At 70.7% G+C, this 115343-nt stretch carries 98 protein-coding genes and 1 riboswitch (1 of these 99 only partly in view); of the genes, 52 read left to right on the forward strand and 46 right to left on the reverse strand.

Features of this window, described 5'->3' with window-relative positions:
- The first annotated feature begins 407 nt into the window (after positions 1-407).
- Positions 408-1016, forward strand: coding sequence for a GNAT family N-acetyltransferase (locus ABD259_RS04335; protein WP_344104440.1), 609 nt, complete (start codon positions 408-410; stop codon positions 1014-1016).
- Here the strand turns inward: ABD259_RS04335 and metF are convergent.
- Entirely contained in the window at positions 934-1887 is a 954-nt protein-coding gene (gene metF / locus ABD259_RS04340; protein WP_344104442.1) for a methylenetetrahydrofolate reductase [NAD(P)H], read from the reverse strand. The genes ABD259_RS04335 and metF overlap by 83 nt on opposite strands.
- Positions 1888-1982: 95 nt before the next feature.
- On the opposite strand from metF, the gene ABD259_RS04345 reads away from it, so the two are divergent.
- Complete coding sequence (locus ABD259_RS04345) at positions 1983-3053, forward strand: polyprenyl synthetase family protein (RefSeq protein ID WP_344104444.1); 1071 nt, start codon at positions 1983-1985, stop codon at positions 3051-3053.
- A gap of 354 nt (positions 3054-3407) precedes the next feature.
- Positions 3408-4292, forward strand: a complete 885-nt coding sequence (locus tag ABD259_RS04350; RefSeq protein ID WP_344104446.1) for an SDR family oxidoreductase — start codon at positions 3408-3410, stop codon at positions 4290-4292.
- Between the two features lie 89 nt (positions 4293-4381).
- On the opposite strand, the gene thiE is transcribed toward ABD259_RS04350, so the two are convergent.
- Both thiE and ABD259_RS04360 read right to left on the reverse strand, forming a co-directional pair.
- Positions 4382-5032, reverse strand: a complete 651-nt coding sequence (thiE, locus tag ABD259_RS04355; protein WP_344104448.1) for a thiamine phosphate synthase — start codon at positions 5030-5032, stop codon at positions 4382-4384.
- A 207-nt stretch (positions 5033-5239) separates the two neighbouring features.
- Entirely contained in the window at positions 5240-5599 is a 360-nt protein-coding gene (locus ABD259_RS04360) for an Rv2175c family DNA-binding protein (protein ID WP_344104450.1), read from the reverse strand.
- Positions 5600-5720: 121 nt separating this feature from the next.
- A riboswitch (TPP riboswitch) is annotated at positions 5721-5832 on the forward strand.
- Between ABD259_RS04360 and thiO the strand changes: the two genes are divergently transcribed.
- From thiO to ABD259_RS04385, 5 genes are all read left to right on the forward strand, one after another.
- A complete protein-coding gene (gene thiO / locus ABD259_RS04365; RefSeq protein ID WP_344104454.1) occupies positions 5824-6975 on the forward strand; it encodes a glycine oxidase ThiO in 1152 nt (383 codons plus the stop codon). Its footprint overlaps the riboswitch before it by 9 nt.
- A gap of 117 nt (positions 6976-7092) precedes the next feature.
- A complete protein-coding gene (thiS, locus tag ABD259_RS04370; RefSeq protein WP_344104457.1) occupies positions 7093-7293 on the forward strand; it encodes a sulfur carrier protein ThiS in 201 nt (66 codons plus the stop codon).
- Between the two features lie 3 nt (positions 7294-7296).
- Positions 7297-8175, forward strand: a complete 879-nt coding sequence (locus tag ABD259_RS04375) for a thiazole synthase (protein WP_344104459.1) — start codon at positions 7297-7299, stop codon at positions 8173-8175.
- 160 nt (positions 8176-8335) lie between these two features.
- Positions 8336-10267, forward strand: coding sequence for a Stk1 family PASTA domain-containing Ser/Thr kinase (pknB, locus tag ABD259_RS04380; RefSeq protein WP_344160318.1), 1932 nt, complete (start codon positions 8336-8338; stop codon positions 10265-10267).
- Positions 10268-10344: 77 nt separating this feature from the next.
- Positions 10345-11010, forward strand: a complete 666-nt coding sequence (locus ABD259_RS04385; RefSeq protein ID WP_344160321.1) for a response regulator — start codon at positions 10345-10347, stop codon at positions 11008-11010.
- A 48-nt stretch (positions 11011-11058) separates the two neighbouring features.
- Here ABD259_RS04385 and glpK read toward each other — a convergent pair whose 3' ends face one another.
- Positions 11059-12537 carry a glycerol kinase GlpK gene (gene glpK, locus ABD259_RS04390; RefSeq protein WP_344104466.1) on the reverse strand — a complete coding sequence of 493 codons (1479 nt, stop codon included), beginning with the start codon at positions 12535-12537 and terminating at the stop codon, positions 11059-11061.
- Between the two features lie 274 nt (positions 12538-12811).
- Between glpK and ABD259_RS04395 the strand changes: the two genes are divergently transcribed.
- Both ABD259_RS04395 and thiI read left to right on the forward strand, forming a co-directional pair.
- Positions 12812-13837 carry a 6-phosphofructokinase gene (locus ABD259_RS04395; RefSeq protein ID WP_344160324.1) on the forward strand — a complete coding sequence of 342 codons (1026 nt, stop codon included), beginning with the start codon at positions 12812-12814 and terminating at the stop codon, positions 13835-13837.
- A gap of 181 nt (positions 13838-14018) precedes the next feature.
- Complete coding sequence (thiI, locus tag ABD259_RS04400; RefSeq protein WP_344160328.1) at positions 14019-15293, forward strand: tRNA uracil 4-sulfurtransferase ThiI; 1275 nt, start codon at positions 14019-14021, stop codon at positions 15291-15293.
- Between the two features lie 82 nt (positions 15294-15375).
- On the opposite strand, the gene aroF is transcribed toward thiI, so the two are convergent.
- On the reverse strand, positions 15376-16434 hold the full coding sequence (aroF, locus tag ABD259_RS04405; protein ID WP_344160331.1) for a 3-deoxy-7-phosphoheptulonate synthase: 1059 nt from the start codon (positions 16432-16434) through the stop codon (positions 15376-15378).
- 307 nt (positions 16435-16741) lie between these two features.
- On the opposite strand from aroF, the gene ABD259_RS04410 reads away from it, so the two are divergent.
- Together ABD259_RS04410 and ABD259_RS04415 are read left to right on the forward strand one after the other, a co-directional pair.
- Positions 16742-17344, forward strand: coding sequence for a molybdopterin-dependent oxidoreductase (locus tag ABD259_RS04410; protein WP_344104476.1), 603 nt, complete (start codon positions 16742-16744; stop codon positions 17342-17344).
- Between the two features lie 610 nt (positions 17345-17954).
- Positions 17955-18494 carry a hypothetical protein gene (locus tag ABD259_RS04415; protein ID WP_344104478.1) on the forward strand — a complete coding sequence of 180 codons (540 nt, stop codon included), beginning with the start codon at positions 17955-17957 and terminating at the stop codon, positions 18492-18494.
- Positions 18495-18656: 162 nt separating this feature from the next.
- Here the strand turns inward: ABD259_RS04415 and ABD259_RS04420 are convergent, their stop codons facing one another.
- From ABD259_RS04420 to ABD259_RS04455, 8 genes are all read right to left on the reverse strand, one after another.
- Entirely contained in the window at positions 18657-19697 is a 1041-nt protein-coding gene (locus ABD259_RS04420; protein WP_344160333.1) for a helix-turn-helix domain-containing protein, read from the reverse strand.
- 306 nt (positions 19698-20003) lie between these two features.
- Entirely contained in the window at positions 20004-21023 is a 1020-nt protein-coding gene (locus ABD259_RS04425) for an NAD(P)H-dependent oxidoreductase (RefSeq protein WP_344160335.1), read from the reverse strand.
- Entirely contained in the window at positions 21020-26896 is a 5877-nt protein-coding gene (locus tag ABD259_RS04430; RefSeq protein ID WP_344160338.1) for an SDR family NAD(P)-dependent oxidoreductase, read from the reverse strand. Before ABD259_RS04430 ends, ABD259_RS04425 begins: the two co-directional genes overlap by 4 nt.
- A 4-nt stretch (positions 26897-26900) precedes the next feature.
- Entirely contained in the window at positions 26901-27908 is a 1008-nt protein-coding gene (locus ABD259_RS04435; RefSeq protein WP_344104488.1) for an RnfABCDGE type electron transport complex subunit D, read from the reverse strand.
- A gap of 142 nt (positions 27909-28050) precedes the next feature.
- Complete coding sequence (locus ABD259_RS04440) at positions 28051-30048, reverse strand: CRTAC1 family protein (RefSeq protein WP_344104491.1); 1998 nt, start codon at positions 30046-30048, stop codon at positions 28051-28053.
- A complete protein-coding gene (locus tag ABD259_RS04445; protein WP_344104494.1) occupies positions 30045-30809 on the reverse strand; it encodes a class I SAM-dependent methyltransferase in 765 nt (254 codons plus the stop codon). The genes ABD259_RS04440 and ABD259_RS04445 overlap by 4 nt, the downstream gene beginning before the upstream one ends.
- Before the next feature lie 8 nt (positions 30810-30817).
- On the reverse strand, positions 30818-31846 hold the full coding sequence (locus ABD259_RS04450; protein ID WP_344104575.1) for a DUF1702 family protein: 1029 nt from the start codon (positions 31844-31846) through the stop codon (positions 30818-30820).
- Between the two features lie 5 nt (positions 31847-31851).
- A complete protein-coding gene (locus ABD259_RS04455; RefSeq protein ID WP_344104496.1) occupies positions 31852-33093 on the reverse strand; it encodes an FAD-dependent monooxygenase in 1242 nt (413 codons plus the stop codon).
- A gap of 174 nt (positions 33094-33267) precedes the next feature.
- Between ABD259_RS04455 and ABD259_RS04460 the strand changes: the two genes are divergently transcribed.
- Positions 33268-33714 (forward strand): acyl-CoA thioesterase, encoded by a 447-nt coding sequence (locus ABD259_RS04460; RefSeq protein WP_344104498.1) that lies wholly within the window; start codon positions 33268-33270, stop codon positions 33712-33714.
- Between the two features lie 434 nt (positions 33715-34148).
- Here the strand turns inward: ABD259_RS04460 and ABD259_RS04465 are convergent, their stop codons facing one another.
- Positions 34149-35489: an aminotransferase class V-fold PLP-dependent enzyme gene (locus tag ABD259_RS04465; protein WP_344104500.1), complete on the reverse strand. Its 1341-nt coding sequence runs from the start codon at positions 35487-35489 to the stop codon at positions 34149-34151.
- Positions 35490-35806: 317 nt separating this feature from the next.
- Between ABD259_RS04465 and ABD259_RS04470 the strand changes: the two genes are divergently transcribed.
- The 4 genes from ABD259_RS04470 to ABD259_RS04485 all read left to right on the forward strand — a co-directional run bounded on the left by ABD259_RS04470 (position 35807) and on the right by ABD259_RS04485 (position 40357).
- Positions 35807-37114 carry an aminotransferase class III-fold pyridoxal phosphate-dependent enzyme gene (locus ABD259_RS04470; protein ID WP_344104502.1) on the forward strand — a complete coding sequence of 436 codons (1308 nt, stop codon included), beginning with the start codon at positions 35807-35809 and terminating at the stop codon, positions 37112-37114.
- A 165-nt stretch (positions 37115-37279) separates the two neighbouring features.
- Positions 37280-38734 (forward strand): MFS transporter, encoded by a 1455-nt coding sequence (locus tag ABD259_RS04475; protein WP_344104504.1) that lies wholly within the window; start codon positions 37280-37282, stop codon positions 38732-38734.
- A gap of 70 nt (positions 38735-38804) precedes the next feature.
- Positions 38805-39128, forward strand: coding sequence for a YciI family protein (locus ABD259_RS04480; protein WP_344160538.1), 324 nt, complete (start codon positions 38805-38807; stop codon positions 39126-39128).
- Positions 39125-40357, forward strand: coding sequence for an RNA polymerase sigma factor (locus tag ABD259_RS04485; protein ID WP_344104577.1), 1233 nt, complete (start codon positions 39125-39127; stop codon positions 40355-40357). Before ABD259_RS04480 ends, ABD259_RS04485 begins: the two co-directional genes overlap by 4 nt.
- A 28-nt stretch (positions 40358-40385) precedes the next feature.
- Here the strand turns inward: ABD259_RS04485 and ABD259_RS04490 are convergent, their stop codons facing one another.
- The 4 genes from ABD259_RS04490 to ABD259_RS04505 form a co-directional block, all read right to left on the reverse strand.
- Positions 40386-41648, reverse strand: coding sequence for an MFS transporter (locus tag ABD259_RS04490; RefSeq protein ID WP_344104506.1), 1263 nt, complete (start codon positions 41646-41648; stop codon positions 40386-40388).
- Positions 41645-43159 carry an ABC transporter substrate-binding protein gene (locus ABD259_RS04495; RefSeq protein WP_344160342.1) on the reverse strand — a complete coding sequence of 505 codons (1515 nt, stop codon included), beginning with the start codon at positions 43157-43159 and terminating at the stop codon, positions 41645-41647. Before ABD259_RS04495 ends, ABD259_RS04490 begins: the two co-directional genes overlap by 4 nt.
- Before the next feature lie 183 nt (positions 43160-43342).
- Positions 43343-43651, reverse strand: coding sequence for a hypothetical protein (locus ABD259_RS04500; RefSeq protein WP_344104510.1), 309 nt, complete (start codon positions 43649-43651; stop codon positions 43343-43345).
- A gap of 148 nt (positions 43652-43799) precedes the next feature.
- Entirely contained in the window at positions 43800-44147 is a 348-nt protein-coding gene (locus tag ABD259_RS04505) for a YciI family protein (RefSeq protein ID WP_344104512.1), read from the reverse strand.
- 259 nt (positions 44148-44406) lie between these two features.
- Here ABD259_RS04505 and ABD259_RS04510 point away from each other — a divergent pair, with 259 nt between their 5' ends.
- The 12 genes from ABD259_RS04510 (at position 44407) to ABD259_RS04565 (ending at position 65453) form a co-directional block, all read left to right on the forward strand.
- Complete coding sequence (locus ABD259_RS04510) at positions 44407-45114, forward strand: SRPBCC domain-containing protein (protein ID WP_344104515.1); 708 nt, start codon at positions 44407-44409, stop codon at positions 45112-45114.
- Positions 45111-46790 carry a peptide ABC transporter substrate-binding protein gene (locus ABD259_RS04515; protein WP_344160345.1) on the forward strand — a complete coding sequence of 560 codons (1680 nt, stop codon included), beginning with the start codon at positions 45111-45113 and terminating at the stop codon, positions 46788-46790. Before ABD259_RS04510 ends, ABD259_RS04515 begins: the two co-directional genes overlap by 4 nt.
- Positions 46787-48469: an MFS transporter gene (locus ABD259_RS04520; protein ID WP_344104520.1), complete on the forward strand. Its 1683-nt coding sequence runs from the start codon at positions 46787-46789 to the stop codon at positions 48467-48469. The genes ABD259_RS04515 and ABD259_RS04520 overlap by 4 nt, the downstream gene beginning before the upstream one ends.
- A gap of 546 nt (positions 48470-49015) precedes the next feature.
- On the forward strand, positions 49016-51385 hold the full coding sequence (locus tag ABD259_RS04525; RefSeq protein ID WP_344104523.1) for a vWA domain-containing protein: 2370 nt from the start codon (positions 49016-49018) through the stop codon (positions 51383-51385).
- Between the two features lie 48 nt (positions 51386-51433).
- Positions 51434-54616, forward strand: a complete 3183-nt coding sequence (locus tag ABD259_RS04530) for a tubulin-like doman-containing protein (RefSeq protein WP_344160348.1) — start codon at positions 51434-51436, stop codon at positions 54614-54616.
- Positions 54613-57087, forward strand: coding sequence for a serine/threonine-protein kinase (locus ABD259_RS04535; RefSeq protein WP_344160351.1), 2475 nt, complete (start codon positions 54613-54615; stop codon positions 57085-57087). The genes ABD259_RS04530 and ABD259_RS04535 overlap by 4 nt, the downstream gene beginning before the upstream one ends.
- The gene (locus tag ABD259_RS04540) at positions 57084-58316 is read left to right on the forward strand and encodes a protein kinase domain-containing protein (protein WP_344104532.1); all 1233 of its coding nucleotides are present in this window, start codon (positions 57084-57086) and stop codon (positions 58314-58316) included. Before ABD259_RS04535 ends, ABD259_RS04540 begins: the two co-directional genes overlap by 4 nt.
- A gap of 84 nt (positions 58317-58400) precedes the next feature.
- Positions 58401-59450, forward strand: coding sequence for a hypothetical protein (locus ABD259_RS04545; RefSeq protein ID WP_344104534.1), 1050 nt, complete (start codon positions 58401-58403; stop codon positions 59448-59450).
- Between the two features lies 1 nt (position 59451).
- Positions 59452-61038, forward strand: coding sequence for a flagellar biosynthesis protein FlhF (locus tag ABD259_RS04550; protein ID WP_344104536.1), 1587 nt, complete (start codon positions 59452-59454; stop codon positions 61036-61038).
- Entirely contained in the window at positions 61038-61955 is a 918-nt protein-coding gene (locus ABD259_RS04555) for a hypothetical protein (protein ID WP_344104539.1), read from the forward strand. The genes ABD259_RS04550 and ABD259_RS04555 overlap by 1 nt, the downstream gene beginning before the upstream one ends.
- 6 nt (positions 61956-61961) lie before the next feature.
- The gene (locus tag ABD259_RS04560; protein ID WP_344104542.1) at positions 61962-62984 is read left to right on the forward strand and encodes a hypothetical protein; all 1023 of its coding nucleotides are present in this window, start codon (positions 61962-61964) and stop codon (positions 62982-62984) included.
- Positions 62985-63047: 63 nt separating this feature from the next.
- Complete coding sequence (locus ABD259_RS04565; RefSeq protein WP_344160354.1) at positions 63048-65453, forward strand: hypothetical protein; 2406 nt, start codon at positions 63048-63050, stop codon at positions 65451-65453.
- Between the two features lie 198 nt (positions 65454-65651).
- Here the strand turns inward: ABD259_RS04565 and ABD259_RS04570 are convergent, their stop codons facing one another.
- From ABD259_RS04570 to ABD259_RS04580, 3 genes are all read right to left on the reverse strand, one after another.
- Complete coding sequence (locus ABD259_RS04570; RefSeq protein ID WP_344107123.1) at positions 65652-66059, reverse strand: PIN domain-containing protein; 408 nt, start codon at positions 66057-66059, stop codon at positions 65652-65654.
- Positions 66056-66289: a type II toxin-antitoxin system VapB family antitoxin gene (locus ABD259_RS04575; protein ID WP_344107125.1), complete on the reverse strand. Its 234-nt coding sequence runs from the start codon at positions 66287-66289 to the stop codon at positions 66056-66058. The genes ABD259_RS04570 and ABD259_RS04575 overlap by 4 nt, the downstream gene beginning before the upstream one ends.
- Before the next feature lie 176 nt (positions 66290-66465).
- On the reverse strand, positions 66466-66780 hold the full coding sequence (locus ABD259_RS04580; protein ID WP_017617078.1) for a hypothetical protein: 315 nt from the start codon (positions 66778-66780) through the stop codon (positions 66466-66468).
- A gap of 224 nt (positions 66781-67004) precedes the next feature.
- Here ABD259_RS04580 and ABD259_RS04585 point away from each other — a divergent pair, with 224 nt between their 5' ends.
- Together ABD259_RS04585 and ABD259_RS04590 are read left to right on the forward strand one after the other, a co-directional pair.
- Positions 67005-67817: a helix-turn-helix domain-containing protein gene (locus ABD259_RS04585; protein WP_344107128.1), complete on the forward strand. Its 813-nt coding sequence runs from the start codon at positions 67005-67007 to the stop codon at positions 67815-67817.
- Entirely contained in the window at positions 67814-68125 is a 312-nt protein-coding gene (locus tag ABD259_RS04590) for a DUF397 domain-containing protein (RefSeq protein WP_344107130.1), read from the forward strand. The genes ABD259_RS04585 and ABD259_RS04590 overlap by 4 nt, the downstream gene beginning before the upstream one ends.
- 85 nt (positions 68126-68210) lie before the next feature.
- Here ABD259_RS04590 and ABD259_RS04595 read toward each other — a convergent pair whose 3' ends face one another.
- On the reverse strand, positions 68211-69320 hold the full coding sequence (locus ABD259_RS04595; RefSeq protein ID WP_344107133.1) for a serine hydrolase domain-containing protein: 1110 nt from the start codon (positions 69318-69320) through the stop codon (positions 68211-68213).
- 17 nt (positions 69321-69337) lie between these two features.
- Between ABD259_RS04595 and ABD259_RS04600 the strand changes: the two genes are divergently transcribed.
- The 3 genes from ABD259_RS04600 to ABD259_RS04610 all read left to right on the forward strand — a co-directional run bounded on the left by ABD259_RS04600 (position 69338) and on the right by ABD259_RS04610 (position 71007).
- The gene (locus ABD259_RS04600) at positions 69338-69580 is read left to right on the forward strand and encodes a PEP-utilizing enzyme (protein ID WP_344107279.1); all 243 of its coding nucleotides are present in this window, start codon (positions 69338-69340) and stop codon (positions 69578-69580) included.
- A 106-nt stretch (positions 69581-69686) separates the two neighbouring features.
- Positions 69687-70331 (forward strand): TetR/AcrR family transcriptional regulator, encoded by a 645-nt coding sequence (locus ABD259_RS04605; protein ID WP_344107136.1) that lies wholly within the window; start codon positions 69687-69689, stop codon positions 70329-70331.
- Positions 70332-70551: 220 nt separating this feature from the next.
- Positions 70552-71007, forward strand: coding sequence for a hypothetical protein (locus ABD259_RS04610; RefSeq protein ID WP_344107139.1), 456 nt, complete (start codon positions 70552-70554; stop codon positions 71005-71007).
- On the opposite strand, the gene macS is transcribed toward ABD259_RS04610, so the two are convergent.
- Genes macS through ABD259_RS04625 form a run of 3 tightly spaced genes read right to left on the reverse strand, consistent with a single transcriptional unit; the run spans position 70958 to position 73933 of the window.
- Positions 70958-72202, reverse strand: a complete 1245-nt coding sequence (gene macS, locus ABD259_RS04615; RefSeq protein ID WP_344107141.1) for a MacS family sensor histidine kinase — start codon at positions 72200-72202, stop codon at positions 70958-70960. The genes ABD259_RS04610 and macS overlap by 50 nt on opposite strands.
- 4 nt (positions 72203-72206) lie before the next feature.
- A complete protein-coding gene (locus tag ABD259_RS04620) occupies positions 72207-73169 on the reverse strand; it encodes a hypothetical protein (RefSeq protein WP_344107143.1) in 963 nt (320 codons plus the stop codon).
- Positions 73166-73933: an alpha/beta hydrolase gene (locus tag ABD259_RS04625; RefSeq protein ID WP_344107145.1), complete on the reverse strand. Its 768-nt coding sequence runs from the start codon at positions 73931-73933 to the stop codon at positions 73166-73168. The genes ABD259_RS04620 and ABD259_RS04625 overlap by 4 nt, the downstream gene beginning before the upstream one ends.
- A gap of 303 nt (positions 73934-74236) precedes the next feature.
- Between ABD259_RS04625 and ABD259_RS04630 the strand changes: the two genes are divergently transcribed.
- Both ABD259_RS04630 and ABD259_RS04635 read left to right on the forward strand, forming a co-directional pair.
- Positions 74237-75133, forward strand: coding sequence for a lysophospholipid acyltransferase family protein (locus tag ABD259_RS04630; RefSeq protein WP_344107148.1), 897 nt, complete (start codon positions 74237-74239; stop codon positions 75131-75133).
- Positions 75134-75279: 146 nt separating this feature from the next.
- Positions 75280-75978, forward strand: coding sequence for an endonuclease/exonuclease/phosphatase family protein (locus ABD259_RS04635; protein WP_344160357.1), 699 nt, complete (start codon positions 75280-75282; stop codon positions 75976-75978).
- A 592-nt stretch (positions 75979-76570) separates the two neighbouring features.
- Here ABD259_RS04635 and ABD259_RS04640 read toward each other — a convergent pair.
- Complete coding sequence (locus tag ABD259_RS04640; RefSeq protein ID WP_344107154.1) at positions 76571-77524, reverse strand: ROK family glucokinase; 954 nt, start codon at positions 77522-77524, stop codon at positions 76571-76573.
- Between the two features lie 116 nt (positions 77525-77640).
- Positions 77641-78156, reverse strand: a complete 516-nt coding sequence (locus ABD259_RS04645; RefSeq protein ID WP_344160360.1) for a hypothetical protein — start codon at positions 78154-78156, stop codon at positions 77641-77643.
- Between the two features lie 438 nt (positions 78157-78594).
- Here ABD259_RS04645 and ABD259_RS04650 point away from each other — a divergent pair, with 438 nt between their 5' ends.
- Positions 78595-80391: an AMP-dependent synthetase/ligase gene (locus ABD259_RS04650; RefSeq protein WP_344160363.1), complete on the forward strand. Its 1797-nt coding sequence runs from the start codon at positions 78595-78597 to the stop codon at positions 80389-80391.
- 188 nt (positions 80392-80579) lie between these two features.
- Here ABD259_RS04650 and ABD259_RS04655 read toward each other — a convergent pair whose 3' ends face one another.
- From ABD259_RS04655 to ABD259_RS04670, 4 genes are all read right to left on the reverse strand, one after another.
- Positions 80580-81611: a C40 family peptidase gene (locus ABD259_RS04655; RefSeq protein WP_344107161.1), complete on the reverse strand. Its 1032-nt coding sequence runs from the start codon at positions 81609-81611 to the stop codon at positions 80580-80582.
- Positions 81612-82137: 526 nt separating this feature from the next.
- Positions 82138-83142 carry a C40 family peptidase gene (locus ABD259_RS04660; protein ID WP_344107163.1) on the reverse strand — a complete coding sequence of 335 codons (1005 nt, stop codon included), beginning with the start codon at positions 83140-83142 and terminating at the stop codon, positions 82138-82140.
- A gap of 445 nt (positions 83143-83587) precedes the next feature.
- Positions 83588-84943, reverse strand: a complete 1356-nt coding sequence (locus ABD259_RS04665) for an NYN domain-containing protein (RefSeq protein WP_344107165.1) — start codon at positions 84941-84943, stop codon at positions 83588-83590.
- Positions 84940-85212 (reverse strand): hypothetical protein, encoded by a 273-nt coding sequence (locus tag ABD259_RS04670; protein ID WP_344160366.1) that lies wholly within the window; start codon positions 85210-85212, stop codon positions 84940-84942. The genes ABD259_RS04665 and ABD259_RS04670 overlap by 4 nt, the downstream gene beginning before the upstream one ends.
- Before the next feature lie 253 nt (positions 85213-85465).
- Between ABD259_RS04670 and ABD259_RS04675 the strand changes: the two genes are divergently transcribed.
- The 3 genes from ABD259_RS04675 (at position 85466) to ABD259_RS04685 (ending at position 88369) form a co-directional block, all read left to right on the forward strand.
- Complete coding sequence (locus ABD259_RS04675) at positions 85466-87196, forward strand: DEDD exonuclease domain-containing protein (RefSeq protein WP_344107169.1); 1731 nt, start codon at positions 85466-85468, stop codon at positions 87194-87196.
- Between the two features lie 73 nt (positions 87197-87269).
- On the forward strand, positions 87270-88034 hold the full coding sequence (locus ABD259_RS04680; RefSeq protein WP_344107171.1) for a rhomboid family intramembrane serine protease: 765 nt from the start codon (positions 87270-87272) through the stop codon (positions 88032-88034).
- Between the two features lie 59 nt (positions 88035-88093).
- Positions 88094-88369: an Lrp/AsnC family transcriptional regulator gene (locus tag ABD259_RS04685; RefSeq protein ID WP_344107174.1), complete on the forward strand. Its 276-nt coding sequence runs from the start codon at positions 88094-88096 to the stop codon at positions 88367-88369.
- A gap of 99 nt (positions 88370-88468) precedes the next feature.
- On the opposite strand, the gene trpD is transcribed toward ABD259_RS04685, so the two are convergent.
- The gene (trpD, locus tag ABD259_RS04690; RefSeq protein WP_344107176.1) at positions 88469-89521 is read right to left on the reverse strand and encodes an anthranilate phosphoribosyltransferase; all 1053 of its coding nucleotides are present in this window, start codon (positions 89519-89521) and stop codon (positions 88469-88471) included.
- Between the two features lie 356 nt (positions 89522-89877).
- On the reverse strand, positions 89878-90324 hold the full coding sequence (locus ABD259_RS04695) for a response regulator (RefSeq protein ID WP_344107178.1): 447 nt from the start codon (positions 90322-90324) through the stop codon (positions 89878-89880).
- A gap of 439 nt (positions 90325-90763) precedes the next feature.
- Here ABD259_RS04695 and ctaE point away from each other — a divergent pair, with 439 nt between their 5' ends.
- From ctaE to qcrB, 4 genes are read left to right on the forward strand one after another with little or no spacing between them, the layout of a single operon-like run.
- Positions 90764-91345 carry an aa3-type cytochrome oxidase subunit III gene (gene ctaE / locus ABD259_RS04700; protein ID WP_461786984.1) on the forward strand — a complete coding sequence of 194 codons (582 nt, stop codon included), beginning with the start codon at positions 90764-90766 and terminating at the stop codon, positions 91343-91345.
- A 17-nt stretch (positions 91346-91362) separates the two neighbouring features.
- Positions 91363-92274, forward strand: a complete 912-nt coding sequence (qcrC, locus tag ABD259_RS04705) for a cytochrome bc1 complex diheme cytochrome c subunit (protein ID WP_344107180.1) — start codon at positions 91363-91365, stop codon at positions 92272-92274.
- A complete protein-coding gene (gene qcrA, locus ABD259_RS04710; RefSeq protein ID WP_344107182.1) occupies positions 92267-93382 on the forward strand; it encodes a cytochrome bc1 complex Rieske iron-sulfur subunit in 1116 nt (371 codons plus the stop codon). The genes qcrC and qcrA overlap by 8 nt, the downstream gene beginning before the upstream one ends.
- Positions 93383-93385: 3 nt before the next feature.
- A complete protein-coding gene (qcrB, locus tag ABD259_RS04715; RefSeq protein WP_344107184.1) occupies positions 93386-95041 on the forward strand; it encodes a cytochrome bc1 complex cytochrome b subunit in 1656 nt (551 codons plus the stop codon).
- 435 nt (positions 95042-95476) lie between these two features.
- Here qcrB and ABD259_RS04720 read toward each other — a convergent pair whose 3' ends face one another.
- The 4 genes from ABD259_RS04720 to ctaC form a co-directional block, all read right to left on the reverse strand.
- A complete protein-coding gene (locus ABD259_RS04720) occupies positions 95477-96763 on the reverse strand; it encodes a L,D-transpeptidase (protein WP_344107283.1) in 1287 nt (428 codons plus the stop codon).
- Positions 96764-97052: 289 nt separating this feature from the next.
- On the reverse strand, positions 97053-97478 hold the full coding sequence (locus tag ABD259_RS04725) for a cytochrome c oxidase subunit 4 (protein ID WP_344107186.1): 426 nt from the start codon (positions 97476-97478) through the stop codon (positions 97053-97055).
- A 15-nt stretch (positions 97479-97493) separates the two neighbouring features.
- On the reverse strand, positions 97494-99167 hold the full coding sequence (gene ctaD / locus ABD259_RS04730; RefSeq protein ID WP_344107188.1) for an aa3-type cytochrome oxidase subunit I: 1674 nt from the start codon (positions 99165-99167) through the stop codon (positions 97494-97496).
- Positions 99167-100210, reverse strand: a complete 1044-nt coding sequence (ctaC, locus tag ABD259_RS04735) for an aa3-type cytochrome oxidase subunit II (RefSeq protein WP_461786985.1) — start codon at positions 100208-100210, stop codon at positions 99167-99169. The genes ctaD and ctaC overlap by 1 nt, the downstream gene beginning before the upstream one ends.
- Positions 100211-100609: 399 nt before the next feature.
- On the opposite strand from ctaC, the gene ABD259_RS04740 reads away from it, so the two are divergent.
- Positions 100610-100846: a sulfurtransferase TusA family protein gene (locus ABD259_RS04740; RefSeq protein WP_344107192.1), complete on the forward strand. Its 237-nt coding sequence runs from the start codon at positions 100610-100612 to the stop codon at positions 100844-100846.
- Positions 100847-100930: 84 nt separating this feature from the next.
- On the opposite strand, the gene rpsD is transcribed toward ABD259_RS04740, so the two are convergent.
- On the reverse strand, positions 100931-101542 hold the full coding sequence (rpsD, locus tag ABD259_RS04745) for a 30S ribosomal protein S4 (protein ID WP_344107194.1): 612 nt from the start codon (positions 101540-101542) through the stop codon (positions 100931-100933).
- A 75-nt stretch (positions 101543-101617) separates the two neighbouring features.
- On the opposite strand from rpsD, the gene ABD259_RS04750 reads away from it, so the two are divergent.
- Positions 101618-102397, forward strand: coding sequence for a DUF2470 domain-containing protein (locus tag ABD259_RS04750; protein ID WP_344107196.1), 780 nt, complete (start codon positions 101618-101620; stop codon positions 102395-102397).
- Positions 102398-102479: 82 nt separating this feature from the next.
- Here ABD259_RS04750 and ABD259_RS04755 read toward each other — a convergent pair whose 3' ends face one another.
- The 7 genes from ABD259_RS04755 to ABD259_RS04785 all read right to left on the reverse strand — a co-directional run bounded on the left by ABD259_RS04755 (position 102480) and on the right by ABD259_RS04785 (position 108506).
- Positions 102480-103463: a carbohydrate kinase family protein gene (locus tag ABD259_RS04755; RefSeq protein WP_344107199.1), complete on the reverse strand. Its 984-nt coding sequence runs from the start codon at positions 103461-103463 to the stop codon at positions 102480-102482.
- Positions 103464-103655: 192 nt separating this feature from the next.
- Positions 103656-104006 carry a HesB/IscA family protein gene (locus ABD259_RS04760; protein WP_344107201.1) on the reverse strand — a complete coding sequence of 117 codons (351 nt, stop codon included), beginning with the start codon at positions 104004-104006 and terminating at the stop codon, positions 103656-103658.
- Between the two features lie 368 nt (positions 104007-104374).
- Complete coding sequence (locus ABD259_RS04765; protein ID WP_344107203.1) at positions 104375-105490, reverse strand: glycerate kinase family protein; 1116 nt, start codon at positions 105488-105490, stop codon at positions 104375-104377.
- A gap of 109 nt (positions 105491-105599) precedes the next feature.
- Positions 105600-106184: a PspA-associated protein PspAB gene (gene pspAB / locus ABD259_RS04770; RefSeq protein WP_344107205.1), complete on the reverse strand. Its 585-nt coding sequence runs from the start codon at positions 106182-106184 to the stop codon at positions 105600-105602.
- 98 nt (positions 106185-106282) lie between these two features.
- Positions 106283-107203 (reverse strand): zinc metalloprotease HtpX, encoded by a 921-nt coding sequence (htpX, locus tag ABD259_RS04775; RefSeq protein ID WP_344107207.1) that lies wholly within the window; start codon positions 107201-107203, stop codon positions 106283-106285.
- Positions 107204-107445: 242 nt separating this feature from the next.
- The gene (pspAA, locus tag ABD259_RS04780) at positions 107446-107730 is read right to left on the reverse strand and encodes a PspA-associated protein PspAA (protein ID WP_344107209.1); all 285 of its coding nucleotides are present in this window, start codon (positions 107728-107730) and stop codon (positions 107446-107448) included.
- Entirely contained in the window at positions 107727-108506 is a 780-nt protein-coding gene (locus ABD259_RS04785; RefSeq protein WP_344107211.1) for a PspA/IM30 family protein, read from the reverse strand. The genes pspAA and ABD259_RS04785 overlap by 4 nt, the downstream gene beginning before the upstream one ends.
- A 165-nt stretch (positions 108507-108671) precedes the next feature.
- Between ABD259_RS04785 and ABD259_RS04790 the strand changes: the two genes are divergently transcribed.
- Positions 108672-109271: a DUF3043 domain-containing protein gene (locus ABD259_RS04790; protein WP_344107214.1), complete on the forward strand. Its 600-nt coding sequence runs from the start codon at positions 108672-108674 to the stop codon at positions 109269-109271.
- A 76-nt stretch (positions 109272-109347) separates the two neighbouring features.
- The gene (locus ABD259_RS04795) at positions 109348-110358 is read left to right on the forward strand and encodes an aldo/keto reductase family protein (RefSeq protein WP_344107216.1); all 1011 of its coding nucleotides are present in this window, start codon (positions 109348-109350) and stop codon (positions 110356-110358) included.
- Positions 110359-111041: 683 nt separating this feature from the next.
- Here ABD259_RS04795 and ABD259_RS04800 read toward each other — a convergent pair.
- Complete coding sequence (locus ABD259_RS04800) at positions 111042-111248, reverse strand: hypothetical protein (protein WP_344160368.1); 207 nt, start codon at positions 111246-111248, stop codon at positions 111042-111044.
- Between the two features lie 191 nt (positions 111249-111439).
- Between ABD259_RS04800 and ABD259_RS04805 the strand changes: the two genes are divergently transcribed.
- The 4 genes from ABD259_RS04805 to lpdA form a co-directional block, all read left to right on the forward strand.
- Positions 111440-112399 (forward strand): bifunctional adenosylcobinamide kinase/adenosylcobinamide-phosphate guanylyltransferase, encoded by a 960-nt coding sequence (locus tag ABD259_RS04805; protein ID WP_344160529.1) that lies wholly within the window; start codon positions 111440-111442, stop codon positions 112397-112399.
- Entirely contained in the window at positions 112396-113193 is a 798-nt protein-coding gene (locus tag ABD259_RS04810; protein ID WP_344160371.1) for an adenosylcobinamide-GDP ribazoletransferase, read from the forward strand. Before ABD259_RS04805 ends, ABD259_RS04810 begins: the two co-directional genes overlap by 4 nt.
- A 428-nt stretch (positions 113194-113621) precedes the next feature.
- Positions 113622-115124, forward strand: a complete 1503-nt coding sequence (locus ABD259_RS04815; protein WP_344107220.1) for a leucyl aminopeptidase — start codon at positions 113622-113624, stop codon at positions 115122-115124.
- Positions 115125-115291: 167 nt separating this feature from the next.
- Positions 115292-115343 carry the 5' portion of a dihydrolipoyl dehydrogenase gene (lpdA, locus tag ABD259_RS04820; protein ID WP_344160373.1) on the forward strand. Its footprint extends 1325 nt past the window's final position, so 52 of the gene's 1377 nt are visible here — the first part of the coding sequence; the start codon lies at positions 115292-115294; the stop codon falls past the right edge of the window.

The following is a 115343-nucleotide window of genomic DNA, read 5'->3' on the forward strand; positions in this document are numbered from 1 at the left end:
GAATCCGGGGCCGATGGCGCTGGTAGCCATCAGGAACATCGCGCCGAGGAGGGTGCCGCGCGCGGCCGCGGCGCAGAGGTGCGGGGGAGCGAGGGGAAACACGGGCACACGAACACAAGAAGAGCGGCCGGGCACAGGGGCTTCCCCTCCCCCGCCCGGCCGCTCTCCCCGTGCCCGAACACCAAGGGGGGACGGCGGTCGGGCACGAGTCCGAGGAAGACTCGGAGCCCGCGCGTTTCGAACAGAAGTTCGAACGAGCTCCAGTTAACCGCACCCGGCCCCCTCAGTCAAGAAGCGGCAGGTCCCGGGGGACGTGTCGCCGCGGACGCACGCCCGCCGCCCCGCGTCGTCGACCGTGGGGATATCGCCGCCGCGACCGCAATTTGGGCAGGGCGTAGGGTGGCGCTGTGCAGACCGACACCGAGCTGTGGGACCTGGCCGCTCCCGCCTTCGTCCACGCGCTGCCCGCGCTGATGGAGATCTACGCGGCCGCCATGGACCCGCCGCAGGACCAGCTCGCCGGGCGCAGGGTCATCATGGAGCAGCACTCCCGCAACCCCGGCTTCCAGTCGGTCGCCGCCGTCGACGCCGCGGGCAACGCCGTCGGCTTCGCCTACGGGTTCCACGGCCAGCGGGGCCAGTGGTGGCACGATGTCGTCACCCAGGCGCTGCGTGCCCGCGACGCCTCCGCTGAGCGGCGCTGGTTCCGCGACTCCTTCGAGATCGCCGAGGTCCACGTGCGCCCCGAGCACCAGGGGCAGGGCATCGGGCGACGGCTCCTGAGCCGACTGACGGCGGCGCGCACCGAGCGCACCGCCGTCCTGTCGACCCACAGCGGCCCCACGGTCGCCCGGGGCCTCTACACGTCCTGCGGCTTTGTCGATGTGCTGGCGGACTTCCGGTTCCCCGGCAGCCCGCAGCAGCCCTTCACGATCATGGCCGCGCGTCTCCCCCTGCGGGAACGCGGTGCGGCGCGATCTCGCGGTAGATCTCGCGTGTGGCGGTGGACTGGTTGAAGGTGATGAAGTGGATGCCCGGGGCGCCCTCGTTCAGCAGCCGCTCGCACAGCCGCTGCGCCTGCTCGATCCCGAGGCGGCGCACGGCGTCCTTGTCGTCGCCCACCTTCTCGAACTCCGCGGCCAGGTGACGCGGGAACGGCGCGCCCGACAGCTGCTCGGAGCGCTCGATCGTGGAGAGCTTCACCACCGGCATGATCTCGGGGATGATCGGCACGTCACAGCCCTTGGCCGCCACCCGGTCACGCAACCGCAGGTAGTCGTCGGCCTCGAAGAACATCTGGGTGATCGCGTAGTCGGCCCCCGCCTGGCACTTGCGGACGAAGTACTTCACGTCGGACTCGATGTCGGGCGAGCGCGGGTGCTTGTAGGGGAAGGCGGCGACCCCCACGCTGAAGTCGCCGGTTTCCTTGAGGAGCCGCACCAGTTCGTCGGCGTACATCAGGCCCTCGGGGTGCTTGACCCACTCCCCCAGCGGATCGCCGGGCGGGTCCCCGCGCAGAGCCAGCATGTTCCTCACGCCGACGTCGGCGAAGCGGCCGATGAGGTGACGAAGCTCGCGCACCGAGTGGTTCACGGCGGTCATGTGCGCGACCGGGAGCAGCGTGGTGTCGGTCGCCACGCGCTCGGTGATCTCGACCGTACGGTCGCGGGTGCCGCCGCCCGCGCCGTAGGTCACGGATATGAAAGAGGGGGCCAAGGCCTCGATCTCGCGAATGACCCGCCAGAGTTTGCGCTGGCCCTCGGGGGTTTTCGGGGGGAAGAACTCGAACGAGAAGGTCGGTTCGCCGGCGTTGAGCAGGTCGCGGATGTCGCGCGGGCGCGGAGCAGGGCGCGGCGCTGTACCGGAGCGTGTCACTGTGCCAAGCATGTGATCCACCTTAGGCCACACTCCCGGTGGGGTGAGGGGGCAGGCCGTGCCCATGCGGTGCGGGAGCCGGCGTGGACAGCGGATAACCTGCCCTCATGACCTCCACTTCCTCATCCCCCATCTCTTGCGTGCGCGCGGCCGTGGACGCCGAGATCGCGGCCTTCACCGGGCGCCGCCGCGCCCAGCTGCTGGAGATCGGCACAGAGCTGGCGCCGGTGATGGAGGCGCTGGAGGCCATGCTGGCGGGCGGCAAGCGGCTGCGCCCGGCCTTCTGCTACTGGGGCTGGCGCGGCGCCGGCGGCACCGAGGTCCCGGGGATCTACACGGCCGCGGCGTCGCTGGAGTTCCTCCAGGCGTGCGCCCTGATCCACGACGACGTCATCGACAACAGCGACACCCGCCGAGGTCTGCCGGCCACGCACAAACGCCTGGAGGCGCTGCACCGGGGCTCCGGCTGGAGCGGCACCGCCACGGGGTTCGGCCAGGGCGCCGCGATCCTGATCGGCGACCTGTGCCTGGCGTGGAGCGATGAGATGTTCCAGGGCAGCGCGCTGCCGCTGGAGGCGCTGCGGGCGGGGCGCCGGCCGTTCGACGAGATGCGCACCGAGGTGATGGCCGGGCAGTACCTCGACATGCTGGAGCAGGTGCGCGGGTCGGAAAGCGTCGAGGCATCGCTGCGCGTCATGCGCTACAAGGCCGCCAAGTACACGATCGAACGCCCGCTGCACATGGGCGCCGCACTGGCCGGACGTTCCGCGGAGCTCGCCGGGGTCTACAGCGCCTACGGGATCGCGCTGGGCGTCGCCTTCCAGCTGCGCGACGACCTGCTGGGCGTGTTCGGCGACCCGGAGGAGACCGGCAAGCCCGCGGGCGACGACCTCCGCGAGGGCAAGCGCACCCTGCTGGTCGCCGAGACCCTTGAGCGCGCCGCCCCGGCCGACGCCGCCGAGTTCCGCCGCCACGTGGGCGACCCGCACCTGACCCCGGAGACGGTCGAGTGGATGCGCGCCCTCGCCACGGAGTGCGGCGCGTTGGAGGCCTGCGAGCGCCGCATCGACGGCTACGTGGCGCAGGCGACAGAGGCCGTGGAGAGCCCCGAGATCGCCGAAGAGGCCCGCGCTGCGCTGGCCGACCTGATCGTCGCCGCCACGGCCCGCAAACACTGACACCGGCACCCGCCGGACCGCCACCGCGACACCGTTGGGCCCTCGCTCGCCCCGCGGCGCACATGACCCCTCCCCACCTGAGGGATGAGGCCGAATCCTCCCCATGACGGATCGACGGGGGAGGAAAAGCCTGTTTGAGTCGGATCCGAGCCCAATCACGGCAGGGCACCGGCGGCCACATCACCGATCGTCCGGGCACACCACACGTGGACGAAAAACGATCGCGGCGATGGGCGGTGCCCGCGGGTGAGGTGAGGACGGCACCTCATCCGCGGACACCGCCCTTCGCGCGTGATGTTCTGATCGGCGCGCCGCGGGTGCGCCGGAACGGGCATCAGGTGAGAATAGGGAGCCATGGGTGACGATCAGGCAATAACGCACACCATCGGCATCACCGGCGCCACCGGAGGACTGGGCGGCCGCGTGGCCGCACGCCTGGCCCGGCGGGGGATTCCCCAGCGACTCATCGTCCGCGACCTCAACCGCGCACCGGAGCTGCCCGGCGCCAGCGCGGCGATGGCACCCTACGAGGACATGCCCGCCTTCGAGCGCGCGGCCAAAGGGGCCGACACCCTGTTCCTGGTCTCGGCGACCGAGTCCGCCGACCGCGTGGACCAGCACATCAGCGCGGTCGACGCCGCCGTCGCCGCGGGTGTGACCAGGATCGTCTACCTGTCCTTCCTGTCCGCGGCCCCGGCGGCGACCTTCACGTTCGCCCGGGACCACTTCTACACCGAGGCCCACATCCGCTCCACCGGCGTCGCGCACACCTTCCTGCGGCCCAGCTTCTACCTGGATGTGCTCCCGTACTGGGCGGACGACTCGGGCGTCGTCCGCGGCCCCGCCGGACAGGGACGCGTCGCCTGGGTCTCCCGGGACGACATCGCCGACGTCGCCGTCGCCGTCCTCACCGAGGGGTCCGCCCACGACGGCGCGACCTACGACGTCACCGGCCCCGAGGCGGTCACCCTGGGCGAGACCGCGGCGCGCCTGACGGCGCTGACGGGCAAGACCGTGCGCTACGTCCCCGAGACCTGGGAGGAAGCCCTGGCCTCGCGCCGCCCCACGGGCGCCGCCGAGTGGGAGATCGAGGGGTGGGCCAGCTCCTACGCCGCGATCGCCAGCGGGGAGATGGATGTCGTCTCCGCGACCGTCCCCCGGCTGGCCGGTCACCCCGCCCAGTCCATCGAAGGCTTTCTGCGCACCCACCCCAGCGCCCTGAACCACGTCTACGCCTAAGGTGGGCCGGACGGGCGACTGAAGAGGCCGGCCACCCGGCGCGCGTCGGGCGGAGGGGGAAGGGCGGCCGCGTGCGCACGGCCCATGGCTCAGTCGGCCGCGGACAGCCGTCGCTTGAATTCGACAGCGGCGGCGTGCGGGTCGTCGGCCTGGGTGATGGCGCGGACGACGACCACGCGGGTCGCGCCCGCTTCCAGGACCTCATCGAGGTTGGCCAGGTCGATGCCGCCGATGGCGAACCAGGGACGCTGGGACCGCAGGGCGGCGATCTCGTGGACGAGCGACAGGCCCGCAGCGGGGCGGCCGGGTTTGGTGGGCGTGGGCCAGGTCGGGCCGACACAGAAGTAGTCGACGCCCTCTTCGGTGGCCGACGCGGTGGCCATCCGCAGGTTGTTGTTGGAGCGGCCGATCAGCGGGCCGTCTCCGATAATGTCGCGCGCGTAGGGCACCGGGAGGTCGTTCTGGCCGAGGTGGAGGACATCGGCGCGGGCGGCGTGGGCGATGTCGGCGCGGTCGTTGACGGCGAGCAGCGCGCCGTGGCGCTCGCAGGCCTCGCGCATGACCTCCAGCGCGGCCAGCTCGTCGCGGGCTTCCAGGGTCTTGTCGCGCAGCTGGACGATGTCGACGCCGCCGGACAGCGCCGCGTCGAGGAAGGCGGCGAGGTCGCCCTGCTCGGTGCGGGCGTCGGTGCACAGGTAGAGGCGGGCCGTTGACAGGCGTTCGCGCGGGCTCTCAGTCACCCGGCCAGGGTAATGCGCCCCCTGCCGGCGCCGGTCCGGGGGGCGCGCACGCCGCACACCCCGCTCCTTTTCCGCAGCGCGACCGCGACCGGCGCGGCCGGGGTGTCCGGGCGCGCCGGTCAGCGGCTTCGATCGCGTCGGGTGCCGCGTCGGGGCCGGTCCCGGGCCGGCGGCCCGGGGACCCGTCCGGCTACGTCGTTACAGGCCCTAGAACGCCATGGCCTGGGCGCGGCGGCGCACCTCGGTGCCGCGGTTAGCGGCCAGCGCCTCGATGGGTGCCCCGGGAAGCGTGTCGTCCGGGGTGAACATCCAGTTCAGCGCTTCGGTGTCGGTGAAGCCGGCGTCAGCGAGCAGGGTGAGCGTGCCCGGCAGGCCCTTGACGATGTCGCCGCCCGCGATGAAGGCGGCGGGAATCGCGACCTCACCGCCCCTCCGGATCCCGAGGAGCTTGTGGTCGCCGATGAACTGCTTGACGCGGTTCGGGCTGACGTTCAGCGCCTGAGCGGCTTCCTTCAGGGTCATCCATTCGCCGACGAGGGCTTCGATGTCGTGGTCGTTCTGTGTCACGCAGCCAATCTCCCACAGTTTCGCCGGGCGCAAACCAGCTCTCGGCCCGTATCGCTCAAGGCGTAGTCGCCGCCGTCGGCCGCACCGGAGGAAAACGCCCTAAGATGGGCGGTGAAGACGCGAGATACCCCGCGGGAGCCGGGTGGGACCCGGCTGAGAGGGAGGCTGTGAGCCTCCGACCGCATGAACCTGATCCGGGTCATACCGGCGAAGGGAGTGGAGGCATGGCTGTGCGCAGTCACCCCGAATCCGCCTCTGATGTCATCGTCGTGGGTGACGGCCTGATCGGCCTGGTCACCGCGTGGCGTGCCGCCCAGCGCGGTCTGCGGACGACCATCGTGGGGCGTTCTCGCCCCGTTCCCGCCTCGGCCGTCGCGGCGGGCATGCTCACCCCGGCCACCGAGGCCATGTTCGGCGAGGAGCCGCTGATGCGGTTCGGCGCCCTGTCCCGCGACCGCTATCCCGCCTTCGTCGCCGAACTGGAGGACGAGAGCGGGCAGCCCACGGCGTACCGGGCGTCGGGCACCCTGCAGATCGCGTTCGACACCGACGACCTCGCCAAACTGACCGAGCTCGGCGAACTGCAGACCCGTCTCGGGCTGAAGTCCGAGCGGCTCACCGGACGCGAGTGCCGCCGCCTGGAGCCGATGCTCGCCCCGGCGGTACGCGGCGGCGTCCACGTCGCCGACGACCACTCCGTGGACCCGCGCGCTCTGATGGCGGCCCTGCGCGCCGCCGCGGAGGGCCGCGGCGCGCGCGTCGTGGACGGCCGGGTCAGCTCGGTACTGGTGTCCGCCGATCGCGCCCGCGGCGTCGTGCTGGAGACCGGGGAAGAGCTGGGCGCCGACCAGGTCGTGCTGGCCGCCGGTGTGCGGACGGCCGACATCGGCGGGCTTCCGGAGGGCGTGGTCCCCGCCCTGCGTCCGGTCAAGGGCCAGCTGCTGCGGCTGCGGATGCCACCCGGCGAGCCGCCCATCGTCTCCCGCACCGTACGCGGCCTGGTCAAGGGTTCCCCCGTCTACCTCGTGCCGCGCGCTAACGGGGAGATCGTCCTGGGTGCGACGCAGGAGGAGATGGGCGACGACACCCGGCTCACCGCCGGCGGCGTGTGGGAGCTGCTGCGCGACGGCCACGAGCTGGTGCCGGGCATCAGCGAGCTGGAGATCGCCGAGACCTGCGTGGGGCTGCGCCCGGCCGCCCCCGACAACGAACCCCTGCTCGGCCCGACCCGCCTGCCCGGACTGCACCTGGCCGCCGGGCACTTCCGCCACGGCGTCCTGTTCACCCCCGCCACCGGCGACGTCATGGCCGAGGCGCTGACCACCGGAGAGCTGCCGGACTACGCGCGCCGCTTCGCCGCGACGCGCCGGCCCTGAAACGCGCTCCTGACCCTCGCCCGCGAGGCGCCGACCGCGCGGGCCCGCGGGCACTCCGGAGTAGAAGATTCCGCTGGAGACGTCGAACGGCGTCGTACATCACGAGGGAGATCACCCGTGAACGTGATCATCAATGGCGAACCCCGCGATCTGGCCCCACGCAGTACGGTGGCCGACGTCGTGCGCTCCCTGACCGCGGCGCACGATGGAATCGCCGTGGCGGTCAATGACGAGGTCGTACCGAAGGCCACCTGGTCGGCGACGTTCGTCGCCGAGAACGACCGCGTGGACGTGCTCACCGCTGTGCAGGGAGGCTGACCGATGACGTCCGGACACCCGATGGCCCCGGGTACCTCCACCCCGACCGCGAAGGACGACCGTGGTCCCACTGGCACCACCGGAACCGCGTGTCCCAGACGCCCCGGTGACCTCCCCGCCCCGGCCGACGACCCCTTGGTCATCGCCGGGGAGACGTTCGGTTCCCGCCTCATCGCCGGAACCGGCGGCGCGCCGTCGCTGAAGGTTCTCCAGGAGGCGCTGATCGCCTCGGGAACCGAGCTGACGACCGTCGCGATGCGCAAGGTCGCCGCCGGAGCCGAGGGGTCGGTGTGGGACGTGCTGCGCCGCAACGGCATCCGTCCGCTGCCCAACACCGCTGGCTGCTACACCGCGATGGACGCGCTGCGCACCGCCCGTATGGCCCGCGAGGCACTGGGGACGAACTGGATCAAGCTGGAGGTCGTGGCCGACGAGCGCACCCTGCTGCCCGACCCGGTCGAGCTGCTGGACGCGGCGGAGCGACTGGTCGACGACGGGTTCGTGGTGCTGCCCTACACCAACGACGATCCGGTGCTCGCGCGGCGGCTGGAGGGGTTAGGCTGCGCCGCCGTAATGCCGCTGGGTGCGCCGATCGGCTCGGGCCTGGGCATCCGCAACCCGCACAACATCGAGCTCATCGTGGAGCAGGCGGGGGTGCCGGTGGTAATCGACGCCGGTATCGGTACCGCCAGTGAGGCGGCGCTCGCCATGGAGCTGGGGTGTGACGCCGTCATGCTCGCGACGGCCGTCACCCGCGCCCAGGACCCGGTGCGTATGGCCGCGGCGATGCGCGACGCCATCGCGGCCGGACGCGGCGCCCGACTGGCCGGTCGGATCCCGGTGCGCCGCTACGCCCAGGCTTCCTCTCCTGCCGTAGACTGACGCGTCGCGTCGCCTCCCCCTGCCCGCCTGGTTCACACCGGGCGGGCCGTGGTGAATCCCACCCTCGCGCCCGTTTCCACCCTCGTTGGGCTATTACGATGTCACGACGCTCTACGCAAGCTTCGCCTGCCCCGCCCGGATCACCCGTAAACTCACCTTCGTGGACATGACGACTGCGGACCCGCTTGTAGGCGCGACACTCGACCGTCGCTACTTCGTCGAGTCGCGTATCGCGGGCGGTGGCATGGCCACCGTCTACATCGCACATGACCAGCGCCTCGACCGGCGCGTGGCCCTCAAGGTCATGCACCCCTCCCTCGCCCAGGACCCCCAGTTCGTGCGCCGGTTCATCAACGAGGCGCACTCTGTGGCGAAGCTCTCCCACCCCAACGTGGTGCAGGTGTTCGACCAGGGCACCGACCAGGGCCATGTGTTCTTGGCCATGGAGTACGTGCCCGGCCGCACGCTGCGCGACCTCCTGGAGGAGCGCGGCCGGCTCGCCCCCGACGAGGCGCTGCAGGTGATGTCCCAGGTGCTGGGCGCTCTCGGAGCCGCGCACCGGGCCGGGCTGGTCCACCGCGACATCAAGCCGGAGAACGTCCTGCTGACCGCCGACGGCCGCGCCAAGGTCGCCGACTTCGGACTGGCACGCGCCGTGGAATCCGCCCACCAGGGCATGACGAAGACCGGCACGCTCATGGGCACCGCCGCCTACATCGCCCCAGAGCAGATCGAGCGCGGGAGCTCCGACACCCGCACCGACGTCTACGCCGCCGGGATCATGCTCTACGAGCTGCTCACCGGCGCCCAGCCGCACACCGGCGAGACCCCCATCGCCGTCGCCTACCAGCACGTCAACCAGGACGTGCCGCGCCCCTCAGCCGCGATCCCGGGTATCCCGCCGGAGATCGACGCCCTGGTCACCAAGGCCACCGAGCGCGATCCGCGCTACCGTCCGGGCGACGCGGGCCAGTTCCTCTCCGCTGTGCTGCGGGTGCACAACGGCGGCGCGCCCGCGTTCGCCGAGACCGCGGTGATCGACACCGGGCAGCCGTCCGCCGGTGGACCTGCGCGGCGAAACGGCACCGCCCCGGTGCCCGGCGGCAACGACACGGTCCGGGTCGAGCTCGGTTCGGGTGGCTACGGCGGCTATGGCGACGACGATGACGACGGCCGCCGCGGGCCCGGCAAGAAGAAGTACCTCCTGGTCGCCACCGCGGCTGTGCTCGCGTTGGTACTGCTCGGCGCCGGGTGGTGGGTGCTGGACGGACGCTATGAGACCGTCCCGAACATCATCGGCAAGGACCAGAACGCGGCCACGGACGACCTGCGCGCTCTCGGCCTGCAGATCGAGGTCTCCGACGACCCCGTGTACAGCACCAAGGCCGACGAGGGCAAGATCGCCGAAACCTCCCCCGAGGTGGGGAGCAACATCCTGCGCGAAGGAACCGTCACGGTGTCCCTTTCCAAGGGGCCGCAGACCGTCGAGATGCCCTCGGTCGTCGGCGACACCGAGGCGAACGCGAAGAAGGCGCTGGAGGACGCCGGGTTCGGCGACGTCGATGTGGAGCAGAAGGACTCCTACGACCAGCCTCCGGGCACCGTGCTGGCCGTCGACCCGGAGGAGGGGGCGGACGCCGACCGTGAGGAGACCGTCACGCTCACGGTCAGCAAGGGATTCGACGTCCCCAAGGTGGTGGGCTTGGTCGAGGACGCCGCCCGCGCCGAACTCGACGACAAGGGCCTTGAGGTGAAGGTCGAGACCCAGCCCAGCGACGACATCCCCAAGGGTGAGGTCATCAAGCAGTCGCCGGATGCGGGGACGATCGCCGGGGCGGGCGACACCGTCACCATCACCGTCTCCTCCGGCAAGGAGCAGATCGAGATCCCCGACGTCCGCGGGATGAAGGTGAAGCAGGCCAAGAAGAAGCTGGAAAAACTCGGCTTCAAGGTGGAGGTGACCCGCATCCTGGGGGCCAACCGCGTCGACTCCTACACGCCCACCGGAACGGCGGAGAAGGGCACCGAGATCGAGCTGATCACGAGCCCCTTCGCCCCCAGGGAGCCGCGAGGCGACCGCGATGACGACTGAGGCGCGATCCGCCACCCGCCCGGTGTGCACGTTGCCGTCGTCGGGGGCCGTGCGGGGGTTTTGGCGGAAGTCGCCGTATGTCCGGTGACCCGATCCGGGTGATGGTCGTCGACGACCATCCGATGTGGCGCGACGCGGTCGCCCGCGACCTCTCCGAGGCGGGACTGGAGGTCGTGGCCACCGCGGGCGACGGCGCCACGGCCGTGCGGTTGGTTCCGGCCACCCGGCCCACCGTGGCCGTGGTCGACCTGCAGCTCCCCGACATGTCGGGCGTCGAGGTCACCCGGCAGCTGCTGGACTCCGGCGAGCCGCCCCGCGTCCTGATCCTGTCGGCCAGCGGCGAGCACGCCGACGTCCTGGAGGCGGTGAAGGCCGGGGCCACCGGCTACCTGGTGAAGTCGGCGCGCCGGGAGGAGCTCATCGCCGCGGTGCGCCGCGTCCACGCGGGCGAGGCGGTGTTCACACCCGGACTGGCCGGGCTGGTCCTCGGCGAGTACCGGAGGCTGGCCGCGGCGCCGCGGCCGGCGGCCGACTCCGAAGCGCCCCGGCTGACGCCCCGCGAGACCGAGGTGCTGCGCCTCGTCGCCAAGGGTCTCGGCTACAAGCAGATCGCGGCCCGGCTATCCGTGTCCCACCGCACCGTGCAGAACCACGTGCAGAACACCCTCAACAAGTTGCAGCTGCACAACCGCGTCGAGCTGGTCCGCTACGCCATCGACCAGGGGCTGGACGACGACACGTAGCGCCATCGCCGGGCCGTACCGCGTTCGGGCCGACCCGGCGGCACCGCCCTAGGCGAGGTCGGCCCAGCCCTTAGAGCGCTCCACGGCGACGCGCCAGCGGCGGTAGCCCGCCTCGTCGGACGTCCCCGGGTCGAACCTGCGGTCGAGCTTCCATGTGTCTTTGAGCTCATCGGTGGACTTCCACACACCGGTCCCCAGCCCGGCCAGGAAGGCGGCGCCCAGGGCCGTGGTCTCCTGCACCTGCGGCCGGGCCACGGGCGCGCCGAGCTGGTCCGCCTGGATCTGGCAGAGGAGGTTGTTGTCCGAGGCACCGCCGTCCACGCGCAGTTCGGGCAACTGGGTGCCGGAGGCGCGGGCCATGGCCTCCACGACGTCGCGGACCTCGAAGGCGATGGCGTCCAGGGTTGCCCGCGCGATGTGCGCGCGGCCGGTGCCGCGGGTGATGCCGAAGATCGAACCGCGCGCGTGGGGGTCCCAGTCCGGCGCACCCAGGCCGGTCAGCGCCGGGACGAACACCACCCCGCCCGAGTCGCTGACGGTGCGCGCCAGGGCCTCGGTCTGCCGGGCGGTGTCGATCATCCCCAGGCCGTCGCGCAGCCACTGCACGGCCGCACCGGTCACGAAGATCGACCCCTCCAGCGCGTAGTCGAGCTTCCCGTCGGGGTGCTGCCACAGCACCGTGCTGAGCAGGCCGTGCCGCGGGGCGATCGCCTCCTGGCCGGTGTTGACGAGGATGAACGACCCGGTGCCGTAGGTGCACTTGGAGTGGCCGGGGTCATAGCAGTTCTGCCCGAACATCGCGGCCTGCTGGTCACCGGCGATACCGGCGATGGGCAGCCGCAGGCCCAGGAAGTCGTCGGGCACCGACTCACCCACGACGCCGTAGGAGGGCACCACCTCGGGCAGGGCCGACATCGGGACGCCGAACAGGTCGCACATCTCCTCCGACCAGCGGCCGGCCCGGATGTCGTAAAGGAGCGTGCGGGAGGCGTTGGAGGCGTCCGTGCAGTGCCGCGCCCCGCCGGTCAGCCGCGCGATGATGTAGGAGTCGACGGTGCCGATGACGGTCTCACCGGACTCCACCCCGCTCCAGCCGCGCGGATCGTTGCGCTTGATCCAGGTCAGCTTGGTGCCGGTGAAGTAAGGGTCCAGCCGCAGCCCGGTGATCTCGGTTACGCGGTCCTCGTGCCCGGCGTCGCGCAGCTCGGTGCAGATCCCGGCGGTGCGGCGGTCCTGCCACACGATCGCCCGCCGCGGGGAGCTGCCCCGCTTGCGGTGCCACAGGACGGCGGTCTCCCGCTGGTTGGTGATGCCGATGCAGGTCGGCGCCTCCGAGGTGGCGTCGAGCGCGCTCTGACAGGCCGCGAGGGTCGCCTGCCAGATCTCCTCGGGTACGTGCTCGACCCAGCCCGTGTGCGGGAAATGCTGGGCGAACTCCTGGTATCCGCGGGCCAGGACGGTGCCGTCTACACCGACCACGAGGGCGGTGACGCCGGTCGTCCCGGCGTCGATGGTGAGCACGGACATTGGGGTGGCCTCCATCGGTTCTGGCAACTATGGTCTAGACCATATGAATTATGCGGACCGACCTTACCGTCCCCGCCTCGTCATCACTCGTGGGACTTACCCATGGGTGACAGTTTTCCAACCCCCAGTCGACCGCCGCCCGTGACATCGGTCACACCCAGCGCATCAAGCTGACGGGGGTGGCCCCCACGGTCAAGAGTCCAATGGAGAACCGGAGACGCCGGTCTTTATCGTTCGTAACCTACAACCGAATCCGAGAGCGAGGAGTACACCCATGCGAGTCGGGGTTCTGACCGGCGGTGGCGACTGCCCGGGACTGAACGCGGTGATCCGGGCGGTGGTACGCAAGGGCATCAAGCACTACGGATACGAGTTCGTGGGCTTCCGCGACGGCTGGCGCGGGCCCCTCGAAGGCGATGTCATGACGCTGGACCGGGCGGCCGTGCGGGGCATCCTGCCGCGCGGCGGAACGATCCTGGGATCCTCGCGCACCAACCTGATGAAGGTCGAGAACGGCGTGGAGCGGGTCAAGGACAACCTCGCCGGGCTCGGAGTCGACGCGCTGATCGCGATCGGCGGCGAGGACACCCTCGGCGTGGCGCGCCAGCTGCACGACCACGACGTCAACGTCGTCGGTGTGCCCAAGACGATCGACAACGACCTCAACGCCACCGACTACACGTTCGGCTTCGACACCGCTGTGAATATCGCCATGGAGGCGATCGACCGGCTGCACACCACCGCCGAGTCCCACCACCGCGCGCTGGTCGTGGAGGTCATGGGCCGCCACGCCGGGTGGATCGCGCTGCACTCGGGCATGGCCGCCGGGGCCAACGTGATCCTGATCCCCGAGCGCCCCTTCGCCATCGACGACGTCATCGCCTACGTGGAGAGCCGGTTCAAGACCGACTACGCGCCGATCGTCGTCGTCGCCGAGGGCGCCCACCCCCAGGATGGTGACATGGAACTCAGCGCCGGGGAGCTCGACGCCTTCGGCCACGTCCGCCTGGGCGGCATCGGTCAGCGCCTCGCCGCCGAGATCGAGAAGCGCACCGGCAAGGAGTCCCGCTCGGTCGTCCTGGGCCACGTGCAGCGCGGTGGCACGCCCTCCGCTTTCGACCGCGTGCTCGCCACCCGCCTCGGTGTCCACGCGATCGACGCCGTCCACGACAAGGACTACGGAAAGATGGTCGCCCTGCAGGGAACCGACATCGTGCGCGTGGGTCTGGCCGCGGCCACCGAGGAGCTCAAGACCGTGCCCGTGGAGCGATACATGGAGGCCGAGGTCTTCTTCGGCTAGGCCATGCGGACGGCCCCGCCCTGCACCGGGAGGCGGGGCCGTCCGGTGTGCGGAACCGGCCTACCGCGCCGTACCGACCGGTCGCCGGAATGTTCGATACTGGAACGGGTGCCGCCAGGCGCGGGGCCCCGGATTCCACCACTCGACCACCCGCTGTTCCACACACCTTGGAGACCACGTCATGGCCGTTACGTCCGACTCCGCCGCGATCGACGCGCGAGAAGGCGTGGACGCCACGGTCCCGACCCAGTCCGGGTCGGGAGTCGGCGAGCTGTGCGTGCTGATGAAGCTCGGCGAGATCGTGCTCAAGGGCAGCAATCGGAGGCTCTTCGAACGCCGACTGCACAACAACATCCGCTCGGCCGCGCGCGGGCTCGGCGAGCTGAAGGTGACCCAGCGGGGGGCCGGCGTCATCATCATCCGCATGCCCGGCGCCGACGACGCGCGGGTCCGCGAGCTGGCCGAGCGGATGAGCGACGTCATGGGGATCGTCTGGGTGCACCTAGTGCGCCGCGTCGCCAAAAACCTCGACACCGTGGTCGACCTCGCTGTACGCTCCATGGCCGACCGCACCGGCTCGTTCGCGGTCAAGGCGCGCCGCCGCGACAAGCGCTTCCCGATGACCTCCTCCGAGCTCGCGGGGTATCTCGGCGCCAAAATCAAGGCGGCCCACGGGCTCCCGGTCAACCTCAAGCGGCCCGACAACACCGTCCATATCGAGGTCGACCGCGACGAGGTGTTCGTCTACACCGACGGCATCCCCGGCCAGGGCGGCCTGCCGGTGGGCATGAGCGGGCGCGGACTGGTGCTGATGTCCGGGGGCATCGACTCCCCCGTCGCGGCCCACCGGATGATGCGCCGCGGCCTGAAGGTCGACTTCCTGCACTTCTCCGGCATGCCGTTCACCGGCCCGGAGTCCATCTACAAGGCCTACAGCCTGGTGCGCCAGCTCGACCGGTACCAGGTCGGGTCGCGGCTGTTCGTCGTGCCCTTCGGCAAGGCGCAGCAGCAGCTCAAGACCTCGGGCATCGAGCGGCTGCAGATCGTGGCGCAGCGTCGGCTGATGCTGAAGACGGCCGAGGCGCTCGCCGACGACCTGGGCGCCCAGGCCCTCATCACCGGCGACGCGCTCGGGCAGGTCGCCAGCCAGACGATGACTAATATCACCGCGCTCGACGACGCCGTGGACCTGCCGATCCTGCGCCCGCTGATCGGCATGGACAAGACCGAGATCATGGACCAGGCGCGCCGCATCGGCACACTGACCATTTCCGAGCTGCCGGACGAGGACTGCTGCACGCTCCTCACCCCGCGCCAGGTCGAGACCGCCGCGAAGGTCGCCGATCTGCGCCAGATCGAGAAGCGACTGGACGCCGAGGAGCTGGCCGAGCACCTGGTGACGACCGCTCAGCTGCACCGGCCGAGCTTCCTCGGCGAGGAGATGGCCCAGGTCTAGCGGCCCGCGGCCATCGGCCTTTCGCCGCTGGCCGAGGCGACGAGGACCCGCGTCTGGCCGCGGGCCCTCGCGTGCGCTCGGTTCAGACGCCGACCGCCTGTGCCTCCCGCTCCGGCTCCGGGGCGGTGGCCAGGGCGCGGCCGAGCAGCTCCGACATGCTCGACACGGCGTCGGCCAACTCGTGGATGTCGTCGCCGACCAGGGCCTGCGGGCCGTCGCACAGCGCGGTCTCCGGGGACGGGTGGACGTCGACGATGACGCCGTCGGCACCGGCCGCCATCGCCGCGCGGGACAGCGGGAGCACCAGGTCGCGCTTGCCTCCGGAGTGCGACGGGTCGACGATCACGGGCAGGTGGGAGAGGTTCTGCGCCACCGGCACGGCCGCGATGTCCAGGGTGTTGCGGGTGGCCTTCTCGAAGGTGCGGATGCCGCGCTCGCACAGCACGATGTCGAGGTTGCCGCGCTGGGCGATGTACTCGGCGGCCATCAGCCACTCCTCGATGGTCGCGCTCATTCCCCGCTTGAGCAGCACCGGCTTGCCCGCCTCACCGGCGGCCTGCAGCAGGGCGAAGTTCTGCATGTTGCGGGTGCCGATCTGCAGCATGTCGGCGTAGGAGGCCACCAGTTCCACGTCACCGGCGTCGACGACCTCGGTGACGATGGGCAGGCCGGTCTCGTCGCGCACGTCGGCGAGGATCTTCAGCCCGGCCTCGCCGAGCCCCTGGAAGGCGTAGGGGGAGGTCCGCGGCTTGTATGCGCCACCGCGCAGCAGCGCCGCACCGGCCGCCTTGGCCATGAGCGCCGCTTCCAGGGTCTGGTCGGGCGTCTCGACGGCGCACGGTCCCGCGATGAGCGTCATGTGCTCACCCCCGATCGGCACCCCCCGCACGCTCACGACCGAGCGGCTGTCGTGGTTCTCTCGGCTGACCAGCTTGTAGGGCGCGGAAATCCGCAAAACGTCGCTCACTCCCGGCATAGCGCGAAGGTCAAGGGTCTCGAACTGCTGCACGTCGCCGACCAGACCGATGATGGTGCGGCTGACACCGCGGGTCACATAGGCTTCACCGCCCGCCGCGGTGACGACGTCGACGAGGTGTTCGATATGGGCGGGTGTGGCGTCCGGAGCCATCACGATGACCATGGGCCTTTGTTCCTTTGGCGGTTCGAGGGGTCCTGCTTCGGGCGTGTTCGGCGGTACGGATGCGACGGCGGACATACAAAAAAGCCCCGGGCCGTCCGGCCCGGGGCTTTGGAAGTCGTCCGTGTTAGCGCAGCGCTAGGCGGGCGACCGTCCTACCCAAGGGCCGGTAGCCATAAAAGCGCCAAAACTTCCGCTGCATGGCAGTGACTATAGCGCACGCTCGTGACCACGGACGCCGGAGGGGTTCACTCCACGCGTGTCATCCGGGTTTGGGAGGATGGCGGAGACGGTAGGTGAAGGAGATCGATTGTCGGAGAGTCGACTGCCACCCGGCCAGTACGTGCCCGGCCCGCGCGAGGCCCTGCACTATGGCCCGGTGCCGCGCTTTCGCCCGCAGCGCTGGGATCTCCGCGTGTACGGGGCCACCGAGTCGCTGGGCGAGTACCGGTGGTCCTGGCCGGAGTTCGACGAGCTGCCCCGGGTCGACGCCGTCTCCGACTTCCACTGTGTGACCCGATTCACGATCCCCGGCGTCCACTGGCGCGGCGTCCGCGCATCGCACCTGGTCGAGCTGGCCCCGCCGCACCCGACGGTCACCCACGTGATGGTGTGGGCGGAGTACGGCTACAGCGCGAACCTGCGCATGGACGACTTCCTCGCACACGACGTGCTGCTGGCGACCCACCGCGACGGCGTCCGCCTCACCCCCGAGCACGGCTTCCCGGTACGCCTGGTGGTGCCGCACCTGTACGGGTGGAAGAGCGTGAAGTGGGTGCGCGCGATCGAGTACATGACCCGCGACCGCCGCGGCTTCTGGGAGGAGCGGGGCTACCACAACCTCGCCGATCCGTGGACCGAGCAACGCTACTCCTACCAGGAGGAGCCCGGCCAGGGGCCACCACTGCTGTGACCGGCCCCCGGCCCGCGGAGACGGCGTGAATTTTTTCGTCCGCCGCCGCTACGCACGCGGGGTGAACGGCGATCACGACCTTCTGCCCCGAATCGGGCACGGCACCGAGGGTCGGCTTCGACATGCTCGCGAGGTAGATAGAGCGCCGCAAGCCCAAGGCACAGGGCGCCGTCGTCGCTCCATGCGCGGGATCTGGTCCGAACGAACCACCCCGGTAGGCGGCGGCCAGCTGGCCCGCCGCGATATCGCGGGGCCGCGTGAACGTCTTCATCGCGGTGTCGAAGGGTCGCGGACTCGGGAGACATCGATCCCGCCGACACGACACCGCAGCCACCCCCTCGTTCTCCGGCGGCCGCCCTCCTCAGTCCGCCCCGGCCGAGCCCCGGAAGCCCGAGGGAGCAATCGGCCGCAGGCGAGGCTCACCCGGGCGGCACGGATATGTTCGTTCAGCGACCGTGTTTGCGGCGAGCTGGGTTTCCGGGAGCGCGGCTCGGAAAATCCTTCGGTCCAACTCTGCCAGAAACTGCGCAAATAGTTCCAAGAGTTTCCGCACCGTCTGCGCATAATCTGAAATTGCCCAATTTCCCGATAGCGAGAAGGGGCGACCGATATGACGACCACCCGCTCCCAGGTGGACATTCAATTCGACACCGTGCTGCAGCTCGACTACGCCAGATCCGAAGTCGGCCTGCGGCTTCCCGACGGCTCGACCGAGCGCGTCATGATGGAGACTGCCTGCCCGACCGAATTCATCATGCACGACCTGGTGGAATCCGGGGAGGGCATGCGGATGGACCTGGAGATCATCCGTTTCGAGCTGGTGGGCACCAGCAAGGAACTGTGGCCCGGCGAGCGGATCACCGTGCTGGGCGGCGCCCTGAGCGCGCCCGACGCGCGGCCCATCGTCGGCGCCGTGGACATTCCCGCGGGTCGAACGCTGGAGGAGGGGCTGCGCAGTGAGCAGGTGCTCTACCTGACCATCCAGACGCCGCTGGGCACCCTGCACAACGAGACGCCGATCCGCATGGTGGGCGACATCTACCGCGTCCCGCCGATCGGTTCCCGATTCGAGTCGCAGGGCGACGTCCCGCTGGTCGACGCCGAGGGCGTCGAGCGGCTGCAGGTCTGGGCCTGCGCCAACGAGGCCTGACGCCGCGGGCCGTGTCGACCAGGGCCGACACCAGCGCCTAGGAGACGACGCCACCAGTGGCGGAGTTGGGGCGGCGGGGAGCATTGGGGCTCCCCGCCGCCTTTTGTGGCCGTCGCCCCGCTCGACCCACGGGGGCGGGGCCGGGCCGAGCGGGGGACGGGCTCAGCGCGCCGCGATCATCTCCTGTCCCCGGTGGCGCGCGCGATACGCGGAGGGTGACACCGCGAAGCGGCGCTTGAAGGTCCGCTCGAAGTGGCTCAGATCGTTGAACCCCGACGCGTGGCACACGGCCGACACCGAATCGTTGGTCTCGGCCAGCAGCCGCCGGGCACGCGCGAGCCGCAGCCGGGTCACGAAGTCGATGTACCGGCACCCGGTCCGCGCCTTGAACGTCCGGGAGAAGTGGAAACGGCTCATGCAGGCCGCCCGCGCCGCGGCGTCGAGGGATAGTTCGGGATCGGTGAAGTTCTCCCGGATGAAGCCGATGGCCATGACGATGCCCCGGCACGACGCGTCGGCGAGCAGCGTCCCCGGGTGCCCCGGCGGCGCCCCGGCACCGTCCCCCGTCTCCGGTAGCTCGACCCGCAGGGCAGAACGGTACTCCGAAAACCGCAGCATCTCCGCCTGGTCCGGCCGACTCGGCTCCCGGCCCGCCGCAGGGGCGGACGAAGCGGACCCGGGGTGGCCCCGGCGTTCGAGGGGCCAGAGCAGCCCGTGGCAGAACTCCCGGATGTGCTCGCGCAGGCCGGGCCCGGCGACGCGGCCCATCCCGGCCCGCTCCGCGAAGTCCGCGCCGGTGGCCACCACCTGAATGGGGATCGCGCGCCCGTCCAGGGACTGCACCACGGCCTGCAGATGGTCCAGCGCGGGCATTCCCTGGTCGCCGACGGTCGTCGCCATGAGTCCGACCGGCATGCCGCCGAGCTGCCGCGGCCGCAGCATGTCCAACAGGCACTTCAGCCGACCGGAGTAGGAGTTGTGTACCAGGGGCGTCGCGAGCACCATCGCGTCCGCGCCGCTGAGCACGCGGGTCAGAACGCTGTCGGCGGTCGGATCGAATGCCGGGTCAACGGGGTGGGCTCCCTCCATGCGCAACGCGCGGGCCGTCTCCTCGACGAGGATCCGGGTATCGGGTGCATCAGGGTGGTCGCGCCCCAGGATCACAACCCGCGGGCGCCGTGGATGATCGTCGAACACGGGCACGGTGGTCTCCGCCTCCCCTGTGTGCGGGGTGAAACGTCGGATGAAGGGGTGGGCCGAATTCGCCTCCCCATTTCTGTGACGGGGAACGGCGACGCGATTTCGACACGGCGGAACGAAAGTTCTCTTCGCACACAGCCGGTCACAGCACGCCAGACAGTTCTCCCGTTTCGTTCGGAAACTTCACAATCCCGCCTCGGAAACGCCTCCGAGTTTTCTCACGACGGCGGGCGGGCCGCGCTTTCGGTACGCGAAAGGCCACCGACCGCCCCGGCACGTTCCGGCGGTGATCGTTCGAATCCGGCCGCGTCAGCGTGGAACGGGCGCCCGACGCTCGCGGCCCCGTGAACAGGCGGCCCGGTAGCGGGAGGGGGACACCTTGAACCAGCGCTTGAACGTCCTTTCGAAATTGCTCAGGTCCTTGTAGCCAACGGCCAGGCACACGTCCACGACCGGCTGGTCGGTGTCGGCGAGCAGCACCCGGGCGTCGCTGAGTCGCAGCATCGCGACGAAGTCCATGAATCGCCGACCGGTCTGCGCCCGGAAGGTGCGCGAGAAGTGGTAGCGGCTCATGCGGACGTGCTGGGCCACCTCGTCCAGCGTGAGCGTGCCCTCCCGGTAGTGCGCCCTGATGTAGGCGACGGCCCGGTTCACCGCTTCGCTCTGCGCGCCGCTCACCGGTCGGGCCGCCGACTCCGGCCGGTCCGCGGCCCGGCCACCGAGGCCCGCGCGCTCAGAGCGGCCTTCTCCCCCGAGCCGCTCGGCCACCCACAGGAGCTCCCCCACCAGCTCGCCGACCCCGTGACCGAGCTTCGGATCGGTGAGCTCCAACTCCGTCCCCACCCGGGTGAAATCACGCGCCGTCGCGATCACCTGACCGGGGACCACCATGCCGCCCATCTCCCCCACCACGACCCGCAGGTGGTCCACGGCCTGCGCGCTGGGCGCACGGCCCGTGGTCGACATCAGCCCCACCGGCCGACCGCGCAGGTGCCCCTCCTCCAGGTAGTCGAGGGCGTTTTTGACCAGCCCCGAATAGGAGCCGTGGTAGAGCGGCGTGACCACGACAACCGCCGCGGCGTCGTCCACGGAGCGGCACAGGTCGGCCCCGGCCCGGCGGTCCGTCCCCATGGGGGGCAGCGGATGGCGCCCGATATCCCATACCACCGGCTCGGCGCCCTCACGCTCCACCGCCTGGACGGCCGCCGCCAGCAACGCGCGGGTGTGCGAGGGGTCCGCGGTGCTCCCCCCGACCAGGACCACCCGCAGGTCCCCCCGGACGTCCCCCTCCGCGCTCGTTACCAGGCCCCCGGTCGTGTCCTCCGTCATCTCGCCCTCCCCTCGGCCGACGCGGCCAGGACCGCCACGGCCAGCGGAGCGGGGGATCCGCCGAGCCTCATGACGCCGCTCACGATGCCCATCCCTCCGCTGCGCAGCACGGCCCATCCCTCGGACCCGGACCGGTCGAGCACCAGCGGCTCGCCCGAGGGCCGTCCGGCCTTGCGAACGCACTCCAGGGCCGACCACACCCGGGTGGCGGCCCGATCCAGATCCTCCCCGAGCTCGGCGCCGAGCAGCTGGGCCAGGCCGAACCCGGCCCCGCCGAGCATCCCCCGCCACTGGTCGGCGGCGCGCTCCCCTACCTCCTCCAGATCGCAGGCGACCCCGCTGTGGCCGAGGACCGCGAGGGTGTGCCGCTCGCCATGGGCGAAGGACACGTGCCGGTCTGCGTCTCCGGCGCCGGCGAGGAAGGGCCGACCGTCCGGGCGGTGCTCCACCCGCACCTCCCGGCCCAGCGCCCGGCGCAGTGCCGTCCGGGACCGCGCGTCCCGCTCCCCTCCTCCGTCGGCCAGTCCCGCGACGACCTCGCGGTCCAGCAGCTCGCCGACGCGGCGCTCCAGGTAGGGCACGAACAGGTCCCCTCCCCAATCCGGGGGTTCGGGCAGCGGTGCCAGCACCCGCAGCACCAGCCCCTCCCACACCTCGCACACCGTTCCGTCGGCGTCGCGCACCACCAGGTCGTAGGTGAGGCGCTCGGCGTCGGAGGCGCGCTCGACCGCTAGGATCTCCACCCCGCCGTCGGGGGGCGGCCCGCTGCGGATGCGCGCGACCGCCTCGGGCAGCACCCGCCGGTGCGGGACGCAGGCCTGGGCCGCGTGGATGAAGGCGTCGCGGGCACCGAAGTCGCCGAGCAGCAGCCGCTGGGGCAGGTAGTCGCCGAACCACCGGTGGGCGGGCCGGGTCGCCACCGCGGCCGTACACGTCCGGGCGTGCAGGGTCCGGTAGGACGCGACGCGGCGAAATGAGGGGCCGTGGAAGAGCAGACGGTCGTACAGCTCGGCCGGTGCCTCCGTCGCTCCGGTGGGAGCCTCCGCCCGTCCCGGCGCGGCGGCGAGTCCGGCGTCGGCCGCCACCCGCTGCGGATCCGGCAGGTCGAAGCGGGCGACGGCGCGGAAGTGGTCGGCGTCGAAGCCGGTCTCGTCGCTGCGGACCACCACCTCGACGCGGTCGGCGCCGCGCACCAGGGCGGCGATCCTGATCCGGCGCCGGCCGTCATCGGGCACGGTGACGGGGCGGGCCAGGTCGATGTCGGTGAAGCCGTCGGGGGTGCGGCCGACGAGCGCAGCCGCGGCCTGGGCCATGGCCTCCAGGCCGACGACGGCGGGCAGGAGCGGCAGCCCGTCCAGAGCGTGTTCGGCCAGGTAGCCGTCGGTGGGCCCGGACAGGTCGGCCTCCGCGACGAGCTCGATCCCCGGGTAGTGCACCGGCGTGCGCTCCACGAAGCGGAGGACCGGCAGGTCGGGTCGGTCCACCGGGAGCGTCGGGGGGTCCCCCAGCCGTCCCGAGGCGACCACGGAGGTCCCCCCTCTGCCCTCGTCGAGGTGTCGGCGCAGCAGCGCCACCCCGTCGTCGGGCGCGATGGGCGCGACGCCCATGCGGGCCAGCGCGCCGACGATGTCGAGCCGCTCCCCCATGCCCGCGCCCGACCACACCGACCACTCGACGGTGAGGCAGCGGCAACCGGGCAGACGGCGCGCCGCGTCCTCGACGTCGAGGCGGAGCCATTCGTTGGCCAGCGCGTAGTCTGCCTCGCCCCGCATGCCCGTGCGGGCGATCACCGAGCCGAAGGCGACCACCGCGCGCAGCCGTGCGGTGTCGACGGCGTCCAGCAGGTGGGACAGGCCGGTGGTTTTGGGCCCCAGGGTGGCGGCCAGCTCGTCGGGGCCGAGGTCAGCGAGGAGGCGGGGCCGGTTGGCCCCCGCTGAGTGCAGGATCGCGGTGACGGGGCCGAGCGCCTCTTCGGCCTCCTCGACGGCGGTGTTCACGGCCGCCGGGTCGGTGATATCGGCGCGGACGTAGTGCACGGTGATCCCGGCGTCCCGCATCCGCCGCAGGTTCCCGGCCAGCTCTGTGTCGTCCGCGGGTCGCGCGCGGCCCACGACGGCCACCCGGGCGCCGGTCCGCTGGACCAGCCCCAGCACGCTTTCGGCTCCGATGCCCTTGCCGCCGCCAGTGGCGAGCAGGACGTCGTTGGCGCCGAAGCGGACCGGGGCGTCGCGCGTGTCGGGCGGGCGCGCGTCGAAGCGTAGCCGCGGCACCTGGCGCGTCCCGTCGTCGGCGCGGCGGACCTCCTCGAACCCGTCGCCCGTCTCCGCCTCGCGGCGGAGCTCATCGGCGGTCCATGCCGCGGCACCGGTGCTGAGGTCGATGACGCGGATCGGCAGGTCGGGGCGTTCCAGTGCGAGGGTCCGGGTGATGCCCGCGGCACCGCCGCGGTGCAGGACGGCCAACCGCGCGACGGCCGGGTCCAGCGCCCGCCGCAGCGCCTCCAGCAGCTCCTTGGCGCACTGGGGGTCGCGGTCGGCGGCCACATGCACGGCCAGGGCGGCGTCGCCGGTGCCGCCCCCGAACGCCGCGCCGACCTCGGTACGTCCGGACGCGTCGGGCCCGCCGACGGTGACCAGCTCCCAGCGGTGAGGCGTGGCCGCCCCGGCGCGGGGGCGGTCGACCCAGACGATCTCGAAGGGCCGCAGCCACCCGGCCACCCCGGGCGGTGGCCCCTCGGCGCCCGTCCCGTCGTCGGGTTCGGCCTCGGCCAGGACGGCGGCCAGCTCGGCGACGGTGGCGGTGGCGAACTCGGTCGCCGCGACGGGCGGGCGGACCCCGAGTTCGGCGGCGGCGTCGGCCGCCAGCTGGCCCACGGTGATGGAGTTGAGGTTGAGGTCGGTGAGCATGCCGTCCTGGGGTCCCACCGCCTCCACGGGGAGTTCCGAGCGCTGCGCGATGAGCCGTCGCACGACCTGCAGGGGGTCGCCGTCGGAGGTGCGGGGGTCGGCGGCCGGTGCGGACCGCGGGGGCGCCCCGTCGTGGTCCGCCGCCGAGGGCGCGCGGACGGGGGTGGCGGGTGCCGCGTCGCCGGTGTCCTCCGTGGGGGCGCTCTCACACGGGTTGGCCAGGAACGCGGGGCGGCGCAGCGGGTCGCCGCCGGCCGCGCGGTACCGTCCCTCGGCGAGCCGGTCCGCGCGCAGCGGAGCGCCGAGCACGTAGGCCGTGCCCAACGCGGCGAGCACCCCGCTGAGGGACTCCGCGCCCGCGTCGGTGGCGACGGCGGGCGGTCGCCCCTCCCCCGTGGCCAGGCCCGCGAGGATCCGCCCCGGTCCGACCTCGATGAGCAGGTCGAGGTCGGCGCTGGCGGCGGTGATCGCCTCGTCGAAGCGCACCGGGGACCACAGCTGGCCGACCAGGAGCGGACGCAGGTCCCGGGCGGGGTCGTGCGGCCGGCCCGTCACCGTGGAGACGACCCGCGGACCACAGTGCAGCGGGCCGAAGCGGTCCAGTGCCGCGCGCAGCGCCGGGGCCGCGTCCGCCATCAGCGGCGAGTGGAAGGCGTGCGAGACGGGCAGCCGGACGGTCCGGACGCCCCCGCGACGCCCCCGGTCCAGCGCCCTCTCGATGGCGTCAGCCGGACCCGACACCACCACGTGCTCGGGGCCGTTGTACCCGGCGACGGCCAGGTCCAGGCCGTCGATGAGCGCGGTGGTCTCGGCGAGTGGCGCCATGACGGCCGCCATCGCGCCGGGGCGCCCGGGGCACCGGCTCATCGCCCGGCCGCGGGCGCGGGCCAGCTCCACCAGGTCGCGCGCGCCGAGTGTCCCGGCCCAGTGCAGGGCGGTCAGTTCGCCGAGGCTGTGCCCAACGGCGACCCGCGCCGTGACGCCGAGTTCGTGCAGGACGTGGACCGCGGCGGCGGAGCAGGCGGCGACGGCGGGCTGGGCGGCGGCGGTGTCGACGGGCGCGCCGGGGCCGGAGGTGTCCGGCAGGTCCGGCAGGTCCCGCAGGGCCTCGGCCACGGTGGCGAACAGTTGGGATGTCGTGGGGAACCGGCGGGCCAGGGCACCGCCGTCGGGGTAGGCGGGTGCCGCCTGGCCGGGAAAGAGGAAGCCGATCCGCGGCGCGCTGCCGGGTTCGCCGAACAGGAATCCGGCGGCGGGGTCGAGGGGGCGCCGGTCCGGTCCGGGCCGCTCGTCCGCTAGGGCCTCGGCGAGCGCGGCGGCGCGTTCGCCGAACTCGGCTGGGGTGGCGGCGGGCACCGCGGCGCGGACCGCCGGGTCGGCGGGCAGGTCGCGGGCGGTGTCGATCGCCAGGTCGCGCAGCCCGCCGAAGCTCAGGTCCGGGGCGTGGTCGGCCAGCTGCCGCGCCCGGGCGACCAGCCCGGCGCGGTCGGCGGCCCCCAGCAGGATCAGCTCGGTGTCCTGGGGCGTGCGGCCGAGCAGGCGTTCCCGGGAGGTGAGCCGCGCGCGGGAGCGGTCGCGCACCGCGCTCAGGGTGAGGTGGGCGTTGATCCCGCCGAACCCCATAGCGCTGACGGAGGCACGGCGAGGGGCATCGTCGGGCCACGGCTCCGGTTCGCGCAGGACGCGCAGCGGGGTGCCGGGGGCGGTGAGCTCGGCGTGCGGGCGCTCGCAGCCGGTGGTCGGGGGCAGCACGCCCCGGTCCAGGCTGAGGACGGCCTTGAGCAGGCCGGCCGCACCGGCGGCGGCCTTGGTGTGGCCGATGTTCGCCTTGACGGTGCCGAGCGCGGCCGGGCGGCCGCGCTGCCCGGACTCGCGGCTGACGCCGGCGAGCGCGCGCAGCTCGGTGGCGTCGCCGACCGCGGTTCCGGTGCCGTGCCCCTCGAACATCTCGACCTCGTGGGGCCCGTATCCGGCCTGTTCGTAGGCGCGAAGCAGGGCCAGGCGCTGGCCGGTCTCCTCGGGCCGGGTGATGCCGCCGCGCCCGTCGGAGGACCGTCCCCAGCCGCGCAGCAGCGCGTAGATCCGCGCGCCCCAGGCCACGGCGTCCGACTCGCGGGCCAGCACCGCGAATCCGCAGCCCTCGCCGGGCCAGAAGCCGCGGGAGCGCTGGTCGTAGACGCGCATCTGGTCCGTGGCCAGGGCGCCGGTCTTGGCGAAGCCCACCAGCTCGAAGGGGTCGATGCTCAGGTCGACCCCGCCCGCCAGCACGGCGTCCAACTGGCCCGCGCGCAGGGCGTCGGCGGCGCTGGCGACGGCCAGCAGCGAGGAGGCGCAGGCACCGTCCACCGTGTAGCCGCCGCCGTGCAGGTCGAACGTGCCGCAGATACGCCCCGCGATGGTGTTGGACAGGCCCCCGGCCAGGGACTCCTCCCCCATCGGCGGGAAGGGCGCCTTGTAGTCGGCCTCCAGCTGGGCGAGCAGCTCGCGCCTGTCGGCGTCGGACATCCCGGCGCGGGCCAGCGTTTGGCTGACCGTGCGCCGGACGTAGGGCCAGCGCAGCCGCATCACCCCCGACCTGGAAAACTCTCCGGTGAGGGTGTTTCCGACGAGCACGCCGATGCGGTCACGGCTCAGCGGGCGCAGGTGGTCGAGCGCGGCGTCCTCGATGGCCTTGCCGGCGACGTCGAGGGCCAGCCAGTGGGTGAGGTCGGTGGACCGATAGGTGGGTCCGGCCACCCGGTAGCCGACCCGGTCGAACTCGTAGTCCTCCAGCAGCGCGGCGTGCGTGGAGTAGACGGCGTCCGGGACGGCGGGGTCGGCGGCGTAGTAGTCGGCGAGCCGGAGCCGCTCGTCGGGGATCCGGCGGAACATGCGGCGCTGGCTGAGCACCGCGTCCCAGAGCTGGTCGGGATCGTCGGCTCCGGGATAGCGGCAGGCCAGCCCGATGATGGCGATGGGATCGTGCATGAGATCACCTCTCTGGCCGGGTCTCTGGTCCAACCGGCGGCGCGTGGGCGCCGTCCGCTGCGCGGTTGCGCTCCCACCAGGCGGTCGCCCACATCAGGGCGCCCCGCAGCAGGCAGGTCGCGATCAGGCAGTAGAAAATCCCGTAGACGACGTGCGCACCGGTGAGCAGGCCGTAGATACCGGCCGCGGTGAGGGCGAAGACGACCTGGTCGCGAGGGCGCACCGGGGTCGTTCCCGGGTCGGTGATCATGTAGTTCGTGAACAGCAGGAACACCACCCCGGTCATCGGCGCAAGCGCGGCCAGGGGGTCGGTGTCGGTCACCAGTGCGCGGATCACCGCCTGGGCCGCGAATCCGCCCATCCAGGCCAGCACGATCGGCCACTTGCCGGTGAGCTGGATGTTGAGGAGCAGGCCCGAGGCGAGGATCGCCAGCGGAATGATCCAGTTGAATACGCCGCTGACGTCCGAGGTGAACTGGTAGGGGATCGCGATGCCCACCCAGGGGAAGAGGGTGAGGGTGGCGGCGATGCCGAGGTTGGACGGGTTCATGAAGTGCCGGAACCGGCCGCGCAGTGGGGCGCGGAAGAGGTGTTTGGCGCTGCCGGCCACGACCGCGGCGAAGACGAACGGCCACAGCTGGTCGCCCGGGTAGATCAGCATGGCGATGGCCAGTCCGGAGATGTGCGCCGGGAGCAGGAAGACGACGCACTGGCGCACACCACCGAGGAACTCCGGTCGGCGCCCGTTCGACCAGGCGGACAGGGCCTCCAGGAGGAGTTCGACGGTGTACGAGGCGAGCAGCGCGACGACCGGGGCCGCCCAGGCCGTCTCGATGCCGAGCCAGAGGTGGCCGATCACCGTGAACGCGGTGATGGAGATCGCGAAGCGGGTGAGCGCCGCGACCCGGAGGTCCATGGGCGCCCGTTGGGGGGCCTGCGCCGCGGCATCCCCGCCGGAGCCGGGACCCGGCGGATCGGCGGGGGTGGCGGAGGGGGAGGTCACGGAGCTCACTGGGCCCCACCTTCCTTCCTGGGCTGAGCGCGCCCGTTGTGGGGGCGGCGCGCGGGCGCGTCGACGTGCTGGGGGCTCCGCCGCCTGACGCACGGCGGTACCGACCGACGCCGCCGGTCACTCTGGCTGCTCGACCACCGCATCAGGGAGCACCTCCCGCCAGCCGGACGGACCAGCGCCCCGGGGTGAGGGCCAGGTCGGTCTGCTGTTCGGCGCCGTCGCGGTCCCGCCACTCCAGGTGGACCGGGAGCTCGGTGCCGGCCGGGAGGTCGCCGAGTCCGAAGTGGAGCTCGGGGGCGTTAGCTCCCGAGTGCCCGTTGCCCCCGTCGACCTGGGAGGTGAGTTTGCGGCCGTCGGGAAGGCGGACGGTCGCGGTAGCGCCGACGGCGGGCGAGCCCGTCATCTCCTCCCCCTCGGCGCCGGAGGCGAGACGCTGCTCGACGCGGTCTCCCTCGTCTCCTCTGGGCGGCAGCAGGAGGCGCAGGTTCAGTGCGGCTCCGGTCGCGGCGGCGGTGTTGCGGTACAGGTAGGAGGCCTCCCACTGCCGGGCCAGGGCGAAGTCCAGTCGCCCGTCGCCGTCGACGTCGGCGACGGCCACGCCCCGGGTGACGCCCTGGTCGTCCAGGCCGATGAGGGGGCCGATGTCGCCCCAGCGCCCGTCGGCGGCTCGGACGAAGAGCACGTCGTCCTGGTGTCCCGCGAGATCCCATCCGGTGGTGTGCTCGGGCCACCATGCGTCGTCCTTGAGCAGGTCGTCGTTGGCCATCGCCATCTCCGCGATCTGCGGCCACAGGTCGCGTTCGCCCTTGACGAATCCGGTGGCCTGGACGAGTTCGGGGGTGGTGTCGTTGTCGAAGTCGCCGAACTTGACGTCCCAGCCCCAGCCGGTGCGGGCCACGCCGAGGCGGTCGCTGTCGTCGCGGAACGGCGCGGTCCCGCTGTCGAGCCCGCCCCCGGTGTTGACCCAGGCGTAATGGCTCTCCATCAGCCCGAATGAGGTGGAGATGTTACTGACGACCATGTCGGTACGGCCGTCGCCGGTCATGTCGGCGAAGTCGATGCCCATGCCCTTGAAGGAGTCGTTGCCGAGGACCTTGGAGTCGGGGACGGTGAAGCCGCCCTCGCCGCTGAGGGGGGTCAGCCGGACGTCGCCGGGGGTGGAGTCGTTGCGGTACAGGCGGTCCGGGCCGAAGTCGTTGCCGAAGTACAGCTCGGGCAGCAGGTCGCCGTCGAGGTCGTGGGCGCCGACCGCCAGCGTCCAGGCGCGGCTGTCGTCCGCCGGGAAGACGTCCTCGACCTCCTCGTAGACCACCTCGGGGCGGTCGCCGGGGGTGGCGGAGGACATCCGGAACAGCCGGTTCACCCCGCCGTTGCGGGCGCGCGACATGGAGTCGTTCATGGCCATGGCGGCGTCGCCCTCGGCCCGCGGGTCCAGCAGGCGGGCTCCGTCGGGGAAGTAGTTGCCGACGACCAGGTCGAGTCGGCCGTCGCCGTCCACGTCGGCGGTAGTGGCGGCGTTGGTGTACCAGCGCGGCGGGCCGGTGTCGGTGGCGTCGGGGCCGTCGGCCACCAGCTCGGTTGGGACGAAGGCATCGGCCCGCGGCGTCCCGTCCTCGGCGCGCAGGAAGAGGACGGGGCTGCGGCCCCAGTAGTAGACGAGCAGGTCGATCCGGCCGTCGCCGGTGAAGTCGGCGGGCAGGCAGCCCATGGGGGCCATGGTGTCGCGGTCGTAGGGCAGGGGCGCCGGGTCCAGGACGAAGGGGCTGTAGCGCGTGCCGGTACCCGCGGCCGGGGACACGGTGACGGTGTCGGTGCGCGGGTCGCTGAGGCAGACGTCGGCGGAGCGGCCCTCGCCGGACACGTCGGTCAGCGCGACCCCCGCCCCGACCCCCGACAGCCAGGCGGCGATCTTGGTGAGGGCCGGCTGCACCGTGCGCTGCTCGGCGCGGCCGTCCACGGCCACCGAGGCGATCTGGTGGCGTTCGAAGGCGAAGCGCTGCTGGAGCCGCGCCGGGTCGCCCAGGTCGGCCTCGGGCAGACGGGTGACGAGCCCGGCGGCCAGGATAAGAAGTACGGCGACGGCCTTGGCGATGTGACGGCGCGGGCCGCGCGGAATGCGGTGGCTCGCGGGGGTGCTCATGCAGGCCTCCGCGCGAGGACGACCATGCGGGGGCTGTCGCACTCATAGGGGGTCTGGTCGAGCCCGCCCCAGGCCTGCTCGACGAGGAACCCGGCCCCTTCCAGCATCGACCGGAGCTCGGTGAGGGCGTAGAGCCGCAGTGAGAAGGCGGAGCCGCCGCGCCCGGTGTCGCTCAGCCAGTCGATGGTCTCGGTCCAGCGGCCGGTCATGGGGGCGAAGGACCTGCGGCACCACACGGTGGCTCCGGCGACCTCGTACCAGGTGCGGCGGGCCTTGCGGAGGGTGGCCTCGCGGTTCTCGGTGTCGATCAGCAGCCGTCCGCCGGGCACCAGCGCCCGGTACACGGCGGCCAGTGCCGCGGCATCGTCGGCCTCGTCGGGCACATAGCCCAGGGCGGTGCTGAGGTTGACGACGGCGTCGAAGCGCTCGACGGCGTCCAGATCCCGCATCGCGGAGTGGATCAGCTCCAGCCGGACGCCAGCGGCCGCCGCGGCGCCGCGCGCTCGTTCCAGCAGCTCGGGGACCGCGTCGAGCCCGGTGACCTCCATTCCGGCCCGGGCGAGCGGGACGCTGATCCGGCCGTAGCCGCACCCCAGGTCGAGCACGCGGGTGGTGGGCCGCAGCCCGAGGATCCGGCGCACGGCGGCGGTCTCGGCGGCGGTCCGCTCCGGCGGCAGGGTGGCGTGGGCGAAGGTCGGATAGTCGGGGTGGCGGAAGAAGTCCTGCCATCGGCGGTCAGCGGGACCGGCGGTATCGGTCACAGTCCTGCTCATCTCTGTCTGCCAATCCGATGTGGGGGATGGTCGGTCGGCGTCGTCTCGGGGACGGTGGGGGCGGTGTGGAGGAGGACCTGGCGGGTCGCGGCCCGCCACGCCTGGTAGAAGTCGGGGGGCGGCGGGCGGTGAGCGGTGAGGTCGTCCCTGACCTGGTGGACGGCGCGCAGGGACGCGGTGATGCGGTCCCGCAGGGCGTGACCGGCGTCGGCGGTCAGTTCGGTGAAGAGCGCGGGGTCGGCGCGGTACCGCGCCTCCCAGCCGAACGCGGCGCCCTGAAGGAAGTCGGGACGGTAGGGCGCGGGAACGGCGCGTGCCGTCTCTGCCACCAGCCGGACGCGGTCCAGGCGGCTGAACGCGCAGCCCAGTCCGAGACCGCTGTAGCAGTCGCCGCGGTAGGCGGCGGGCAGCCGCGCGATCGTCGCGTGCGCGCCGTCTAGGCGGTCCATGTGGACGAACCACAGGCTGCGGCCGTACCCCTGGTAGCAGACATGGCGGGCGGCGGAGGGGTGGACGGCGAAGACGGCGGTGCGGTGCGGGGCGCCGACGCCCGTGAAGCCGCGCTGGAAGCCGATCCCCTCGTAGACCAGCAGCCGGTAGCGGTGATCGAGGCGGTCGGCGATCCGGGCCAGGGTCGCGGGGCGGCGACCGTGCCACATGCCCAGCCACCATCCGAAGCCGACGTAGTTCTGGTAGACGGTCGCGGGGTTGAGTCCCCGCACCATCAGCGGTTCGAACGCCGCGTGGCCGCGCAGGGCCATGACGGCCCAGGCGCCGAAGCCCATGCAGGCGCCCTCGTAGGCGAACGGGCGGTGGTAGGCGTCGGTGGCCTCCAGCGCGGCGCGGGCGTGCCAGGGGTGGTCGGCTCGGACGACGGTGTTGTAGCCGCGGATGAAGGTCCGCACGATGGCGCGGACGCGCTCGCGGGAGGCGGGCCCGAGGGGGAACGGGGCCACCGCCCGCTCCAGACGTTCGGGGGAACGGACGAAGAGAGGGGTGAGCGGCCGGAGCGGACGGCGGAGCATCGGGGTCACGGTGTCCTCCCGGAGGGTGTGGGTTCGGGGAGGTCGGGGTCGGCGAGGAACGCCCGGAATCCGTCGAGGGCGCGGTCCCCGCCGATGGCGCGCACCACGTCGGGGACGTGGCGGCCCAGGTCGGCGCTGAGCCCCGGCTGGGTGAGCAGCAGCCGCAGCTCCCGGGTCTCGGCGGCGTCGGGCGCGCGGCGCTGGGCGAGGCGAACGGCGGCCTCCAGGGCGGGGCGGATCCGGGCGTCGCGCTGCCGCTGGTAGTCGGCCATGGCGGTCTCCCAGTCCCGCGCGCCGGTGAGGTGGCGGTGCAGGGCGGTGGCGAGCATCCCCGCGGAGGCCGCGGCGTGGTCGATTCCGGCCCCGATACAGGGGTGGACGACGGCCCCCGCGTCGCCGACGAGCGCCCAGCCGGGGCCGTAGGCCTGTTTGAGGTGGCTCTCCAGCCGCCGGGTGCCGCGCACGGGGCCGACGCGCTCGGCCTCGGCCAGGCGGGGGGCGAGGGTCGGCAGGGTGGCGAGCCGGTCGGCCAGCAGCCGTTCGCGGTCGCGGCGCCAGCGCCCGAACTCCGACTCGGGCGGCATGACGCACACGCAGTGGAGCCCGTCGTCGCAGGCGGCCACCAGGACCAGGTCGTCGTCGGCCCAGTAGTACTCGAAGGCCGACGGCCGAGCCGGGCCCATGCCGCGGTAGTAGGCGTAGAAGGCGCAGCGGACGGCGGGACGGGTGAGGTAGGCGGCGGCTCCGGCCTGCAGGGCCACACGTGAGCCGCGCCCGTCGGCGCCCACGACCACGCGCGCCGCCACCGTGCGCTCGCCCCCCGGGGCGCGCAGGACCGCACCGGTCACCCGGTCCCGCGTCGTGCGCAGGCCGACCAGGGAATGGCCGCCGAGCCAGGTGGCTCCGAGCGAGCGCGCGCGGTCGAGGAGCAGGGGGTCCAAGCGCTCTCGGCGCAGCGCCAGGACGTAGGGCGTGATCACCATGTCGGCCTCGGTGACGCACCCGGCGGTGTCGGTGCGGAACCGCCGCATCGGCGGTGCCCCCGACGCGGCGAGCCCGTCGGCCACGCCGAGCGGTTCGAACGCCTCCCAGTCGCCGAAGACGTGGGTGGACAGGGTGGGACCGAGGGAGGCGTGCCGATCGACGAGGAGCACCCGGTGCCCGAGGTCCGCCAGCAGGATGGCGGTGGCGGCGCCCGCGACGCGGGCGCCGACGATCAGGCAGTCGTAACGGCGCTCCAGCGACATGATCCCCCAACTTCCCTATTTGAGGTGATTTTTCACGCCATACTCCCTTCATTTTCACAAGCATCTAATCCGGGCACTCGGCATTTATTGCGCCTCGCCACTCCGCAATATTCCGCACCCCCGCCCAGGTGGCGGACTGCACAATCAAGGTAGGTCCGACCGGGGAAGGTGATCATGAAATACTTCGAATACCTGCACACTGTTTCGTTCGAGGAGACGAACACTCTGGGAAATGTGTATTTCTCACACTTTCTTCGCTGGCAGGGCCGCTGCCGCGAGCAATTCCTCTGGGAACACGTGCCGACACTGGTCGCCGCGCTCGACAACAGCGCCGCCATGGTCACCACGCGATGCTCGTGCGAGTACATGGCGGAGCTCGCGGCGTTCGACCGGATCGCGGTCCGGATGCGCGCCGGAGACGTCACGCAGAGTCGGCTGACGCTGCTGTTCGACTATGTGCGGCTGGAGCCGGGCGGCGCGGAGCGGACGGCGGCGAAGGGAGAGCAGCAGCTGGCGTGGATGCGGTGGGAAGACGGTCACCTGGTCCCGGACCGTGTCCCCGGCGAGCTGCTGAGCGCGATCGATACCGTAGCCGGAGACGCGGGAGCATGGCGCCGCTGAGGGCGCGCGGGGAATGGGGCGGCCCCATCCCCGTTGATCTCGGCGAAGTGCACCGGATTCCAGCGGCCGCGTCAGGCGGTGAGTGCGGCCATGTCATCCCACCGGGTCCGGTGCGCTCAGCTCGGCCAGGCGCTGGAACGGGGTTCTGACGCGGCCAGTGGCCGACCGGGTCATGGTGCGTCCGCGGGTTGTGCACGCCCCGGTAGTGGGGGCGGTTGCGGTCCGGCTCCCTGCCCGCGGAGCCGCGCCAGCGCCCCGTGCCCCGGCGATGCGGACCGGGCCGCCGCCCTGCCCCCACATGTTCTCCAGCACCCGGCGGTGTCCCGGCCTTCAGCGCACCCGGCCCGGCCACATCCCACCCTGGCGATCAGCGACAACACCAACCGCGCCGAGCACGAGCAACCACCCCGGCTATTCGGCGCGCACCGCCGAGATCAACGGAGGGCGGCGATGGCGCGGACCGCGTGGTCCACGTCGTCCTCCAGGGTGGCCAGGCTGGGGCCCAGCCGCAGGTAGGACTCCCGGTAGGGGGCGGCGCCCGCGTACACCCGGTGCTCGTCGATGAGGCGTTCGGCGGCCGCACGCGGCGTCATCCCGTCGACCGAGAGGCAGACGATCCCGGCCGACATATCGGCCGACATGGGCGTGCGCAGGGTCACGTGGTCCAGCTCGGCCACCGCCTCCTTCAGCCGGGTGGCCAGCTGCTGGATCCGGGCGGTGATCCGGTCGGTTCCGATGCCGCGATGGAAGCGGATCGCCTCGGGAAGCGCCCACCGCGCCTCGAAGGTGTGGTAGCCACCCGGGGTGTGCAGGACGCCCGGCGGGCCGACGGGGACGCGGCCCTCGATCCAGGCGACGATGGCTTCCTCGGAGAAGCTCGGGATCACCGCCTGCAGCGCCTCCCACGCCTCGCGCCTACCCCAGACGAAACCGGTGCCCCGCGGTCCGAACAGCCACTTGTGCCCGGAGGTGATGAAGAAGTCGCAGCCCAGCCCCTCGACGGAGTGGGTGGTGGCGGCGAAGTCGTGGGTGGCGTCCACGCAAACCAGAAGCCGGCGGCGGCGGTGGCGCGCGGCGTTGATCTCCGCGGCGAGGCGGCCGATGTCGGCCGTGGGCAGGCGCACCCCCGTACTGGAGTGGACCGAGGTGATCGCCAGCACCCGGGTCCACGGACGGATCGAGCGCCGCAGCCGTCCCAGGATCTCGTCCTTGGTGGCCCGGGCGGGGTCCTCGTACAGCCGCACCTTCCGCACCCGGCAGCCGGTCACCTCGGCGTGCAGCCGCAGCGCCTCGTGCGTGGCGTAGAAGTCGTGCTCGGTGGTGAGCACCTCCTGGCCGCGCCGCAGGCGCAGGCCACGGTAGACCAGGCCGAGCCCCATCGTGGCGCTGTCGGTCAGCGCGATCTCGCCGGGGTCGGCACCGATGTGGTCGGCGACTACCTGGCGCGTCACCTCGCTGTTGGCCATGTCGTTGGCGCCCATGCCGTAGCGGTGCGGGTCCCGGTCCATTTGGCGCTGGTACTCGCCGATCCGCCCGCGGACGGTGTCGGCAGGGGTACCCAGGATGAACGCGGTGAACTGGGCGTAGTCGCGGGTCAGCGCGAACTGGTCGCGGATCGACGACCAGTCCTCGGTGGCGGGGGCGGCCGGCCCGCTCGCCGCGGCGGCGGCGGTCGGAGCCGCGGCGGTCAGGGCGGCTCCGGCCAGTCCCCCGCCGAGCAGGGCGCGGCGCGAAACACCGGTGGACGCGCGCGGTGACTCTCCCACAGTGGACATCGGGCATCTCCCTCGGGCCGGGGTCCGCGAACACGGGCGACGCCGGTGAAGCTAGACCCGTGACGCGAAGCGGGGCAAGGAAACGGACGCGGTCCCGCAACGGTCGCAGCCTGCCCCGGATCCCGACGGCGGCGCGCAAGAAACACCGAGTCCGGGGGCGCGGTGCGGGACTAGTGTGCGGGCGGGCGGGGCGTTCGACCCCACACGCGGACAAGGGAGCCCTCCATGACGACAGAGAGTGACGATAGAGGCACCTACGGGCACACCGCCCCCTCCGCCGTCGCCTCTTCACGGTCCTCGACCCGCTGGGACCCGCTGTGACGCCTCTGCCCGCCTACCCCCTGTGGCACGGCGCCCACCCCATGGCCCCCTACCTGCGGGAACTGGACGGCGATGGCCGGCATCTGGTGCGGGGCACGGGCAGCCGGGTCCTCGACCGGGCCGGGCGCTGGTACCTGGACGCCCGCTCGTCCGCGGGCACCGGCATCCTCGGACACGGCCATCCCGGGGTACGGGAGGCAATCCAGCGCCAGGCCGGGACGCTCGCCCTCGGCGGAACCCTCCTCCACGACCAGCCGCCGCAGGTCGCGGTGGAGTACGCCGAGGCCCTCGCGCCGCGCCTCCCCCGACGGCTGCGCCGAATCCGCCTCGGCGGCGGGGGCGCGCACATGGTGGAGGGGGCCGTGCTGTTGTCGCGGTTCCACCGCGCCACCATCGGCGAGTCCGCCCGGACCGCCGTGGTCCGCCTGTCCGGCGGCGGCCACCGCGTGATCTCCGGCCCCCCGCCGCTGAGCGGGACGATGGGCGGTGTCCGCGGTCCGCGCGCCCCGCTGACCGCCGATCTGCACGCCGCCGAGCCCGGCGATAACCCGTGCGAGGCCGTGGCGGCGGCGATCGAGCGTATCGGGGCGTCGCGGGCGACCGCCGTCCTCGTCGAACCGGTCCAGAGCGTGTCGGGGGCCGTGCTCGACGACGCCGATCTGCGCGCGCTGGCGCTGCTCTGCCGCAATCTGGGCATCCATCTCATCGCTGACGAGACCGCCTCCGGCTTCGGCCGCGCGGGCGCGCTCTCGCGGATGCTGGAGCTGGGGGTCGTCCCCGACATTCTGGTCTTCGGCTCCTCACTCACCGCTGGCCACGTGCCCGCCGGAGCGCTGGTCGTCGCCGAAGAACTCTTCGACGACCTCGCCGATCCACGTCACGGCCTCGGCTTCGCCCACGGCAGCACCACCGATGGCAACCCCCTGGTCTGCGCGGCCGGGCTCGCGGTTCTGAACGCCCTGTACGACGAGGGCGTCCTAGACGCCGGACGCGCCAGGAGCCGGCAGCTCCACGAGACACTCCTGCGCGTCCAGCGCGAGGACGTGCCCGGGGGCGCGGTGACCGGCGTGGGCCTCCACCAGCGGCTCTCCCTGCGCACCCTGGACGGCGACCCCTGGCTGGCGCCGGAGGTGACGATGCTCCTGCGATCCTGCGAATGCCACGGACTGCTGCTCAGCGGCGGCCCTGACTGCGTGGTCGCGACACCGCCCCTCACCATCACCCCGGCCGAGATCACCGAGATCGGCGACCGCCTGCACGCCGCCTTCCAGGCGCACCGGAGGGTCAACGGGGCACCCCGGTAGCGGCCCGCGGAAAAAACACCGAGATCTCCCTCCCCGCCCGTCGATTCGGGGCGGCGTCCTCCGTCATCGCTGTGTCAGGCCGATGCGCAGCCGCCACTCGCGCCGCATCCGGCACATCGCACACATACACCGCCACTGCGCGAACACGGAAGGGAGCTGTCCGACATGGGAACAGCGACCCGGCAACGGGAATGGAAGGGCCTGGCCCTGCTCCTGCTGGCATCGGCCCAGTTCGTGATCATCCTCGACGCCGGCATCGTCAATATCGCGATGCCGTCGCTCGGCACGGAGCTCGGCTTCCAGCCGGAGGGCCTGGCCTGGGTCACCAACGCCTACACGGTGATGTTCGGCGGGCTGCTCCTGCTCGGCGGGCGGATCGCCGACCTGACCAGCCCCAGGCGCGTCTTCATGGTCGGGATGGGGGTGCTGGCCGTGGCCTCGCTGGTCGGCGGATTCGCCCCGTCGGCGGGCTGGCTGATCGCGGCTCGCGCCGGGCAGGGCCTGGGTGCCGCCCTGATCTCGCCGTCCGCCCTCGCCCTGGTGATGACGACGTTCGCCGCCGGGAGCGAGCGTAACCGCGCGCTCGGCGTGTTCATGAGCATGTCGGGGTTGGGCGGCGCGTGCGGCTTCCTCTTCGGCGGCGTGCTCACCCAGTGGTTCGGCTGGCCGGCCGTCTTCTTCGTGAACGTACCGGTCGCCGTCCTGGCCATCGCCCTGGCCCCGCGGCTGCTCGGCGAGACACGCAACGCCGCCGGGAGCCGCGCCTTCGACACCGCCGGTGCCGTATCCGTCACCGCGGGGCTGGCGCTGCTGGTGTACACGATCGTCTCCGCGGGCTCCGCCGGGTGGGCCTCGGCACAGACGCTGGGCCTGGGCGCGGTGGCGATCGGTCTGCTCGTGGCCTTCACGGTCATCGAGTCCCGGCACCCCCAGCCGCTGGTACCGCTCACGATCTTCCGGAACCGCACCCTGAGCGGCGCCAACGTGGTCGCGATCCTGCTGACCATGTCGGTGTATCCGTTCTTCTTCTTCCTTACCCTCTACCTCCAGCAGGTCAGGGGCTTCACCCCGTTCGAGGCCGGGATCGGTCAGCTGCCGGTGGCGCTGGCCATGACGGTCACCGCCGCGGGGCTGGCGTCCACCCTGGTCACGCGGTTCGGCCCGGCGACGGTGCTCGGTGGGGGCCTGTTGCTGGTGGCCGCGGGATTGGGGTTGATGACACGGATTACCGCGGAGGGCAGCTACTGGGTGGAAGTCGCCGGACCGTGCGTGCTGATCGGTGTGGGGGCGGGGTGCACGTTCGTGGCCGTCACGGTGGCCGCGACGGCCAGTGCTCGGGCGTCGGAGTCGGGATTGGCCGCCGGGCTGATCAACACCACCCAGCAGTTCGGCGGGGCGATCGGGCTGGCGGTGCTGGTGGCGATCGCCAGCACCGCCGGCATGCAGGTCGACGCCAGTGGGCCGGAGCTGCTGCCCGGCTATCGGGCGGCACTGTTCGCCGGCGCGGTGTTCGCGATGATTGGAGCGGTGCTCACCGCGGTCGTGCTTCGGGGCGGTCGCGCGAAGGGCGCCGCACCGGGCGAAGGAGCGGCCCAGGACGCCCCCGCGGAGCGCGGGTGAGGTCGGGTGGACACGGCGGGAGCTCGCGCCCGGCCGTGCGGCACCGACACGTCTGTGAGAGGAACCGAGTGTGCGCTATGCCATCCTGGTCTACGAACACGACACAGAGCCGCACGACGAGGACATGTCCGAGGGCGGCCCGCAGGATCCGGAGGCATCCGGCGGAGACCAGGTGAGCGTGGTCCTCCGACCGCCGTACGCGGCGACCACAGTCCGCTGTCTGCCCGGCGGTACCGTGCTCGTCCCCGGCACCGCGCAGGAGGCCGGCGGCGAGCAGCTCACCCGGATGCACCTGGTCGAGGCCGCCGACCTCGACCACGCCGTCGCACTCGCCCGCGGCTTCACCTCGGCCGGGACGGTCGAGGTCCGGCCGATCGCGGAGGAGCGCCCCTGAACGCGACACCGGCGCAGCAGGTCGAGCGGGCCTATCGGGACCACTGGGCCCGCCTCGTCGCTCTGCTCACCACCCACCTGCGCAACCTGGACCTGGCCGAGGAGGCGCTGCAGGAGGCGTTCGCCGCCGCGGTGTCCCACTGGCCGGTCGAGGGTGTCCCGGACAATCCCGCCGCCTGGCTGCTCACCGCGGCCAGGCGGCGCGCGCTGGACCGGCTGCGGCGGGACGCGACCGCGGCGCGCAAGCTCCCGCTGCTGGTCAAGGAGGACGCGGTGCACGACGTGTACGACGTCGAGGACGCTTCCGGGATCCCTGACGAGCGGCTGAAACTGATCTTCACCTGCTGCCACCCGGCGATGTCCATGGAGGCGCGGGTGGCGCTCACCCTCCGGTTCGTCGCCGGGCTCCGCACACCCGAGATCGCCCGCCTGTTCCTGGTCAGCGAGCCCACCATGGCGGCGCGGCTCACCCGCGCCAAGAAGCGGCTGTCGGCTGCCGGTATCCCGTTCGGCGTTCCCGAACGGCACGAGCTCGGTCGGCGCCGCGACGACGTACTCGCGGTGGTCTACCTGATCTTCACCGAGGGCTACGCGGCGACCAGCGGCGACCGGCTGATCCGCCGCGAACTGGCCGACGAGGCGATCCGGCTGGGGCGGCTGCTGGTCGAGCTCTTGCCCGAGGACTCCGAGGTCGTCGCGCTGCTGGCGCTCATGGTGCTGCACCACGCGCGCCGCTCGTCCCGCCTGGACTCCGAGGGCCGGATCGTCCTCCTCGACGACCAGGACCGGGGGCTGTGGCACTGGTCGGAGATCGATGAGGGCATGGAGCTGCTGGCGCGGGCGGGGCGGTTGGCCGGGCCGCCCGGACCCTACCTTCTGCAGGCGGCGATTGCCGGCGCCCACGGCCAGGCCCGCGACGCGGCCGACACCGACTGGCCGACCATCGCCAAGCTCTACGCGCGTCTGGAGGAGCTCACCGGATCGGCCGTGGTCCGGCTCAACCGCGCGGTCGCCGTCGCCCGGGTCTCGGGGCCGGAGTCGGCGCTGGAGCTGTTGGAGGGCCTGGACGCGGCGCTGCCCCGGCACCACATGCTCCCGGCGGTCCGAGCCGACCTGCTGCGGCGGTTGGACCGGCGGGAGGAGGCCCTGGCCGCCTACAGCCGCGCGTTGGAACTCGTCGGGACCGACCCAGAGCGCGATTTCCTGCTCGCCATGCGCGCGCGGTGCTGACCGCGCGCCCCCGGCCCCGCTCCGTGCCTCACCCGCCCGCCTCACCGGACCCGGCCGCGCCGGCCGACGCGGACGCCGGGGCGACACGGCGCCAGAGGAGGCGCAAAGGTACGGCCACGGCCACGACCCCGGCCAGCAGCAGGAAGGCCGTCCCCAATCCCCACTGGTCGGAGCTCCAGCCCAGCAGCGGCTGCAACAGGGCTGTGGCCAGGGTGCGCACCAGGCTCTGCAGGGAGAGCAGGGTCGCCCGCGTGGCGGTGGGCGCCCGTTGGTTGAGCCGGTCCGACAGCACGGGGCGCAGGGCGCCCTGGATGAACCCGATGAGCAGCATGCAGCCGAATCCGAGGATCCACGACCCGCTGAACGCGATCGCCACCAGGGCCGCGCAGAACAGCAGCGGGCCGCCCAGGAGCGACCACCCCAGCGGGCGGCCCCGCGCCATGTAGGGCCCGGTCTGCGACCCGGCCACCCCCGCCAGCCGCAGCACCAGGAACAGGGCGCCGATCCAGGCCACGGCGATGTGGTGGTCCATCGCGAACGGCTGGAAGAGCAGGAAGACCACGTTCCACGCGCACGCCGAGACCAGCGCCGAGTAGAAGATCAGGTAGCGCAGGTCCGGCTGCTCGCGCACCAGTGCGACGGCGCTGCGCAGGGTCTCCAGGTAGGGTCGGCGCTCCGACGCACCGCGCGGCGGCTCCTTGAGCGCGAGAACGGCTCCGAGACCGAGGAGGGTCAGCACGCTGGTCAGCAGCAGGGGGAGGCCGAGGGAGAGGGCGGCCGCCCAGCCGCCCACTACGCTCGCCACGCCCTGCGCCAGCTGGATGAGGGCATAGGAGCGGCCCGCGACCGCCGGGTAGGCGTCCTCCCGGCCGTCGGCCCGCAAGCTGTCGTACTGCAAGGCCATGTCGCTGCCGGACTGCAGCGCCATGCCCACCGACCAGGCCAGGTACCCGGCCATCACCCCCCAGTAGCTCGGGACGAGCGCCATCATCGCGATGCCCGCCGCCACGGTCGCGGTGCCGACGAGGAGGGTGAAGCGGCGTCCCACCGCGTCGGCCAGCACTCCGGTGGGGACCTCGGCCAGCGCCATCAGCACCCAGGAGAGCCCCATCATCACGGTGATCTGGGTGAGGGTCAGGCCCCGCTCGGTCTGCAGGAACACGATCCACACCGGCATGAACAGGGAGAAGTTGGTCAGCGCCTGATAGAGCTGGACCTTGGCGATGTTCCCGCGGTGCGCCGCGCCTCCGGTCCCCCGCGCGGCGCGGTCGTCGCGGGCGCGCTCGCTCACGGTGCCCTCACGTCCCACTGGTGCAGGTGCATGAAGCGGTTGCCGGGGGTCCGGGGCGGTCGGGGCAGGCGCAGCCGGGAGTGGGCGACGTCGACGACCACGGGGTGGAAGAGGAACACCTGGGGGACGTCGCCGACGATCCGCGCCTGCGCCTCGTCCAGCAGCGCCCTGCGGGCGTCGGGGTCGGGCTCGGTCTCCGCGCGGTCCAGCAGCGAGTCGACGACGGGCGACCGGTAGGCCGTCCGGTTCCACCCCTGCGGGGTGAGCATCCGCGAGTGGTAGCAGGCGTGCAGGTAGGCGGGGTCGGGGCCGGGGGCCAGGGCCATCAGGGCCGCCGCGTAGCGGCGCGGGTAGACGTGCTCGCGCAGCAGCACCTCCATCGGGTGGGTCTCCACCGCCACGGCGACGCCCAGGCGGGCGAGGTCGGCGGCGACCCCCGCGGCGGCGCGCTCCTTCACCCGGTCTCCGGCGACCGTCAGCAGGGTGAAGGCGAGTTCCCGACCGTCGGGGGCGGCGCGGAGCCCGCCGGGCCCGCGGGGGAATCCCGCGGCGTCCAGCATCTGCTCGGCCTCGACCGGGTCGTAGCGGGTCCGCGGCACCAGGGGGTTGTGCCAGGGGCTGAGCGGGGTGACCATGCTGTGCGCCACCTCGCCCCGGCCGTTGAGCACGTCGCGCACCAGGCCTTCGCGGTCGATGCCCCGGGCCAGCGCCCGGCGCACCGCGGCGTCGGAGAAGAGGGGGTGGTCGAGGTGGAAGGCGAGGTAGGTGAAGCTCGCGTCGACCGAGGAGCGGGTGCGCAGCTCGGGGCGGCACGCCAGCTCCTCGGCCGCGGCCGGGTCGACGCCCTGCAGGTAGTCCAGCTCACCGGCGCGGATCGCCGCCGCCGCGTCCTCCGGGTCGGGCAGGCAGCGCCACACCACGCGGTCGAGGGGCGGGCGGCCCAGGTGGTAGTCGCGGTTGGCGCGCAGCACCACCCGGCCGCCATCGCCGCGTTCCTCGAACGCGAACGCTCCGGAGCCCACGGGCGCCGCGTTCAGCGGGTGCGCGGCCAGCGGGGCGTCCCGGTAGCGGTGCTGCGGGAGGATGGGGCGCCAGGCCAGGGAATCGAGCAGGGCGGGGTAGGGGCCGGGAAGGTGCACGCGCAGGAGGTGCGGTTCGGGGGCGGTGAACCGGATCGGCTCTCCGGCGACCAGGAACTCCGGTCGGCGCCGACTTCCCACGGCCGGGTCGAGGAGCGCGCCGAAGGTGAACACCGCGTCGTCGGCCGTGACCGGCCACCCGTCGTGCCACCGGGCCTCGGGGCGCATCCGGAAGTCCCAGACAAGGCCGGAGTCGTCGGTCGCCCAGTCGCGCACGAGCCGCCCGGGGACGTACCGCATGTCGTCGTCGGTGATCACGAGGTGGTCGAAGATCCGGTTGAGGACCTCACCGGTGGCCAGATCGCTGTAGAGCAGCGGGTTGAGGACGGTGACGTCGGCCGTTCGCCCGATTCTGACCTCTCGGCTCGGCATGGGGGTACCCCGCTCCGGTCGGTTGCGCGGATCGGCCTCGACGCTATGCCGCGCTGCCCGCCGGGGGCTCCGCCTTTGTTGCGCACCGCCACGGCGCGCGGCGCCGGGGGCGCGTGCGCACACACGATGGCGGCCGGGTCGGGACCGCGCCCGCCCGGCCGCACCCGTCATCCGTCCGGCCGTTCAGCTGGTTGAAGCCGCCGCCCGTGCGTGGCCGGCCCACGTCTGCGCGTGGTCGGCCGGGACCCACACCCAGTCCTTCATCTGCCGTCCCTTGCGCGTCGGGTCGAAGATCTCGGCGCCGTCGAGCTCCATCGCGGCCGCGTGCGCGGCGGTGTCCCGGCCGAGCTTGAAGGCCGCCCCTCCCTCCTGCAGGCACACGATGGCCTTGCCGTCGAACTTCAGGCAGGAGAGCCCGAACATCTTCCCCGTGACGAAGCCGTCCTCGGCGAGGTCGTTGGCGAGCTGGCTGAACGCAGTGTCGGCACTCATCGTCCGACCATCCTTTCCGCATACACACTGTCACTCTTCGCCACCAGCGTCGTGCGCGCGGATCAGCGGCGTCCATTCCTATATTGCTCAGCCCCGGCGATGGGACGCGGACTTTATTGCGCCTCCCCCCATAGGCGTGCGCCCCAGGTCACGCGGCGGGTGGTGCCGCGATCGGGCGGACCTCGACGACCTGCGCCGGAAGGCGCTCGGCGATGCGCACGGCCTCGTCCAGATCGGCGGCGTCGATCAGGTAGAAGCCACCGAGCTGCTCGGTCGTCTCGGCGTAGGGTCCGTCGGTGGTCACGCAGGCGCCGTTCGTGCGGCGGACGGTACGGGCCGTTGACGTAGGGCCGAGCTCCTCGCCCGAGCAGGCGACGCCGCGCTCAGCGAGTTCCTGGATGAACGCCTCGTGTGCGGCGTAGACGGCCTTCCGCTCCTCGGGGCCGGCTTCGGCCCAGGCCTTTTCCTCCTGGTAGATGAGCAGTGCGAACTTCAATGCGTCCACTCGCCTTCCGCGCTCGCGGTACGCCGCCCCGTCGGGCGCACCCCTGCGGTGCAAGCCAATCACCCGCGCCCGCCCGATGCCAGCGTGTGACGCCGTCCGGGCAGGAGCCGGGCGGACCGCGGGCGCAAGGAAATCGGGATATTCAGCCACATAAGCCGAGTTCCGGACGACCGGCTCCGGCGAGCGTGAGAAAAAACCGGTGCCGCCGCGCACCGGAATCGGCCCCGGCCCCGAAAGGATCACGCACAGGATGAGGCGCTCGTTCGAGAACTCCGTCGTCATCGCCGCCACCCGCGAACGCGTGTGGCTGGCCCTCACCGACCCCAACGAGCTGAACCGCTGGGAGACCACCGACGCGCACCTCGATCTGCGCAGCGGCGGGGGCTTCCTCTACGAGTACGCCTACGGGCCCTCGCGCCCCGGGACGTTCCTGGTCGTCGACCCACCGCGCCGGCTGATGCAGGACAACCTCGTCTTCCACCACAACACCGGCTACCACTACATCAACACCACCACCCTGGAGCCGGCCGGCGACGGCACCCGCCTCACCGTCCTCGTCGAGGGCTATGGCGACAGCGACGCCGAGCAGTGGCTCCTGGAGAGCATGGACCTGGGCTGGGAGACCGATATGCGGATCCTCAAGGCCTACGTGGAGTGGGGCCAGGACCTGCGTCCCCGGCTGTGGCGCGGCCTGAGGATGGGGCTGCAGTACATCTCGCACGGCGACGGCGGCGGCATCCGGGTCCTGGAAGCGCTGGACGGCGGGCCCGCACAGACCGCCGGGCTGGAGCCGGGCGACGTCGTCACCACCCTGGACGACACCCCGTTCGACGACTTCCGCGGGTTCCGATCGCTGCTGGAGCGCTATCGTCCCGGCGACACCGCGACGCTCGGGGTCCACCCGGGCGGGACCGGCGAACTCCAACGGCGCAAGCTGACCTTCGGAGACGCGCGGTGAACCGCTCCGCGCCCGACGGGCCGGGGCAGACGGGCGACGGGCCGGGCGGGCCGCTCGCCCGGCCCGCGGCCGGTCCCGGCACGGCGGTGGTCGGCCTGGGCGAGGAACCCGACATGCTGGTCCAGGACTTCAGCCTGCGGCACGCCAGCTGGGCGGTGCTCAACCCCCTGATGCTCAAGCTGGTGCGCTACGACGACGCCTGGCGGCCCTGGCCCGAACTGGCCGAGCGCATCCCCAGCGTGGACAACGGCGACCGGCGCACCCTCGACGACGGGCGTGTCGAAGTGCGTTGGCGGCTGCGGCGCGGCATCCGCTGGCACGACGGCGCACCCGTCACCGCACACGACGCCCTGTTCACCCACGAACTGCTCACGGCCACACCACCGCCCTACCCCCACCACACCGTCATCGCGGCGATCAGCGAGATGTTCGTGCCCCGGGGCGACGACCACACCCTGGTCGTGCGGTACCGCGCCGACGAGCCGTTCGCCCCCTATGAGGAGTGGGGCACCGTGCTGCCCCGGCATCTGCTCGCCGATGCCGGACTGCACGACGCGGGTGTCCGCGAGGGCCACCCGTTCCTGCGGGCACCCGTCTTCCACGGCCCGTTCCGCTTCGCGGAGTGGAAACAGGGCGACCGCATCACGCTCACCGCGGCCGGGCCGCACCCGGCGGGATCGCCCCACCTCCAGCGGATCGAGTTCCGCTTCTACCCCGGACCGGCCGAACTGCGCGCGGCCGCGCTCGCTGGTGACGTCGACGTCACCGACCTGACCGGCTTCGACACCGACGACGCGGCGGCGCTGGACGCCGCGGGTGACGCCCTGTCCGTCCACCGGACGCCCTCCCTCACCTGGGAGCACATCGACATCAACCTCGACGACCCAGTGCTGGGGCGGCGCGAGGTCCGCCACGCCCTGGCCCACGGGATCGACCGCCGGGAGATCGCCGACGGGCCACACGGGGGGCGCCACCCGATCGCGGACTCCTGGCTGCCGCCCCGCCACCCGGCCGCAGCGGATGTCGTCCGCTATCCGTACGACCCCGACTGGGCCGAGGCGCTGCTCGACAAGGCCGGGCTGCGGCGCGGCTCCGACGGTCTGCGCGTCGGCCCCGACGGGCAACCACTGGAACTGGACCTGCTGACCACCCGCCCGGCCTCGCCCGGCGGCCGGTGGACCGCCTCGGCGACCCGCGCGGAGGCGGCCCGGATCGTCGCCGCCCAGCTGCGGCGGGTCGGAGTACGGGTGCGGGTCCGGGCGCTCCCGTCCGACGAGGCGTTCCCGCTGATCCGTCGGCGGCGCTTCCCCCACCTGGCGATGTTCGCGTGGTCGATGGGGTTGGAGACCACCGGCTACCTGATGTGGCACTCCTCGAAGGTGCCCAACGACGACGAGTGGTACGGCATCAACGTCTCCGGGTGGCGCTGTGAGGAGAACGACCGCCTCCTCGACGCGCTGATCGAGGAGCACCGGCTGGAACGCCGCTACGAACTCATGCGCCGGCAGCAGCGGCTGTGGGCCGAGGAACTGCCGTCCCTCCCCCTCTACTTCCCGGTGAGTGTCACCACCGCCAAGCGCCGCCTGCGCGGCATCCGGCCGGTGGGGGTGTTCGGGTGCTACGCCACCTGGAACTCCTGGGAGTGGCACTGGGCCGCTGACGCGGAGGCGATGTGACCGGGGACCGAACCGTCGAGGAGGAACCGGCCGGAGGCGGCCACGGGGGCGTGGCGGCCCGTCCCCGCCTGCTGGGAGCGTTCCCCCGCCCCGCGGCCTTCTGGTGCGGCTTCCTCGTCGCCATAGCGGGGGTCGCGCTGCATCTGCCGATGTTCGTCAGCGCGGCCCCGATGGACTACCGCATGGCCGGCATGCCGATGGACCCGGCCATGTACCTGGGGATGGCGCTGATCATCGCCGGTCAGGCGGCCACCGCCTACGGCCTGGTGCCGCGCGGCCGTGCGCGGGGGCGGACGGCGTCGGGGCCCCGGATCCGCCCCGACGACGGCGCCCCCCTGAACCGCGCCCACATCACGCTGGTCGCCGTCCTGGTCACGGCGGTCACCGTGGACGCGATGAAGCCGATCACGCTGGGCTTCGTGGCGCCGGGCATGACCGCCGAGTACGGCCTGCGGTCACCGCTCAACCCCGACGGCGCGCTGCCGGTGGCGCTGCTTCCGCTCAGCGGACTGACCGGCACCGTCATCGGCTCGTTCCTGTGGGGGTCGCTGGCCGACCGGATCGGACGCCGCTCGGCCATCCTGCTCGCGGGCGTGCTGTTCGTGACGACAGCGGTGTGCGGGGCAATGCCGTCGTTCACGTGGAACCTGGTGATGTGCGCCCTCATGGGCGTGGCGGCCGGGGGCATGCTGCCCATCACGTTTTCCCTGCTGGCCGAGACCATCCCGGCACGCCATCGCGGATGGGTGATGGTGCTCATCGGCGGTACCCCAGCGATCGCCTATGCCCTGACCGGGTGGTTAGCGGCCGAACTCATGCCGGACTACTCATGGCGTGTGATGTGGCTGATCGGTGCCCCGACTGGGGCGCTGCTCATCGTGCTCAACCGCTGGATTCCGGAGTCCCCGCGCTTCCTGCTGCTGCACGGCCGGACCCGCGAGGCCGCCCGGGTCATGGCGACCTACGGTGCGACAGCGACGCCCTCCCCAGAGCCGGGAACCGGGCCGGGGCCAGAGCCGGAGTCGCCAGCGTCCCCCACGACCCCGACCGTCGCCGGCCCGGGTGGGACGGGCGGGTACGGCCCGCTGTTCCGCTTCCCCTTCACCGGCTTCAGCTCCGCCGTCCTCATCTTCGGACTCGGAATTGGACTGGTCACCTACGGATTCCAGCTGTGGATCCCGACCAACCTCCGCGTTCTCGGCCTCGACGCGCAAACCGCCGACCGGGCCCTGCGCGACGCCGCCTTCCTCGGGCTCCCCCTGATCGGCGCCGCCGCGGCCCTGTACGCGCTGTGGAGCGCCCAGAAGACACTGATCGGCCTGGGCGCGCTGGTGACGGCCGCAATGGCGGTGTTCGCCCTGGTCGGCGAGGCACTGGCCGAGGGAGGCGCGCTCTACCTGCTCCTGGCGGTCCCGATCGCCGGAACGGCCGTGCTCACCGCAGTCCTCACCGCCTATACCTCCGAGCTGTACCCCACGCGGCTCCGCTCCCGGGGCTGCGGCCTGTGCGCGGGTGCGGGCAAGATCGGCGGCGTCGCGGTCAGCGCGGTGCTCGTCGCCGGACTGGCCATTCCCTCGGTCCAGTCCACCTCGCTCCTCGGTCTGTTCCCCCTCCTGGCGGCCCTGATCACCTTCTACTACCGGCCTGCCCCAGGGACCCTGGCGCCGACAGCGCGGTAGTCCGCCTTCTTCATCCCTCCACGAGCGCCTGACGATCGGTGACTCTTCAGGTCGGTTTCCTCGTGAGCAACGCGCGCACCAGAAGGTAACAAACCACGCATCCATCCACCAATGTCACCATTCGCATTGAAAACGTAAGAAAAAGAACCCATAGGAGCGGATCCAACGTTCCAACCGACCCCCTAATCGATAGGACAAATAACTGTCAAGAGCAATTCGATCAATGGCCGAGGTCGGCCCGCCCACAGGGGACCGCAATTAGCATCCACCGCACATCACGCTGCATCCGAGACCCAGAGGACACATTCGACCTGCGGAGAGTCCAGAACCGAACATTCCCCGCAACGCCATCGACAGGGACGATTACCCAACGCAACGATGGTTTCGGGGGCGACGATTAAGAACCCGGACTCGCCGAGAAGTGACAACCCGAAAACCGTAGGTATTCTTAGCGCTCGTCTTCCTTCACTGTGATTTAACGATCTCCCCGCACCGACATGTGGACCTGTCGCTCCAAGCGGAGAGAGGCGCATGAAAGGAGATCTTGTGACGCCGTTTCGACGCGCAAGGCGACACGGACACCACGGGTCGGGTACGGGCCGACGGAACATCGTCCTGGTCGCCGCGGCCGCACTGCTCCTCACCGGAAACGTCCCGGCGGCCGCCGCACCGTCCGCGCTCCGTGAGCCGGACGACGAGGGCGGCCGGTCCCAGCCTCTCGACATCGTCATCCTGGTCGACGAGTCCGGGAGCCTGACGGACGACGATGTGGACGAGGAGGTCAAAGCGGCCTCCACCATTGCGCAGAGCGTCCTCAACCCCGGTTCCCGGGTCACGGTGGTCGGTTTCGGCAGCAACAACGGCGTCTCGGGCCAGGACGCCGCCCGCGAGGTCTGCCGCCCCACGCTCGTGGAGGAGGGCAACGGCGGCCAGTACCTGGCCGACTGCGTGTCCGACCTGCATCGGCGCGACAAGGAGGAGGGCAACGACACCGACCACGCCGAGGCGCTCAGCCGGGCCCTGGCCTACCTCGACGACTCCGGCGCCCCCGATGACGCCGCGAAGATGATCTTCCTCCTCACCGACGGCGCCCTCGACGTGCCCAACAGCCCCAACTACGGGCGCTCTGCCGGGGACCGCAACGACAACGCCCTCAAGGTCGTCGACCGCCACCTGGAGACCGCCCGCGACTCCGGCGTGCAGGTGTGGCCCCTCGGCTTCGGCTCCTCCATCGACCGCGACCAGCTCGACGCCTTCGCGGCCGGAGGTTCCCAGCAGACCTGCAACGACATGGACGTGGCCACCCCTTCCGCACGCGTCGTCGACTCCTCCGCCGAAGTGGTCCGCTCGCTCCAGGAGGCCCTGGCCGCGGCGTCCTGCGCAGGCCTCAGCCCGCCCGACAGCGAGTCCCTCCCGGGCGGGCGCACCGCCGAGCTCACCGTCGACATCCCCGTCATCGCCACCGAGGGCGCGCTGACGGTGACCAAGAACAACCCCGCCATCACCGTCGAATACGTCGACCCCCAGGGCGAGGTCGTCCCCTCCCAGGGCGATCACGACGGGGCCGAGTTCAGCCGCAGCGGGGAGAACAGCGCCGTCGAGGTGCTGCGCATCGTCGACCCCCGCCCGGGGACCTGGAAGGTCCGGCTCACCTCTCCCAGCGGAAGCGAGGAGGAGCTCGTCACCGCCACCGCCCAGTGGCAGGGGCGTATCAACACCTTCCTCACCGTCGAGGGCACCAGCCGCCCCGGGGAGAAACTCGCCGTCCGCCTGGAACTGAGCACCCGGCGCGGCGTCATCACCGACCCCGACGCGCTCGACGCCCTCGACTTCTCCGCCACGGTCACCGAACCCGGCGGCGAGCCGCGTGCTGTCGAGCTGCGCGACAACGGAGAAGCCCCGGACCTCAGCGCCGACGACGGCCAGTTCGCCGGGAGGGTCACCGCCCCCGACGACGCAGGCACCCTGACGTTCACCAGCACCGTCCAGGGCCGCGGCGTCGCCGCCGACGTCCGCGAGTTCCCGCACGCCGTCACCGCCGACGGGATCCCGCTGACCGCCCGCATCAGCCTGGACCCCCTCACCGAGGTCTGGGAGGGTCGCACGATCTCCGGAACCCTCACCGTCGACAACCAGGCCTCCGACGACGCCGAGGTCCAGCTCGTGGTCGACTCCCCCGAGGGCGTGCTCACCAAGGTCGACCGGGCCGCACGCTCCTTCTCTCCAGGGCAGAGCGAGGAGCCGTTCACCATCACCGTCGGTGCCGACTCCGCCCACGGCCCCGCGACCTTCAGTGTGCGGGCCTTCGACTCCTCGGGTGCCACGGTCGGCAGCGCCGCTCCGCTCACGGTCACCGTCCGGCCCGCGCCCGGCATCATCGAGCGCTACTGGTGGGCGTGGACGCTCATGCTCATCGGCGTGGTCGCCCTCACCGCCGCCATCGCGGTCCGCAACGCCCGTGTCCGCGCCCGCAGGGACGTCCGCGGCCTGGTCGCCGAGCTCTACCTCGGCGACCAGCGCGTCGGCCCGGAGCTGCGTGCCCCCAGCAGGTGGAGCGACACCTTCAAGTTCACCGTCCGGGAACCCGAGGGCCCGGGACAGGAACCGCGGCTCGACACCCCCGACCGCGGCGCCGCCTGCTACATCGCCTTCCGCACGCCCCCGGACAGCGTGCGGATCCGCACCCCGCACGACCAGACCCGCACCGTGAAGATCGGAGGCTCCGGTACCCAGCTCTCCGACGGCCTGCTGCTGGCCTTTCGCGATGAGCGCCGCGTCAGCGCGTCCCCTCCTCCGCCGTGTCCGGACCCCACAGACACCCGGCACGGCAACACCGGAACCGGCCGCGACGCCGAGACCGACACCGGTGTCGGCAACTTCCGGCCGCATTCGTCCGAGGATCCGTGGATCGCCTGACCGCCCCATCCCCCGTACCCCCGAAGCACGCTTGAAGGGCCCTCACCCATGACGATGAAGCTGTACCAGCCGATGCTCTACGTCGGCCTGGGCGGTACCGGGTGCCTCATCGGCGCCGAGCTGGAGCGCCGCCTGCGCGAGGAGCTGTGCGGTCCCGACGGGACCGAGTTCCAGCAGCGGCGCCCCGGCGGCAACCTGCTCCCCTACCAGCTCCCGTCCTGCGTCCAGTTCGTCTACGCCGACGTCAGCCGCGCCGAGCTCGACCGGCTTCCCGCCCGGGTGGTGCCGGGCCGCCGCCACATCGCGGCCGCTGAGCAGACCGCGCACTACGTCCGCGACCTGGTGCCCTCCGCCTACACCTACCCCGAGGCCGCGCGCAGCCTGCGGCTCAGCGCCGGGGATGTCGTCACCGACTGGCTGCCGCCCGCCTCGGGGGAGCCCCGCGTCTCCCCGCTGGACCGCGGGGCCGGGCAGTTCCCCACGGTCGGCCGGGCCGCGCTGTTCGAGACGTTCCGCGGCGGCACCGCCCCGGCCGTGGGATCGCTGAAGGAGGCCATCAACCGGCTGGCCACCTCGGCCGGGGACCTCAGCGCCCTCGGCGGCGGCCTGCCCAAGTCCTGCGACGTGTTCGTCGCGTTCTCGGTGGCGGGCGGCACCGGCGCCGGGATCTTCTACGACTACCTGCACTTGATCGCCAACACCTTCAAGGAGTCGGACCTGCGGGTCAAGATCTACCCGCTGGTCCTGATGCCCTCCGCCTTCGACGAGGGACTCGGCGGCGGACGCAACGCCAAGCTGAACGCCGGCCGCGCACTGCTCGACATGTTCCGCCTCGTCGACGACCAGAACAGCAGCGGCGCCGCCCTCGACTTGCTCGACGACTCACGCCTGGCCTCCGGCCCCCGCCGACACGACGACGCGGCCGTGCGCTACCCCGTGGAGGGCCGGATCAAGATCGCTCCCTCCACTGTGCAGACCGCGTTCCTGTTCAGCCGCCCCACCGGCGCCGACCGCGACGACCTGCACCGGTCCGTCGTCTCCCTGGTGCTCTCCCTGGCCGGGACCGACATGGAGAAGCTCGGAGAGGCGGCGGGCGCCGCGAGCCAGGAGACCCACCAGTCCTTCGCCGACAGCTTCATCAACACCCAGGCCGAGCGCGAAGTCCCGGCCGAGTCGGGCATCGGCAACCGCGGGGTGTCGACCGCCCTGGTCGCCTCCATGACGGTCCCGGTGGACGAACTCGCCGACATCATCGGCTCCCGGCTGCTGCGGGCCGCGGTCAACGACATGCGCTCACCGCTGAACGGCAACGCCGAGCGGAACCGCGCCCTGATCGGCGAGTTCTTCACCAACGCCAACATCCAGCCGGTCCTGACCCGCACCGGCAGCGACTTCGCCGAACCGGAACCGGCCACCGGCGCCCGCGCCATCGCCGCGGCACTCTACGACCGCGGCGACTCGATGAAGCGCAGCCTGGCCGCGCTGCGCAGCAGGCTCGGCCGCGAAGTCCCCGAGCTCGCGCAGAGCTTCGACCACCGCGCCGGCGCGCGCGGGCTGCTCGCCAAGGTCGACCCTTTCCACGCGCGACGCCTCGTGGTCGGCAACTCCGACGCCTCCGCGGAGATCGAGCAACTTGGGGCTATTGGCCTGCTGCAAAGCCGCCGCAACGCCCCGCCCCCGCCCGAGGGGTTCGGCGCCGCCCCGCCGTCCATCCCCGAGCTGCGCGACCGCCTCAACGGACTGATCAAGACCAAGTACACCGATCCCGCCCCCGCGCGCGCCCGCGCCGACCAGGACGTCTGGTACGAGTGGCAGAGCAGGCTGGCGTGGAGCGAGGCGTGGAGCGGGAACGCCCCGCGCTGGAACCGGGCGGCCACCCTGCTGACCACGGAGCTCACCGCGTTCACCGACGCCCTCGACGAGCACGCCCGCACCGACGGTGAGCGCTTCGAGCAGCTGGCCCAGCAGCTCTACCGCCCGCGCACCGGCGTCTCCTACCTGCTGCCGCCGGTCGGCTCCGACCTCGAACCGTTCTACCGGCGGGCCAAGGACCGCCTCCTGGCGCACTTCCAGGAACTCGACCTGCTGCGCCCGAACTCCACCGAGGCCGACCTCGTCGAGACCATCATCGGCCCCGAGGGCTGGCGGACGGCCTACGACATCTCCGTCGACCGCCAGCCGACCGACGCGGTCGCGTTCCTCCGCGAGACCCTCAAGACCGCGGTCAAGCGGTTCCTCCGCGACCCCGGCCCGGTCCAGAAGCCGCTGCTGCCCCGGCTGGCCGACCTCCTCGCCCACGTCACCGACCAGGGCGACGGCTCCATCGCCGACGAGGACCTCAACGAGTTCCGTGCCAAGCTCGCGGCCCTGCTCCCGGTCGGCTACATCCCGCAGGGCGGTGGCCCGCTCAAGGTCCTCATCACCTACCACGCGGCGGCACCCAACGCCCGCATCGAGCAGTACCTGCGCGAGTCGATCAACCTGCCCCAGGGCGGCGGGTTCACCTACGAACTGCGGCCGGTCAGCGCCGAGACGGTCAGTGTGGTGCTCTTCCGGACCTCGATGAGCGTCACCGAGGTCCGCGAGGTGCGCGACGTCATGCGGCTGTGGGCTGACGCCCTCAGGAACCAGCAGCCGCAGGACTACCTGCGCTGGCGGCAGCGGCTCGGCTTCGACTTCGGCTACCTCGCCACCACCGAGGAGCACCGCGTCTACATCCTGCACCGGCTGCTCAACGCGCTGTGGAACGGCCGTGCCCATGTCATCGGCGACCCGCTGTCGCCCCTGGAGGTGCGGTTCGTCCTGGGCGGGGGCGTCACCATGCCCTTGCAGCTGGTCCCGCTGGAGGAGACCTCGTCGTGGGGAAGCCTGCTGCGCTCCTACGAGCACTGGGCGTTCAGCGGAGAGGACGCGATCACCCGCCAGTTCTGCAGCCAGCTGATGAGCGAGCTGCCGAACGGGGTCGAGGACAGACCGTCCGACCCGCACGACCTCTACTGGGTCATCCGCGACATGGCCGACGACGAGGTGAAGCGTTTGGACAACCTGATGAAGGAGCTGCACAGCTCGCACCAGGGCCGTGCGCTCCAGCTCCGGGACTTCTGGTCGAACACGCTCCCGGCCGCGCTCGCCCTGGAATTCCAGGGCGCGGTGGCGCCCATCCGCGCCAACCTCCGGGCGCTGGAGCAGGTGGTGTCGCGGCGGAGCGAGGGCGGTGACGGGCTCCGATGAGCGTTCACCGCCTCGACCTGCGCGGATTGACCCGCGACGAGTCGCGGAAAACCGTCCGCGCGGTCTTCGGCCCGGGGACCCCGCCGACCGACTCGGCGCGCGCGCTGGTCCTGGACGAGACGGGCCGCCTGGTCGACCACGCCGACAGCTACGAGGACATCTTCAACAGCGGCCGGGTCCAGACGATGGTGTGCGTGGCGGTGGGCCCGCCGGAGCGCACCGCGGCCAGGCGGACGCTGAACCGCCCCGGGCAGATCGGCCCGGAGCGCGGGATCGCCACCCTGTGGGTCGACGACGAGACCGGGGTGGGCTGGACGCTGCACCCCCCTGGCCCGGCCTCCCCGTTCCCCGGTGCCGTCCCCGAGTCGCGCATCGGCGCGGACCGGCTGGTCGAGGTGTTGAGTCACCCCGAGGTCTTCGACCGCGTCGTGGAGCTGAGCGGCGAGCTGCCCGAGGCCGCGGCCTCGCCCGGCCTCTACTGGGTGGGGGCCGAGTCCGGGGAGGACGCGGTCACCGCCGCGCTGCTGCGCGCCGCCTTCGCCCTCACAGCGAAGCCGTCGGGTTCCGGGTCGTCCGCGCCGACGGCGACCGCGCGGTCCTCGGGCTCCCCGCTGGTCGACCTGGTGGAGGGGGTGCGTCGGCCATCCGTCGCCACGGACGACCCGGGCAACGGCGAGCTCGCCGCCCGCGAGCGCCGCCTGCGCCACGCGCTCGGCCGCGCCGACGGCTCCCTGGAGTCGCTCTCCGGGTGGCTCGGTGTTTTCGGCACCGCCTCCCCCGCACGGCTCCGCGCCTCGGAGCTGCCTGCTGTCGGTGCCGCCCTGGCCGACTACCGCGACTACGTCGTAGCCCTGTTCACCCGGTTGAACACGCTCACCGGCGAGCCGCTCGCCGCAGAGCTAGCGCGAGCGGGGATCGCGGTCCGGCCGGTGCCGCCGGAGGAGTCACGCGAGGCCGTTGACGCCCTGCGCCGCCGGGCCGAGTCCCGGCTCGCCCGGGGCGGTGCGGTCACGGAGGTGGCCGCGGACCTCGACCGTGTGGCCGCCCACGTCTCGCCTCCCGGCAGCGCCGCCGAGATGCCGCGGGTGCGCCACGCTGTCCCCAGCGGACTGGTCGACGCCCTGGAGGATCCCCCCGGCTTCCCGGCGCCGGGGCCCGTGTCGGGCCTGTTGGCGGCCGCGTTCGCCGCACCCCTGTTCCCGGCACTGGCCGGATGGTGGACGGGCGCGCTGGCCGGCGGGCTCATCGCGGCGCTGTGGCTGGTGATGTTCGCGGTATTGCTGGCCCGCTGCCGCCCCCTGCGGGGCGCGGCGCCGACCCTGGCGGTCCACGCGGGGGCGGCGGTCGGGGGTGTACTCGCCGGGCTGTGGATCGGTGCCGCGTCGGGCCTGTCCGTAGAGCTCGGGCCGCCGGTGGTGGTGCTGGTGGGGAGTGTGGTCGGCGGCGTTGTGGCCGCGTGGTCGCTGGCCGGTTCGTGGACCGCACGCATCCGCGCCTGGCGGTCCTCGATCCCCCTCGACGCGGTCGATCCTGCGGCATCCGGGTTGACCCGCCTGGTCAACGCGGTGGCGCGGGACGAGTGGGCGCTGGGCGCGGCCCGCAGGCACCTCGCCGACCTCACGCGCTCCGCCGCCGGGGCGACCCGCGCCGCCACGCACGCGCTGACCGAGGCGACCGAGCGCCTCCCGACCCCGGCCACGCCCCCGGCGGAGGCGTCGGACCTGGTCCCGGTACTGCGCGCGGACCTGACCTCGCTGGTGCGTACCGCGGTGGCGCCCATCTGGTCCGGGCTGCGCGCCGGGCAGGTGCGCGACCTCTACGACTCGGTCCACGACGGCACCTCCGATCTGGTCGCCGAGTACCTGCAGCACCTGCGCACAGAGGGCCCCTACGTCCCGCCGCGCTTCGTCGCCCCAGGCGAGGAGCGGACGATCGCCGTCAGTGGTGACCCGGAACGGCTGCTGCGCGCCCTGCACCGCCCGCCGGGCGATCGGATGCTGCAACTGTGCGACCCGGCCCACCTGTCCCTGCTCTCCACCGGGGCGGGCGCGGCGCGCGGAGTCCGCTTCGCGCCCATGTCGGTGCGCCCCGCGATGTTCGGCGGCGGCCGGGAGGCGCCCTCGGACACGGTGTGGACGGCGGGCGGCCGCCTGACCGGGCTGCTGCGCCTGGTGCCGCTGCGCTCCGGTGTGATGACGACGCTGTGGTCCAACGAGCCGCCCGGTGACGAGGCCCCTGTCGGCGTGCCCGACCCGCTGAGTTCCCGGGAGGCGGTGGAGCCGGAGCAGGAGGCTGGGCGGTCCGAGCCGCCGGGCCCGAACGGAGCACGGGACCGTGCCGAGCCGCCCGGGGAGGACGCCCGCCGGTTCGCCCCCGGGCCGACGCAGCCGGGCGGTTCCAACGAACCGATCGGGCCTGACGGGCTGGGCGGGCCGCTCCCATCGGAACCGGAAGAGGACTACCTGCGGTGAGCGAGAACAGCCTCAGAGAGGTCGTGTACACGACCCCGCACGGCGAGGAAGTGGCGTGCCGGCTGACCGAGGTCGGCGACTTCGCGGCGGCCTCCCGTTCCGTGCTCGACCGGCACCTGGTCCGGGCCGAGGCGCACGGCCGCGAGTCCTTCCTGCTCCGGGTTTCCGTCGGTGACCGGCGGTCGGACCTGGAGCGGGAGCGGGCGCTCGCCGAACTCGACAACGAGATCCTCGCTGGTGTGCGGCTGGCCCGGATGGCGGGCGAGGACTACCCGACCGAGTTGAGTCGGCTGGTCGGCTACTACGACGACCCGAAGTCGCCCTTCGCCCTGGTCGAGCCGTATCAGGGCCAGCCCCTGCGTACTCTGCTGGACCGCCGCCAGCTTTTCGACGAGGAGAGGGCGGCGTTCCGCCGAGGACTGCTCACCGCACTGAGCTGGACACACGCCGTCGAGGTGGTGCACCGGGATCTGCGTCCGCAGACTGTGCGGTGGGATCCCGACCGCAACCAGGTGCAGCTGTGCGACTTCACCTCCGCCAACGTGGCGGGAGCGCCCCGCGCCCCGGCGGGGGGTGCCCCGTGGGCGCCGCACCAGCAGCGCGACGGCGTGGGCCGGTGCGATCCTCGCGACGACATCTGGTCGGCGGGACTGCTGCTGTTCCAGGTCCTGACCGGCCACGACGTCGAGGGCGAGGCCCGGCTGCCGCTCGGCGAGCACCGGGCGCTAGCGAGCGACCTCGACGGCACGTTCGCTCTGGCGGCAGCGGACCGCCCCACCGCCGACGAACTGCTCGCCCGGCTGACGGGGCGGTCCCGGTACCGCCGCACGATCGGCACCGAACTCGACGCCGGGCGCCAGCGGTTCCAGGAGCGGCTCGACCGCAGGCGCGGCGCCCGCCCGGTGAACGGCAGAGGACCAAGCCGGGGTCCGTCCGACGAGCGTCAGCGGCCCCCGGTCACGGACACGGCGTCGGAACGGCCTGCCAGGGCGGGCACGACCGTCCCGGAGGACCCGCTGCGAGAACGGGAGCCGGTGGCCGAGAGCACCGAGGCGAACGGGGGAACCAGGCTGCTTCCTCAGACCGAGCCGCGCGCCTCCTTCCGCGATCTGGAGTCTCTGGACATCACCCTCGCCGGTGTCTCGAAGATCGCGATGATCGCCATGGCCGTGATCGGCCTCGTCGCCGTGCTCCTCGCTGTGTTCGTCCTGGTCGTCCGGGGCGGGTGAGCCGATGCGTGAACGGCGCCGCGCGTCCCCGTCCCCCAATCCCCTACCGGGCTCCGTCACCCCGATCGAAAGGCCGACCCGACGATGACCCTCCCCGACAACGCCGAAGGCGTACGCTGCCCGGTCTGCCTCAGCCGGGTCAGCCTGGACTTCGACAAGCTGTGGGAATGGGTGGACGGCCGCCACCAGCCGCTGGACATCCCGGAGCAGGCCACCGAGGAGCAGCGGGCCCGGCGGCTGCGCCGTGCCCAGGTGCGCTGTCCCAACCTGGGGCAGGACTTCCCCGAGCACTTCCTCCCCTACCAGTACGTGGACAGCGACCCGGTGGTGATCGGTCTCATCGGCGCGTCGATGTCGGGCAAGACCCACCTGCTCGCGTCCATGATCGCGGCGGTCCAAGACGACGGCCTGGACCGGTACGGCTTATCCGTCACGCCGCTGGACATCGCCCGCTACGAACGGTTCATCAACACCAAGGTGCGTCCGCTGTTCGAGCGGGGCGAGGTCCTGGCCCGGACCAGCGACAACGTCTGGGAGTTCGAGGTCGGGCTGATGGTCTCCGACCGCGATGGCCCGCCCTCGGCCCCCCAGCGTGCGGTCGCCTTCTTCGATGTCTCCGGAGGCGAACTGTCCGCACTCTCCCCCGCTGAGCGGCGGGTCTTCCTGGACGCGGTCGACGCGTTCGTGTTCGTGGTCGACGCGGACCAGCTGGATGGCGGCGTTCCGGACGCCGCGTTCAGCACCATCCTGAGCCTGGTCCAGAACAAGCAGGACAAGGCGGCGCTGCTGATCCTGACCAAGGCGGACCGATTCCGATTCGGCTATCCGGTGGACCGGTGGCTGCGCGACGGCCCGCCGTCCCCGGATCTCGACGCCGCCGAGATCGAGGCTGAGAGCCGCGAAATCTACACGTTCGTCGAACGGTACGACAAGGCCGGGGGCTGGCTCCGACCGTACTTCGAGTTCGGCAGGTCCGCAATGCACGCTGCGTCGGCGACGGGCGGCCCCTGCGCTCCTGGACAGCGCCATTTCGCACGCCCGGTGCGCCCCCAGAGGGTGCTGCGGTCGTTCCTGACACTGATGGCGTTGACCGGCGTGATCGATTCCGACGAGGCGCGGAAGGTGGGTCGCTGAGATGACCGAGCGGAGCACCCGTCCCGGCACCGATCTGCATCGAATCTTCTTCAGTTGGCGGAAAAGCAACCTACTGGGGCAGGACTTCGGCCCGAGCGCGACTTCGTTGCACGATTTCCCCCAGGCGGAGTACAGCGCACTGTCGAACTGGGCGGACCGCCTCAACAAGGTGGGGGTACCCGAGTTCGCCCTCGGCCAGGCCGCGCCGAGTCACTGGTACCGACGGTTCAACGACGGCAATGGGGCGCTGCTATACCGCAAGCCCGAGCAGCCGCCCCGAGACGCCCGGTCCAGCACGACGTGGGCCCTCGTCGGCGCCGACCTGAACATGCCCGGCACCCTCGTCGCTTCCTGGGAGAAGCGACTCTTGGTACCGCGGCGGGAGGCATGGGGCTGGGGTTCGTTGGAACCGGTCTCGTCGAGCGACCTGCGTCGTGTGAGCGATCACCACGGTGACACTCTGTACCGGCACGCCGCCCGCCGCCCGGAACTGACCGACCTCGTCGCGGCCGTGCTGGAAGAACCAACAGACCCCATCGACATCATGCTTCCCGAGGACCCACATGCACTCCCTGAACACGGGCGCCTGCTCCTTCTGTGGGGCCTGTACCACTCGCTGGTCGAACTGCTCGGGAGCGAGACCGACCCGAGGTTCCCCGGGGTCGGGTGGTCCTTCTGCACCTATGAGCCGTGGCCCGCCGACATGCGCCCCGAGGCGGACCGTCCGCGCATCGCATTCCGTCCGTACCGGGCGTACGGCGTCCCCGAGGGGTGGCGGAGACTGGATCTCACGGAGCCGCGCGAGCCTGAGAACGACGCACAAGGGGGTGCGGAGGCCAACGACAGCGACTTCCGCGCCATGGCCGGGTGGCTGATCGACGGGATCGGGAACCCGGACGGGGTCTTCGCCTCACGGGGCGAGAAAGCTCCGCCCCATGACATTCCGTGGGGACAGGTCCTGAAGCTTCTCTCCGCGATCGTGAAGCGGGACGTGCCCCGCAGGTCCGCTCCGCGCGAGCAGCTGTGGCCGGAGCCGTCTCCGTCGGTCGGCGGAGCGGAGGACGCGCAGGAGGCGCCGTCCGACCGGGAGCCGCCCCGGCTGGACACGGCGGACCGGGACGCGTCGGGCATCCATCAGCCGACCGCCGCCAACGAGCCCGCGTGGGAGTCCACGCGATGGCGCCGCGACCGCGACGACGCGCCTCCGCTGATGCCCGGTTCCTCCGCGTCGCGCGCGTCCGGCTCGCAGAGGACCGCCCCCGAATTCGAGCATCCCCACCGGCACCCCGCCGCCGCGAGCGCACGCACCGACGCCGTTGAATCTTCACAGGATTCCCCGTCCGATCGACCTGGGGAACTGATCGACGCCATCGCCGGGGCGAGGGATACCTGGGAGATCGACTCCGCATTGAACCGGCTCGTGTACCACTTCCACCCCGAACTCGAACAGCCCTACGTAGAGCTGCGGTGGCAGCAGCCACGCTGGCGTCCGGTGCCCGCCGCGCTCGTGCCGTGGCTCGCGGCGGGCGCGATCGTCTTCCTGGTGGTGCTCACGCTCGTCCTGGCCGCAGCGCTGTTGGTGCGGTGATGAGCACCATGGCGGGGACATGGAGACGCGGCTCGGCGGCCATCGCCGGGACCTGCGGCGTGCTCCTGCTGGGCGCCTCCCCTGCTGCCGCCGCCGAGACTGAGCACGCCCGCACCGTGTACTGCCTCGGGGCGGACCAGCGCCCCGACCTGATCGAGGCGGCGACCGCGCTGGGGCATGCCGAGCGAGTGGAGTCCGCCCCTGAGTGGGTCACCCTCCCCGCCGACACCGTCCCGAAGACCGTGCACGAGTGGCGCGCCGCCGATCGCGACGGGTTCACCTCGGCCTGCCACGCACTGATCAAGGCATACGGCCCGAAGCACCTGATGCCGAAGCCGCCAAAGAAGAGCGAGGGCGGGTGGCCCTCCCTCAGCGGGGTCATCGGTGCGCTTCGAAGCGTGCCGGAGTGGCTGGCGGGAGCGCTGACGGGGTTCGTGATCAGCGCGGTCGGCAGCAGATCGGCCGCACGCCTGGAGGAACGGAAGGCGCGGCTAGAGGAGCTGGGAACGGCAGTGGAGTTCCAGCGCGAAATGAACATCTATCTGCGGGCGCTCGAGGGCGGCAAGGGCGCAGCCCCGTCTCGGGATCAGGTGGACGAACGCGGCTTGGAGCTAAAGGTCATCCTGCAACGGCTGCACGCCCGTCATCCCGACTGGCCGCTTATCCCGGACACGATCGCCGCAGTCACAGAGGGACTGCGCCATCAGGTTCCCAGGGGGAGGAAAACGACGCGGGAGCAGATAGATGCGGGGTATGCCTTCGCGAACTGGATCGGCAAACGGGTGGCGTTGATCGAGGCGTCCATTCAGCGGCCGCTGCTGCGGCGGTTCACCGCCTGGCGATGGACCAAGACACGGGATCAGACCGAGGGGGAGGCCGAGCCCAAGGCTCAGCAGACTTCCACAGGACAGGATTGAGGTTACGTGCCAGCAAGCGAGGTCAATCCCAATCCCTTCGCGGTCGCCGGTCAGCAGGCGGCCGGTGGCCCCCGCCACCGGCCGATCGACCCGAGGGAGAAGGGGCACCGGGAGGAGTACTACGTTCCCGTCGACCACACCGACGACTGCTTCCAGCAGTTCCGGTCCTTCCTGGGAACGGCGCAGCGTCCGATGTCCAATGACCCGGACCTCCCCGGGATCGCCGGGTCGGTGGTGATCGTGGAAGGGGAGGACGGCTCCGGGCGGAGCACGCTCGTGCACCGCTGTATCAGCGAGGTCGAGACGGCCATGAAGGACAAGGGGATCACGTCCGTCAAGCGCATCGACCTCTCCTCGATCCGGAACCAGCCGGAGGGGGCGGGCGACGACGACCCGCTCAGCAGACACCGGCGCTCCTTCTGGCGGGTGCTGTCGTATTCCCTCCTCGCGGGGAGGCTCGGGCAACTCGACGCCGATGATCGGAACTCGGTCGAAAAGCACCTGGAGGACGGGAGCTTCGACTTTCTCCAACTGGCCGTGGAGCGCATCCTCACCATGGACAGGGACCCCTGCACACTCGTAGCCGTCTGGCCGGAGCAGTGTCCGGGGTCTGCCATCGACATGCTGCTGAAGAACGTTCCCGGGAACATGCTGGTGTTCTGCGAGACCCGTCCGCAGGATGACCTTGGTGGCCCCTATCCCTACGGATCACCGCTCGTCCTCAGCCTCGGCCCGCTATCCGTCGAGGACGGATGGAAGATGATCGAGAAGCGCTTCGAGCTGGCGCGCACGAACGGTCTCGACCCGGACTCGCTCATCCCCTTCGTGAAGGAGGACATCGACTTCCTGATGAAGGAGGTACTCATCGAACGGCCGAAGAACTCCGCGACCAAATCCGCGATGAGCCTGAGCGAGTTACAGAATCTGCTCATCTGGAGTTACCACCACTCGCTTGAGGAAGGCCTGGAAAAGATCGACATGGACGCGATCAGCCGCTTCTACTTCCGCTTCATGAGCACGCACTTCTGAGGGGCATCAGCGGACATGGTCGTCTCCTCAGGAAATCCGTTTCCGGTCTCCCCGGTCGCCAGGGTGACCGACTACATCCGCCCGGTTCCCGATTGGGCGGTGATCGAGACCGACGCGTTCCGGAGCGCGATCTCGTGCGCCCGGGACTACCGGGCCCAGGTTGCGCAGGTGGCGCGGGACTTCGGCGAGGAATCCCAGCGGGCCAGCCGAGCGCTGGCCGTGGTCGGCGACTACGGGATGGGAAAGACCCGACTCGTGGTCGAGGTGCTCAGGTACCTGCACCACGAGCGCCTCGATTCGCACCGGATCATCGCGCTGTCGGCGGCCGGTTCCGACTTCGTCGACCTCTATCTCCAGTTCCTGAAGCTGCTCGCGGATCCGGACCATCGGAGCCAGCTCCGCCACCTCGTCACCGAGTGCTTCCGGGACGTGGTCGTCGACCACCTGCGGGGCAGCACGCTGACCAGCCAGGTGGCCGACCACCTCCACGACAGCGACATCGACGTCATCTCCGTTGTCGAGAACCTGGGGCTGCCGCAGGCCGCGCTTCTGGAGCGGCTGCGGGCCGACCTGATCGACGAGGTCGGCGACGACGACATGGGGACGGCGCTCGCCGCGCTCATCGAACCGGCCATGCGCGACCATGTGTGGCGGTGGCTTGAAGGCGGCGCCACCTCTCCCCCTCTGCGGGAGAGGAAGATCATCGGCCCGATCGCTACCCCGCGTCGAGCCCTGGTCGCGATGGCGGCGCTGGTGCGGCTCTACCGGAGCCGGGGATGGTCGCTGACCCTGGCGATCGACGAGATGCACCTCCTACTCGACGAGCGTCGCGCGGCCGGTTCCCCCGACGCGCCGGAGACGGACCAGCCGCCCGAGAGCGATCCCCGCGCTGAGGAAGCCGACCCGGAAGGCGTCCCGGTCGACCACCAGATCCCCCGGCTCTTCAAGCGCTTCCTGGAGGACATGATCGGCCCAGGGGGCGCGGCGGGCGAGACGTTCATCATCATGAGCGGCCTGCCGGACCTCCTCCACCTGATTCCGGCCGACGTGGCTGAACGGATCTCCACCACGGTCACCATGACCCCCTTCGACGAGGGGCGGACCCGGGACCTGATCCGCACGTTCCTGTCGGTGGAGCGCCTGAACGAGGGGTGCCCCGCCGAGGGGCGTGGCGGGTGGCGCGACGGTATCCGCCCGTTCGACGAGGCGACCCTCGCCGACATCGTCCGGTTCACGGGCGGACAGGTCCGGCGCATCCTGCTGCTGTGCCGGTCCGCCTATCAGGCGGTGGCCAAGGACGAAGACGTCGGCCTTGACGTGCTTCGGCGTGTGGCGCATGAGCAGCTCAGCTACGTCGAGGTCAGAGACACGTTCCAGACGGCGTGGCAGCTCTTCGGCGAGCAGGGGTGGCGTGTGGAGGCCCGCGCGGGGGACCCCGCGGATCCGGAGGGCAACGCGGCGATCTGGCTTCCGCTGCCGGGACGGGAGGAGACCGGCTGCCTGGTGATGTTCCAAGGGCCGGTTCTGGACGACACCGACGTGAGCGCGGTCCAGGAGCGGATCGACAGCGCCCTGTCATCGCTCGGGACCGACGAGCGGGGGCGATCGGCGATCCGTGTGCTGCTGGTGGTCAACGGGTACATCGCCCGCCCTCTGCAGGAGGCCCTGCAGCGCCAGGTCGACCTGACCATTCCCTACCGGCATCGACGATTCACCGACAGCCTGGCGCAGGCGATCCGGCACTTCCGCGAGGAACTCGGACGGGAGGTCGCCGCGGCGCCTACCGTAGGCGTCGTCGAGCGCCTGGAAGAGCTCTCGACCCAGCAGTCGCGGACCCAGGAGATCCTGAACGCGCTGACCGAATCCCTCGACCAGGTGCGTTCGGAACAGCAACGGGCCGCCCAGCAGCCCCACGTCGAGATCGGCTCGGCCACTCACGTCGACATCTCCGTGCCCGGCCTCGACGAGGCCCCTGCGGGCTATAGCCGGATCGGGTACCTGATCGGCGAAGTGCACGCGGAGATCAGGGAGAAGGCGAAGCCGCAGCGCGTCCGCCTGCGGGAGGCGTTCCGGCACCAGGTCTACTCCCCCACGGGGGCGGTGATACCGACGTGGCACACGGACGAGGCGTTCACACAGATCACGAGTTCTTCGTGGCGGATGCGGACCGGACTGCTGCTCGTGCTGGAAGAGACCTTGCTGGCGTTCTCCGAGAGCGTGTACACGGTTCTGCGGGCCTCCGGCCACGACGACGTCGCCCCGCCCCGCAAGGCGCTGCGCCGACTGTGCGACCAGTTCACCGAGGTCATGGAACACGTGACGCGCGAGCTTCCGGTCCCTGACGCCGCCTCTCCGGTGAGCACCACGTCGACTGCGGGGTCCCACGATGACTTCAAGCTGATGCTGTGCCGTCTCGGTGACAACGTCTTCGACAAGATCTTCGAGGACGATTTCCGACGTCGCTGGTGACATGCGGGCGAGCACGTCAAGCCCGCCTTGCAGACCCCAACGATGATGACGCGGTAGGCCATCTGCGATGCCGAACAGTGTCAGGAACAATCGTCCTGTCCACCTCCGCCGCCTCCACCACTGCCGTGTGTCACCCCTCTGCGAGGGCGCGGTGGCTGGACGAACGGGAAACAGTACAGGACTACACAAAGGAGGGCATCAGGAGCGGATGTCCCGCTGCTCCACTTCCTTCAGTACCGCCGCTACCGTCACGAAGTCATTGTCAACGTGAAGAACGGTATGTCCGTGATGAACGGCGGCGGCGCACACCACGAGGTCAACGAGCCCAGCGGCCCGATGTTGGCCTCGTTGAGTCAGCTTGTACTGCGCGGAGTCGACCCAGCGCCAGACCGTCTTCGGAATCGTCGACAGGTGGCACAGGGCATCGATTTCGTCCGTCAACTCGTCTCGGTGAGACGGACTCTTGGCCGAATACATGAACTCAGTTCTCGTTGCCTCACAGATATAGAACGCACCTGCGCCAATATGCCCTTCCCAGGACGTCATCGCCCCCGGAGTACGGAACAGGTACCACAGGGCTGAGTTATCGAGCAGGTAGGTGATCACTCGAAGGCCGCCCTGCGTGCCCGCTTCATCGCGGCATGGGCAGCGGCGGCCTCCTCGAACTCCCCGCGGGCCCCGCGCTCGGCCAGCCTCTCAGCGGCTTCAAGTCGTCTCACCCGGTCGACATAGTCCCGCAGCGCCGCGTTAACGGTCTCCTTCTTCGTCGCTGCTCCCATGAGCCGCATCGCCTCGGCCAGGGCCTCTTCATCGAGATCGATCTGCGTCGCGGCCACTGGACACCCCCAAGATCGTGTGTATGTGATGTCCATAGCAATGATACATCGCCAACATCCGCCCTGCCAGGAGATCCTGCACATTCGATTCCCAACCGATCAGTCCTGGAGCTAGACGGGAGCCGTGCCGTCGAGCCCGCCCCTCGCCTCGGGCTCGACGGCACGGTGGGGGTGGCTCAGCCGTCCGTCTTCGGGTCGGGGGTCTGCAGCGCCCAGTCGAGAAGGGCCTGCTTCCGGAGCTGAGTGGAGAGTTCACAGATGTCGGGGGTCTCGATGTGGGAGACGACCCCGACGGAGCGGTAGTACTCGGGCGGGTCGAAGCGGCGGTCGGCGGTGTAGTTGACCGGGTCGAGGTAGTGCGGGCCGGTGTACGAGAGCCGCCAGGTCATGAAGTACTCAAGGTCGAGCGTGAGGAAGAGGTTGTAGTCCGCCAGCCGCTCGGCCGGGGTTCGGGGACGCCCGCCGTCGGGAGTCGGGATAGCCTTGCCCATGGGTCCTCCACCTGTCGAGTCAGGTTGTGGGATCTAGACCCTGTTCGGTGTTTGGGCACCGGTCAGGGTCGCTTTTTTGTGGCCGCCGAAAATCCGATAGATTCCAACGACCGCATGAACAACACTCCCTGCACTCTCACTTCATTTCCAGAGAATCCACAGATGTGAGGGAATTTGTTTAACCGTGTGGACGCAAGTTCAGTAGGTGTGCTGCACTGTTCAGCATGGTGCAGAAGATCGACGCTAGGTGGCTCAGGTTCGGTACAGAACTACGCAGGCTCCGAGAACAAGCAGGTGTGACCCAGGACCAACTCGCCAAGGCCCTCAACGTCTCAGCGTCCATGCTCAGCGCCATGGAGCGTGGCGCAAGAGGGACAAAAGTAGAATATGTAGACGAAATCGACCGCATTCTCAACACAGGTGGGAAGGTTCGCCTCCTGTGGGAGCGCACGAACGGATCGAACGCGTTCCCCGACTGGTTCAGAGATATCGAGCAGTTACAGCGGAGGGCATCAGAGATCAGGGAGTGGCACCCAACTCTGATTCCGGGGTTGCTTCAGTGCGAGGAGTACGCACGGATGATCATCCGCATCGGGACTCCCACTGCATCCGATGCGGCTATCGACGAAAAGGTCCGCGCTCGAATGAATCGACAGACCATCTTGACATCCGAGCATCCGCCACTCCTCCTCGCGGTAGTGGACGAGTCCGTGTTCATTCGACCCTTCGGAGGCCGTGGGACCATGGCCCGCCAGTTAGATCACTTACTGGCAATCTCCCGCAAACCACATGTAGTCGTGCAGGTCGTGCCCCTGTCCACGGAGTACCATCCCGGGTTGGACGGGGCATTCACCTTGATCACCGTCCCTGAGCGAGGGGAAGTCCTGTACATGGAGACCAGAGTCTCCGGAACCCCCATGGATGGCCCTGAGGAAGTACAGGAGTATTCGCGCGTGTACGGAGAGCTTCGGGGGGTTGCACTGCCTCCAGTGGCGTCACGTGAACTTCTGGAAGAGAAAAGAGGTGAGCTCGCGTGAGCTTCTTGAGCGGCGCGTGGCACAAGAGCAGCTATAGCAATTCCAAGGGCGGCAACTGCGTCGAAGCGCGCCTCAACTGGCACAAGTCGAGCCACAGCAACGAGACAGGGGGCAGCTGCGTCGAGATCGCCAGAATCTGGCGCAGCTCCAGCCACAGCAACCAGTCAGGCGGCAGCTGCGTCGAGGTCGCGGAAACCCCCCAGTCGGTCCTCATCCGCGACACCCAGAACAGACCCCTCGGCCACCTCGCGTTCCCCAGTCAGGAGTGGGCAGCGCTCCTCGCCAATGCCAAGGCCGAACGTCTGTAACTTCCACTCCTCCCATCCCCCGAACAAGCACACCAGGGCGGGCGCCACACGGCCCCCGCCCTTCGTTTGCCCATTTCAGCGGCTACTAGAAGTACTTGTCGTACAGGTCGTGCGACGGCCAGCTCTTGACGCTCCTGATCGCGTCCCACATCGAGCTGTCGATGTCGTAGTAGCTCTTCCCCGACTTGTCGTCACGCTGGTTGAACAGCGCCACCCACGAGATCCCGTTGTACTGCCGCACCATGTAGGCGAACGTTCCGCCCATGCTGCCGTCGTGCCAGGTGTTCATCCCGCTGCCACCGCTGACCGGCCGCACCAGCCAGCCCATGCCGTAGTAGTAACCGTTGCTGTTGATCCCGGTCTCGGGCTCGGCGAAGGTCCGCTTGACCGAGGCGGCGTTCAGCACCTTGGTCGAGTCGAACAGTGACGCGAAGCGGACCATGTCGACGGCGGAGGACAGCCATCCCCCGGTCGCCTCGAAGTTCTCGAGCCGGAACCCGCCGTACGGCAGGGGGACCTTCTTCCCCGAGTCGTCCATCACTGTGGTGCTGGTGTACTGGGAGAAGTAGGGCACCTCGGTGGGCGCGCGGTGCTCGGCGAGGGTCCGGCCCTGCCGCATCCGGGTGATGCCCATCGGGCTCAGCACGTTCTTCTTCACGAACGCCTCGAAGGGCTGCCCGGAGACCTTCTCGACGATCTTGCCCAGCAGCATGTAGCCGTAGTTGCAGTAGGCGTACTTCGTGCCAGGGTCGTGGTCCAGCGGCTTGCCCGCGCCGTAGCGGATGATCTGGTCGATGCCCACCGGAAGCCCGACACCCAGCTGCTTCGCGGTCGCGAAGTTCTCGAACGTGGCGTCGCCGGAGATGTCCCGGTCCCACCCGGCCAGGTGCTGGAGCAGCCGCCGCACCGTGATCTCCGAGACTCGGGGGTCGAGCTTCTCGCCCTCCGGCGGGTTCAGCTCCAGCAGTTCGGTGACGGGGGTGCTGAGCTTGAGCTTGCCCTGCTGCACGAGCAGGTTCACCGCGGTGGCGGTGATCGACTTCGACAGGCTCGCGATGCGGAACAGCGCCGTGGGGCCGAAGCGCAGCTTCTCGTCGTCGGTCCACGCGTAGGACCGGCCGAAGACGAGCCGCCCCTTGTAGCTCACCGCGAGCTGGCCCGCCGAGATGCTCCGCTCCTGCATGAACTTCTTCATGGTCCGCGTGGACGCCGCTGTTCCAGCGGGCCGCCGCCGTCGTGGTCGACAGCGGCGGCGCCGGGTCCCACGCGGCGATCTTCGCGCGCGAGTACGGCATCCCGGCGGTCATGGGCACGGGGGTGGCGACGACCGAGTTGACCAGCGGGCGGATCGTGACGGTCGACGGTGATGTCGGCGAGGTGAGTGCGGCCGATGAGGCCCCGGGTGAGGCCGCTGTCCCCGCGGCGAAAGGCGGGACCGAAGGTGGGCCTTCCTAGAATCGGCGGGTGGCAGGTGACCACCTGCCACCCGCCGACGCCCGCACGCCGTCAGCCGGGTCATCCGGTCATCGGCGACCGAACGTAGCCGCGCAGAGAAAGGGCCGTGTCCGCCGTGTCGAACGACGCCGCCACCGGAACCCCGGAGGAGCCGGTGACGGACCACCGCAAGCTGCCGCGCAGACGCGGGGCGGCCCTGAACGCGGCCATCCTCCGGGCCGCGCTCGACGAGCTGACGGAGGTCGGATATGCGCGGTTCACGATGGAGGGGGTCGCCGAACGCGCCCAGGCGAGCAAGGCCTCGCTGTACCGCCGGTGGCCCGGCCGGGCCGAACTGGTCCTCGACGCCGCCCACCATGCCCTGTCGACCTACGCCGCCCCGCCGAACACGGGGAGCCTGCGAGAGGACTTCGTCACCGTCCTCACCGAGACCGCCCACGTGCTCGCGGGGCCGATGGGCGAGGCGTTGCGTGGCCTGCTCGGCGACATGCTGGCCGCGCCGGAGCGGATGGCCGAGGTGCGCGAGTACTCGGGCGGACGGACCATGCGGATGATGTACGACATCGTGTCCCAGGCCGTCGATCGCGGCGAGGTCGACCCCGCCGCGCTCACCGAGCGCCGGTTGGAGGCCGGTCTGGCGCTGCTGCGCTACCACTTCCTCTTCAATGGTGCACCGATCCCCGACGAAGTGGTCGCCGGAATCGTCGACGACGTCATGATTCCTCTCTTCCCGCCACGACCGGGGAAATAGCGACAAACGGCGACACACGCCCGAAATCATGATCACGCCGCACGCCCAACTCCCGCCATTCATGACATAAGCAGGGGCGGTAATTCAATGTTCCACCGACCGGGCGGAAGCGACCGCGACCACGGCATTTTCTCCGTGAAACTCAACGTCGTTGACTTCGGAAATACCACGCTCTAATCTCGGTGCGGATCGGACACCCACCGCACCGCCCGGAGCAGGCATGGAACATCACTCCATCGGACCGAGAACCGCGCCACCACCCGCAGCGTCGCCCAACCCGACTATCGGGGCACTCGCCGGGGCCGTGCTGGTGGCCGGCGCATTTCTATTCCGCACCGGGTGGGACCTGCCTATTTCCGCGCTTTCCGTGATCGACCCCATCCAGCACCGGATCTTTCTGACGATTTGGGGGCTCGGGGTCGCCCTCCTCGCATTCGATCTCCTGCGACGCGCCATTCCCACGGTCCCAACGATTTCCCGCTGCTGGTACGTGCTCTATATCGGCGTGCTCGTCGGTACGGCCCTGGGATCGCTGCCGTGGAGCAGCGGTGACTCGATTTTCCTCTATCAGCTGTGGTGGACCGTTCCGCTGATCGCTGCGCTGCTCGCCGTGCAAGGGAGCGGGTTCATCGCGGCACGCGCATCTCGATTTCGGTGCCCTCCCCCGGTGCGGTGAAAACCGCAGTCTCCCCGCCGAGGTCGCGGACGCGGCCCTTGATCGACTGGGCGATGCCGAGGCGACCGTCGGAGGCGGCCTCATCGATACGGCTCTCTTCCATGCCGGGGCCGTCATCGCGGACCGTCACGGTGACGGTGTCCCCCTCGTCCTCCACGAGCAGCCAGACGCGTGTCTCCCCCGGGCAGTGCCGCTCGACGTTGGCCAGGGCCGCTTGGACGGCGGCGCTGATCTGCTCGACCGCGCGCTGGGCCAGCAACACCGGTGCGGCCGGTGCGGAGACGGTAATCCGCCCGCAAGCCAGGGCGCCGAGCCGAGCGCTCAGGTCGGCCCGGCCCTCCTCCACGCCTGTCGCCGACGCGGCCGCGCCCGCATCCACCGGCATCCGGTCGGCCTGCGCCTGCACGCCGATCAGCGCGCGGAGCTTGGCTTCCTGCTCGCCCGCGAGCCGCCCCAGGTCGGCGGCCTCACCGCCGAGCTCGGTGCCGCGCCGCTGGACGATGGCCAGCACCTGCAGCACGGAGTCGTGGATGGAGCGGGCGAGCCGCTCGCGCTCCCGCGTCCGCGCCTCCAGCTCCACGGCGGCGGCGAACCGCCGCTCGGCCGCCTGCGCGATGTGGGTCATGTAGCCGACGGCGAACCCGGCGAGGATGAGCAGTACCATCCCGCGCGGCGTCGCCGCCGTGATGTCGAGCCCGAGCGTCACCCGCACGGTGATGTCGACGATGCCGTAGCCCACCGCGATGATGAGCGCCCAGCGCCGACCGCCGATGACGGCGGCGGCCAAGGCGGCGCCGCCGAACCAGGTCGCGGTGAGCGGTGGCGCCATGCGCAGGTAGCCGGGCGAGGCGGCGAACATGGTGGCGGCCTGGCAGGCGAAGGTGACGGTGAGGTCGACGAGCAGCAAGCGCCAGTGCCGGTGGTGGTCGGCGGCGTAGGCGTACCCGGCCACGGCGGTCCAGGCGACCATGGCCGCGAACACCGTCCAGGCCAGCCACGGGCGGGCCAGGAGTGCGTGGTGCTGGACGATGAGCGCGAGCGCGTAGACCAGGGACGCGATGCGGAAGGCGCTGATGGCGCGCCAGATCGGCGCCTCGTAGCCCATGGCCGGGGCCGTGCGTCCGGACGTCGGGAAAGTCGACGGGGAGGGCAGCGAGGGCAGGGAGCGGGGGATCCTCGGTGGCCGTATGGTCACACCGTCACACTACGGCTCCGTCGTCCGGTCCGTTCCCACCGGAGGGGCGGTCGCTCATCCGTACGACGAGGACCACGAACCCCGCGATGAAGGCGGCGACGGCGCAGAAGGCGAGCCAGCCCGGCAGGCGGATGCCCAGGAGCATCGATCCGAGCAGCAGCAGCGGGCCGCCGAACAGTCCGCCCCACGACAGGCGGCTGGTCAGGTCGCCGCGGGGGAACGGCGGCGGAGGCGGGGGGACGTAGTGGTCGGAGGGGTCGGAGTCGTCGCCGCGCCCGAAACGGCGCCCCGCGCCTCCCCCGTCGCTGTCGGCACCCTCGGCCACCGGGCCGTCGCCGAGTCCGGAAGGGTCGTCGCCTTCGGAACCGTCCGTCGTGTCATCCTGCCGATCAGCCGACTCCCGGACGCTGAGGTTCTCCGCGTCGGGCCAGTAGACGGCGTCGCTCGCAGGGCCGCCGCTCTCGTAGAAGCGCGCCACGAGGTCGGCCCAGACGTCCTCGTCGGCGCCGGAGGACGACGGGGCGGAGGCGGGAGGAGTGGCCCCGGCGTCGGCCCCTGTCTCGGAGCGTGCGCCCTCACCCGACGCCGCCCCGGCGGCATCGGTCTCGGGATCGTCCGCCGTCTCTGCGCTCGGCGTGTCCGACGCGCGCGGCTGCGCCCCCGCGGCTTCCGCCGTTGTCTCGGATGCGCCGCTGCCGAGCGCGCGCTCGCCCAGCTCGGGCAGCTCGCGGCGGAGGATCGCGGCGGCCGCGTCGCGCTCCTCGGCGTCGACGTACAGGTGGTCGGTGGGCGGGTCCTCGACGGCGACGGCTGACGTGGCCTCCGCCGTGTCGTCGAGAGGCAGGGCGTAGGCGGCGATACCGGAGCGGCGCAACGCGTCGAGCATGCGGTCGGCCGTGGCCGGAGGAAGCAGGATCAGCGGAACGTAGGCGTCCGCGAGTAGGCCGTTCCCCCGGCGTTGCGTCATCGGTCCATTCCTTCCCCGCTTCCGCAGTGTTCGCGCACGAACGCGAGGCTTCCCTCGAAGATGGTCTCGGCGTCGTTGTCCAGGGTGGCGACGTGGTAGCTGTTCTCCAACGCGTGAACGGTCAATCGAGCGTTCACCGCCTCACTCGTGAGGATACGCAGACTCTTCGGCCCAACGACATGGTCTTCGTGACTCCGGTAGACGAGAACCGGTGCGGTGAGCCTGGACATACCCTGGCGCGTGGCGCGCCACAGCTTCGGCAGCGTCGCGGCGGCGGCCGTAGGGATGTCGTCGTAGCCGACCTCCACGGCGCCGGGCTTCTTGATGTCGGAGGTGATGCCCCGGGTGGTCGGCACGAGCCGCTTGATGTACGGCGCGACAATCAGCTTCCAGTCCTCCAGGGCGAGGGAGGGGTTGACCAGAACTACGCCGCTCACCTTGTCCGGGTGGAGCTCGGCGAGCCGGAGGGCCAGGCAGCCGCCCATGGACATCCCCATGACGAACACCCGCTCGCATTCGGCGTGCAGCTTGACCAGCGCCTCCTCGACGACGCAGAGCCAGTCGTCGCTGGTCGTCGTCGCCATGTCCTGCCAGGTCGTTCCGTGTCCGGGCAGGCGGGGGACGTCCACCGTCAGCCCGGCTGCCGCGAGGTACTCGGCCCAGGGCCGCATCGACTGCGGTGTTCCCGTGAACCCGTGGCACAACAGCACGCCGACACCGCCGCCACCACGGTGGTACGGTTCGGCGCCGGGCAGTAGTGACATGGGATCTCCTTGACTTCCTCGTCTCAAACGTGCCGCGGATCACGTGGCGTCAGGTCTATGAAACTAACCCAGGGGCCGGACGCCCGGAACCCCGCCGCCCCGGTAGGGGCGGCCCTGCAACGTGAGAGGGTTGCATAGCGGGGTGGATCGGGACGTTGTCCCCTCCTACTTGTAGGTAACTTACTCCGACATTGGTAGTCGGTCCCAGCTGATGCGAAGATAACGACGATTGTTCGTGAATGCGGGAAGGCGAACGTGACGAAGAAGGTCGGACGCTCCCCGCGGGTGCGGGGGTGAAGCTCGGTGTTCTACTGGATTGTCAAGGCGATCCTGGGTCCGGTGCTGGCGGTGCTGTGGCAGCCGCGCGCCGAAGGGGTGGAGAACGTGCCCAGGTACGGCCCGGCGGTCCTGGTCGGCAACCACCTGTCCTTCTCCGACCACTTCTTCGGCCCGCTGCCCCTGCCGCGCAAGATCACCTTCCTGGCGAAGGCCGAGTACTTCACCGGCACCGGCCCGAAGGGCTTCGTCAGCCGCCTCTTCTTCACCGGCGTGGGGCAGATCCCGATCGACCGCTCCGGCGGCAAGGCCAGTGAGGCAGCTCTGCGCACTGGCCTGAGGGTGCTCAGGCAGGGCAAGCTGCTCGGCATCTACCCCGAGGGCACCCGCTCCCCCGACGGCAAGCTGTACCGCGGACGCACCGGTGTGGCCCGTCTCGTGCTGGAGTCCAGGGCGCCGGTCATCCCCATGGCGATGATCAACGTCGACAAGATCATGCCTCCCGGCCGCACGGTCCCGAAGCTGGGCATCCGCCCCAAGGTCAAGTTCGGCAAGCCCCTGGACTTCTCCCGCTACTACGGCATGGAGAAGGACCCGCGGGTGTTGCGGGCCATCACCGACGAGATCATGTACGCGCTGATGGAGCTCTCCGGCCAGGAGTACGTCGACCGCTACGCGCAGTCGGTGAAGGCCGAACTGGAAGCAGCCGCCAAGGAGGAACGCAAGGAGCAGCACGCCTCCGAGCGCGAGCGGAAGAAGGCCGAACGCGCCGAGCGCCGGGCCAAGCGCAAGGCTGAGCGCGCCGAGCGCAAGGCGGCCAAAAAGGCCAAGAAGGCCGAGAAGCAGGAGGAGGCGCGGGAGACCCGGCGAGAGTCGGCGGCAGAGCGGGCGGTGAAGCCGGACACCCCGGGCACCGCCGCCTAGCGCCCGCGTGCCGTGTCTACGACGGCGCTCCAGGCGGAGACGCTCCGCTCTGCTCAGCGAGCACGGCGGCCAGGTCTGGCTACCGGGGGCGCGTTGCATCTCGCTCCGCACGTCATCCGGCCGCCTCGCGGGGGTAGGTAGGAGCCATGACGCTGCGGGTGCTCAGTTACAACGTGCGGGCGCTGCGCGATGACGCGAAGGCGGCCGGGCGGGCCATCGCGGTGTGTGAAACAGACGTCGCCTGCCTGCAGGAGATGCCCCGGTTCGCGGGCTGGCGGTGGCGGCGACGGGTGCTGGCCCGCAGGTGCGGACTGGTCGCGGCGGTCAACCGGCGCGCGGGCGGACTGGCGATTCTGGTCCGTCCGGCGATCCGCGTGCTCCATACGGAGCACTGGCTCCTCTACCGCTATCCCCGGCTCCACCGGCGGGCGCTGTCGCTGGCCGTGCTCGACGTAGGCGGACGCCCCGTGGTGGTCGGGTGCACCCACCTGGATCTGGACGACCGCGCGCGCAGCCACCACGCACAGGAAGTCCTGGCGCACCTCACCGCGACGGCCACCCGCTACTCCGCCCCCGCGGTCCTGGCCGGGGACATCAACTGCGCGCCCGACGGTCCGGCGTGGCGGCTGCTGGCGAGCGAACTGCGCGACAGCGGCGCGGAGTCGCCGCGCGGGGAGGCGCTGACGTTCCCGGCACGAGAGCCGCGGGCGCGTATTGACGGCGTCTTCGTGACCCGAGAGATGACCGTTTGCGGATCCGGTGTACCGGTCGACCTGGTCGCGCCCGCCGACCTGACGAGGGCCAGCGACCACCGGCCCGTCCTCGCAGAGATCGAGACCCCCTGAGCCCAAGGTCTGCTGGGCGGCCTTGTCGGTGTTCTTTCTTTCCGGTGTTCTTGGGTGAAAAGCGGCACCGAGGCCGGTAGGGGCTGGGGCGCCCAGTCCTCCGGCGGGTGGGGCGGGGGGTCACGGCCTGAAGCGGTCTTCTCGCTCCGCGCGAGAAGCTTTCCGCGATCCGGGAGCGCTCCCCCGCCGCCGACCCCCTCTGGCGATGATCATGGGGATGGTCCCGGCAAACCGGACAGAACCGGGACCGTTCCCATGATCATCGCGGGGGAGTTGTGGCAAACCGGGCATACCCGGCGTCCGGCGGCCCGCATGGCCCGCCCGGGAGCCGGCAAGGGCGCCCGCCCCTCTCCCTCGTCGCTGCCGCCCCCGACCCTCCGCCCGGGAGGTGGCCGGCGGTGCGGGCCGGCGCCGTGCCCCCCGCCCCACCCGCCGGAGGACCGGGCGCCCCAGCCCCCACCGGCCTCGGTGCCGCTTTTCACCCAAGAACACCGGAAAGAAAGAACACCGACAAGGCCGCCCAGCAGACCTATCGCACGGCCCCGCCCGGTGGTCGCTGGAACTGCCGGAAGAACCGGCGGCGAACCAGCGCCTAGGTCCGCGCCAGGTCAGCAGCGCCGACGATGCCCGCCTGGGAACCGAGTTCAGCGGTGCGGATATCGGCGAGGCGGCGGGTGGCGCGGCCCGTGACGTGTTTGTCGAACGATGCTCGCGCCGGTGCGAGGAGGATGTCCCCGGCGTCGGATACCCCACCGCCGACGACAAAGCACTCGGGGTCGAGGATGGCGGCGAGGTCGGCCATGCCGAGGCCGACCCACTCGCCGACGGCGCGGAAGCACTCCAGCGCGCCCTCGTCGCCCTCCAGGGCCGCCTGGGTGATCTCGGGCCCCCGGATCCGGGAGATGTCGCCATCAGCCAGCTTGAGGAGGTGGGCGGCGCGCACGGGGTCGGTCGTGGCGAGGTCCTGGGCCTCGGCCACCAGGGCACGACCGCTGGCGTACTGCTCCCAGCAGCCGTTGTTGCCGCAGCCGCAGCGGCGGCCGTGGCGCACCACGCGGTAGTGGCCGACTTCGGCGGCGACGCCGTAGCGGCCCCGCTGGAGCCGACCGTCCATGACGATGCCGCCGCCGACCCCGGTACCCAGGGTCACCAGGACGACGTGGTCGCTCCCGCGCCCGGCGCCGAACCGGGCTTCGGCCCAGGCGGCGGCGTTGGCATCGTTCTCGACGACGACGGGGAGGTCGACCCGCCGCCGGATCCGCTCCGTGATGGGGTCGTCGGACAGCCCCAGGTTGGCGGCGAGGACGATCCGGGCGCGGTCCTCGTCGACGAATCCCGCGATGCCCACGCCCACGGCCGCGATGTCGTGGTCGGTGCTCCGTTCGCGCAGCTCCACGACGACCCGCCCGATGACGTCGGCCAGCGCCTCACTGTCGTTCCTCGGGGTGGGGTAGCGCACGACGTCACCGAGAATCCGCCCATCGGGGTCGACTACTCCGGCGGCGACCTTGGTGCCGCCGATGTCCACACCGATCGTCAACCGCATGGACGGCTCCTTTTCCCGGTTCGGGTCATTCACGTGTCTGTGGCGGGCTCGCGCCCCGCGGACCCTCGCTCCGCGTGCGCTGGCACCACATTCTCACACTGGTATGGACCATTTGGTCACGTCGTCTCGGTGGGACGGGGATGGTCATGCCCGTCCCTTCGGGGAAGGCTGGATCCGGAGTCCGCCGCGGAGCCCTCACCGTTGGCCGGTGCGCCTCCGCTGTCCGTCCCGGCCTCGGTAATCTCCCGTGCGGCGCTCTCCCGCTCAGGGCGATCCTGTTCCTGGCATTCGCGATCGGCGCGCTGCTTCTCCAGCGACTTCTCGACCACGTCCCATGTCTCGCCCAGCGCGCCGAAGAGGGCCGCACCCGCCTTGCCCAAGTGCCCGACGACTTCCGGTGCCGCGGTGCGCACGATGCCGGCCAGCCGGTCGAGCGGCTCCTGCTCCTCCGGTGGCTGCTCCAGCCGGATGGCCTCCCCCCACACGTCGTCCTTGGGCGGCGGCGGGGACGTCACGCTCGACACCCCGCGGCGCACACCCGCGATGATGAGCTTGCGCTGCAGCGCGTCCACCAGTCGCAGCGCGTCATCGATGATGTCCTGTGAACCCGTGTCACGGTTCGGCTCAGCCATGGTCGTCCTTGCCCCCGTTTTCTCCGGTCGTGAACGCCACGTTATCCGCGCCTCTCGGACGATGGCCCCTCCCACTGGATAAACCGGGGGAAACCCGGATGCGGTTCAGGGACTCCGCTGCCGCGGGACCGCCGGAAGACCGCCGCGGGACCATTCACTTCCCCCCACTAGGTCCAATTCCTCCCATCCACGGCCGAATCGCCGGTCGACGCTGTTGCCGGAGCAAGATCAACGCTAGGGTCACGTCCATGCGCGTCCGGCGCCGGGCGGTCCGGCGAGCCAGCCCCGCAGCGGGCATCGCCGCAGGGTATGGGACCGATTTCATCAACATCACGTCTCTTTCGGATACCGAACGAGAACTCGTTCTACCAGCTAGTAGCTTAAGTTGTTACCGTCGTCACGTCCCCTAACAGGCCTTGTACGTCCAGGAGCGATAACGTGCGCGAATACAGCCGTCCTGTGAAGGTCGAGATCTCGTCGCAGGCACGCCTGCCAGATACGGTCTTCGCCCGCGCCACCAATGAGCCCGCCTCCGTCGCGCTCCGGGTCCAGGAATCTGGCCAGTGGCGGGACGTGACCTGCCAGGAATTCCGCGACGACGTCGCGGCCATCGCCAAAGCGCTCATCGCCGCCGGCATCGAGCACGGCGACCGCGTCGGTCTGATGTCGCGGACGCGCTACGAGTGGACCACCATCGACTACGCCATCTGGTCGGCCGGCGCAGTGACCGTCCCGATCTACGAGACCTCCTCGGCGGAGCAGGTCGAGTGGATCCTCGGCGACTCAGGGGCCAAAGCGGTCTTCGTCGAGGGCGAGGAGCACGTCGAGCGCGTCAAGTCGGTGCAGACGAACCTCGCGGATCTCGCCCATACGTGGAAGATCGACGACGGCGGCCTGGCCGACCTCGTCGCGTCGGGGTCCGAGGTGGAGGACGACGTCGTCGAGCAGCGGCGCACCGCTGGCGGCGTCGACGAGCTCGCCACGCTCATCTACACCTCGGGCACCACCGGGCGCCCCAAGGGCTGCGAGCTGACCCACCGCAACCTGCTCTTCACCATCATGAACGTGATCGAGGGGCCGCTGGAGGAGGTCTTCACCCTAGAGGGCCGCTCGACCCTGCTCTTCCTCCCCCTGGCCCACTCCTTCGCCCGGCTCATCCAGATCGGCTGCGTGGAGTCCAAGACGGTCCTGGGCCACTTCCCCACCACCGGCCCCGAGCTCATCGACACGTTCGGCGTCTTCAAGCCGACCTTCCTGCTGGCGGTCCCGCGCGTCTTCGAGAAGGTCTACAACAAGGCCGAGCAGAAGGCCGCCGCCGAGGGCAAGGGCAAGATCTTCGCCGTCGCGGCGGCCACCGCCATCGACTACAGCAAGGCGCTCGACGCCGGACGCGTCCCGTTGGGCCTGAAGCTCAAGCACGCCCTGTTCGCCAAGCTCGTCTACGGCAAGCTCCTGGACCGCCTGGGCGGTCAGGCGCGCTACGCCGTCTCCGGCGGCTCCGCGCTGGGCGAGCGCCTCGGCCACTTCTTCCGCGGAGTGGGCCTGACCATCATCGAGGGCTACGGTCTGACCGAAACCTCCGCCCCCACCGCGGTCAACTCACCGAGCAAGAACAAGATCGGCACGGTCGGCCCGCCGTTCCCCGGCGTCACCATCAAGATCGACGACGACGGCGAGGTGCTGTGCAAGGGCGACCACGTCATGCGCGGCTACTGGAACAACGAGAAGGCCACCGCTGAGGCGTTCGACAAGGACGGCTTCTACCGCACCGGCGACCTGGGCGCGCTGGATGACGACGGCTACCTCAGCATCACCGGGCGGAAGAAGGAGATCATCGTGACGGCCGGCGGCAAGAACGTCGCCCCGGCGGTGATCGAGGACCGCATCCGAGGCCACGCCATCGTCAGCCAGTGCCTGGTCATCGGAGACAACCGCAACTTCGTCTCCGCGCTGATCACCATCGACCCCGAGGCCTTCGAGTTCTGGAAGCAGCAGAACGACCGCACCGGCGAAATCGCGGACCTGGTCGACGACCCCGCCCTCGTCGCCACGGTGCAGGAGGCAGTGGACGATGCTAACCAGGCGGTGTCGCGCGCGGAGTCGGTGCGCAGGTTCAAGATCCTGCCCGAGGACTTCTCCGAGGAGGGCGGCCAGATGACGGCGTCGCTGAAAGTGAAGCGGCACGTCGTCACCAAGCAGTACGAGAAGGAGATCGAGGAGATCTACGCGGGCTGATCCCGGACGGGCTTAGGTACCGCCTTTGCCCCGATGGCGTTCGGAGGGCCGCACCCCAGCTCACCGCCTGATCCGCGGGCCACCCCGGCGGGAACCACCCATCGGACACGACACCGCCCGCCCAGCGACCTGGTCGCTGGGCGGGCGGTGTCGTGTCCGGCGTCCCCTCGGGCGCGCCGGAGCGGGCCTCAGGGCCGCACGGCGGCGGTGAAGTTGTTCCGGTAGTAGCTGCCCAGGGTGACCTCGGCGACGGGCTTGGACGGGTTAGAGGCGTGCACCATCTTGCCGTTGCCGACGTACATCCCGACGTGGTCGGGACCGCCGTAGAAGAAGATCAGGTCGCCCGGCTGCATGCTGTCCCAGGAGACCCGGGTTCCGGCGTTGACCTGGTCGTAGGTGGTCCGGGGGAGGTTCACCCCCGCCTGTCTCCATGCGGCCTGGACCAGGCTGGAGCAGTCCCACACGTCGGGGCCGTTGGCGCCCAGGCTGTAGGAGTCGCCGATCTGGGCGTAGATGAAGTTCAGGGCGACCCGTGCGTTGCCGGAGGCCGAGCCGTTGTAGGAGGCGCCCCCGCCACCGGAGGAACCGGACGAGGATCCGCCGCCGTTGATGCCGGCGGTGGCCTGCGCGCGCTCCTCGGCGCTCAGGTCGTCGAGAATGTCCTGCTGCTTCTCGATCTTCTTCTCGGCCTTGTTCTTGGCGTCCTCGGCTTCCTTGAGCTTCTTCTTGGCCTTCTCCTCGGTGGACTCTGCCTCGGACTCCAGGTCGTCGAGCTTGTCCCGCTGCTTGACGTACTTGTCGAGGCTCGCCTGCTGGCTCTGGGAGAGGTAGCCGAGGTCCGCCGCCTGCTGCAGGGCGTCCTCGGGGCCGTCAGCGCCCATCAGGTACGCGGGTGAGCCGTAGTCGACCCCGGTGTAGGCCGAGGTCGCCAACTTGCGCACACCGCTCTGCAGATCGTCGAGCCGCTCCTCCGCGTCGTCACGCTTGGACTCCAGGTCGTCGAGCTTCTTCTTCGCGGCGTCGTGGCTCTCCTTGGCCTGGTTGTACTCGTCGGCGAGTTCCGAGTACTCCTTTTCGAGCTTCTCGATCTTGTCCTTGACCTCGTCCGCGGTGGGGTCGGCAAAGGCGACACCGGACGAGGTCAGCAGGGCGCCGACGGCGACGAAGCCGACGACCGCCAGGTGACGGCGATACGAGCGACGTTCTTGGAGTTCATCCACGCTGGGGGCACACCTTTCTCCAGACCGCCCACCGGTACGTCCATCGGGGTTCGGGCAGGGGGCGCCCGTCAGGGCCGGACAGTGCGCCGGTCGCTGATACACCCGGGGCTCTCTCCGTCGGCGCGTCGGGATCGCGCGCCGGACCGGGGCCCTTCCGGTCTCCGCGCCCAGAGGGTGGAGGTGTGTCGTGCGCGGAATAGGGCGGAAGCCGGTCGCCGCCATCCGGATGATGGCGTGGTCTACGACCTCACTCGGCGAGGAACACTAGTGCATTCTCGATCTCCATCTCAACCGATTCGTTACCAATGAGGCCGGATTGCGGTTCGACCGTTATGCCGGTTACGTGGCTGCCGATAGGCCCCGAGAACACAAACGCCCTGGTCCCCGCGTGTGCGGGGACCAGGGCGTTAGGTTGCTCGGTGGCTGGAGGAACGTGACGATACACACCGCCGCACCCGGGCCATCGGCGGACCGAGGGCAGCGGATCACCGGACGAGGGACGGCGTCCCCCCGAGCTCGGCCGGTGCTACGGGCGGACGCCGTACATGAACTGGCCGTCCCAGTACCCGGCCAGCGGCACGACCTCGACGTTCTTCCCGGTGCGCGGTGCGTGGATCATCTTGCCGCCACCCACGTAGAGGCCGTCGTGCCCGAGGCCGCTGAAGAAGAGGATGTCGCCCGGCTGCAGCTGGTCGCGAGAGACGCGCTGCCCCGACTCGGCCTGCCCGTAGGTGGTGCGCGGCAGACTGACGCCCCCGGCGCCCCAGGAGCGCATGACGAGGCCGGAGCAGTCGTAGCTGTTCGGTCCGGCGGAGCCGTAAACGTAGGGCTTGCCGAGCTGCGCGTAGGCGAAGTCGAGCGCGGCGCGCGCGTTTCCGGTGGCACTGCCGGTGTAGCTGCCGCCGGAGTCCGAGCCGCCCTCGGACCCGGAGTCCTCGGCGTCGGGGAACTGGGCGAGGAGGTCCTTCTGCTTCTGGATCTTCTCCTCGACCTCGTCCTTCTTCTTCTTGGCGGCCTTCTGGGCCTTCTCCGCCTTGGACAGGGCGTCCTCAGCCTCGTCCTTCAGCTTGAAGAGGCGCTCGGAGGAGTCACCGAACTCATCGAGCTTGGCCTGCTGCGACTTGGACAGATAGTCGATGTCATCGCTCTGGTCGAGGAGCTCCTCGGGACTCTCGGCGGCGAGGATGGTCGTGGTGGCGTCCAGGTCGTTGGACTTGTAGGCGGCGCTGGCGAACTCGGCGACCTCATCGCGCAGCTCGTTGTACTTGTCCTCTTCGTCGCCGACTTGCTCCTTGAGTTCGTCGGCCTTCTTCTTGGCCGCCTTGTAGTCGGAGTTGGCCTTGTTGTAATCCTGGACGACCTTGTCGGCCTCCTTGTTGAGTTCGTCGAGAGTCTTCTCAACGTCCTCTTTGGAGGGCTCGGGGTCAGCGTGGGCGACCCCGGTGGGCGCGATCAGGCCACCGGCGACAACGACGCCAAGGCCGGTCGCGATCCGGCGCGCCGTCGGCCGACCACCATCTTTGTTCGCCATGGCGGTCTCTGCTCCTTCGGTTCAAGTCCGCGTACGGGGACGGGGGCTGAGGGTCGGTGTCCGCCGGCGGCTTCGCCGGGACCGGGGATCGGGGGCCTCGGTCACCGGACGTCACCCGATCGGCTCGGACGCGGCAGTACGACCGCTTCTCCCCGGGGCCGGGAGCCTCCCGCGGCGAGGCTGGGGGAAAAGCCTGGGCCGATCCGACCCTGGACAGTTCCAGACACAGCTCCGGCCTTATAGCGGGAAGCCGGTCAAGCTCCGGATAGAACCTAGCGGACCTCGGGTCTCACCTCAACCACAACAACGAAGGTGTAACGCCCCGCGCCGCAGCCCCACCGGCATCGCCCCTGCCCAAGCCCGCATCCCCCGCCCCATAACAAGCGCGTCTCGCGCCCGTCTCCGCGAACGGGGTGAGGAGACCTGTAGCACCGCGGGCTGTGTCCTAGGACTCCAGGCGCCGCAGGAGGACGGCCGATGCCACCGTGCGCGCTCCCTCACGGCGCACCGCGGTCATGATCTCCTTGTCGGACGTGACCACGGCCAGGGGCCGTCCGGCGGGCTCGGCCCGGACCAGCCGGATGATGAGCTCGTCGGCGGTCTCCCCCGGCTCGCTGAACAGCAGCCGCACCCGCCGCGTCGCGGAGAGCGCGGGCGGCGCGTCGACATCGGCGCCGTCGAACACGCAGGTGATCTCCGCCTTGGTCCGCGTCGCCAGCCCCTCCAGGGACGCGAGCAGTCGGCTGCGCTGGTCGGCCAGGGGGAGCGTGCCGTACCCCGTCTTGGTCACGTTGTAACCGTCGACGAGGAGGTGGATGCGGGGCAGGGTGAGCAGCTGGTCGATCAGGCCGGGGTCGTCGTCGGGCAGGCCCTGGCCGGGGACGCCGATGCTCCGTTCCTGCCGTTCCCCGGCGACCAGGTCACCGGGGCTCTCGATGGAGGTCGGCAGCGCGAGTTCGCGGCGCAGCCCGTGGGCGGCGTCCAGCAGCACGTCCAGCAGCACGCGCAGGCGAGCCTCGTCGGCGCTGCGCCCGGCGCGGGCCGCGCGGCGGGTGTTCTCCACCTGCGTCTCAGCCGCGGCGAGGCGGTTGCGCAACCGGCGGTTCTCCGCCTCCACGGCATTGACCTGGTTGGTCGTCGTGGAGCTGAGTTCCGCCGCCTCCGCGATCGCCTGCTCGGCCCCGGCAACGGCCTCCTTCGCGCGCTGGCGCTCCGCGTGGATCTTGCGGCGCAGGTCGGCGATGGTGGAGCGCTGCTCGCGCAGCCGCGCGCGCAGCCGGGCGAGCTCCTCGCGCTGCTCGGCCCTGCTCTCCTCCAATTGGCGACGCAGGTCCGCGATGGTCTCGGCCGCCTCGTCGGCCTCCTTGGCCGTCTCCTGGCGTTCCAGCTCGCCGTGGATGCGCTCGACGATCTCCGACCACCCCTCCGGCCGGATCAGGTAGGCGGCCGCCGCCACCGCGACCGGATCGGCGGCCGGGGGGATGACGCCCTGGCGCAGTCCCTCGGCGAGCTCCGGCCAGACCTGCTCCACCCGCGCGGCCACCTGCGACCGGAAGTCGTCGTCGCTCTCCAGCTGGGCGGCGATCTGCGGTCCGGCCAGGCGCGCGCGGCGGCGCGGTTCGAATTTCGCCACGCGGCGCAGCGCCGGAGGCTGCTGGGACATTCTCAGGCCGCCGAGCACGTCGGAGCCGTACTCGATGACCCGTGCACGGACGCTCTCCGGCAGCGGCCGACGCAGGGACTCCCCCGCCGGTCGCTCGCCCGGTTCGCCGCCGTTGTCCGGGGCGGTATCGGAACTCATGCTCGCTCCGCACCGTTTTCCGCCGCGCGGCCCGCCTCGCTCGCGGGGCGGTCCACGACCTCCACCGAGTCCACGGCATTGCACCAGCGGCAGCGCACCTGCTCGACGTTCTCAGCGAGCACCTCGCGCTCCTCGACGTCGTAGGCACCGGAGAGGTCGAAGTGCAGGTAGTCGCGCGAGCGCACGCTGCGTATCACGTCGAACCGGGTCAGGTTGCCACACTGGGCGCACCGCCAGCGCTGAGTATCGGACGGGACAGAAATACTCACGGCCTCTTCCTCCTATTCGCACTCACGGCACGACCCTAGATCCTCGCGCACGAGGAAACCGCCCGGTAACACGATGACCTCCGGCATCGCCCCGGCAACGTCTCCCCATCTGTGGCCCGCACCATCTTTCCACGTAGTGAAGGTCATGATCTTGACGGATCCGCATCGATCCAGGAGCGGACCGGACACAATCAGTCACACCAGGAGGAATCAGCCCCCGCGATCCGTCGTCCCCCGCGCTTAGGCTGACCACGTGGCAGACCAGCGGCTTTCTCTCACGGGCGCACTCGTCCAGGGCACCATCGACGACCTGGGCACGCCTCTCGCGCACACCACCTTCGTGGTCGTCGACCTGGAGACCACCGGATCCCGCTCCAACGGCGCCGGAATCACCGAGATCGGCGCCGTGAAGGTGCGCGGCGGCGAGGTGCTCGGCGAGTTCGGCACCCTGGTCAACCCCCGCGTTCCGATCCCCCCGCACATCACCCTGCTGACCGGTATCACCCAGGCCATGGTCGCCACCGCCCCGGACCTGGAGGCGGCGCTGCCCGCCTTCCTCGAATTCGCCGCGCTGGACGGCGACGCCACCGTGCTCGTCGCGCACAACGCCCCGTTCGACGTCGGGTTCCTCAAGGCCGCGTGCGCCGCCCACGGCCACGACTGGCCCCATCCGACCGTGGTCGACACCCTGCCCCTCGCCCGCCGCCTGGTCACCCGCGACGAGGTACCCAACCACAAGCTCGGCACCCTCGCCGGATTCTTCTCCGCCCACGACCAGCCCACCCACCGCGCCCTCGACGACGCCCGCGCCACCGTCGGCGTCCTCCACGGACTCCTGGAGCGCCTCGGGTCCCACGGCGTCGACACCCTGGAGGAGCTGCGGCACTTCCGCACCCCGCGCACCAGCGCCCAGCGGCGCAAGCGCCACCTCGCCGACGACGTCCCCGACGCGCCGGGCGTGTACGTCTTCACCGACGCCAAGGGCGACATGCTCTACGTCGGCAAGAGCTCGAACCTGCGGCGGCGCGTCCGCTCCTACTTCACCGCGGCCGAGACGCGCGGGCGCATCCGGGAAATGATCGCCCTCGTCGAAGGGGTCACCCCCATCGTCTGCGAGACCCCCCTGGAGGCCGAGGTCCGGGAGCTCCGCCTCATCGCCGAGCGCAAGCCCCCCTACAACCGCCGCTCCCGCAACCCCGGGCGGGCCGCCTGGCTCAAACTGACGCGGGAGGCCTATCCGCGCCTGTCGGTCGTACGTGTGATCCGCGACGACGACGCGCCCTATATCGGCCCCTTCCGCTCCTCCCGCGAGGCCGAGCTGGCCCGCGAGGCGCTGCACCACGCCATCCCCCTGCGGCAGTGCGCCCACCGCTTCTCCCCGTCCCGGCGGATCAGCGCCTGCGTACTCGCCCAGCTGGGGAAGTGCGGCGCGCCGTGCGACGGAAGCGAATCCCCGCGGGAGTACGCCGCGCACGCGGCGGCCGCCGAGGCCGCCATGACCACCGACGCAACGCCCGTCGTCGAGGCCCTGAGCGGGCACATCGCCCGCCTCTCCGTGGACCTCCGCTACGAGGAGGCCGCGCTGTTCCGCGACCGGAGGGCCGCGTTCGTCGCGGGGGCGGCGCGCGGCCAGCGCCTCGCCGCCCTAGCCGCCGTGCCCCAGCTGGTCGCCGCTCTACCGGCGGGAACGGCGTGGGAGGTGCACGTCATCAGGCACGGGCGCCTCGCCGGAAGCGGCGTGATGCGGCGCGGTGCCGACCCGCACGCCTTCGTCGAGGCGCTCATCGCCACCGCCGAGACCGTGTTCCCCGGCCCCGGCCCGAGCCCGCGGGCGACCCCCGGCGAGATGGAGCGCGTGCTGCGCTGGCTGGGCTCACCCGGCATCCGGCTGATCGACGCTGCCGCGCCGTGGACATGCCCGGTCAATGGTGCCGAAAAGCACCACGGACTGACAGACTGGCAGCGCGACACCGCCGTCGACTGAGCGCGCCGCAACGGGCGGGCGGGGCGGAGGCCGATATCGCGCGGAAGGGCGCGGGGGCAGCGTAAGGAGACCGATGGCAGGCATCCCCCTCAGTGACGACTACCGGGTCCGCCGTGTCCCCGCTGTCACCTACCTACTGATCGCCGCCAATGTCAGCGTCTACCTGCTCTCCCCGATGTCGATGCTCGCGTTCTGGTACGGCGACTCGCCCACGGCCCGGCTCTGTCCGATCGACGTCTACGTCACGCAGTGGGGTGCGATCCCGGTCGAATTGCTCAGCGGGCAGCAGCTCCCCTACCCCGGCGACTGCTCCGGCGCCGAGTACACCAAGATCCCCTGGGTCTCCGTGTTCACCGCGATGTTCCTCCACGGGGACGCCGTCCACCTGATGAGCAACATGGTGTACCTGTTCGTGTTCGGCCCCGTCGTCGAGGACCGTCTCGGCCGCCTGCGCTACCTGGGGCTCTACACGCTCACCGGGCTCATCGCGACCTACGCCTACGCGCTGGGGACGCCGGACGCCGACATGCCGCTCGTGGGCGCGTCGGGGGCGGTCTCCGGGGTCCTGGGCGCCTACCTGCTGGTGCAGCGCCGCAGCCGGATCATCTTCCTGGCCCTGTTCGTCCTCCCGCTACGGCTCCCCGGCTGGGTACTGGTCGGCACCTACTTCGTGGTTCAGTATTTTCTCTACGTCAGCGTCTCGCTGTTCCCCGGCGCCGATGGGGGCAACGTCGCGTACGCCGCGCATGTCTACGGCTTCATCGGTGGGGTGATCGGTGGGCTGCTGATCCACCGCATACGCTGGCGTGCGGGCACGCGTCTGTCGGACGTGTACTGATCGGACGTGTACCGAGCACCGCCGGCGGCCGTGCCGCACATCTGCCAGGAGGAGACCCAGTGATCACCGCGATCGTCATGATCAAGGCCGACGTGGACCGCATCCCGGAGGTTGCCGAGGCGATCGCCGAGATCGACGGTGTCAGCGAGGTGTACTCCGTGACCGGCGGCATCGACCTGATCGCCATCGTCCGCGTCCGCAAGCACGAGGAGCTCGCCGAGGTCATCCCCGGCCGGGTGAACAAGATCCCCGGGGTGCGTTCCTCCGACACGCACATCGCGTTCCACGCCTACTCCCAGCACGATTTGGAGTCCGCGTTCTCGCTGGGGCTGTGAGAAGCCACCCCGGCGCGGGCGGCAGCGCACGCGACGGCGGTCCCGCGATCACCGGGGTGATCGCGGGGCCGCCGTCGTCGTCGCTGGAAACCGGTGCGCCTACATGCCCTTGGCGTAGGCCTGGCTGACCTCGACCCACCGGTCGAGCAGCGTCGCCGCCGCACCGCTGTCGATCGCCTCGGCCGCCCGGTCGTACCCGGACCGCAGCGCGCCGACAAGCGATCCGCTGAGACCGTCGACGGCCGTGATCGCCGCGGCGGCGTTGAGGAGTACGGCGTCGCGGACCGGGCCGTGGCGCCCCGCGATCGTCTCGCGCACCACGCGCGTGTTGAACTCCACGTCGCCCCCGCGCAGCGCGTCGGGCTCCGCGCGCAGGATGCCGAGGTCCGTCGGGTCCAGGGTCTCCCGGTGCACCTCACCGTCGCGGACCGCCCACACGCCCGAGGTGGTCGTGGTGGTCAGTTCGTCCAGGCCGTCGTCGCCGCGGAAGACCAGCGCGCTCGCCCCGCGGCGGGCGAACACCCCGGCCACGGTCGCGCACATGCTCTCGTCGAAGACGCCGATGGCCCCGGCCGTCGGGCGGGCCGGGTTGGTCAGCGGTCCGAGGAAGTTGAACACCGTCGGGACCGCGAGCTCACGTCGAGGCTTGGCGGCGTACCGCAGCGAGGGGTGGAACAGCGGGGCGAAGCAGAAGGTGATCCCGGCCTCGTCGGCCACCCGCGCGGTGGCCTCCGGCGGGAGATCGATCACCACGCCGAGCCGCTCCAGCACATCGGCGGTGCCGCACGAGGAGGACGCCGCCCGGTTGCCGTGCTTGACCACCTTCGCCCCCGCGGCGGCGGCCACGATGGCCGCCATCGTGGAGACGTTCACGGTGTGCGCCCGGTCGCCGCCCGTACCGACGATGTCCACGGTGCGGCCCGGGACCGAAATCTGCACGGCGTTGTCCAGCATCCCGCCCGCGAGTCCGGTGACCTCCTCGACGGTGGCGCCCTTGGCGCGCAGCGCGATGGCGAATCCGGCGATCTGGGAGTCGGTCGCCGACCCCGCCATGATCTCGTTCATCGCCCACTCCGTCTCCTCAGCGGAGAGGGAGTCGCCCTCCAGCAGGGCGGTGATCAGATCGGACCAGGTTCGCTCACGCGTACGCACGGGGCGTCCTCCAGGTTCTGGGTCACAAAAGGGGTACGGACATCGGTCGGTCTCACCGGGACGAGACCGAGGGAAGGGATCAGCTGTTCAGCGCAGCCATCGCCATCGCGCGATGTCGGCCCCGTGGTGCGAGGCACCGTTGAAGAACCGGAGTGAGGTGCCGCCGTTCGAGTCATCGGCGGCGACGGAGTGCACCATCGAAGCGGCTTTCCGTGGATGGACCAGCGAGTCTGCGGACCGGGTCGCCCACGAGAGCGGGGCGCCGGCGTGCCGGGGTCCGACGTCGGGCCCCGGGGGTCAGACACCAAGCCTACCTACTGACGTCCTCGCGGCCCTGAAGGCCCGGGACACCCGGGCTAACGGCCCTGGTGGGCGGTGAGCCGGGAGGCGCGCTCCCGCATCAGCTCGGCCAGCGACTCCGCCAGCGCCACCGGGTCGATCGGGTGGCTGACGGCCTTGTCCGCGCGCGACCACGCCGCCAGCCACCCGTCGTCGCGGCGGCCGATGAGCACCAGAACCGGCGGGGACTGGTAGATCTCGTCCTTGATCTGGCGGCACAGCCCCATGCCGCCGACGGGGGCGGCCTCGCCGTCGAGGATCGCGACATCGATGCCGCTGTCCTCCAGATGCTTGAGGGCGACGGGGGACGTGGCGCACTCGATGATCTCGACCTTGGGGACATCGGCGGCCGGACGGCGGCCGATGGCCAGTCGGACCTGCTCGCGGGCGCTGGCGTCGCTGCTGTAGACGAGGATCCGCATCTTCGGGCCGTGCTCCGCGGTGTCGCGGTTGTCGTTCGCCATGCTCAACCGTCCCTATCGACCGTGTGGATGGATTACGCCACCACGGCCGAGCCTATGTGCCTTGAGACCTTCGACACGACAGGATGCCACCCGCGCCACCCCGCGAGCCATGCCCATGACCCGACCGAGCGACATGACGATATCGATTCGATACCTTCTTTTCCCCGCAATCGGTCCACGAACGCGCAGCTCAGAGCCGCGAATCCCGCTCGCTGCGGGGCAACCGGCGTGCGGCCGAGGCCCCCGCCGCGCCCTCCTCCGCACGCCACAGCAGATAACAGGAAGGTCGCGGAGCGACGGCGTCGCCCCGCACAGGCCGGTACCGTTGTCGGCGCCGATCACACGGGTTACGGGGGGTCGTGCACCAGCTCGCGCGAGATGCCGTAATAATGCTGACGTGGCGACAGCAACCGCGAACCAAACAACAGGACCGACACCAGTGCATGGTGCGGCTAAGCGACCTGACCTGGTGAGCGTTGGCACCATCGTGTGGTTGGCCAACGAGCTCATGTTCTTCGCAGCGCTGTTCGCGATGTACTTCACCATCCGATCGGTGACCAAGGGCAACCCCGACCTGGGGGACTGGCCGGCCGTTCATCTGAACGTCGGCTACGCCCTCGTCTTCACTGTCATTCTGGTGGCCTCCAGCTTCACCGCACAGGCCGGCGTCTGGGCCGCCGAACGCGGTGACGTCCGGAAGCTCCGTATGTGGTTCTTCATCTCGTTCCTCATGGGCCTGGTCTTCGTACTCGGCCAGGCGAACGAGTACCGAGAGCTCGTCCACGAGGGACTGACCCTGCAGTCCAGCGCCTACGGCTCGATGTTCTACCTCACCACGGGTTTCCACGGTCTCCACGTGATCGGTGGGCTGATCGCGTTCCTGCTCATGCTGGGACGCACGTACGCCGCGAAGCGCTTCACCCACCAGCAGGCCACGAGCGCGATCGTTGTGTCTTACTACTGGCACTTCGTCGATGTGGTCTGGGTCGCTTTGTTCGCAACCATCTACTTCATTCAGTAACCCGAATCGGGGAAACCGTGAAATGGATTACCGCGCGGCGACGGCATCCCCTTGCGGGGTATGCCGTCGTCATACTCGCGCTAGGCCTCTTCGGTCTGGGATACGCCTTTGTGGCGCCCACCGGCACCGACAGGGCCGAGGCGCAGACACTTGCCGCCGACAAGGCTGACAACGGTCAGCCTGACGCTCAGCGGGGCAAGGAGATCTTCAACAAGAGCTGTGCGAGCTGCCACGGCCTGACCGGCGGTGGCAGCGCCAACGCCCCGGACATCACCGACGCCGGTGCGGCCGCGATCGACTTCCAGGTGAGCACCGGGCGCATGCCGTCGATGAACCCGGACGCGCAGATGCCCCGGAAGCCCCAGGCCCTCACCGACGAGGAGCTGCGGGACCTCATCGCCTACTACGAGGCCGAGATCGGCGACGGCCCGCAGATCCCGACGGATGTCCCGGGCAGCGCCCCGCAGCGCTCCGACTTCTCCGACGAGGCGTCCTACGAGGCGGCCAAGGAGTCCTACGAGCAGGCCTACGAGAAGTACATCTCGGGGGGCAAGGACACCGAAGCGGGCATGAAGCTCTACCTGACCAACTGTGCGCACTGCCACAGCTGGTCCGGCGGCGGCGGCGCGCTCACCGGCGGCAAGTACGCCCCCGAGATCCACGACGCCTCGCCGCGTCAGATCTATGAGGCCATGCTCACCGGGCCCGGGCAGATGCCCGTGTTCAACGACACGACCGTCACCCCGACCGAGAAGCAGGACCTGATCGCCTACGTGAAGGACCTGCAGGCCGAGCCGAACGCGGGCGGCATCTTCGACCTTGACCGCATCGGCCAGGTCGCCGAAGGCTTCATCGGCTGGACCGTCGGTCTCACCCTGATCGTCGCCTGCGCGATCTGGATCACCGCGAAGCAGCGAGCCCATGACTGATAACAACACCAACCCCGAGAACGAGGCGGGTGCCGACGACCGCGTCATCGGCACCCCTTCGGACGCCTCCGGCGACACGATCGTCGCCGGCGCGGCGGATCCGCACCGGGAGCACGCCGGGCCCTATCCCGCCGAGGAGACGCACAAGCACTCCGAGGAGGAGCAGCGGAGGGGCGAGAAGGTCGCCTCGCTGTGGTTCGTCATCGCGTTCCTCGCCGGCATCGGCTTCCTCGTGGCCTACTTCGTCTGGGCGCCCAACGCCGCGGGCGAGCCGGCCATCGCCGACCCGCAGATCGGCCAGTACTCGAACATGGCTCTGGGCGGCACGCTCGCCCTCGCCCTGTTCGGTATCGGCGCCGGTATGACGGTGTGGGCGCGCCGCGTGATGCCGCACTACGAGGTGTCCTCGCCCTACGACGAGCTGCCTTCGCCTCCGGAGGAGAAGAAGTCGTTCAACGAGTTCTTCATGAAGAGCGCCGACGAGAGCGGGTTCCTCAAGCGCCCGCTGATGCGCCGCACCCTGCTGCTGGCGATGGCGCCGCTGGGGCTCGCCCCGATCGTCATGCTGCGCGACACCGGACCGCTTCCCGGCGACAAGCTGCACTCGACCCTGTGGGAAAAGGGCATGCACATGGTCGTCGAGGGCACCGACCGCAAGATCAAGGTCGAGGACCTCGACGTGCCCGGCGGCATGATCACCGCGCTGCCCTACGTCGAGCACAGCGAGGAGAACCCGCACGGGATCAGCCTCAACGACAAGGCGAAGGCCGTCGTCCTGCTCATCAAGATGCCGGAGGACGCCTGGGGCCCCGACATGTCGGAGCAGCAGCTCAACTGGACGCAGGACGGGATCATCGCGTACTCCAAGATCTGCACGCACGTCGGCTGCCCGGCGGCGCTGTACGAACAGGGGACGCACCGCATCCTCTGCCCGTGCCACCAGTCGACGTTCGATGCCGCCAACGGCGCCAAGGTCGTCTTCGGCCCCGCCCACCGGCCCCTGCCGCAGCTGCCGCTCACCGTGGACAGCGAGGGCTACCTGGTGGCGGACGGAGACTTCCCCGAGGCCGTCGGCCCGACGTTCTGGGACGCGGAGAAGGAGGCTTAGTCGATGAGCACGACCCCAGAGGCGCCCAAGGCGCTGCGGAACATCGGCAACTTCATCGATGACCGCTTCCACCTGTCCAAGACCGGCGAGAAGAACCTGCGCAAGGTCTTCCCGAACCACTGGTCTTTCATGCTGGGCGAGATCGCCCTGTACTCGTTCATCATCCTGATCATCACCGGTGTGTTCCTGACGCTCTGGTTCAAGCCGAGCATGGCGGAGATCGTCTACAACGGCTCCTACGACCGCCTCAACGGCGTCGAGATGAGCGAGGCCTACGCGTCCACGCTGCACATCGACTTCGATGTGCGCGGCGGGTTCCTGGTCCGGCAGATCCACCACTGGGCGGCGCTGATCTTCGTCGCCTCGCTGGTGATCCACATGCTGCGGGTGTTCTTCACCGGCGCGTTCCGCAAGCCGCGCGAGATCAACTGGCTGATCGGTGTGGCGATCTTCGCCCTGGCGATGGTCGAGGGCCTCTTCGGCTACTCGCTCCCGGACGACCTGCCCTCGGGCATGGGTGTCCGCATTCTGCAGGGCGTGATGCTGGCGCTGCCGCTGATCGGCAGCTACGTCAGCATGTTCCTCTTCGGCGGGGAGTTCCCCGGCGAGGTGATCATCACGCGGCTGTACATGCTGCACATCCTGCTGATCCCGGGGATCCTGCTGGCGCTGATCGTGGCGCACTTCATGATCCTCTGGCACCAGAAGCACACGCAGTACCCCGGCACGGGGCGGTCGGAGAAGAAGGTCGTCGGTACGCCGATGTTCCCCGGGTTCGCCGTCAAGGCGGGCGGGTTCTTCTTCTTCGTCTTCGCCGTCATCACCGGGCTCAGCGCGTTCGTGCAGATCAACCCGATCCACCTGTTCGGCCCCTTCACGCCGACGTCCATCACCTCCGGGCTGCAGCCCGACTGGTACATGGGCTTCATGGAGGGTTCGCTGCGGATCTTCCCGAACTGGTTCGACTTCGACATCTTCGGGTACGCGGTCCCGATCGGCGTGCTGGTCCCGGGCCTGGTGATTCCGGGGCTGATCTTCGGCGGCCTGGCGGTGTGGCCGTTCGTCGAGCAGTGGATCAGCGGCGACAAGCGCCACCACAACGTGGCCGACCGCCCGCGCAACGCGCCGGTCCGCACCGGCCTGGGCGTCGCCGGGATCGTCTTCTACGGCCTGCTGTGGCTCGCCGGTTCGAACGACATCCTCTCGGAGACGTTCTCGATCAGCCTGTACGCGACGACCTGGTTCTTCCGGATCTTCATCATCCTCGGGCCGATCATCGGGTTCATCGTGACCAAGCGCATCTGCCTGGGCCTGCAGCGCCAGGACCGGGAGACGCTGGAGCACGGCTACGAGAGCGGCACCATCCAGCAGCTGCCCAGCGGTGAGTTCATCGAGGTCCACAAGGAGTCCTCGGAGGACACCGTGCACGTGCTGCAGAGCAAGGCCCCGGTCGAGCGCATCGACGTCGAGGCCGTGGACGAGCACGGTGTCGAGGCCCCGGAAGCCCGCGGCGCCAAGGGCCGGCTGCGCTCCGCCCTCGCCCGTTGGTACACGAAGGACAACATCTCCTTCGAGGGCGTCGAACCGCACAGCGGCCACCACCTCCACCACGGCTCGCACGAAGCCGAGGAAGAGGCGACGGCCGGATCGTCCTCCTGAGCCTGAAACGCACGCTCACGGGCGAGACAGCAGGCCCGGCCCCCAAAATCGGGGGCCGGGCCTTCGTCGTTCTGTGGGACACCTGGAGCCTGTGGGACGGTAGGGCGTGGGAGAGGGGCCGAATGAGGTCGAGGAGTCGGCCTTGTGCGCGGTTTGGGCGGCCCGACGCCGCCGATGTGCGCCCCCGCACCCCCGGCGCCGGACAGCGCTCCCTGTGCCCCACGGGCCCACGCGACCCGCCCGGAAGACGACCGCGGCGCCCCAGCCCCTTCCGCCCTCCCGGCCGCTTTTCACCCCAGGGCACCGCACGGACCGAAGCCGGCACGGCCGCCCGGCAGCCCCCCGGCCCCTTCTCCCCCACCCCGCACACGAGTGAGGGCCGCTCAGAACACGAAGGAGTGTGCTCCGAGCGGCCCTCAGCTGCGTTGTGCGGCGTTAGGCGGCGCCACCGTGCACGTTGCCCGGGGTGCCCTTGCCGTCGGTCGTGTCGGCCTTGCCCGTGACGCTGTTGTCCAGCCACTCGTCCCAGGAGCGCTGCCAGAAGCCCCAGCCGTTGTCGACCGCGAGCTCACGGTCGGTGCCGTTGACCTGCAGGATGTCGCCCATGAGCGAGTTCTCGTAGTACCACTTGGCGTCGGACACGCTCATGTTCGGGCAGCCGTGGCTCAGGTTGGCCTGGCCGAGCTGGCTGTTCCAGGGGGCGGCGTGGGTAAACTCGCCGCTGTCGGAGAACCGGACGGCGTAATCGACGTCCAGCTTGTAGCCTTCGGGGCTGTCCACCGGGACGCCGACGGTGGAGGAGTCCATGACCAGCCGGTCGTACTTCTCCATCACCACGTGCGTGCCGCTGGTCGTGGTGTACTTCTCCGTGGTGGCCTTGCCCATGCTGATCGGGAAGGTCTTGATCTTCTTCCCCTCGCGCTCGACCGTCATCGTGTAGTCATCGTTCTCGATGGTGCTGACCTGCTTGCGGCCCACCGTGAATTCGAGGCGGTGGTTCTCCACGCCATAGGCGCCCTCGGAGGCCTCCGTGCCCGCCAGGTGCATGTCGACGCTGACCTTCTGGTTCGGCTTCCAGTACTCCTTGGGGCGGAACACCGCCTCCTTGTCGCCGAACCAGTTCCAGGCGCCCTCGACCGGCTTCTCCGAGGTGACCTCGATGGAGTTCTCGACCTGCTCCTTGTTCTCCACGGGCAGGTCGAAGTTGACGACGATCGGCATCCCCACGCCGACCTCCTGGCCGCTGGTGGGGAAGTTGGACTTGAGTTCCAGCCGCTTGCCCGGGGTGGCCTCCAGCGTCGTGAACTCGCTGACGACCTCGGTCTCCTCGCCGGCCGCGTTCTCGGCGACGGCGGTCACGGTGACGTTGGACCCCGGGATGAGATTCCAGTCACTGACCCACTCGGTCTTGTCCTTGTTGAGTGTGCCGGTGACCTTGTCGACCTCGTCCCGGCCGTCGCCGCTGCCCTCCGCAGTGTCGCCGTCGGCGGGGTTCTGCGCGTCGGCCTCGGTTCCCCCCGACTGCTCGACCTGCACGTCGGTGAGGGTCCCCCCATCAGCGGACACCGTCACGGGGAGGTTCGGGCGCACCTTGGTGGCGCCGTCCTCGGGACTGATCTCGATCTTGACCTCGTTCCCGCTGGCCTCGGCGCCCGTGGTGTTGGTGTCGCTACCACCAGAGCCCGTGCATGCGGCGGTGAAGGCAAGGGTCAGACCGGCCATTCCGGCGCCGAGCCGACGGTACACCGTCGGTACTGTGCTGCCCTTCACGCGAGCGACCTCCTGCGTCCTGCTCTACCTGCGGAACCCGTCCTCCCCTTGGACGCCGGGGTGAGCAGGAAAGTTCCACATCGTTGACAACAGCGGCCAAAAGGGGGGAGATACCGAAGATCAGGTACGGGCCGCCCCAAAAGAATACCCCGGCTGGTCGGTGGGTTCATCGGAACCCACCGACCGGCCGGGGATCACGAGCGCGGTCGCCTCGCCGGGCGCCTGCCCGGCGGGGAGGGACTCAGTGCTGGAACTCGCCGCGGTAGTACTCGAAGACCCAACCGATGGCGGTCAGGATAATGGCGAACACGCCGATGAAGACCATCCACCAGCCGATCGCCACGCCCACCGCGGTGAACGAGACCGACATGGCCACGAACAGCGGCCACCAGCTGTGCGGGCTGAAGAACCCGTACTCGCCGGCGTTCTCCGCGATCTCACCGTCGAGGCGCTCTTCCGGGGGCAGCCCGTGGAAGCTCTCGCTGCGTCGGGCGGCCTGCCACAGCCAGAAGCCGATCATCCACCCGAACCCGATGGCGACGACCAGGGCGACCGTGCCGGTCCACTCGATCTGGCCCTCGGCCACCCAGGCCCAGTAGGCGTAGAGCGCCGCGCACAGGCCGAAGAAGGTGGAGACGCCCATGAACAGGTAGGCCTGCATCTTCATGATGAACGCACCCTCTTACTTCGTGGTCGCCGGTTCCGGGTGCGCGCCCGGAGCGGCAGCGTGCGGATGGTGGAGGTCGAACGCGGGGCGCTCGGACCGGATCCGCGGCAGCGACGTGAAGTTGTGTCGCGGCGGCGGGCAGGAGGTGGCCCACTCCAGCGAGCAGCCGTACTCCCACGGGTCGTCGACCTCGACCGTCTTCGGGTTCTTGTGGGTGATCCACATGTTCCAGAAGAAGATCAGGGTCGATGCTCCCAGGACGAACGAGCTGACCGAGGAGATCTGGTTCAGCACGGTGAAGCCGTCAGTGGGCAGGTAGTCGGCGTAGCGGCGCGGGAAGCCTTCGGCGCCCAGCCAGTGCTGCACCAGGAAGGTGCCGTGGAACCCGAAGAACAGCACCCAGAAGTGGGCCTTGCCGAGACGCTCGTTCAACATCTTCCCGGTGAACTTCGGCCACCAGAAGTAGAAGCCGGCGAACATCGCGAAGACCACGGTTCCGAAGACCACGTAGTGGAAGTGGGCCACGACGAAGTAGCTGTCGGTGACGTGGAAGTCGATCGGCGGCGAGGCCAGGAGCACACCGGTGAGACCACCGAAGAGGAATGTCACCAGGAAGCCGATGACGAACAGCATCGGGGTGGCCATGACGATCTGGCCGCGCCACATGGTGCCGATCCAGTTGAAGAACTTCACACCGGTCGGGACCGCGATCAGGAAGGTCATGAACGAGAAGAACGGCAGCAGCACCGCGCCGGTCGGGAACATGTGGTGCGCCCAGACCGTGACGGACAGGCCCGCGATGGCGATGGTCGCGCCGACGAGGCTCTTGTAGCCGAAGATCGGCTTGCGGCTGAACACCGGCAGGATCTCGGTCGCGATACCGAAGAACGGCAGCGCGATGATGTACACCTCGGGGTGGCCGAAGAACCAGAACAGGTGCTGCCAGAGGATGGCGCCACCGTGCTCGGGGTCGAACACGTGGGTGCCGATCATGCGGTCGGCGCCGAGTGCGACCAGGGCCGCGGTCAGGACCGGGAAGGCGATCAGCACGAGCACGCTGGTCAGCATGGCGTTCCAGGAGAAGATCGACATCCGGAACATCGTCATGCCCGGCGCGCGCATGCACAGGCCGGTGGTGATGAAGTTGACCGCCGCGAGGATGGTGCCCAGACCGCTGACGGCCAGGCCCAGGATCCACAGGTCACCGCCGAGGCCCGGCGAGCGGACCGCGTCGGAGAGCGGGGTGTAGGCGAACCAGCCGAAGCTCGCCGCACCGCCCGGGGTGAGGAACCCGCCGACGACGATGAGGCCGCCGAACAGGAACAGGTAGTACCCGAAGATGTTCATCCTCGGGAACGCCACGTCGGGGGCGCCGATCTGCAGCGGCATGATGATGTTGGCGAACCCGACGAACAGCGGGGTCGCGAACAGCAGCAGCATGATCGTGCCATGCATGGTGAAGAGCTGGTTGAACTCTTCCTTCGTCACGACCTGCAGGCCCGGCAGGAACAGCTCGGCGCGGATGATCAGCGCCAGGATCCCGCCGAACAGAAAGAACGCGAACGAAGTGATCAGGTACATGTACCCGATCGTCTTGTGGTCGGTCGACGTCATCCAGCTGACGATCATCGACCCCTTGCGTGTCGGCCGGGGTCCGGCCTCGACGCTCGTCTCGGTTGCCGTCGTCATTAGTGGCCCGCCTCCTCGGCCGCGGCGTCGGCCGTGTCCTGCTCGTCAGCGCCGTGGGCCGTCTCGGGCTTGTCGGCGTCCTCGGCCTGCTCGGGCTTGTCGCCGTCCTTCGCCGTCTCGGCCTTCTCGTCGCGAGCCTCGGCGCTGTTCTCAGCGCCCTCCGCGGTGGCGGCCCCCGTGTCGGAGGCCTTCTCCGCGAGCTGCTCGGACTTCGCCTCAGCGGCCTGCTTCTGCTCGGCCGCCCACTTCTCGTAGTCCTGGGGCTCCATGACCTCAAGGTTGAAGAGCATGCCCGCGTGCTCGACACCGCACAGCTCGGCGCAGCGGCCGGCGTAGGTGCCCGCGGTGCCCTCCTTGACCTTGACCTGGAACTCGTTGTCCCGGTTCGGGATGACGTCCATCTTGAAGGCGAACGCGGGGATCCAGAAGGAGTGGATCACGTCGGGCGAGGTGAGGTCGAAGTGCACGACGGCGCCCTCGGGGAGCCGCAGGGTGGGGACCTCCTGCGGGGTACCGACGACCGCGAACTCGGTGGCCGGCTCGGCCTTGGGGTCGTCGGCCGCCTCCTGCGCCTCTTCCTTGGACTGGTCCAGGTAGTTGAACTGCCAGCTCCACTGGAATCCCACGACCTCGACGTTGACGTCGGCGGGCTTGTCGGTCTCCAGCAGGTAGGCCTGGTCGCGCGCGGTGAAGTAGAAGAGGACCGCGATAACGACGATCGGCAGAACGGTGTAGAGCGCCTCGATGGGCATGTTGTAGCGCACCTGCGGCGGCAGCTGCTCGGAGCGCTTGCGGTGGAAGATGATCGACCAGATGATCAGCCCCCACACGAGAATGCCGACCGCGAACGCCGCCACCCACGAGCCCTGCCAGAGCGCGAGAACGGTCTCTGCCTGCTCGGTGATCGGCTCCGGCACACCCAAACGAGTGAACTCGTTCGACGCGCAGCCGGTCGCGGCAATACCCAACGCGGCGAGCGCGGCGCCACGTGGTGCCCATCGGCGCAACGCGGAGCGCCGATTCCTATGGCGGGTCGGACTCACGGATTGCCTTCCCAGCGGTGAATGCCCGCGCGGCGTGCGCGGGCGTAGTTATATCCGAAGCTTGTCAAAGGGCAACATTATCGCGAATCGCCTGGTGATCCGCTCATGGGCGAACCCTGCCAGCGTGTTGCTGCACACCCTTTGCGGCGGGGCGGTGACGGGCACCATCCGGCCGCGTGGGCGCGGTGCGCCGGGCCGGTTCACCAGCGGTTCGCGTCCATCGCCCTGCCCGGTCTTCGGGGCTGCTCAGGGACACCGCCGGGGTGTCCGAAAGTCGGCCCAGGAGAGCGGGCTAAGGCGAGGGTATCGCTGCATTTACGGCACCCTTAACCGGGTGCCGCTTTACGCTCCGCATGGGTCAAGATTGGGATACGAACCCGCTACGCGAGGAGTACATAGGTGTCGGACCACCCCTTGGTCACCGTCGAAGCGACCGGCCGCAAATGCCCGATTCCGATCATCATGCTCGCGGGCCGTATCCGCGAGGTCCCGATCGGTGCTGTCATCGCTGTCACAGCCGATGATCCGGCCGCAACGACGGACATCCCGGCGTGGTGCCGGATGAAGATGCACGAGTTCGTGGCCGAAGTCCCATTGGAGCGAGGAAGCGCCTACCACATCCGGCGGATGTACTGAGCGGGCCGCGCAGAACTCGGGCACACCACAAAGCAGGGCCGCGCGGCCGGAATCCGGCGGCGCGACCCTGCTGGCACCAGAGGACTAGCGGGCGTAGTACTCGACGACGAGCTGCTCGTCGAAGGGAACCGGGGCCTGCTCGCGCTTCGGACGGTCGACGACCGCGACGCGCAGGTCCTTGTGGCTCACCGCGAGGAAGCCGGCGATCTTGTCGTCGGCGTGGATCCCCTCAGCGGCCTCCACGAACGGCACCATGTTGCGGGACTTCTCCCGAACGCTGATCACCTGGCCGGGCTTGACCTGGTACGACGGGATGTCGACCTTCTTGCCGTCCACGGTGATGTGGCCGTGGTTGATGTACTGCCGAGCGGCGTAGATCGACGGCGCGAAGCCGGCCCGCAGCAGCACCGTCATGAGACGGAGCTCCAGTTCGGTGACCATTTCCTCACCGGTACGGCCCGGGCGCTTCTTGGCGCTCTCGTAGACGCGCAGAAGCTGCTTCTCCGACAGGTCGTAGTACCAGCGCATCTTCTGCTTCTCCGCCTGGCGGACGGCGAAGTCGCTGGTGTTGCGACGAACGCGACGACCGTGCTCACCCGGGGGGTACGGCCGCTTCTCGAAGTAGCTGACCGCCTTACGGGTCAGCGGGGTGCCCGCGCGCCGGGACAACCGCACCTTAGGTCCGGTGTAGCGCATGAAGGTCCTCCGTTATTTGAGTCACTTGAAAAAACGGGAATCCTAGGTAAGGCTTGCCTAAGTCTAGGAGGTGTCATGCGACAGCCCAGCCCGTCCGCGATCGAACGGGTCCGTTCCCTCGCCGCCACGGCGACCCCCACCACGGCGGTGTTGGCAAACAATCCCGACACGCGTTTCAGCGTGCGCGGGGCGGTAGACCATGCCGGTCGCGCGGTGCTCTGGGCCGAAGTCGGCCACCCGCTGCACGAGGCACTCCGGGCGTCTCAGCACGAGCACGCCGATCTCACGATCGGCGTCGGACTCTCCGCGCTGCGGCATGTGGGTCGCACACCTACTGTACGCGCTCGGCTGTGGTGCGACGGCCACGTTTCGATCGTCCCCGCAGGCGAGCGCCGCGACGCCGCCCTCGCGGTGTGGGACGGGTGTCCCGACGAGGAGCTACTCGCCGCAGTGGACCATGATCCCATGCCGGACGCGCCGCTGCTCGCCCGCGTGCAGCCGACGGCGGTGATGTACCACACCTACGACGCCTCCGGGCTCATCGACGGCCCGTCCTACATGGCTGTGCGCCCCGATCCGATCACCGGCGCGGCCGAGCGGATCCTGCGCCACGTCAACGATTGCCACCGGGACGAGCTGAGCGCCTCGCTGCGCCACCTGCCCGGGGCTCCGGACGGAGCGGCCTGGCTCTGGGAGCTGGACGCGCACGGCGTGACGCTGTGGGTCAACCCCGTGCACGGTGGTCACCCCGCGCTGATCCGGGTGCCGTGGAGCAGCCGGGTCACGCGGCCCTGCCAGCTGGAGCGCGCGCTGTTCGACCTCATGTCGCGGCACGAGAGCACGGCTCACCCCTGAGACGCGGTCGCCTCCGCGCTGCCCGCGGGCAGCGCGGAGGCGACCGGTTCCCGTCGTGCCGCTACCCGGCGCTGGCGAAGCGTCAGGCGACCTTGCCAACGAAGGGCCTCACCTCGGCGGCGCTCTCCTCGCCGTAGCTGGCGGCGATCCGCTCCACCAGGGTCGCCCCGGTCAGCTTGTACTCCTGCGGGCCGCTGACCTCAAGCGAGTGCACCGCGGTGGCGTTACCGATCTGGGCGGCGCGCTCCAGCGACAGCCCCCAGGACACACCGGCGAGGAAGCCCGCGCGGAAGGCGTCGCCGACGCCCGTCGGGTCGGCCTTCTCGTTCACCATGGCGGCGGGGATGTGCAGCGGCGGCTCGCCCTTGCGGTCGATCCGCACGCCCTTCGGGCCGAGCGTGGTGACGCGGGTGCCGACCAGGTCGAGGATCTCCTCGTCGCTCCAGCCGGTCTTCTGCTCGGCGAGCGCCTTCTCGTACTCGTTGGTGAACAGGTAGGTGGCCCCCTCGATGAGGCGGCGGACCTCCGGGCCCTCCATGCGGGCGAGCTGCTGGGAGGGGTCGGCCGCGAACGCGAGGCCGCGGGCGCGGCACTCGTCGCTGTGCCGCAGCATCGCCTCGGGGTCGTTGGCGCCGATCAGCACCAGGTCCAGGCCGCCGTCGCGGCCGGTGAGCGGCCCGAGCTCGATGTTGCGGGCGTCGGCCATGGCGCCCGCGTAGAAGGATGCGATCTGGTTGTGGTCGCGGTCCGTGGTGCAGACGAACCGCGCGGTGTGCCGCAGGTCGGAGATGTGCACACCGGAGGTGTCCACACCGTGCCGCTCCAGCCACGACCGGTACTCCTCGAAGTCGACGCCCGCCGCGCCCACGAGGACGGGACGCAGGCCGAGGCGCCCCATGCCGAAGCAGATGTTGGGCGCGACGCCGCCGCGGCGTACTTCCAACTCGTCGACCAGGAACGACAGCGACACCTGTTCCAATTGGTCGGCGATCAGCTGCTCGGCGAAGCGTCCCTCGAAGGTCATCAGGTGGTCGGTGGCGATGGATCCGGTAACCGCGATGCGCACTGCGGAGGGCTCCTTGGGTCGGGAGATCAGGACCTAGCAAGAGTACCCATCAGTGCCGCGGGCATTGAAGGCCCTATGTCCGGTGGAATCGGCGAATATGTGGGTATACGAAAAAGCCCGCACGGTTTTTCCCGCGCGGGCCTCGTCCGATGTCAGCGCTCCGGCCCGCGGCCGGAGCGGCCTCCCCGGGCGCTAGTTGAAGGAGTCGCCGCAGGCGCAGGACCCGGTGGCGTTCGGGTTGTCGATGGTGAAGCCCTGCTTCTCGATGGTGTCGACGAAGTCGATGGTGGCGCCCATGAGGTAGGGAGCGCTCATGCGGTCGGTCACGACCTCCACACCACCGAACTCGGCCACCACATCGCCGTCGAGTTCACGCTCGTCGAAGAACAGCTGGTAGCGCAGCCCCGAGCAGCCCCCCGGCTGAACAGCGACGCGCAGCCGCAGGTCATCACGGCCTTCCTGCTCCAGGAGGGCCTTGACCTTGCCCGACGCCTCGTCCGTCAGGATGATCCCCTGCGTGGTGGCCTCGCTCTGAACCGTCATATCTACTAGCTCCTCCAAAAGGCGTGGCGGCCGCCACTGCGACCTGAGTACTCCTCGACGTCTCAACACCGAGGTTGCGTTGTGCATTCCAGCCCGTGGCGGGGACACGCACTGCTGACTGCTCGCTGGTCCGTCCGCTCTCGGGACGCCACGTTCCGGTGCTGTCCCGCCTCCGCTCCCCCGCGCGGGGGGCGACGCTCTCCTGGGACCGGTGACCGGAGCACCCCGGGCGGACACACCGTTGTGCCGCACACCCAGGTTAGGTCGTTCCGACGGTGTCCGCCATTCCCCGGGGGCGGTGATGCCCGGTCCTGCCGGCGGGCCCCGCTGTGTCGGGGCGGTGGGGGTGCTCAGCGGGAGTCGGCGCGTCAGCGCCCCCAGCGGCGGGCGACGTCGGCGGCCAGGCGACGCAGCTCCGCGGCGGAGCGGGTCAGCGCGGCCTCGGTCGACCCCGCCGACTCCACCAGCGAGTAGGTCGCGCTGATCCCGGCCGCGGCGGCCTCCTCGCGGCCCACGCTCACCACACCCGCGGTGACGACGCACGGCACCGCGTGTGCGGCGGCCGCCCGGGCCACGCCGTGGGGGAGCTTGCCACGCAGCGACTGGGAGTCGAACGACCCCTCCCCCGTGATGACGAGGTCGGCCGCTGCCACCTGCTCCGACAGGCCGACGGCGGCCAGCACGCGGGCCACCCCCGATTCGATGGTGCCGCCGAGCAGCAGCAGCGCGTAACCCAGCCCGCCCGCGGCACCGGCGCCGGGGACGGAGCGCGGGTCGCCCGGGACTCCGGTGGCGGCGGCCGTGGCGTCGGCGAACGCGGCGAGAGCGCGGTCCAGGTGGTGGACCTGTGCGTCGTCGGCCCCCTTCTGCGGGCCGAAGACCGCGCTCGCGCCGTGCGGGCCGAGCAGGGGGTTATCGACGTCGGTCGCGGCGACCAGCCGGACCCCCGCGGTGGCGCGGAGTGCCGGTGCGAGGTCGATCGGGCCGGGCAGGTCGGCGAGGGCCCCGCCCCCGGCGGACAGGGTGCGGCCGGGCGCGGCGCCGAGGGCGGCGAGCATTCCGGCTCCGGCGTCGTTGGTGGCGCTGCCACCGAGGCCGACGACGACGGTGCGGGCGCCCGCGTCGATGGCGTGGGCGATCAGCTCACCGACGCCGCGGCTGGTGGCGCGTCCGGGGTCGCGCTCGTCGGGAGCGACGAGGTGGAGGCCGCAGGCCTGCGCGCTCTCGATGTAGGCGGTGTCGCCGTCGAGCAGGTAGTCAGCGGGAACGGCCGTGCCGAGGGGGCCCGTGACGTCCAGGCGGACGGTCTTTCCGCCCAGGGCGGTGTGCAGGACTTCGACGAAGCCGGGGCCGCCGTCGGAGAGCGGGACGAGTTCGGTGGCGGCCTCGGGGTCGACGTCATGCCAGCCGTCGGCGATGGCCCGGGCGGCCTCGGTCGCGGTGAGGGTCCCGGCGAATTTGTCTGGGGCTATAACGATGCGCACCGGACCAGTGTGCCCGGCGTCACCCGTTCCGGACCAGACCTCACAGAGGATTTTATCCACTTTGCGATAATTAAGTTCCGCAATGTGAAATATCTTCGCGGCTTAGTCGTCACAGGCCGGGGGCGCCGTAGACCGGGAACCAGCGCGACTTGTCCTTCTCCACCGCGAGGTCGTTGCCGACGGCCGCCTCGATCTGCAGCTCCAGCGCGTTGTCGCGCCGCTGTCCCCCGGCCGGGGCAAAGGGGTAGAAGGTGCCGCGCTTGTAGAGGTAGACGAGCGCGACCTTGCGTCCCTTGTCGTCGGCGAAGGTCACCAGCGAGCAGAGGAGCGAGGGGCCGAACCCGGCGTTCTCCAGTGAGGAGTTGACCGCGTGGATGTCGGTGACGAGCCCGCTGATGTCGCTCGCCCCGGCGGCACTGGCGTCCGCGCGCAGCACCAGCCATGTGTAGCCGTAGTTGTCGGTGACCGGCTCCACTGCGGGGCCGTTGTCGGCGTTGAGCAGGTCGGTCACGTCCCGCTCCAGGGTCGCGAAGGCCTGGCCTTCGGCCGCGCGGAACGCCACCGAGCCGGTGCCGGTGGGCTGGAACCCGGCGGCGGCCTGCAGGGTGACGGCCGCCGATGGCAGCCCGAAGAGCTGGTCAAGGTTGGGCTGGACCGGCTTGGAACGGCCCAGCAGGGCCCTCAGGAAGCTCACGACGGCGATCCCTCACTCCTCGGTCTCTTCGATCGTCCCAGCGGTCCTGCCGGTCCTATCAGTCGGACCGGCGGACGGGCTCCGGCCGCGCACGCAGCCTACGCTCCCTGTCCCAGCCGCCGCGAGATGTCGGCGAGCTGGGCCAGCCGCTGCTCCACGGGCGGGTGGGTGGCGATGAGCTGGCTCATGCTGAACCCGCTCTTGGAGAACGCCGGGGTGAAGAAGAACGCGTTGAACGGCTCCACCTGGCGCAGGTCCCGGCTCGGGATGCGGGCCATATCCCCGGTGATCTTGGTGAGCGCGCTCCCCAGCGACGAGGGGCGCCCGGTCAGGTAGGCCGCCGCCCGGTCGGCCGACAGCTCCCGGTAGCGCGACAGCACCCGCGTCAGCAGGAAGCTCAGCGCCCACACGATGGCGCTGATCAGCACGACACCCAGAGCGATCACCGCGGGGGCCGGACCACCGTTGTTACTGCGGCCTCCGCCTCCGAACGCCGCAAAGCGCAGCCCCATCTGGGTGAGGAACCCGGCGACGATGCCGAGGAACCCGGCGATGGTCATGACCATGACGTCGCGGTGCGCCACGTGGGAGAGCTCGTGGGCAAGAACCGCCTCCAACTCCACTGGCTCCAGGCGGCGCAGGATGCCGGTGGTGACGCACACGACGGCGTTCTTCTCGTTGTGGCCGGTGGCGAAGGCGTTCGGCACGTCGGTGTCCGCGACCGCGACCTTGGGCTTGGGCATATCGGCCATCGCGCACAGCCGGTCGACGACAGCGTGCAGTTCCGGCGCCTGCTGCGGAGTGACTTCGCGGGCGCCCATGGAGTACATCGCGATCTTGTCCGAGGAGACGTACTGGACGAGCGCGAACCCGCCGATGACCAGAACCACGAGGTACCACGGCATGCCGACGAGGATGAGCAGGATAATGAACGCCACGTACACGATGCCCAGAAGCGACATCGTCAGGACCATACGGGTCGTCAGGCCGCGGTCGGGGATGAACTTGGAGCCTGCCACGGGGTAGCTGCCTTTCGCCGGATCTGCCGCACACGGGTCACATCTGAATCCGGGGGGATGCTTCGAAGTCTAATCCGGACAGGTTGGAATTCCGTGAGAGGAGCGGAGGGGCCTGTCTCCGGACTGCGCCCTCGGAACGTCGGTCAAACGAAGCGGAAACGACGATGGCCGCCGCACCCCTGGGGTGCGGCGGCCATCGTCACAACCAGAGCCGGGAGTGGCCGGAGCTCATCTGGACGGGCTCAGCCCTCGTCGGGGACGAGTCCCTCATCACCGAGCATGGCGCGGACCTCGTCCATGCTGGCGTCGGCGGGCGGGAGGATGAACTGCGACGGCTCCAGCGCGTCTTCCGGAAGCGGCTTGCCGTCCTTGCGTACCTGTTCGAGCAGGTCGTGCAGGGACTGGCGGAAGGTCTCCTCGCTGCCGGACTCGATGGCCGACTCAATCCGGCGGTCGAACTCGTTGAGCAGATCGAGATCGGCGTCGGCCACGTCGAGCTGGCCTTCGCCCATAATGCGGACGATCATGCACCCTCCCCCTGGCCATGGCCCTGACGGGTGGTGTTGCCGCCCTCGATCTGCTGCGGGGAGGGCTGGCCGCCGCCCGGCTCCAGCTCGCGCTTCATCCGCTCCAGCTCCGCCTCGACGCCGGTAGTGCTGGCCATGCGGTCGAGTTCGGACTGGATGTCGTCCTTCGCCGTGCCGGTGACGTCGTCCAGGGCACCGGACTCAAGCAGCTCGTCGACAGCACCTGCGCGGGCCTGCATCTCGGCCGTCTTGTCCTCGGCACGCTGCACCGCCATGCCGACGTCGCCCATCTCCTCGGAGATGCCGGAGAACGCCTCGCTGATCTGCGTCTGCGCCTGGGCGGCGGTGTAGGTGGCCTTGATGGTCTCCTTCTTCGTGCGGAAGGAGTCCACCTTGGCCTGCAGGCGCTGCGCGGCGAGGGTGAGCTTCTGCTCCTCCCCCTGCAGCGCCTCGTGCTGCTGCTTGAGGCCGTCGATCTGGGAGGCCAGGCCGGAGCGGCGAGTGAGGGCCTCGCGCGCCAGGTCCTCACGCCCCTGCTGGAGGGCCGTGCGGCTCTGGTTCTCCAGCTTGCCGGCCTGCTGCTCAAGCTGCTGGATCTGCAGTTCGACCCGTTTGCGGGAGGTAGCTACGTCGGCCACTCCGCGCCGGACCTTCTGCAGGAGTTCCAGCTGTTTTTGATACGAGTAATCGAGGGTCTCACGTGGATCCTCGACGGCGTCCAAGGCCTTGTTGGCCTTGGACTTGAAAACCATTGAAAGTCGCTGAAACACGCTCATCGGCGTGGCCGTCCCCTTCTCGGTCCGTAAACATCGGCTGTTCCCGGCGGGCGCTGCATTCAACCCTACGCGGTATCGCGTGCGGTCGCCATGAAGCCCGGACCGGCTACCCTGAGGGATGTGTTCCGACGTCGCTCCGCATCTTCCGCATCCACAGAGCCGACCATGACCGGCTCCGCCCGTACTGAGGCTACTGAAAGCCCCCAACCTAAGGGATACACGCCCAAAAAGGGCGCGCCGACCCCTAAGCGCAGGGAATCCGCGAAGGAGCTGCGCCGTCCCCTCAGTGCGCCGCAGAGCCGCAAGGAGGCCTACCGGCAGTACAAGGAGCGCCGCGCCCGCGAAGGGCAGCGCGCTGCTCAGCGCGCCGGGGCACCCAAGGGCGAGGAGCGCTACTTCCGCCCCCAGGACTACGGCCCTGTGCGCGCCTACGCCCGGGACTTCGTCGACGCCCGGCGCAGCATCAGCGAGTTCTTCATGTACTTCTGTCTGCTGATCATCGCGCTGCTGTTCCTGCCGGCCGTCGAGTTCCAGATCGCGGTCACCTACATCATCTGGCCGGTGATGATGGTCAGCGTCGTGGCCGAGGGCATCTACGTCAGCAAGCGGATCAAGAAGAACGTCCGCGAGCTGTTCCCGAACGAGACCGAGGGCGTGCGCGGCGTCGGCTGGTACGCGGCCATGCGCCAGCTGCAGATTCGCCGCCTGCGCCTGCCGAAGCCGCAGGTCAAGCCCGGCGACCCGGTCACTCCGCGACGCGGCTGACCGCCGTCGCCGCGACGGATCAGCGGCGGGCGGTGGATACGCGACAGGTGGGGTCCGCGGGATTAGGGTGCGGGGCATGGAATTCCGTCATCTTGGCAGTAGCGGACTCGTCGTCAGCGAAATCTCCTACGGGAACTGGATCACCCACGGCTCCCAGGTGGAGGAAGACGCCGCCGTCGGGTGCGTCCAGGCGGCGCTGGACGAGGGCATCACCACCTTCGACACCGCCGACGTCTACGCCCAGGGCCGCGCCGAGGAGGTGCTGGGCCGGGCGCTGAAGGGCGTGCGTCGCGACGGCGTGGAGATCTTCTCGAAGGTGTTCTGGCCGATGGGGCCGGGCAAGAACGACCGGGGCCTGTCGCGCAAACACATCATGCGCGCGGCGGAGGACTCCCTGCGCCGCCTGGGCACCGATTACCTGGACCTCTACCAGGCGCACCGCTTCGACTACGCGACGCCGCTGGAGGAGACGCTCCGCGCGTTCGACGATCTGGTCCGCCAGGGCAAGGTCTGCTACATCGGCGTCTCCGAGTGGCGCGCCGAGGAGATCGAGCGGGCGCTGAAGCTCGCCGACGCGATGGGCCTCGACCGGATCGTGTCCAACCAGCCGCAGTACAACATGCTGTGGCGGGTGATCGAGCCCGAGGTCGTCCCGGCGTGCGAGCGCGGGGGCGTGGGCCAGATCGTGTGGTCGCCGATCGCCCAGGGCCTGCTGACCGGAAAATACCTCCCGGGCCAGGCGCCGCCGGCGGGCTCCCGCGCCACCGACGACAAGGGCGGTGGGGCGGACGTGCTGGCCGCCCACGGCCTCGACGACCAGGAACTCCTGCGCCGCATCCAGGACCTGCGCCCCGTCGCCGAGGAGCTCGGCCTGAGCCTGGCCCAGCTGGCCGTGGCCTGGGTGCTGCAGAACCTCAACGTCTCGTCGGCCATCGTCGGCGCCTCCCGTCCGGAGCAGGTCCGCGAGAACGCCGCGGCCTCCGGGGTCACGCTGGAGGCGGACACGCTGCGCCGCATCGACGACATCCTCGGCGACCGCGTCGAACGCGACCCGGCCCGCACCGTCAGCCCGGCAGAGCGCCCGTAGCGACACGCGGGGGCTCCTCAGCAGCAGGGGGGCCGCCGATGTCCGCTCGGCGGCCTTGTCTGCGGTCACCCTGTCCGGTGCTCTTGGGTGAAAATCGGCGCCGACGGCGGTGGGGGCTGGGGGCACCGCTCGTCTCCGGGGATGCGGCCGGGCGGGGAAGCGTCGTCGGCCCGCCCCGCCGGTCTCCCCCGGGTCGAGGAACGAACGCGGCGGCGACAAGGTCGGGGGTGGGGCGCGGCTGTCGGCTCCCGGGTGGGCCATGCGGGCGGCCCGGAATCCGGTTTGTGGGCCGCCGGACGCCGGGTATGCCCGGTTTGCCACAAGTTCCCCGCGATGATCATGGGAACGGTCCCGGTTCTGTCCGCTTTGCCGGAAGAATCCCCATGATCATCGCCAGACGGGGCCTGCGGCAGGAGGGCGCTCCCGTATCGCGGAAGGCGCCTCACGCGAAGCGAGAAGACCGCCCCGCCCCGTGAGCCCCCGCCCCGCCGCACCCGCCACGGGACCGGCGCCCCAGCCCCCACCGGCCTCGGTGCCGCTTTTCACCCAAGAACACCGGAAAGGAAGAACACCGACAAGGCCGCCCAGCAGGCCTTGGCTCCGCCGTCCGGCACATCCCGCGGTGATCACGGCAAACCGGGCGCGCAGGGGGCTGTTGACCGCCCCCGCACGGCCTGCCCCGGCTACTCGGCTTCCTCCAGGCTCATGGTGTAGACGGCGTGCTCGTCCTCCAGCAGGGTGACCTGTTTGGCGCCGGCTTCGGCGAGCTCCTGCCAGTTCTCACCGAGCCAGCTCTCCGCGTCGCCGCGGGAGGTGAAGAGTTCGCCGGGCAGCTCGTCGTCGTCCAGGGACGTACCATTGCCCGCCTCGTAGCGCCAGCTCCACGCCATCGTGTATCGCCTCTCTCACACCGACCGTTGGTCGTGCCGAGCCTAACGGCACAAGGGAGGCGTGATGAGGTTAACTATCGGGCGTGCGAATCCGACTTTCCGGCACTTCCGGTCCCGCCGGGTGGCCGGCTCCCAACTGCCGATGCGCGTCGTGCAACCGCGCCGTCGAGAATCGGCGGCAGCCCCTGCGCATCACCGTCGATGACGCGTTCACCCTCCGCGACCCCGGTGTGGGCACGGCGACCCCGCCGCCCGCCGGGTACTCCGTCACCGACACGCCCTATGGCACGCGGGTGGAGGGGCCCGACGGGGGCCGGCTGCTGTACGCGGCCACCGATGCTCCGGCCGACGCGGCCGCGGACGGCCGCGGCCACGGCACGCACGAGGTCGACGTGGCGATCGTGGATGTCGTCGCGTCCCCGCAGACCATCGGCGCACTGCGTCGGGCCGGGATCGTCGGTGTCACCACGGCGGTACTCGCGGTCGGCGGGGACCACCGGGTCCCCTCCCCCGCTGAGTTCGAACGCCGTGCCCGGCTGTGGGCGGCCTCGGCGCCCTCCGACGGCCAGGACCTCCACTGCCCTCCGGCCTCGTGGCCGGGAGCGCGCATCCGCGGGCCGCACCGGGTCCTGATCACCGGTGGCGCCCGCTCCGGCAAGTCCGCCGAGGCCGAGCTGCGCCTCCTCGGCGAACCCGAGGTCACCTACCTCGCCACCGGCCCGGCGGCCGAGGGCGATGACGACTGGGCGGGCCGCGTGGACCTGCATCGGCGGCGCCGTCCGTCGTGGTGGAAGACGGAGGAGTCGCTGGACGCCGCCACGGTCCTGGAACGTGCGACGGGGGCCGTGCTCTTCGACTGCGTGGGTACCTGGCTGGCCGGGATGATGGAGCGCTGCGGCATGTGGCGGGAGACGCCCCCGACCGGCGCCGAGTCCGCTCTGGAGGAGCGGATCGACGAGCTCGTCGACGCGTGGCGGCGCTGCTCCGCCCGCATTGTCGCGGTGACCAACGAGGTCGGGTCGGGGGTCGTCCCGGCCACGGTCAGCGGCGGCCTGTTCCGGGATCGGCTCGGCCGTCTCAATCAGCGCCTCGCCGCCGAGTCGGAGCAGGTCGCCCTCGTCACCGTCGGCCGGGTCCTGGAGCTGCCGTGACCGCGGGGATCCGCCCCCTCGCCGACGGGGCGGACGGGGCGCGGATGGCGGTCGGGACGCTCACCGTCATTCCCGTGCGGGTGGAGAGGGTCGACCGCGCGGTCGCGGGGTGGGCGATGGCGCTGGCGCCGGCCGTCGGGCTGGTGATCGGGGTCGCCGCCGCGGGGGTGCTCCTCCTGGCGGGCGCGGTGGGGCTGTCCCCGCTGCTGAGCGCGGCCCTGGCGGTGGGCGCCCTGGCGCTGCTCACCCGAGGGCTGCATCTGGACGGGCTGGCGGACCTCGCTGACGGGCTCGGCAGCGCGCGGCCCGCCGACGGCGCGCTGGACATCATGAAGCGCTCCGATATCGGACCCTTCGGTGTGATCACGCTGGTGCTGGTCCTGCTCATCCAAGTGCTGGCGGTAGGGCGGCTCGCCGAGGCCGCACCGCTAACGGGGGTCGCCGGACTGCTCACGGCGGTGGCCGCCGGGCGGCTGGCGATCACCTGGGCCTGCACACCCCGCGTCCCGGCGGCACGCCCCGAGGGGCTCGGAGCGTTCGTCGCGGGGACGGTCCCGTGGTGGGCGGCCGGGCTGGGCACCGCGGTCGTCCCCCTCCTCGCCTTCCTGGGGTGGGCCGAGGGCGGGTGGTTCGTTCTCGGCTGTGCGCTGGCGGTCCCGGTCGGCCTCGCCATCGCCCTCGGGCTGCTGCGCCACGCGCGGCGCCGCCTGGGCGGGATCACCGGAGACGTCCTCGGTGCGCTGTCGGAGACGGCGACCACGGCCGCGCTCCTCACCGGGGTCGCCGCGCTCTAGCCACGTGGCCGGGGAGCCACGGACAGCGGCCGGGGCGCCCCGACATTCGCCGTGGTGACGTCGGGTACACCGCCCCACGGCAGCGCTCTGTCGCCATCATCACATTTGTTCACACCGCGGGCGCGGCCATGGGTCCTGGCGATGGGCCGTGCCGAACGCCCGCTCGCGGATCGGATCCGCCGTTCGGTGGGCAGCGGTGGGCGGCGCCCGCGTCGGCGCGGGGCCGCCGCAGCGCCGGTGACAGGGGAGAACGCGGAGCCCACGAAACCACTCGCGTGTGGGCCGCGGACGCGAAACACCGGCCGGCCCCGAGGGAAAGAACCGCCGATCTTCGCGGTCCGTGCAACTCCGCCGCTGATTGATCCCGTGAATCGGCATACCGGGTGCGCCGTGCCCGGCGGCGTGCCATAAGGACTAGCATCGACTCCGTGAGCACGTCGCTGTCAGTCATAACGGAATCCCCCTGTTCGCTCGACGCCGACGCTGTAGTCGTCGGTTACCACTCCGGCCCCGAGGGTCCGGAGCTCGCGTCGGGCGCTCACGCCGTCGATGCCGCCTTCCCCGGCGGCCTCGCCACGACCCTGTCGCTGCTGGGAGCGAGCGGCAAGCCCGAGGAGGTGCACACCTTCCCCTCCCAGGGAGCCGTCAAGGCCCCGGTCGTGATCGCGGTCGGACTGGACGACGCCCCCTCCGCCGGAGCAGCGATCGACCTCGATCTCCTCTCCCGCGCCGCCGGAGCCGCACTGCGCGAGCGCCAGAAGCGGGTCCGCGTCGGACTCGCGCTGCCCGCCGACACCGCTGAGCAGGCCGGTGCGGTCGCGATCGGCGCGCTCCTCGGTGGCTACTCCTATACCCGCTACCGCACCGGCGAGGATGACGCCCCGGCGCCGCTGGAGCTGTCGGTGATCAGCTCCGCTGAGGGCGCGGCCGAGACCGCCGCCCGCGCCGAGATCCTCGCCGCGTCGACCAACCTCGCCCGTGATCTCGTCAACACCGCGCCCGCCGACCTCGTCCCCGAGGACCTGGCCGGTGCCGCCGAGGAGGTCGCCCGGGAGACCGGGCTCGCGATCGAGACGCTCGACGAGCACGCGCTCGCCGACGGCGGATACGGCGGCCTGGTCGGCGTCGGCCAGGGGTCGAGCAACCCGCCGCGGCTGGTACGCCTCGCCTACAGCCACCCCGAGGCAAGCACGACCGTCGCCTTCGTCGGCAAGGGCATCACCTTCGACAGCGGTGGCCTGTCGCTGAAGCCCGCCTCGTCCATGGACTGGATGAAGTCCGACATGGGCGGTGCCGCGGCGGTGCTGGCGGCGATGCGGAGCATCGCGCTGCTCAAGCCGACCGTCAACGTCGTCGCCTACCTGGCGATCGCGGAGAACATGGTGGGCGGGAACGCGCAGCGTCCCTCCGACGTGATCTCGATCTACGGGGGAAAGACGGTCGAGGTGCTCAACACCGACGCCGAGGGGCGCCTGGTGATGGCCGACGCGCTGGTCCGCGCGCACGAGGACGGGCCCGACCTGATCGTCGACGTCGCCACCCTGACCGGCGCGCAGCTCGTCGCGCTCGGCACCCGGCTGTTCGGGGTGATGGCCAACGACGAGGCCGTCCGTGAGGATGTCGTCGCCGCGGCGGCGGCGGCCGGTGAGGCGGCGTGGCCGATGCCCCTCCCCGACCACCTGCGCAAGGGCCTGGACTCCACGGTCGCCGACATCGCCAACGTGGCGGGCGAGCGCTGGGGCGGCATGCTCACCGCGGGCATCTTCCTCAAGGAGTTCATCGCCGATGGCCAGCGGTGGGCCCACATCGACATCGCCGGTCCGGCCTTCAACCAGGGCGCGCCCTTCGGGTACACACCCAAGGGCGGCACCGGTTCGGCGACGCGCACCCTGGTGCGGATCGCCGAGACGTTCGCCACCGACAAGAACTGAACCGACGAGAACTGAATAGCGCGGTCCCCGCTACCGCGGGGATGATCCGGCACGCGGCCGGATGAGACACGCGTTCGGCCGCGTTGTTATGTCAGAACAACGTGCTCCCCGCTACCGCGGGGATGGTCCCACGTTTATCCATACCTGCAACAAGGAGTGTCCTTCCCGTGAGTGAGAGCGGCGGCACCTTCGACCTCGTCGTCCTGGGCGGCGGCAGCG

The sequence above is a fragment of the Nocardiopsis rhodophaea genome, from assembly GCF_039530945.1.
Lineage (GTDB): Bacteria > Actinomycetota > Actinomycetes > Streptosporangiales > Streptosporangiaceae > Nocardiopsis_C > Nocardiopsis_C rhodophaea.

Coding starts and splice junctions, on each gene's coding strand:
- ABD259_RS04695 (WP_344107178.1), bottom strand. CDS start 90,324: ATGGCGAACGACAACCGCGACACCGCGGAGCACGGCCCGAAGATGCGG.
- ABD259_RS04595 (WP_344107133.1), bottom strand. CDS start 69,320: ATGAAGAAGTTCATGCAGGAGCGGAGCATCTCGGCGGGCCAGCTCGCG.
- ABD259_RS04510 (WP_344104515.1), top strand. CDS start 44,407: ATGAGGCGCTCGTTCGAGAACTCCGTCGTCATCGCCGCCACCCGCGAA.
- ABD259_RS04760 (WP_344107201.1), bottom strand. CDS start 104,006: ATGACGGTTCAGAGCGAGGCCACCACGCAGGGGATCATCCTGACGGAC.
- metF (WP_344104442.1), bottom strand. CDS start 1,887: ATGCTTGGCACAGTGACACGCTCCGGTACAGCGCCGCGCCCTGCTCCG.
- ABD259_RS04555 (WP_344104539.1), top strand. CDS start 61,038: ATGAGCACCATGGCGGGGACATGGAGACGCGGCTCGGCGGCCATCGCC.
- ABD259_RS04450 (WP_344104575.1), bottom strand. CDS start 31,846: ATGCTCCGCCGTCCGCTCCGGCCGCTCACCCCTCTCTTCGTCCGTTCC.
- ABD259_RS04620 (WP_344107143.1), bottom strand. CDS start 73,169: ATGACGCAACGCCGGGGGAACGGCCTACTCGCGGACGCCTACGTTCCG.
- qcrA (WP_344107182.1), top strand. CDS start 92,267: ATGACTGATAACAACACCAACCCCGAGAACGAGGCGGGTGCCGACGAC.
- ABD259_RS04800 (WP_344160368.1), bottom strand. CDS start 111,248: ATGGCGTGGAGCTGGCGCTACGAGGCGGGCAATGGTACGTCCCTGGAC.
- ABD259_RS04455 (WP_344104496.1), bottom strand. CDS start 33,093: ATGTCGCTGGAGCGCCGTTACGACTGCCTGATCGTCGGCGCCCGCGTC.
- ABD259_RS04585 (WP_344107128.1), top strand. CDS start 67,005: ATGGTGCAGAAGATCGACGCTAGGTGGCTCAGGTTCGGTACAGAACTA.
- ABD259_RS04465 (WP_344104500.1), bottom strand. CDS start 35,489: ATGTCCACTGTGGGAGAGTCACCGCGCGCGTCCACCGGTGTTTCGCGC.
- ABD259_RS04795 (WP_344107216.1), top strand. CDS start 109,348: ATGGAATTCCGTCATCTTGGCAGTAGCGGACTCGTCGTCAGCGAAATC.
- ABD259_RS04660 (WP_344107163.1), bottom strand. CDS start 83,142: ATGGCGAACAAAGATGGTGGTCGGCCGACGGCGCGCCGGATCGCGACC.
- ABD259_RS04665 (WP_344107165.1), bottom strand. CDS start 84,943: ATGAGTTCCGATACCGCCCCGGACAACGGCGGCGAACCGGGCGAGCGA.
- ABD259_RS04415 (WP_344104478.1), top strand. CDS start 17,955: ATGACGACCACCCGCTCCCAGGTGGACATTCAATTCGACACCGTGCTG.
- ABD259_RS04345 (WP_344104444.1), top strand. CDS start 1,983: ATGACCTCCACTTCCTCATCCCCCATCTCTTGCGTGCGCGCGGCCGTG.
- rpsD (WP_344107194.1), bottom strand. CDS start 101,542: ATGCGCTACACCGGACCTAAGGTGCGGTTGTCCCGGCGCGCGGGCACC.
- ABD259_RS04395 (WP_344160324.1), top strand. CDS start 12,812: ATGCGAGTCGGGGTTCTGACCGGCGGTGGCGACTGCCCGGGACTGAAC.
- ABD259_RS04385 (WP_344160321.1), top strand. CDS start 10,345: ATGTCCGGTGACCCGATCCGGGTGATGGTCGTCGACGACCATCCGATG.
- ABD259_RS04645 (WP_344160360.1), bottom strand. CDS start 78,156: ATGGCTGAGCCGAACCGTGACACGGGTTCACAGGACATCATCGATGAC.
- ABD259_RS04530 (WP_344160348.1), top strand. CDS start 51,434: ATGACGATGAAGCTGTACCAGCCGATGCTCTACGTCGGCCTGGGCGGT.
- ABD259_RS04430 (WP_344160338.1), bottom strand. CDS start 26,896: ATGCACGATCCCATCGCCATCATCGGGCTGGCCTGCCGCTATCCCGGA.
- qcrB (WP_344107184.1), top strand. CDS start 93,386: ATGAGCACGACCCCAGAGGCGCCCAAGGCGCTGCGGAACATCGGCAAC.
- ABD259_RS04460 (WP_344104498.1), top strand. CDS start 33,268: ATGAAATACTTCGAATACCTGCACACTGTTTCGTTCGAGGAGACGAAC.
- ABD259_RS04640 (WP_344107154.1), bottom strand. CDS start 77,524: ATGCGGTTGACGATCGGTGTGGACATCGGCGGCACCAAGGTCGCCGCC.
- ABD259_RS04495 (WP_344160342.1), bottom strand. CDS start 43,159: ATGCCGAGCCGAGAGGTCAGAATCGGGCGAACGGCCGACGTCACCGTC.
- ABD259_RS04440 (WP_344104491.1), bottom strand. CDS start 30,048: ATGAGCACCCCCGCGAGCCACCGCATTCCGCGCGGCCCGCGCCGTCAC.
- ABD259_RS04790 (WP_344107214.1), top strand. CDS start 108,672: ATGACCGGCTCCGCCCGTACTGAGGCTACTGAAAGCCCCCAACCTAAG.
- ABD259_RS04550 (WP_344104536.1), top strand. CDS start 59,452: ATGACCGAGCGGAGCACCCGTCCCGGCACCGATCTGCATCGAATCTTC.
- ABD259_RS04725 (WP_344107186.1), bottom strand. CDS start 97,478: ATGAAGATGCAGGCCTACCTGTTCATGGGCGTCTCCACCTTCTTCGGC.
- pspAA (WP_344107209.1), bottom strand. CDS start 107,730: ATGATCGTCCGCATTATGGGCGAAGGCCAGCTCGACGTGGCCGACGCC.
- ABD259_RS04580 (WP_017617078.1), bottom strand. CDS start 66,780: ATGGGCAAGGCTATCCCGACTCCCGACGGCGGGCGTCCCCGAACCCCG.
- ABD259_RS04750 (WP_344107196.1), top strand. CDS start 101,618: ATGCGACAGCCCAGCCCGTCCGCGATCGAACGGGTCCGTTCCCTCGCC.
- ABD259_RS04375 (WP_344104459.1), top strand. CDS start 7,297: ATGACGTCCGGACACCCGATGGCCCCGGGTACCTCCACCCCGACCGCG.
- ABD259_RS04785 (WP_344107211.1), bottom strand. CDS start 108,506: ATGAGCGTGTTTCAGCGACTTTCAATGGTTTTCAAGTCCAAGGCCAAC.
- ABD259_RS04545 (WP_344104534.1), top strand. CDS start 58,401: ATGACCCTCCCCGACAACGCCGAAGGCGTACGCTGCCCGGTCTGCCTC.
- ABD259_RS04680 (WP_344107171.1), top strand. CDS start 87,270: ATGGCAGGCATCCCCCTCAGTGACGACTACCGGGTCCGCCGTGTCCCC.
- ctaD (WP_344107188.1), bottom strand. CDS start 99,167: ATGACGACGGCAACCGAGACGAGCGTCGAGGCCGGACCCCGGCCGACA.
- ABD259_RS04500 (WP_344104510.1), bottom strand. CDS start 43,651: ATGAGTGCCGACACTGCGTTCAGCCAGCTCGCCAACGACCTCGCCGAG.
- aroF (WP_344160331.1), bottom strand. CDS start 16,434: ATGGTCATCGTGATGGCTCCGGACGCCACACCCGCCCATATCGAACAC.
- ABD259_RS04635 (WP_344160357.1), top strand. CDS start 75,280: ATGACGCTGCGGGTGCTCAGTTACAACGTGCGGGCGCTGCGCGATGAC.
- ABD259_RS04720 (WP_344107283.1), bottom strand. CDS start 96,763: ATGGCCGGTCTGACCCTTGCCTTCACCGCCGCATGCACGGGCTCTGGT.
- ABD259_RS04535 (WP_344160351.1), top strand. CDS start 54,613: ATGAGCGTTCACCGCCTCGACCTGCGCGGATTGACCCGCGACGAGTCG.
- ABD259_RS04425 (WP_344160335.1), bottom strand. CDS start 21,023: ATGACGGAGGACACGACCGGGGGCCTGGTAACGAGCGCGGAGGGGGAC.
- ABD259_RS04625 (WP_344107145.1), bottom strand. CDS start 73,933: ATGTCACTACTGCCCGGCGCCGAACCGTACCACCGTGGTGGCGGCGGT.
- glpK (WP_344104466.1), bottom strand. CDS start 12,537: ATGTCCGTGCTCACCATCGACGCCGGGACGACCGGCGTCACCGCCCTC.
- thiO (WP_344104454.1), top strand. CDS start 5,824: ATGGCTGTGCGCAGTCACCCCGAATCCGCCTCTGATGTCATCGTCGTG.
- ABD259_RS04350 (WP_344104446.1), top strand. CDS start 3,408: ATGGGTGACGATCAGGCAATAACGCACACCATCGGCATCACCGGCGCC.
- thiI (WP_344160328.1), top strand. CDS start 14,019: ATGGCCGTTACGTCCGACTCCGCCGCGATCGACGCGCGAGAAGGCGTG.
- ABD259_RS04610 (WP_344107139.1), top strand. CDS start 70,552: ATGGAACATCACTCCATCGGACCGAGAACCGCGCCACCACCCGCAGCG.
- ABD259_RS04475 (WP_344104504.1), top strand. CDS start 37,280: ATGGGAACAGCGACCCGGCAACGGGAATGGAAGGGCCTGGCCCTGCTC.